Raw genomic sequence first — 114228 nt, 5'->3', positions numbered from 1 at the left:
CAATCTTTCCGGCCGAGGCGACAAAGACGTGCATACGATCGCCGCACGCGAAGGAGTGCAGGTATGAGCCGCATTGATCAACGCTTTGCCGTGCTGAAGGCCGCGGGCCGCACCGGCTTGATCCCGTTCGTCACTGCCGGCGATCCCGCGCCGGAACATACCGTGGCCTTGATGCACGCGCTGGTCGATGCCGGCGCCGACGTGATCGAGTTGGGCGTGCCGTTTTCCGATCCGATGGCCGATGGCCCGGTGATCCAGCACGCCAGCGAGCGCGCCATCGCCAAGGGCGTGGGTTTGGCCGACGTACTCACCTGGGTGGCCGCATTCCGCGAGCGTGACCAGAACACGCCAATCGTGCTGATGGGCTATCTCAATCCGGTGGAAATCCGGGGCTTCCAGCGCTTTGCGGATGAAGCCGTCAAGGCGGGCGTCGATGGCGTGCTGCTGGTGGATTGCCCGCTGGAAGAAGCTGCCGTGCTGGCGCCGTTGCGCAACGCCGGCCTCAAGCAGATTCTGCTCGCCGCACCCACGACCGCACCCGAGCGTATGGCGCAATTGTGCGAGGCCGCCGACGGTTTCCTGTACTATGTATCGTTCGCCGGCATCACGGGGGCGGGACGCTTGAGTACGCAGGACATCGCCGCACGCGTGGCAGATATCCGTAAGCGCGCCAAAGCGCCAGTCGCTGTTGGGTTCGGCGTGAAGGATGCGCAGAGCGCGAAAGCCATCAGCGGATTCGCCGACGCAGTAGTGATCGGCAGTGCGTTGGTGGAGCGCCTGGATGGTGCGAAGACGGCCTCGGAGATCACGGCAACGATCGATGATTTCCTTCGCCCGATCCGCGCGGCACTGGATGCTGCTTGAAGTATTAGCTGATTGAGGCGGAATCCATGAATTGGCTGCAAAAAATCATGACACCCCGCGTGCGGACGCAAGGCGCCGCCGCCGGCAAGGGCAAGGTACCCGAAGGTGTATGGGAGAAATGCGGCGGCTGCGGCGCCGTGCTGTACAAACCGGAGCTGGAACGCAATCTGATGGTATGCCCCAAGTGCGGCCACCATCATGCGATCGGCGCACGCGAACGCCTGCTGTCGTTCCTCGACGAAGGCAGTACGCAGGAACTGTGGGCCAGCATGGAGCCCAACGATCCGCTCAAGTTCCGCGATTCCAAGAAGTACCGCGACCGCATCGTTGCCGCACAGAAATCCACGGGCGAAAAAGATGCGCTGATCGCGATGAGCGGCAAGCTCAAAGAGCATCCGATGATGGCGGTGGCCTTCGAGTTCTCCTACATGGGCGGCTCGATGGGTTCGGTGGTCGGCGAGAAGTTCACGCGCGCCGCCGAACGTGCGTTGAGCGAATGCAGCGCCCTGGTGTGCTTCTCCGCCACGGGTGGTGCACGCATGCAGGAGGCGTTGTTCTCGCTGATGCAGATGGCCAAGACGTCGGCCGCACTGGCGCGTTTGCGCGAAGCCGGTGTGCCGTACATCAGCGTGCTGACGCATCCGACCACCGGCGGCGTGTCCGCCAGCCTTGGCATGCTGGGCGATATCAACGTCGGCGAGCCCAAGGCGCTGATCGGCTTCGCTGGCCCGCGTGTGATCGAGCAGACCGTGCGCGAGACCTTGCCGGAAGGCTTCCAGCGTTCGGAGTTTTTGCTGGAGCACGGCGCGATCGACATGATCGTCGACCGCCGGCAGATGCGCGACAAGCTGGCCGATGTGTTGAACATCCTGCGCAAGGTGCCGCGCGCGGCGTGATTTGTATTGCATGACGTAGTGAGCAGCAACGCCGCCTTCGGGCGGCGTTGTTGTTTGTGGATTGCACGATGGCACAGATGTGCATGCTCGTCATTCCGGCGAAGGCCGGAATCCAGTTTCAATACGCTGTGCGAAGCACTCAAAACCAATGAGGTGTCCTTCGGATGCATGTTTGAACTGGATTCCGGCCTTCGCCGGAATGACGAGCAAGGCTTTGCACTTTTCCACAACAAATGTGGACGCCTTCTTGAAAACCCTGTGGAAAACCCGCACACGCATCTTTCGCATCAAGCACTTGGCACACGCTGATGAAAATTTACGCAGCAAGTGCGCGTACTTTTCCACAGCGATTGTGGAAAGTATCCGGTAGAGCCTGTGGATAGATGCGCTATGTCGTTGAGCGCAAAGGTTGTGAGTACTGCGTGATGATCAATTGATCAGCGCAAACTTTGAGCAGTGCAAAGTTTGCTCAAGCGACCAGCAGCGGCGCGCCGTGCACCAGCCACAGCGACAGCGCACCGAGGCCGCTGCCAATGAAAATCGCGGCAAGCACATCGCTCGGATAATGCAAGCCGAGAATCACGCGCGACGCCGCGACCAGCGCCGTGAACGTGAGCAACAGCGGCGCGAGCAGCGGATACCACGCCAGCGCCACGATGGTGAAGCCCACCGCCTGCAACGTGTGGCCGGAGGGAAAACTGAATTCATCCAGCGGCGGCACGTGCGCAATCACGCCGGGACAGGTGCGGAACGGACGCGGGCGTCGTGTCCAGCGCTTCAATACGCGATACAGGCCCAGCGCCACCAGGCCGGTGGCGGCCATGTGCGCGGCAGCTTCCAGGCCGCGCAGGCCATCGATCAGCGCCAGCGCTGCCATCAGTGAATACCAGAACACGCCATCGCCGAGACGACTGATGATGCCGAAGAACAAGCCGACGGTATGCCGCGTTCCCCAGCGATTGGCGGCAATGCACATGCGCCGGTCGAAGGCATGCCGCGGTAGCGCGACGGACTCAGGCAGGTGCGATGGTGACATGGTGGTCATGCATGTTCTCCTCGACCAGTTCGCGCAACAGGTTTTCGAATTCGCGGATGACCGCGTCCGGTGAAAGCCGCTCGACGCTTTCCACGGCAGCACGGCCCATATGGCGGACCAGGTTCATGTCACCTGCCAGCATCACAGCGGCCGACGTAAAAGCGGCGGCTTCGCCGGAAGCGATGCGGAAGCCGTTGACGCCGTCGATCAGATGCTCGCGCGCGGCGCCTTCCGTATAAGCCACCACCGGCAGGCCGGCGGCGAGTGCTTCCAGAATGACGTTGCCGAAGGTTTCGCTGAGGCTGGGAAACGGGAACAGATCCGCGCTGGCGTAATGCGCGGCCAGTGCCTCGTCGCGCTTCATGCCGACAAAGATGAAATCCGGATGCGCCGACTGCAGCGCGGCACGGGCAGGGCCATCGCCCACCCATACGTAGCGCGCGTTCGGCGCCACGCGCTGCATGGCGCGGAATGTTTCCACCGCCAGGTCGAGATTCTTCTCCGGCGCGATGCGGCCGACGTACAGCACCACCGGTGTATCCGCATCCACGCCCCAGCTTTCACGCAAGGCGTTATCGCGCTTGGAGGGATGGAACAGCTTGGTATCCACCGCACGGCGCAACAGGCGCGCGTGATCGACGCCCATGGCCGTGAGTTCGGCCGCGAGCGCATCGGTCGGCACCAGCGTGACATGGGCGCGCTGATGAAAGCGGCGCAGGTAGCTGTGCACGACCGGCGTGAGAAAACCCACGCCATAGTGATTGGCGTAGGCGTCGAAGCGCGTATGAAAACCGGTGGCGACCGGAATGCCCAGGCGCACCGCGGTCTTTACCGCAGAACGGCCCAGCGGGCCTTCGGTGGCGACGTAGATGGCATCAGGACGGCGTTGCGTCCAGCGCTGGCGAAGTGTGCGGTAGGCAGGCAGCCCGAAGCGCAGGCCCGGATAGCGGGGCAGGGCCGCGCCGCGCGTTTCCAATGCATGGATGCCGGGTTCGTCGGCGTGGCTGGCGGTTTGACGGGGACGGATGAGATCGATCTCGTGGCCCTTTGCGGCCAGACCGGTCGCCAGACTATGCACGGTGAGTGCGACACCGTTGATCTCTGGCGGATACGTCTCGCTGATGATGCCGATACGCATGGCGCATCCTCGTCTTGTACTGGGGGATGCTCTGATTGGTTCTGCGCAGGCCCCACCGGCACTGTGTGTGCGCATGTCTTCGGGCCATCGCCTCGACAGACGGCCAGTCTGCCTTCGCCGATGTCCCTGTGATCTGCGCACACACAGTGCCGGTGGAACCTACGCAGAACCAACCAGATCATCCCTAGCATCGACTTCCGTGGTTTCGCACGGATGGCGCTCACGTGACAGGCCGGTTACGCGTGTTACGGATTGGGGAAAACCGATGTTTTCGCGAGGCCCACTCGGCTAGATTGCGTGAACGGATATCCGGATAGGAGGTTCTACATGAAACGTCTGCTGCTCGCTGTCGCGCTAACCACGGTGACCGGCGCTGCCCTTGCTGCCGATGCTCCTGCTTTACCCGTCACCAAAGCGCCGGCCGGCGCCGAGGTCTACATCATTTCGCCGCAGGACGGCGCTACCGTGCCGGAAACCTTCGTCGTGCGCTTCGGACTCAAAGGCATGGGCGTGGCGCCCGCCGGCGTCGCCCACGACAAGACCGGTCACCATCACCTGCTGGTCGATGTGAAAGAACTGCCGCCGGCTGGCCAGCCGATTGCGAACGACAAGCAGCACATGCACTTCGGCGGTGGCCAGACCGAAACCACGTTGAGGCTGCCGCCCGGCACGCACACGTTGCAGTTGGACCTGGGCGATGCCAACCACATTCCATTCGACCCGCCGGTGGTGTCGAAGGTGATCACGGTGCATGTGAAATAGCTACCGCACAAAGCCCCTCTCCCTCCGGGAGAGGGCTTGGGGTGAGGGCACGATCAGCACCTTCCCGTCATTCCGGCGAAAGCCGGAATCCAGTAAAAAAATGACGTGCGCAGCACACAACATAAAAGTTTTGAGTGCTTCGCACAGCGTATTTAAACTGGATTCCGGCCTTCGCCGGAATGACCACAAGGCGAGATTTGCCATCCAGGGAGATATGTAGATAGCTATGCCCGAGCCCGGAGAGAGGGAGTTTACTGGCGGCATCGGCTAAAATTTCCCGTTCCATCCGCCGCACCGCCGAGCTCATGACCGTCCGCACCCGCTTCGCCCCCAGTCCCACCGGTTTCCTGCACATCGGCGGCGCGCGCACCGCGCTGTATTGCTGGCTGGAAGCGCGCCGTCGCGGCGGGGAATTCCTGCTGCGCATCGAGGACACCGACCGCGAGCGTTCCACGGACGCGGCCGTGCAGGCCATCGTCGATGCGATGCAATGGCTGGACCTGAGCGCGGACCAGGCGCCGATCTTCCAGACGCATCGCCTTGAGCGCTACAAGCAAGTGGCGCTCGAACTGGTCGCGGCCGGCAAGGCCTATTACGCCTACGAAACGAAGGAAGAGATCGAAGCCATGCGCGAAGCCGCCATGGCGCGTGGCGAGAAGCCGCGCTACAACGGCTACTACCGCGAGCGCAACGAGCCCTATCGCGACGATCCGAGCCGCGTGATCCGCTTCAAGAACCCCCTGGAAGGTTCCGTGGTGTGGGAGGACAAGGTGAAGGGCCGGGTGGAATGGTCCAACACCGAACTGGACGATCTGGTGATCTTCCGCTCCGACGGCTGGCCCACCTACAACTTCGCGGTAGTCGTTGACGATATCGACATGGGCATCACCGAGGTAATCCGCGGCGACGACCACGTCAACAACACACCGCGCCAGATCAACATCTATCATGCGCTCGGCGCCAAGGTGCCGGAGTTTGCACACTTGCCGATGATCCTGGACAAGGAAGGCAAGAAGCTGTCCAAGCGCACCAACTCGGTCAGCGTGATGGAATACCGCGAGAACGGATTCCTTCCGCACGCGATCCTCAATTACCTGGTGCGCCTCGGTTGGTCGCACGGCGATCAGGAAATCTTCTCGCGCGAAGAAATGATCAGGCTGTTCGACGTGGCCGACGTCAACAAGGCCGCATCGCGTTTCGATACCGAAAAACTGCTGTGGCTCAACCAGCATTACCTGAAGACGAATGATCCGCAGGCGCTGGTGCCGGAATTCGAATGGCACCTGGCGCGTGCCGGTATCGACACCCGCAACGGTCCCGCACCGGCGGACGTGATCGTCGCCTTGCGCGATCGCGTGCAAACGTTCAAGGACATGGCCGAGCGCGCCAGGATCTGGTACGGCCCCATCATCGAATGGGATGACAAGGCGGTGACCAAGCATCTGAAGAATGACAGCGCCGTGCAGGTGTTGCAGGCCGCACGCGAATTGCTCGTCAATTGCGAATGGAAACCCGAGCCGATCCATCGGGTGATCGAACAGATCGCCGCCAAACTGGAACTGGGCATGGGCAAGATCGCCCAGCCGTTGCGCGTGGCGATGACGGGGACGCAGGTCTCACCATCGATCGATCACACCATTTACCTTGCCGGGCGTGAGATGGCGCTCAAGCGGATCGATGACGCCGTGGCACTGGCGCAGTCCTGATCTGGAGGTTGGGCTGAGCGAATGCGGACCCCGACCTCGCCATCTGCGAACATGCCATGTCGGGGTTCGCATTCGCTCACCCAACTTACGAAAGGCCCTGAGCGCATCGCAGATGGAAGAACTTCTCGCCAAAGCCACCCAAGGCGTCGACATGGGCGCGCCCGATGCGTTCATCCACATCTTCATCAACCTGATGGCGATGATCCCGTGGGCCGCGTTGTTCTGGTGGAACCTTGTCTTCGTCGCGGTGGGCGCCTTGCTCGGCTGGTGGCGTGGCAAGCTGCTGAGCGGAGTGGTCTGGGCGCTCGTGCTCGGGCCGATCGGCTGGATTGTCGTGCTGCTCGCCCCCAAGTCAGCCAAGCCTCCACCGCTGCCTCGTTAGCTGCGGTGTATGATCCTCGACGAGGTGAATCGCATTGAATAACGGCACGTCCATGAAAGATCACGTCCATCACCATCACGAAGGTCCGGCGGATTTCGTGGCGGCGGTGGAGCATGCCAGCGAGGAGCGCGGCCTGCGCCTGACGCCGCTGCGCAAGGAAGTGCTGGAACTGATCGCGGCGGCCGGCAAGCCGGTGAAGGCATACGACCTGCTCGATCAATTGCGTGAACGCCATGGCAATGCTGCCCCTCCCACCGTTTATCGCGCGCTGGATTTCCTGCTTGAGAACGGCTTCATCCACAAGCTGGAATCGATCAACGCGTTCGTGTCATGCCATCACCCCGCCGAGGCACACCAGGTACCGTTCCTGATCTGCGACGTCTGTTCCAGCGCGCAGGAAGTCTGCGACGAGCGCGTGGCCGAGCTGATCGAGGCTCAGGCCAAGACTTTCGGTTTCCGTCCCCAGGCGCAAACGCTGGAAGTGCATGGCGTGTGCAAGCAGTGCCGCAAGGCCTGAGTCTCCGGCCCATGCCGTACGGGGTCAGGCGCAGGGTCCCTTGCGGACAGGTCAGGGATGTTATAACGTAACAAAAGTTCGGTACCCTGCCGGACATTTCCGCATGGTGTCGCCCCCATGGATTCCACGCCAACGCAACAGAAAAACCGCTGGTGGAACCTCGTCGATCGCGTGGGTGCCGTTGCGTCGTTTTTGTGCGCCATCCATTGCGCGGCGTTGCCTTTCGTCCTCGCCATATTGCCGCTGATCGGCTTGAGCTTTCTCGCCGATCACGCATTCGAGCGCGGTTTCGTATTGTTCGCCAGCGCACTGGCGCTGGTGGCCCTGGTGAACGGCTATCGCCGCCATCATCGTCCGCTGCCGCTGCGCCTGGCGTTACCCGGGCTTGCGCTGCTGGTGATTGGCGTCACCTTCGCGGAAGGCTATTCGATCGTCGTGCATAGCGTACTGGTGACATGTGGCGGCTTGCTGGTCGCTTCCGCGCATTTCTTCAATCTTCGCTTCGACCGCGTTCATGGCCTCATACATGGGCCGCAGTGTGCGCACGGTTGAGCCGGTTTTCGCCGCGGTGATTGTGTAACGGCCGCGCCGCTTTCTAGCATGACGGCATGACTCACGCGCACAGCCACGCCAACGATCATCACCACACGCATGCCACGGATGTAGCGGAGCGCGAGCGCAAATTGCTGTTCGCCTTCGTGCTTACCGCAGGCATGATGTTCGCCGAAGCGCTGGGCGGCTGGTGGTCCGGATCGCTCGCCTTGCTCGCCGACGCCGGCCACATGCTGGTGGATGCGGCAGCCCTGATGCTTGCCCTGTTCGCGGCGCGCATGACGCGGCGTCCGGCCGATGCGCGGCGTACGTATGGCTATGGCCGCATGGAAGTGCTGGCGGGTTTCGTCAATGCGCTGACGCAGTTCGTGCTGGTGGGGTTCATTGCCTACGAGGCCATCGAGCGCTTCTTCAAGCCGGTGCATATTCTTTCCGGCGTCATGCTGGGTGTCGCGATCGTTGGCCTGCTGGTGAACCTGATCGTGCTGCGCAGCCTGCATGATCACGCGCATGACGACGTCAACATCGGCGCAGCCAGCTTGCACGTGTTGGGAGATCTGCTTGGTTCGGTCGGTGCCGTGCTGGCCGCCCTGGCGGTGCGCTGGCTGGGCTGGAATTGGGCAGATCCCGCGCTATCGATCCTGGTCTCGTTGTTGATCTTGAACAGCGCGTGGCAGCTGCTGCGGCGTTCCACGCACATCCTGTTGGAAGGCGTGCCCGAAGGCATGGATCCGCACGAGGTGGAAACCGCGCTGCGTGGCGTCGATGCCTCCATCCGCGACGTGCATCACCTGCACGTCTGGCAGCTCGCTTCCGGTTCGCGCATGGCAACGCTGCATCTGGAACTGCATGATCGCGATGCAGGCGCGCGTGTGCTGGCCGCGGTCAACCGTGTCTTGCTGGAGCGCTTCGGCATCCGCCATGCCACCGTGCAGATCGATCCAGGCGATTGCCCGGACGGCAGCCCGGGCTGCAATGCCCAGCCGCAGCACCACTCGCATCATCACTAACCGCAGGCCCAAGCTGCTTGCGCTTTGGCTCGCCGCTGTTACGATGACTAGCCATCAACATCATGACGATTCAAGGAGTTTCCCATGGGTAAGGGCGATCGCAAAACCCGCCGCGGCAAAACCTACCGCAGCAGCTACGGCAACACCCGCGCGCACTCCGTGAAGCCCGCCGTGGCGGGCGCCGGTGCGGCCGTGACCAAGCCGGCTGCCGTGAAAAAGGCCGCGCCTGCGCCGAAGAAAAAGTCGGCCTGAGCCTGACAGCTCGCCGATGTAGAAAACCCCCGCTGGCCGGGGGTTTTTTATGTCTGATCTATGAGTGCTATCAATGATAGCGTCTCCTGGATCCGTGGTGATATCATTGATATCACTATTGGCGGGAGCAGCGTTATGGCCACTCTTCTAGTGCGAAACGTCGATGAGAAACTTGTTATCCAACTGCGTGAGCGTGCCGCTGCACATGGGCGAAGCGCTGAGGCTGAGCATCGTGCCATCCTGGCGGTGGCCCTCGGAAGGAAAACCCGCCGCAAGAGCTTTGCCGAAGTGCTGGTGAGCATGCCTGAAGTTGGTGAAGACGAAGACTTCGCCCGCGTCGGCGGTTCGGGAAAAGCTGCGCGTGTATTTGATTGATACTAACGTCATAGGTGAGCTACGCAAGCGAGATAAAGCTAATCACGGTGTGCGCGCTTTTTTTCGCCAAGTCATCTCGGCCGATACCGAGATGTACCTGTCCGTAGTGACGGTGGGAGAACTGCGCCGAGGCGTTGAATTGATCCGCCATCGTGGCGACATCAAGCAAGCAGATCAGCTTGAAGCATGGCTCGCCGACATTCTGCAGAATTTCGCGCAAAACATCCTTCCGATAGATGCCGATGTCAGTCAAGTCTGGGGAAGGCTTCGCGTACCGCATCCCGAGCATGAATTGGACAAGCTCATTGCGGCGACAGCGTTATTGCATGATTTGACGGTAGTGACCCGTAACGTCGTTAATTTTGCCAAAACGCGAGTGCCGTTGCTGAATCCCTTTTCCTAGGAGGCCAGCACCATGATGCCTGAGCATCCAAGCAGAGATAAGCGCGCAGAGGATGAAATGCAGCATTTATTTGGCTCTAAGGCCAATGCGGATCGTCTGCACGCTGCCATGGATGCCGCAGATAGACTCCTTCCTTTCGGCCCCCGTATCCTAGAACCAGAGATGAGAAGCGAGTCGGATCTTGAGGTTTAAGGCAACACTGATTAATAGGGTAAGGAGGCAGCTACCCCACTCATCCACACCTGCCGTACCAGCCCGCCGCCAACCCAATAGCAAAGCTCCGCCGGCTGCCTCGCATTCCACATCACCAGATCGGCACGCTTGCCCACCGCCAGTGTGCCGCGGTCGTGCAAACCCAGCGCACGCGCCGCATTCACGGTAATGCCGCGCAAGGCTTCTTCCGGCGTCAAGCGAAACAAAGTACACGCCATGTTCGCGGCAAGCCGTAGCGAGAGCAGGGGAGAGGTGCCGGGATTGCAGTCCGTAGCGATGGCGATCGGAACGCCATGCGAGCGCAGGCTCGCCACCGGCGGCAGCTTGGTTTCGCGCAACGCATAGAATGCGCCTGGCAGCAGCACGGCGACGCTGCCCGCGCGCGCCATCGCTTGAATACCCGTATCGCTGAGGTATTCGAGATGATCGGCCGACAGTCCGCCGAACTCGGCGACCAAGGCCGCACCATCCAGATCGGTAAGTTGCTCCGCATGCAGCTTCACGCGCAAGCCAAGCTGCCGTGCGTGCTCGAACATGCGCTGCGTTTCGGCGCGGGTAAAGCCGATGCCTTCGCAGAACGCATCGACTGCATCCACCAAGCCTTCGCTGGCAAGCGCTGGCAGCATTTCATCGCATACCAAATCGACGTACTCGTCGCGGCGATCCTTGTATTCGGGCGGCAGCGCATGCAGGCCGAGAAAGCTGGTTCGCACGTGCACGCCAAGTTCTTCGCCGATACGTCGCGCCACGCGCAGCATGCGGCGCTCCGCATCCAGCTCCAGGCCATAGCCGGATTTGATTTCCAGCGTGGTGACGCCATCGGCCAGCAAGCTGCGCGCGCGCGGCAGCGATTGCGCGAGCAGATCGTCTTCGCTTGCATGGCGCGTGGCGCGCACGGTGGAGATGATGCCGCCACCGTTGTGTGCAATCTCTTCGTAAGTGGCGCCGTTGAGGCGCAGATCGAATTCCTGCGCACGGTCGCCACCGAACACCAAGTGCGTGTGGCAGTCGATCAATCCCGGCGTGACCAATGCGCCACCGACATCGTGCACCTCGCGCGCGGTGGCCGCCGATGCGGCAGGCAGATCGCGCATCGACCCGATCCACACGATCTGGCCATCCTGGCATGCCACGGCGGCATCGTTCAGCAAGCCGTAGGTAGCTTCGCCGACGAAGGTCGCCAGCGATGCGTTGATCAACAGCAGATCCCAGTTCATCGGTCGGATTCTTCCGTTTTTTCAGTAGCCGTACGCGCTACCGGTTCGCCGTACGCACTGGTAGCGGCCATATCGTCGGCCGGTGCCGTTGCGGCCTGCTTTTCCGCCTGTTGCCGCTCGAAGTCCCGGATCATGCGCTCGGCGAAATCCTTGTATACCGGCGTGGGTGCAAAAATGGATGACGCCGCACGCGCCAGCAGGCAGACGGCCATGATCGGAATCACCATGTCCTGGTTGTTGGTGAGCTCCATCGCGATCACCGCCGAGGTCAGCGGTGCGCCGGTGACACCCGCAAGATAGGCGCTCATGCCCAGCAACACTACCGCGGCCTCCGGCGCATGCGGCAGGAAATAGGCGATGTTGTGCCCTAAGCCTGCGCCAACCGCCAACGCCGGCGAAAAGATACCGCCAGGAATGCCCGCCCAGTACGACACCACGTTGGCCAGCAGCTTCAGTACGCCAAAGCCTTCGCCGGGCGTGTCGGCACCACCCTGCACGAAGGCGCGCGCCTGTGCATAGCCGGTGCCGTACACGGTGTTGTGCGACAGCACGCCGATCACGGCCAAGGCGAGGCCGCAACCGACGGCGAACAGCACCGGATTGCGCTCGCGCAACTTGCCGATGGCGGCCAGCGGCCCGCGTCGGCCCAGCAGGATCAATCGCGCAAACACGCCGCCTGCCAAGCCGCCCACGATGCCGCATTCCAACACCGCCAGCCACGCATGCCCGAGCGGCAAGCTGGCCTGCACCGTGCCGAAATAGGCGTAATTGCCGAGGATGCCCAACGACACCACGCCGCCCACGAACACGGCAGTCAGCAGCAAACCGCTGAAGCGGTGCTCGAAGGTGCCGGCCAGTTCCTCGATGGCGAACACCACGCCCGCCAACGGCGTGTTGAACGCCGCGGCGATGCCTGCGGCGCCGCCGGCCAGGATGAAGCGCGACAGCGCCGTCGGATCGTTGAAGCCAAAGCGCCGGCCCAGCCAGTGCATCAACCCCGCACCGACGTGCACGGTCGGCCCTTCGCGGCCGATGGATGCGCCGACAGCCAGGCCGAGCAACGTCAGCACCATCTTGCTGACCGCAATGGGCAAGGCCAGCATCTTCGCGCGGAACCCGGCTTCGTCCACGTGGATCGTCGCAATGACCTGCGGAATACCGCTGCCGCGTGCGGCCCGCAGTCGCCCTTCGGTGACCCAGCACAGCAGGCCGAATACCAGCGGCGTAAGAATCAACGGTATCCAGACGCCGTGCGTCAGCAGTTTCTCGAACAACCGGTACGCCCAGTCGCTGGCCTTGGCGAACAGGATGGAAGCGAGCGCGACCAGTATGGCGCCGCTCCATAGCGCAATACGGCGTTTCCATTGGTAGGGAGCGAAGAACTCGTGGCCGAGTACGGCGCGAAGGCGCGGATTGGAAGCTTGAGGGGATGATGCAGACATTGGCGGATTATGGCAGAGGTCTGCCCTTTCGCTGTGCAGGCTGCCATGAAAGTGACGCTATCCGTGCTCGTCATTCCGGCGATGCATCATCGTGATTGCCTCAACCAACGCGTCTCATACAGGTCGTAGCGCCGATCCTTCAAGTTCTGCACCGTTCCGGCATTGCGCGCCCGCGCCAAGCTCTCCAATCGAAGATCGGCAAACAGCACCGTTTCAATATTCGGCGTGGAATCGGCCGCCACGCCGTCGCGCGCAAACACAAAATCGCTGGGCGTAAGAATGCAGCTCTGCCCGTACTGGATGTCGAAATTGTTCACCCCAGGCAGATTGCCGACATTGCCCGAGAGAATCACATAGCACTGGTTTTCGATCGCCCGTGCCTGCGCGCAATAACGCACGCGCAGATAGCCCTCGCGCACGTCGGTGCAGAACGGCACGAACAGCATCAGCGCGCCTTGGTCCACCAGGTGACGCGCCACCTCGGGGAATTCCGAGTCATAGCAGATCATCACGCCGATCGGCCCGCAGTCGGTGGGGATCGTCACCGCGCTGTCGCCGCCGGAAATATTCCACACGTTGCGCTCGCTTGGCGTGGGATGCAATTTCTCTTGCTCATGTACCGATCCATCGCGCAAGCACACGTAGCAGACGTTGTGGATGTCGCCGTTCGGCTGCTCGGTCGGATGTGAACCACCCACGATGTTGATGTTGTAGCGCACTGCCAGGTGGCTGAAAAGTTCCTTCACCTGTGGCGTGTAGTGACTCAGTTTGCGGATGGTTTCCACCGGCGAAAGTTCTTCGTTCTCGATCGACAGCAATTGCAGCGTGATCAATTCCGGGAACGTCACGAAATCCGCGCTGTAGTCCGCGGCGATATCGGTGAAGTATTCAACCTGGGTGGCGAATTCCTCGAACGACTTGATGCGCCGCTGCAGGTATTGCACGGTGGCCACGCGCACCGAATCGGGCAGATGCCGCGGCGATGGCACCGCCGGTATGTCAGGTTGATCGAGCAGGGCAGGGTTGCGCCACACCAGGTGCGCGGCATAGCCCAGCGATTCGTGGTCGGAAGGCACGTAACCGCGCAGCAACTCGATGATTTCGAAATCGTTGGCCAGCTGAAAACTCAGCGTAGGATCGCGGCGTCGCCCTTCCACCACAGCCTGCAGATAGGCTTCCGGCGTGCCGTAGCGCTGGACGTTGCGCGCCAGTCCGGGGATGCGTCCGCCAAAAGTGATGCCGCGCAGTTTCAGGTCCATGCATAGCCGTTTGCGCGCTTGGTACAAGCGCTGGCCGATGCGCATGCCGCGGTAATCCGGGTGCACCACCACTTCCATGCCATACAACCAATTGCCGTCCGGGTTATGGCGCGAGGCCATGCCGCCGCCGGTGATCTGCATCCAGGTATGCGGTTTCAGCGCCAGCGACTCATCGAGCCGGAACGTGCCGCAGTAACCGACGATGTTGCCTTCGTACTCCACCACGAACTGGCCTTCGGGAAAATGCGTCTGCTGGGAGCGCAGCATTTCCGCCGAGTGGCCCCATTCGGGCGTGTAGACGCGGGCGGTGAGATCGACCAGTGCCGGTACATCGCCTGGCACGGCCTGGCGAAGGGTGAGAATAGGCGTGTTTTCATTTTTCTTAGCCACGGCTTTCATCCTTTCTTAGGGAAGGTGAAGCGAATGCGAGTATTGCCGGAATGGCCGGTTACACTTGGCTGGCTATACGGAGATTGTTCATGAGCGATACGTCCGCGGTCTACCAGTTTGAAGCCCATCACCTGTGGAGCGACGCCCAGTGGCGAACCGATGCCGCCTTCGCGGTGGACAGCACCGGGCGAATCGTCGCCTCGACCGCCACAACGCCCGAATATCTCGACGGCTGGGTATTGCCCGGCATGCCCAACCTGCACTCGCATGCCTTTCAGCGCGCCATGGCCGGCCTGGCCGAACGCCGCGGCCCCGGCGACGATTCCTTCTGGACCTGGCGCGAAACCATGTATGGGTTCGCCGAACGCATCGATCCGGATACCTTGCAGGCGATTGCCGCACAGGTTTACGTGGAGATGCTCAAGGCCGGCTATACCCAGGTGTGCGAGTTCCATTACCTGCACCATCAGCCGGACGGCAAACCCTACGCGCAGCCGGAAGCGATGTCGCTGGCCTTGATCGAAGCGGCGCGTGAAGCCGGTATCGCGCTCACACTGCTGCCCGTGCTTTACATGAGCGGCGGTTTCGACGGCCGCGCGCTGTCACCACGCCAGCGTCGTTTCGGCAACGACGTGGAGAGCTATCTGCAACTGCTCGGCAATCTGCGCAAGCACGAAAGCCATGACGTGCGCGTGGGTGTTGCTTTGCATTCGCTGCGTGCCATTCCGGAACAGGCGTGGCGCGGCGTGATCGAACACGATGCGCTGAAAAACGGTCCGATCCATATCCATATCGCCGAACAGATCGGCGAAGTGCAGGACTGCCTCGCCACGCGTGGCGCGCGCCCCGTGGAATGGCTGCTCGACCATGCACCAGTCGACCAGCGCTGGTGTCTGGTGCATGCCACGCACCTTACCGAAAAGGAAACCACGCAGCTGGCGCGCAGCGGTGCGGTGGCCGGCCTGTGTCCCACCACCGAAGCCAATCTGGGCGATGGCCTGTTTCCGCTGGCGCGTTATCTAGAGGCTGGCGGCACGCTGGGTGTCGGTTCGGATTCGCATATCTCCATTTCGCCGGTGGAGGAATTGCGCTGGCTCGAATACGGCCAGCGCCTGAGTACGCGCCACCGCAACGTGGCGGCACGCCATGCCGGCGACAGCGTGGGTGAAACACTCTGGCGAGCTGCGCTAAAGGGCGGTGCACAGGCGGCGGATATGCCGGTTGGCGCCATCGCCGCAGGCCAGCGCGCGGACTTCATCGTGCTGGATCAGGAATCGCCCTTGCTTGCCGCACGCGACAGCCGTTCGGTGATGGACAGCTTCCTGTTTGCCGGCAACGTTTCGCCGGTGCGGCACGTTATGGTCGGCAGCAAGTGGGCAGTACGCGATTTTGCACATCGCGATGAAGCGCGCATCGCCGCCCGCTATCGCATGGCCGTGACGCGCCTTGCCAGTGCATAAAACGCAAATATCCAGCAGGTTTGCAGCCGGAGCCGGATCATCGGAAAGCTGCTGCCCGCTACCTCGCGTGGCGGCCTCCGGCTGCAAGCCTGCTGGACATCGGCGTGCCGCGTATTTTGCGGGAGGCGGTATAGAAGGCGAGTAAAGGCTGCGCGGGTTGGCGTAGAGAATGCGTAATTTTGCGGAGCGCCACGCGTGGGCTGGGATGAAATCCCAGCATTGTGGAGCTTGTTAAAGGTGGCTCGTCATTCCGGCGAAGGCCGAAGCGCTTTACAACAGCGAAGCTGGTCAATCCAGTCAAAAATGACGTGCGCAGCACACAACATCATTAGGTTTTGTCTGCTGCGCAGGCCGTATCTAAACTGGATTCAGGCTGTCGCCGGAATGACGATGGGGATTTACGCGATTCACTCCACCTCATCCCCTTCGCTCAACACCCGGCGCTGGATCCGGTCCAGATAATCATCCAGCTCGCGCACGTTCTCGAAAATCTCTTTCACCGGCACCGCCTTGACGATGTCGAACACCTTGCGCACCTGCACTTGCGGATTCACCAGCAAGGTATGGCCATCGCGTGCGCGCATGGTTTTGCGCGTCTTGGCGATGCTGCGCAGGCCCGCGCTGCTGATGTAGTCAAGTGCGGATAGATCGAGCACCAGCGTACTGCCGGTGGCCATTTGCTCCAGCACCTTGTCGGCCTGCTTGTCGAACTCGCCGAAGCTCATGGCATCCAGGCGACCTTCCAGATAAAGCGTGGACCGCTCGGGACCTAGCGGATCGATGCGTAGATTAAGTGCCATGGCCGTGCTCCGTGGGATGGGCAAAACGCAATTGCAGATGATTGCCGTCTTCGTCGTGCGTGTAGTTCAGTTCGCTGGACATCGCGCGCACGAGATGGATGCCCAGGCCGCCGTCGTCGTCGCGGTCGGCAAGGTCGCCGGTGAGCGTGGGTGCACCCAATTGCAGCGGATCGAACGGTGCGCCATTGTGGTTGAGTTCCACCAGCACCGCTTCCTTCACCACCGTCATGCGCAGGCCGATCACGCCTTCGCCCGCGGTGCTGCCATGATGAACCATGTTCACCATCAGCTCTTCCAGCACCAGGCGCACGTCGGCGCGGACGTCGCTGCGCAGGTTGGCTTCGCGCAGGGTTTCCTCGCACAGGTCGAGCGTCTCGAACACTTTTTCCAGCGAGGCAGGAAATACCAGGTCGAGCATCGGTGTCCCCTTGTCCAGTCCAGCGTGATTCCAGCGCAAGGCAAGCAGGGCGATATCATCGCTCTGGCCGCGGCCGGTTGCGAACGCCTCGACATCCTCCACCAGGAATTTCACCGGATCACCGTGCCCGGTTTCATCGCCCGCATCGTGGAACTGGCCAAGCGTGGCCAGCAGCCTCTCGCCGCCGTATTGCTCCGTGGCCTTGTTGGCGGCTTCGGTAACGCCGTCGGTATAGGCCAACAAGGTATCGCCCGGTTTCAGGCGCATGCGCATGGCCGGAAACGAGGCATCCTCATCCAGGCCCAAGGCCGGGCCTGAAACCACCGGCAGCCAGCGCGGCGCATGATTGCCCCATAACGCGGGCGGATCGTGCCCCGCGCTGGCCAGTGTCATGTGTCCCGTCGCCACATCCAGAAAGCCGCACAGCAACGTCACGAACATGCAACTGTCGTTATTGCGGCACAACTCCTGGTTGATGAACTGCAACAGCTGCTGCGGCGATTGCGCACGTGACGCCATTGCCTTGGCAAGGGTGATCGTGCGCGCCATGAACAGTGCCGCGGGAATGCCTTTATCGGCGACGTCGCCGACCATGAAGCAGAAGCGCTGATTGGGCAGCATGAAGTAGCTGTACAAATCACCGCCAACCGTGCGTGCCGGTTTCAGCACGGCGAACAGTTCGAAGTTGTGGCAACGCGCATCGAGATAATGCGGCCCGGGCAACAACGCCGTCTGGATCTGCTGCGCAATATCCAGTTCGCTGGCGAGCCGGGCCTGCTCCTGCGCCACGCGCGTCAGTTCCTGCAAATGCGTGGCCAGTTCAAGCCGCATCCGGTCGAAGGCATGCGTAAGGCGGCCGATTTCATCGTGGCGCCGTATGCGTGGAAGCGCAAAATCCAGCGCGCCGCGCGCCACCAGTTCCGCACGCTCGGCGAGTACGCCCAGCGGCATCAGTGTGCGGCGGATGGTAATCATCACGATCAGGCCCAGCAGCAGCAAGGTCAGCGCACCAAGCAACAGCACCGACGTGAACGCATGGCGCACCTGTGCGTAAATAAGCGCTTCGGGCACGGCTATGATCAGTTTCCAGTGCGTGCCCTGAATGGGCTGGTCATAGATCCATGCACGCTCGCCTTGCAACGTCAGATGATGCGCGTTTGCTGGCGCATTCAGTTGATCGAGCAAGGCAGGGTCCGCCTTTTGGCCGACCTGGTCGATCGCATCATTCGCCAGATAGCTCCCTTGCTGATCGATCACGAAGGCATGCGTGCCCGCCGGCAGATGCATCGACGAGACTACGCCTTGCAGCCAGTCCAGCGTGATATCCGCATTGACCACGCCGATAACCTTGCCATCCACCAGCATGGGCACCGAATAGCTCACCAGCAGCCGGTGCCGCGATTGCGACCAGAACACCGGATGCCAGCATCCTTGGGTACAGGCCACCCCTTGCCGGAACCAGGCGGCGTTCCAGTAAGGCTGCGGATCTTTGAAAAGATCGCGCTGCGCAAGCGTGCCATCACTCTGCCGGCTTACGAACGGCGATTGCCCCGCCTCTTGCGCCGCGGCGCTGGCGGGCACGAACGCCGCGGCCAGGCTGGCAATATCGGCATTGCCTGCCAGGGCATCGTGGATCAGCGGCGCCGCATCCAAAGGGCGCGGGCCGATCACCGAGGCGAGCACGCGGCTGGTGTTGGTGATGTCGTCCAGACGCTCCTGCACAAGGCTGCTGCCCTGGCTCGCCAACGCACCCGATTCCCGCTGCGCCTGCTCCAGCAACGGATGCCCCACCATGCGGAACAGCACATAGCCGCTCGCCACGAACACGAGCGCCGCACCGGCCAGCACCCAGAGGGCCAACCTCCATGCAAGACTGCGCAACGGCATGCTTCCCCCAACACCTGTCATCACCGGCGGTTATAGCGGATTGCATGACCGATGAGGTGCGAAGGGGTGCGCAGCTTATGCAAGTGATGATCTGTGCCTGCTAGGCGCGAACCGGCCTACCTCCGGTGTGGCGAGAGCGTCGCCAACGTGAATCCCCGGCATCAGTTCAGCTTCGCATCGTCATCGCAAACTTTTTCCCCCGCGTTTCCCGCCATGAGTTTCCAACACACCATCGGGAGAACCATTATGCGTCGTTACCTGCCAAAGCTGTTGATCGCGCTCGCCGTGTTCGGCGGCGTCGTTGTGCAAACCGGCTGTGTCGTGGTGGCACCACGTCCGGCGCGGGTATGGGTGCCCGGCTATTGGGGCTCGGGGCATGTATGGATCGGCGGCCATTGGCGTTATCGCTGAGTACGTGGCTGCGATGGATTGAGTTCGCGGGTGCCCCATTCGCGGATGAAGTCGATGAACACGCGCAGTTTCGGAGGAACCTGGAAGCGGCTCGGGTAATACAGGTACATGCCGTCGAACGGCGGCAACCATGGCTCGAGCACGCTTTCCAGCCGTCCATCGGCGAGGGCGTCACGCGCGGAAATTTCCAGCAGGTAGGTCAGGCCGATGCCATCCTCGGCAGCGCGTAACGACAACGGTACGTCGTTGACGGTCAGGCTCCCGTCGACGGCGATGTCGAACCAGCGGCCCTTCTGCGCACCGCTGCGGTGCGCGAATTCCCAGCGATAGATCGCACCGCTGCTGGGAAGGCGATGCTTGATGCAATTGTGCTTCTGCAGATCTTTCGGTTGCTTCGGATAGCCGCGGCGCTTGAAGTATTCCGGTGATCCCACCACTACCGCGCGCATGGCTCCGCCAATGGGCACCGCCACCATGTCGCGTTGCAGGCTTTCGCCCAGGCGAATGCCCGCATCCAGGCCGTCGGCCACCAGGTCGGCAAGGCCGTCTTCCACGCGGATATCCAACTGCACGTCCGGCCAGCGCGCCATGAATTCACCGAGGATGGGCTCGATGACGGCGCGCGATACCACGCCCGCCACGGTCAGGCGGATGGTGCCGCGCGGGCGGTCGCCGTGCTGGCGGATCGCATCCAGCGCCAGGTCCAATTCGTTCAGCGCGGGCGCAATGCGCTGGAGCATCTCTTGCCCGGCCTCGGTAAGCCCGACGCGCCGCGTGGTGCGTTGGAGCAGCCGCGTGCCGAGCTGGCGTTCCAGTTGCTGCACCGTCTGGCTCAGGGCCGAAGGCGTCACGTCCAAGGCCGCCGCGGCGCGGGTGAAGCTGCCGCATTCGGCGACGGTGCGAAAGGCGCGCAGGGCGTAATGGTCGCGCATGGCCGATTCCCATTTGTTAGACAGGCTAAATAATGCATCAAGCCCGCGGTGGTTTTTCAACCGGATCGCGCAGCGCACACTGCGTCCCGTCAACCATCAAGGAGTTCCGCCATGTCGCTCGATCAATACTTCACGCTTGGACGTTCCGGCCTGCGCGTCAGCCGCCTGGCCCTCGGTGCCATGACCTTCGGCGACGACTGGGGCTGGGGCACCGCCGAGCAAACCGCCCGCGCCATGTTCGACCGTTACCTGGACGCCGGTGGCAACTTCATCGATACCGCCGACCTTTATACCGAAGGCACCAGCGAAAGCATGCTGGGCAAGTTCATCGAAGCAAGCGGCACGCGCGATCGCGTGGTGCTCGCCACCAAGTTCACCTACAACGCGCAGCCCGGCAACCCGAATGCCGGTGGCAATGGCCGCAAGAACATCATGCGCGCGGTGGAAAGCTCGCTGCGCCGCCTGCGCACCGACTACATCGACCTGTACCTGCTGCACACCTGGGATCGCATCACGCCGGCCGAAGAAGTGGTGCGCACGCTGGATGACCTGGTGCGCGCGGGCAAGATCCGCTACGCCGGGCTTTCCGACATTCCCGCGTGGTATGCAGCGCGTGCGCAGACGTTTGCCGAAGCGCATGCATTGACGTCGCTGGTCAACATGCAGCTCGAATACTCGCTGGCCGAACGCCATATCGAGCACGAGTACGTGCCGCTGGGGCAAAACCTCGGCATGGGTATCACCGCGTGGAGCCCGCTGGCGATGGGCATGCTGTCGGGCAAGTACAAGCCGAGCCAGCAAGGCGGGGAGGGCGACGGAAGGCTTGCGAAGATCAGCAACGCACCCGGCTTCGAGCGTTTTACCGAACGCAATTGGAAGATCGTTGCCGAGTTGGAAAAGGTGGCGAAGGAAGCCGGCCAGAGCATGGCGGCCGTCGCCTTGAACTGGGTGGCTACGCAGCCGGGCATTGCGTCGGTGATCATCGGCGCCACCAAGCTGGAACAACTCGATGCCAATTTGTCTGCGCTTTCCTTCCAGTTGCCGATGGAACTGCGTGCGCGTCTCGATGCCGTGAGTGCGCCGGAAAAACCGTTCCCGTATTACATGTTTGCCGATATCCAGCAGACGCGGATTCATGGTGGTGTGGCAGTGGGCGATAAGCCCGTCGGCTATGCGCAACCGGTGTTCGTGCCGAAGCTGGAAGCGCGGGAGATCAAGGCAGGTTGACTCGATGATTCTCCCTCCCCCGCAAGCAGGGGGAGGAGCTTGCCAACGCAGAAAGGGAACACCATGACCAATACGAGCTCCCACTTCATAGAGGTCCCCCACGCCGAGCTCTACGTCGAACAAGCCGGCAAGGGCGACACCATTACCATGCTGCACGGCTTCTTGGTCGACCGCCGGCAATGGGATCACGAATTCGCCGCGCTGGCCGACACGCACCACGTACTGCGCTACGACGCGCGCGGCTTCGGCCGTTCCAGCATCGAACCCGGCAGCTACGCGCATCACGAAGATCTCGCTGGCGTGCTCGATGCATGCGGCGTGCAGCGCACCGCCTTGCTAGCGTGCTCCGGCGGTGCCGCCACGGCGTTGGATTTCGCGCTGGCCCATCCGCAACGCGTCAGCGCGCTGGTTTTTGTCGGCGCAGGCTATTGGGGCCGCTTCGCCGACAGCACGCCGGCGGCACGTGCATTTTTGCAAGCGCTCGGCACGTTCGACGTCAATGGCCTGATCGACAGCTCGCTGCGTGCCTTTACCGATGGCCCGCGCCGCGCCGTCAACGAAGTGGATCCGGCCGCCCGCCGGCACACCGAAGCGATGACCACGCAATTGTTCAGGCGCGAAACCAGCTACTGGACGCGCGCCGCGCAGGATCAACGCACGCCCACGCCCAGTGCACTCGAACGCCTGCATGAGATCGACATGCCGACCGTGCTGATCGTCGGCAGCGAAGATCAGGTCGAAGTGCACCGGCTGGCGAAGGAATGGCTGGAAGGCTTGCCGCAGGCGAGCATGTACGTGGTGCATGGGGCAGGGCACCACGCCAACCTGGAGGCGCCCACGCAAGTGCTGGGCATTGTGCGGGAAGCGTTGTCGGCGGTGGTGATGGCGGTGGTGATGGCGGATTGATACGCGGCGGCTATCGAGGCGGACTTTGCGCGTTATCGACCTTCCACGGATGGAAATCTATGCTTGGCGTACCTCAAAAACGCCAAGAGGCCCTATCGTCATTCCGGCGAAGGCCGGAATCCAGTCTAAACATGTCGTGCGAAGCACTCGATATAAAGGTTTTGTGTGCTTCGCATGACGTATTCAAACTGGATTCCGGCCTTCGCCGGAATGACGGGGAGGAAGCCTCCGTCTCGCTATGCACCCCACGGACAACCTCATCCACCACGGCACCCCTGCCTTCAGGCGCACCAACCTTGCGCTGTTCGCCGCGGGCCTCGCCACCTTCGGGTTGCTGTACTGCGTGCAACCGCTGATGCCGCAATTCAGCCAGCACTATGACATCAGCGCTGCCACCAGCGCGTTGTCGCTGTCGTTGACGACAGGCGTGCTCGCCTTCGCGATGCCATTTGCCGGGGGCGTTTCCGATGCAGTGGGGCGCAAGTCGATGATGGTGGCATCGCTGTTGTCATCCGCGATGCTGGTGCTGCTGACCGCCATGATGCCCAACTGGTACGCGCTGCTTACGCTGCGAACGCTGCTCGGCATCACGCTCAGCGGTTTGCCGGCGGTGGCGATGACCTATCTCACCGAAGAAATACACGCCGAATCGATCGGCCTCGGCATGGGCCTGTACATCAGCGGCAGCGCGATCGGCGGCATGAGCGGACGCTTGATTGCCGGCGTGGTGGCCGATGTTGCAGGCTGGCGTGTCGGCGTGGGTGTCGTGGGCCTGATCGGGTTGATCTCCGCCCTGGTGTTCTGGAAAGCCCTGCCGCCATCGCGCAACTTCCATCCGCAAACCTTGCAGTGGCGTACGCTGTTTGCACGCTTTGCCGGCATCTTTCGCGATCCCGGCCTGCCGTGGCTGTTCCTGGCAGGCTTCCTGCTGCTCGGTGCCTTCGTCACGGTCTACAACTACCTCGGCTATCGTCTGATGGCGGCGCCGTTCAACCTTAGCCAGGCGGTGGTCGGCCTGATCTTCGGCATCTATCTGGTCGGCACTTTCAGCTCGGCCTGGATGGGGCACCTGGCGGGCAAGCTGGGCCGGCGCAAGGTGCTATGGACGACGTTCGCGCTGATGCTGCTGGGTGTGGCGTGCACGATGACCGCGTCGCTGTGGCTGATCATTCTCGGCATCACGGCGATCACCTTTGGTTTCTTCGGCGGGCATTCCATCGTCAGCAGCTGGGTCGGACGGCGTGGCGGTGCGGCGAAGGCGCAGGCGTCGTCGATGTATCTCTTCAGCTATTACATGGGGTCCAGCGTGGCAGGCTGGAGCGGTGGTTTGTTCTACGCTGCTGACCATTGGCCAGGCGTCGCATTGTTTGTCGGTGCGCTGGTGTTGGCTGGTTTGTTGATTGCGCTGCGCTTGTATCGTCTGCCGCCATTGCCGCAACGGGTCACGCTGCCCACTCCCATGAGCAAGGGCGCCATGCCGTAGCCGCAGGTTGGGCTAGCGCAGCGCAATCCAACCAATCCCGCGCCGAAGCATTGTCGGGTTGCGCTGCGCTGATCCAACTACATTAGCCCTTCGCGGCGGTCAGCAATTGCACGAAGCGCGGTACCAGCGGCGAACGTTCGTCTTCGCGATACACCACGTGGATTTCCGACATGGCGTTGGTTTCCGCCAAGGGCACGTAGCTGACGCCTTCCACGTGGATGTGATCGCATGACTGCGGCAATATCGCCACGCCAAAACCGGCGGCCACCAAGCCGATGATGGTGGATGCCTCGCGCGCTTCCTGCGAAATGCGCGGCGCAAAGCCTGCGCCGCGGCACAAGGCCATGACATGTTCGTGCACGCCCGCGCCCGCATTGCGTGCGAACACCACGAATGGCTCTTCCGCCAATGCCTTGACCGGCAGCTTGCCGCGCGCACCCACGCGTTTGAGCACTGCGTGATCCGAGCGCAATACCGCCACCAGGGGATCGCGGAACAGCCGCTTGGAAATGAGTGATTCCGGCAACGTGCCCGGACGCAGAATGCCCACTTGCAGGCGTCGCTCGAGCAATGCATCGATCTGTTGCAGCGAGTTCATCTCCTCCAACTGCAGATGCACCGCAGGGAAACGCTGCCGGAACGCAAAGATGGCGCCGGGAATGTCCTGCGACAGCGGCGTCGTGCGCGTAAAGCCGATGCGCAGCTCCCCCAGCTCGCCGCGTTGCGCACGCTGCACCAGATCCATCGCGCGATCGGTGCGCGCAAGGATCTCGCGTGCTTCCTGCAGCAACACGCGACCAGGCTCGGTCAGCGCCACGCGCCGGTTGGTGCGCGTCAGCAGCCGGGCGCCGACGGCCTCTTCCAGCTGGCGAATCTGCTGGCTGAGCGGCGGTTGCGACATGCCCAGCCGTTCGGCCGCCTTGCCGAAATGCAGCGTGTCGGCGACGGCGACGAAGTAACGCAGGTGGCGCAGTTCGATGTTCATGGCCGCTACTTTCGCGGCATGGAGCGAAAGGCTCAAGTGCTGCATGCTTTCCCTCTCCCATCGAGAGAGGGGCTCAAGCGGCTATTGCGCCGCTGCCGCCGGCTCCGGCTTCAGCATTCCCTGCACATCCCCGAATTTCCCGTCGCTGAATTTCGGCGTGATGCCCAGCAAATGCGCCATCAGCGGGTACACGTCCACGTTCGGGAAGCTATGGAAACGAATGCCGCTCTGGAATGCCGGTCCATGCGCGATAAACAGCGCCTGCATCAACGGATCGGCATTGTCGTAGCCGTGTTCGCCAATGCTTATATGACCCTTGTGCCTGGCTTGGTAGTCCGTGGTGGTGATGCGCCAGCCCACATCGGCCAGGCACACCAGTTGCGGTACGCGCGTATTGGCGCCGTAGTTGAAGCGGGCAGGGATGCGCGTCTTGTCCCAGCAGCGCATGTGCCGTTGCGGTTGCTCCAGCTTTTGCTCGATGGCGTTGAAGTCATGGCCGCGCTTGGGATTGAAGCCCGCCAGCACGCCCAGGCTTATTTCTTGCACGTCATCCATGGGGATCAACTTGTCGATCAATATGCTGTTCTCCAGCGGGGCACTGGCCATGCCGTGGTCGGCCAGCACGATGATGTTGATCTTGCCGTACAGCCCGCGCTGGCGCAGGCCATCCACCAGGCGCGCCATGGCTGCATCCGTGTCGCGCAAGGCCTGGTTCACCTCCTGCGAATCCGGCCCATGCCCGTGACCGGCATGATCGACCGCATCGAAATACAGGGTAAGGAAGGTGGGGCGCTGCCCCCGGGGCAGGTCCAGCCATGCAAGTATCTGGTCGACGCGCTGGTTTGGCGTCACCTTGCTGTTGAAAGGCTTCCAGTAGTCCGGGTGCTTGCCCTGGATATCCGCTTCCGAGCCCGGCCAGAACATGGTTGCGGTACGCAGGCCGTTTGCATCGGCGCTAACCCATAGCGGCGTGGCCTGGTCCCACCACAAGCCATTGCTCACAGCGCTGCGATTGCTCAGCGAAAACTTGCCCAGTTGCGGGTCGACCATGGTGTTGTTGACGATGCCGTTATGGTCCGGCACCAAGCCAGTAACGATGGCGTAGTGATTGGGAAAGGTCAGCGAAGGAAACGAGGGTTGCATCGAATCGGCATGCACGCCCGTTGCGGCAAGCTGCTGCAAGCTGGGGCTCAAGCCGCGATCGATGTAGTCGGCGCGATAGCCGTCGATGGAAATCAGCAGCAACGGCGCGGTGGCCTCGATCTTGGCCTGCCGTGCCTTGCTTTGCGTCGGCCCGGCGGGATGCGTGGCGCAGCCGCCCAGGGCGATCAACGAGCAAAGCAGCAGGCTGGATAAGCGTTTCATGGAGCGGAATCCGTATTTCGATCAGCCGTGAATGATGACGCAGTTGTGTGACTAATTCAGCAGGCCCTGCGATGCGGATGAGTGCCCCGATGCCGTCGCAAGTTTTTATGCGGGCGAGACCGGGCCAGACACTACAATGCCGGTTCTCCGTGCCGCCGATGGGAGCCGCCATGTCCGCGATCGAACCACGTCCGCCCCTGCCGCCGTTTACCCGCGAAACCGCCATCCAGAAAGTGCGCCTCGCCGAAGATGGCTGGAACACACGCGACCCCAGGCGCGTCGCGCTCGCCTATACGCCCGATAGCCGCTGGCGCAACCGTTCGGAATTTCTCGACGGTCGCGAGGCGATCGAGGCGTTCCTTACGCACAAATGGGCGCGCGAATTGGACTATCGCCTGATCAAGGAACTATGGGCGTTCGATGGCAATCGCATTGCCGTGCGCTTTGCCTACGAATGGCACGACGATGCCGGCAACTGGTTTCGCTCCTACGGCAACGAGAACTGGCTGTTCGATGAAAACGGCTTGATGGCAGTGCGTCACGCCAGCATCAACGATGTGCCGATCAGTGAAGCCGAACGCAAATACCACTGGCCGCAAGGACGCCGGCCCGACGATCATCCCGGGCTGAGCGACCTGGGCCTGTAGCGGCACGCGTGCGCTATTCCGTCAACGCGGAATAGCGCGCGGGCGTCACGCAGCCTGGCGCAGCAGCACGTGGCCGGAAGCCAGTTCATACACGGCGCCGACCACTTTGACGCTGCCGTGCGCCACGGCTTCGGATACCACCGGTTGTGCCGAGGCAATGCGCGAGACGTTGTAATCGACGTTCGTGCCCACGGCTTTGCCCAGCACGTCCTCGCCACCGGCTTGCACCGTCTTGGCTATGCCGGGCCGCACGGCGTCGACGATATCCCAGATGTGTCCGGGCAAGGGCGCCGGGTGCTTGATCTCGTTGATGGCGGCCTTGATCGCACCGCATTGCGTATGCCCCAGCACCATGATCAACGGCGTCTTGAGCACGCCCACCGCGTATTCGAGGCTCGCCAGGCTATCGCTGCTCAAATAATTACCTGCCACGCGGATAACGAACAAATCACCCGGCCCTTGATCGAACACCAGTTCCGGCGCGACGCGTGAATCGGCGCAGCTCAAGATCGCCGCAACGGGATATTGCGCCTTGGCGCGCGCGGCACGGCCGGACGAAAAATCCTTGGCATCGAGCTGATTGGCCGCATAGCGCGCATTGCCTTGCAGCAGGCGATGCAAGGCGGTATCCGGTGAAATCGCGTTCTGCGGCGAGGGTTCTGCGGCATACGCCCGCAAGGGCGGCACGGCACTCAGTGCGAGCAATCCCAGGCTCGCTCCAAGAAAGTGACGACGAGACGATGAAGAAGCATGATCGCAGGAAGCGTGATCGCACATGGCCTACCTCCATGAGGGTTGTGAGAGGAACGTGAAGATCTTCTACAACGAGAGGTGTCGCATCCGATTTATGTGTTGCGGATCGGGCTTGGAGCATTGGCGGCAATGCCGGAGCGTAAGGGCTTTCAACCACCAGAAACTTCGTTCTCGTCATCCCAGCGAAAGCTGGGATCCAATGACTTTTTAGCTGAAAGACACTGGATTCCAGCTTTCGCTGGAATGACGGTTTTGGTCTTCTGGTAAGTGAAACATCCCTGAGTTCGTAGCATTGGCATTCGCAGTGGTGCGGTCGTCGGTATAGATGCAAAGGCGGGCGTTTGGCAAGCTTTAGGTTGCGTGGTCGAAAACCTGATTCGTCGCCTCGGCGGAAGCGTTGCCCAGCGACTTGAAGTTCTCAACGGCACTGGGCTCCGGCTTCCGCCGGGCGACGAGCCCTTCAGCTATTCGTGCAAGATGAAAAATTTTTTGCACACCTACTTACCGGCACTTCAGCCACGCCGCAGCACCCAAACCCGCGCGATACCCACTCGCAAAACACGCCGTCAGCAAATAGCCCCCAGTAGGTGCTTCCCAATCCAGCATTTCCCCGGCACAAAACACGCCGGGCAGGGCGCTCAGCATCAACGCATTGTCCAACGCTTCCAACCGCACACCGCCTGCGCTGCTGATCGCCTCGGCGATGGGGCGTGGCTGTTTCAAGCGCAGCGGCAGGCATTTGATGGTGCGCGCCAACAGCGCCATGTCGTGGCGTTGCGCCGTATCCAGCACCTCGTGCAACAGCACGGTTTTCACGCCTACCAGCCCAACCTGGCGCCGCAGATGTTCGCTGAGCGTGCGGCTTCCGCGCGGTTTGGCCAGATCGTGATGCAGTCGTTCCCGTGTGCGATCCGGTGCCAGGTCCAGTTCGAGCACGGCATGGCCTTGCCGGTGGATGGCATCGCGCAAGCTGGCGGATAACGCATAGATCACGCTGCCTTCGATGCCGGTCTGCGTGATCACGCATTCGCCTTGCAGCATGGGCGTGTGTCCGGAAGCATCGTGCAGCCGTGCTGCAACGGGCTTGAGCGGTACGCCGGCAAAACGCGAAGACAGATGCGTGCTCCAGCCGATATCAAAGCCGCAATTGGCCGGCTGCAAAGGCGCCACGTCGACGCCGCGCTCGACCAGCCGCGCCTGCCAGGCGCCATCCGAGCCCAGTTGCGGCCAACTGCCGCCGCCCAGCGCCAGAACCGCCGCGCCGGCATGTACGAAGCGCTCGCCTTCCGCCGTGGCGAAATGCCAGGCGCCATCCTCGCGCCAGCCCAGCCAGCGATGATGCACGTGAAAACGCACGCCGCTGTCGCGCATGCGATGCACCCAGCCGCGCAGCAGCGGCGCGGCTTTCATGTCGCCTGGAAAAACGCGGCCCGAGCTGCCCACGAACGTCTCCACGCCCAAGCCGCGGGCCCAGTCACGCAATGCAGCGGCATCGAAATCGTCCAGCCACGCACCGATGTCCCGCATGCGCTCGCCATAGCGGCGATCGAATGCCGGACGCGGCTCGCTATGCGTAAGGTTCATGCCGCCTTTGCCGGCGATCAGAAACTTGCGCCCCACCGAACCCTTCGCCTCGTACACATCGACGTCCACGCCCTGCGCGCGCGCCGTTTCGGCAGCCATCAACCCGGCCGGGCCGCCGCCGATGACGATCAGGTGGGAAGAGTGCGTGGACGGCATGTGCTGGCACGGTGGGGAAGGCCGTGCATTGTAAAAGAGCCACGCGACGTTTCCGCGTGGCGCCAGGCGGCGGATCACCGCCTCATGCCTCGGCTTGCGCCGGAATGACGAGCAACCATCTCTGCGGCGCCCGAACTAGCGGACAGACCCGAGACCCGCGCAAAACAAGTCCCCACGCGCCACCTGATCTTCCATCGCCAGCAAGTACCGCTTCGTCGGCAACCCACCGCCAAACCCGGTCAAACTGCCGTTCGCCCCGATCACCCGATGACAGGGCAATACGATCGGCAACGGATTGCGCCCATTGGCAGCACCCACCGCGCGCACGGCCAGCGGCTGCCCGATGCGGCGCGCCATCTCGCCGTAGCTGATGGTGGTGCCGTACGGAATCTGGGCCAGTGCATGCCACACCGTGACCTGGAATGGCGTACCGATCGGATGCAGCGGTACATCGAACATCGTGCGCGTGCCGGCAAAGTATTCGTCCAACTGCCCGCGTGCGAACACGAGCTTGGCGGGATCATGTTTCCATGCCGTATCCGGTTCCTTCCGATGCTTGCCGGTTTCGAACCACACTTCGCGCAGGCCTTTTGTATCGGCAGCCAGCAGCAGCTTGCCGATCGGCGTGGGCAGGTAGTCGTACCAGATATCGTTCGCTGTCGTCATGCCACGGCTCGCTTGCGTGTCGTTGCAGGCAGCTTCGCCGGCTCGCTCATGCTGCGCCATAGATGCATGACCGCATAGGCGCGCCACGGGCGCCATGCTTCGGCCATCTGCGTCAATGCCTTGGTGCTGAGTGTGCTGCCATCGCCGGAGGCCGCGCGGCGCAAAATCAAATCAGCGGCCGGGAACGCGTCCGGATGGCTCATCCCGCGCATCGCCATATAGTGCGCCGTCCATTCGCCAATGCCGGGCAGGGCGACCCAGCGCTGCACGAACTCATCCAGTGATTGCTCGACGCGGAAGTCCACCCGGCCATCCAGCAAGGCGCGCGCCACGCCACGGATGCTTTGCGCACGCGCCGTGGTAATGCCCAAGGGATTGAGGTCGGCATCCGCGAGTGTTTCCGGCGTGGGGAACAGGCATTCCAATCCGGGTGCTGCGGGCGTGGACAGTGGTGCACCGTAGCGATGCACCACGCGCGAGGCGAGCGTGCGCGCCGCCGCCACGCTTACTTGCTGGCCGAGAATGGCGCGCACCGCCACTTCAAAGCCATCCCAGCTTCCGGGCAAACGCAGGCCCGGGTGTTTGCGCAGCGAAGAGCGCATTGGCGACGTGGTCTGCAACGCAGTTGCAATGGCTTGCGGATCCGCATCCAGATCGAACATGCGGCGAATACGGGATACTACCGACAACATCTGCGCCGGTTGCGGGCAACGCAATTGCAGGCGCAGTGCATTTTCCTGTTCCGGCCATGCGCTCAAGCGCAGCCAGCCTGGTGCGTCGGCCGGGCCGAACACACGCGTGTAGCTTTCATCGTCGACCACCTCAATCCCCGGCAACGCGCGCCCACGCAGAAACGCCAGCAGCGAATGGAAATCATACGGCGGCCGGTAATGCAGGCGCAGCACCAGGCTGTCGCCCTGGGTGGCATACGGCTTCCGGCGCAAGTCGCGCGGCGCGATACGGTTGGCCTGCGCGAAAGCCGCATTGAAGCGGCGCAGACTGCCGAAGCCCGAGGCCAGCGCCACATCGGTGACCGGCATGTTCGTCTCGGTCAGCAGCTGCTTGGCGAACAACAGGCGGCGCGTGGTGTGTACGTCGATCGGCGGCGCGCCCAGGCGCTCCACGAACAAGCGGCGCAATTGCCGCGCGCCTATTCCAACACGTTGCGCCAACGCATCGACGGATTGATCTTGCAGCAGACCCTCGTCGATCAGCTTCAGCGCACGCGTCACCACATGATCGCCGCGCTGCCACGCATCGTTACCCGGGGCAAGTTCCGGCCGGCAGCGCAGGCAAGGCCGAAACCCCGCCGCTTCCGCCGCTGCGGCCGTCGTGTAATAGGTGACGTTCTCGCGCTTGGGCGATGGCGATGCGGGGCACACTGGCCGGCAGTAAATGCGGGTCGTGCTGACGGCAATGAAGAACAGTCCGTCGAAACGCGCGTCCCGGCTCAGTCGAGCCCGCTCGCAGGTTTGCGGGTCCAGCGTGGGAATGGTGTGGAGTTCTGGCATGGGTGCAGGCTAGCACCGTCTGGTGTGTGAAACTCGCCGTTTTCGGACATCAACGCCAAATGGTTTTCCGGTATGGCGATTGCAATGATGGCCCGCTAGCGTGGCGAGCTTTCGACCGCCTGGGAATGTCATGCAGATCAAGAGTGGGGCGTGCGTTGTTAGGTGGCGCTGGCAGGTGCGCCATCCCCGCCGCCGACGTGGATGGCGACGCACGGGGCGGCGAATGGGTTCGGAAAGCGATGCAACACTTTTTCGCAATAGGAAGATCAAGCTCGAAGCTGATCTGTGCTCGCAGGATGCCGAGAAGGGATTGTCAACGAAGGCGGCGAAGGCTGGGATTTCATCCCTGCCTCCACGGCAACTCTTTTACTCCGTCTCATGCCGGATGCCGGTCATGCTCGACAACACCCCATCCCTGCGAACCAATCCGTGATACAGCGCCGCACCGAGATGCGCCAGGAAGGTCAAAAACAACAGCGCTGCCAACCACGCATGCGCATGCCTCAGCACCGCAAACGCTGCGGCATTTACCGGGAAAATCGGCGGCAAGCGGAACGAGTGGCTGAGCATTACCGGGTAACCGCCTGCCGACAGCATGGCCCAACCGACCAAGGGCATCGCGATCATCAACGCGTACAGCAGATAATGCGACGCATATGCCGCCAATTTCTGGATGGCAGGCAGATCGGCAGGCAAGGGCGGCGGTGGATGGCGCAGCCGCACGGTCAATCGGATCACTGCAAGCACCAGTATCGCGATGCCGAGCGGCTTGTGGATCGCCAACAACCATTCGTGCCGTTCGGATACCGACGCCACCATGCCGACGCCGACAAACAGCATCGACACGATCAGGATTGCCATCAGCCAATGCAGCACCCTGGCGGCAAGTACGAACTGAGAAGGTGAGCGCGTCATTACTTGGCCTCTGGCTTGGTAGTGGCTGCGGCAGTGCCGGGCAGATGTGCTTCCTCGCTGGTACGGCGCAGATACGACGTCGCGTAGGCAGCGGAACGCGCAGGCAGCAGTGGGTCGTCGGATATTTCGATGCCGTGCGGCAACACCGTGGGATCGTAGTTGATGTCACGGCATTCGCCGCTTTCCTGCGGCTGGGTGCTGGTAAGTACCAATGTGCCGGCATCGATTTCGCGCCGATCCGATGGCCATTCCTTGCTCGCATCGTTGGTGGGGTCGCCGGGATTGGCGAGCGTCACCATCAGGTGCCAGCGCTGCGGTCCTTGTGCAAGCCGTTGCGCCAGATCGGCATCAAGGTAATTCGCCTCGCTGCCGCCGACGCCATCACCGCTGGCTTCCGGCACCACGCGCCAGCGCACGGCGTGCTTTTCTCCTTTTGCATCGACGAACTCGAACGCGTTCAAGCTCCAATAGCTATTGGTGACGTAGCTTGCAGAGGGCTTGGCTGTTTTCACCCAGGCGCCAAACGCAGCGGTTTCGGGATGCGAGGCAAAGAACGCCCCGATTTTTGCTGGGTTGGGTTTGCCGGTCGAAGGATCAGGCTGCTGTGCCTGCAACAGCTCATAAAACGCCTGCGGCGTGGCGACCGGGAACACCGGCATGCTGTTCATGCCCGTGCGCCATTGCTGGCGGTTCGCTTGCGTAAAGCGCAAGGCCAGGCTGCGGATGGGAACAGCGCTGTCTGGCGCATAAGGGTTGCCAACGGGAACGGCGAAACGCCCCACCACCGGCGTTCGCCCAGGCGAAAACACCTGCGCCACCGAATACGTTTGCACCTGGCCGTTGCTGTCGAAATAGCCGGCCACGCATACGCCCTTGGCGTGGTTGCGGCGATAGCCCGGAAAAACCCCGGCATTGGCCTGCAGCTGGTTCACCAGCCGCTGTGCCGTCAGGCGTTGCGGTGCAAGCCAGCCGCCGACGTAGCCGAAAGCCAGCACGATGACGAGCAGCACGAGAGCGATGAGCCCGAAGCGTAGAACAGCACCGCGACTGGAAAGAGGGGGTGGCGCATGCATGGAATCGTGTCCTGGCTGATAAGAGATCGTGGATAACGGAAGGATGCGATCGATCCTTCAACTCGCGTCGATACCTTCGTCGATGAAAAGCCATGGGTTACATGTCTGGTATGCGCGCGCTCCCTCAGGCACCAAGTGCTTGTTTGCAGGTACGCGGCACATGCGTCGCGTACGTCACTATCGAACTGCCGGGCCAGCCGTTTTCAAAGTGCCGGTTATTTCACCGGGGCCATCAAATGCTGATAGGGCGTGCCTGCCCACATGACGTACGGCGCCGATGTATCGGGATCGGCGTTCTTCGGATACCCGTCGTAAAAGCTGGCATCCGCGCCCACGATCATGAAATGCGGACCGGTTTTGATCCAATGATTGTTCGGCAACGGTTTTCGCGCGTAAGGATCGGTATTGCTGGCATCCGTGCCGCCTTCGAGCATGTACATCACGCCGATCTGGCCTGTCGGCGGCGGCTTGTGCGCCATCCAGGCTTGCGCCCACTCCAACGCATGCTTGTCCATGCACATCGGATCGGGCCCGGGCGTGGCCGGATTGTCCGGCATGCACGTATAGCCGTTGGTGCCTTGGCGTAGCGTGCGCATCGTGCCGTCGGCATTCATGGCGATGATGGTGGCGCCATTTGCAACGCCTGGCGGCGCTGCGCGCATGGCACTGGCGATCAGTTGGGCATCCGTCGGCGTGTGTGCGTCGGCTGCCCATCCGGCGCTCGTGGCAACGAGCAGGGCAGCGGCGACAGGGGCGAACCGGTACAGCGAGCGTCGTGCACTCATAGGGCCTCCCGCTACGGTTGAACAGGCCATCCGGAATTCCGCAAGCGAGTCTGGGCGCCTGTGAAAAGCCTGTCAATTGGCGTTGCGGCTCAGCGTGCCCCGTTTTTGCCGCAGCGCAGTTGGCGCCCCCGAAACGCGGCGCCCATAATGGCTGCTTTCCCTTGGCAGTCGCAGGACATTCCCCGATGAACGCCCCCACCCGCATCGACACCACCCGTACCATCCGCGCTCCGCATGGCACGGCGCTTACCTGCAAGAGCTGGCTCACCGAAGCCCCGTACCGCATGATCCAGAACAACCTGGATCCGGCGGTGGCGGAAAACCCGGCGGAACTGGTGGTCTACGGCGGCATCGGCCGTGCCGCGCGCAACTGGGAATGCTTCGACGCCATCCTGCGCGCCCTGCGCGACCTCAACGACAACGAAACCCTGCTGGTGCAATCCGGCAAACCGGTCGGCGTGTTTCCCACCCATCCCGATGCGCCGCGCGTGCTGATCGCCAATTCCAACCTGGTGCCGGCGTGGTCGAACTGGGAGCATTTCAACGAACTGGATAAGAAGGGCCTGATGATGTATGGCCAGATGACGGCCGGTTCGTGGATCTACATCGGCTCGCAAGGCATCGTGCAGGGCACCTACGAAACCTTCGTGGAAATGGGCCGCCAGCACTACAACGGCAGCCTCAAGGGCAAGTGGATTCTTACCGCGGGCCTTGGCGGCATGGGCGGCGCGCAGCCGCTGGCCGCATCGCTGGCCGGTGCGTGCAGTTTGAATATCGAATGCCAGCAAAGCCGCATCGATTTTCGCCTGAAGACGCGTTACGTCGACGAACAAGCCACCGATCTGGACGATGCACTTGCGCGCATCGAGAAATACACCAAGGCCGGCGAAGCCAAATCCATCGCCTTGCTCGGCAACGCCGCCGACGTGCTCCCCGAACTCGTGCGCCGCGGCGTGAAACCCGATGCCGTCACCGACCAGACCAGCGCGCACGACCCGGTCAACGGCTACCTGCCGCAAGGCTGGACGGTGGAGCAGTGGTTCGAACGCCGCAAGAGCGATCCCGCCAGCACCGCCAAGGCCGCCAAACAGGCCATGAAAAAACACGTGGAAGCGATGCTCGCGTTCCACGCGCAAGGTGTGCCGACTTTCGACTACGGCAACAACATTCGCCAGATGGCCAAAGACGAAGGCTGCACCAACGCCTTCGATTTCCCCGGCTTTGTGCCCGCGTTCGTGCGTCCGCTGTTCTGTCGCGGCGTCGGTCCGTTCCGCTGGGTGGCGCTCTCCGGCGATCCGGAAGACATCATGAAGACCGATGCCAAGGTGAAGGAACTGATTCCCGACGATCCGCACCTGCACAACTGGCTGGACATGGCCGAGCAGCGCATCAGCTTCCAGGGCCTGCCCGCGCGCATTTGCTGGGTGGGTTTGGGGCAGCGCCACAAGCTTGGCTTGGCATTCAATGAGATGGTGCGCAAGGGTGAGTTGAAAGCGCCGATTGTGATTGGCCGCGATCACCTGGATTCCGGCTCCGTCGCCAGCCCCAACCGCGAAACCGAAGCGATGAAGGATGGCAGCGATGCCGTTTCCGATTGGCCGCTGCTCAATGCGTTGCTCAACACGGCTGGCGGCGCTACGTGGGTGAGCTTCCACCATGGTGGCGGCGTGGGCATGGGGTACAGCCAGCACAGCGGCGTGGTGATTGTGTGCGACGGTACCGAAGCGGCTGACAAACGTATTGCGCGGGTGCTGTGGAATGATCCGGGTACCGGCGTGATGCGGCATGCGGATGCGGGGTATGAGATTGCCGTGCAGTGTGCGAAGGAGCAGGGGCTCAATCTGCCTATGCTCTGAAATTGCGATTTCAGGATATGCGCTTCGACGTTACACCCTCGCTTTTGAGGGTGTAATTTTTTATAGGGCCGATTTGTCGTATAAACGTGGAGCGGAGCAGAGCGATTTTGAGCTTCAAGGGGATTGGGGATAAGTGGTCCAAAGACCCCGGCTATCCATCCAAGTGGATGCGCGTGTTGTGCGCCAATTAACTCAGGTGTGATGCCGAGTAAAATCTCACGAAATAAGGAGTGCGGAAATGGGACAGACAATTGAAGAACTGTATTTCGAGACGCTGCCGACTGATTTGTATCGGCATGGAACCATGACAAGCCCTCAGCTTCACAAGCCGAGGACGATGCCGCCCCGCCAAGCGGACCAAGTCCATGATGTAAAGATTTATACGAAGAATGGCGTCGATTACGTTGATGCGACATCTGGTGGGATTTCCACGTTCAACATGCCTAACCTGAGGTTTGGCAATCGATGGTGGAAGCTGCCCAAAGGCACCAAGATTCCCACGGGTTTGAGAGTGAGCCGGGACGCGGGCATCAATCATGCTACCGGCCAGATTCACTACACCATCAGGCCTCTGCACGATATGCCGCTATCCACGTTTATCACGTTGCTCCAGCAGATATCCGCTCATGCGGTTCCCACCTTCGCCGTGCCGACAAAACAGGTAAAGTGATATGGATCTTGGCATAAAAGAGAAGCAGGTCATCCTGGTCGCTTTGCGACGGTTTTTGAAAGAGCTAGAAGATCAGTTGAACTCGGAAGATATCGATGAGGAAGAGTCCGCTGATCTTGCCAATGATGCGGCATTGGTTGATCTTCTTGTGTCTCGCTTTGAGGAAGAGGCATAATCCTTGAGCGCTTTTGTACGGGGCCAAAGCGCTGGGATGGCCTTGTTGTACACTCGGAGAAAAAAATCTCAGCCTGCATCTTTAAAAGGGGGGTGTCATGAAATTTAGCGTTCATGGGCCATTTCGGCTTCCATTTCACAATCGACTAATTAATAGCGCGGCAAGCGAAAAAAAGAATTTCTGGGAAGTGGTGGATTCCGAAGAGTCAAATCTTTCGGAGGCGTGTGGTTGCTATATCTTCGTTATTCGAAAAAATAGCAAGGCGTTGCCTTGGTATATAGGTCTTACGACAAAAAGAAGTTTCAAGAAAGAGGTGTTGGGATTACATCAAATCAATCACTATAATCAAGCAATAGGAAATGCACGGCGCGGGTGGCCTGAAGTCTACCTGTTAGCCAAGCGTACCCCTGGTGACAGGTTCGCAAGGCCATCGGCTAGGGCGCAGGGTGATATTGAGTTTCTTGAAACATTCATGTTTGGTGTAGGGCTTAACGCCAACGGTAAACTTCGTAATTCTCGAAATACTCGATTTCTTAGAGCTGTAACGGTGCCTGGCATTATAAATACACCACGGCGAGCTCCTACCACGTCAGAAAGAGCATTAAGGAAAGATATGGGGCTTTAGATGCAGGTGGGGTGAGTCCTGGCATTATAAATTATTGCAAATGACGAAGTTGAGGTCTTTGCTGCAATTTACGGCAGTTGTTGCTTGTAAATCATCCCGCCCTTCATCACAAACGGCACATGCTCAACCGCACTGATGTCAGCCGTGGGATCGCCCTGCACAGCAATAATGTCCGCATCCAATCCCGCCTTCAGCTGCCCGAACTTGTCCTGCTGCCGCAAAATCTTGGCATCCACCGCCGTCGCCGCCAGCAACACCCGTGCGGGTGACATGCCATCGCGCACCATCCATTCCAGCTCCTTGTAGTTGGTGCCGTGGGTGAATACGCCCACGTCGCTGCCGCAACCGATCATCACGCCGGCCTTCATGGCGTTTTTGAAAGCGTTGGCGGCTTCCTGCATGCCGGCATCGGGTGGCTGGCCGGGTTTCCAGTTGCGGAAGTATTCGGCGTAGGCGGCTTCGGCTTCGAGCGTGGGCAGGTAGGCGACGTTGTGTTGTTTCATCAGCGCGAACACTTCCGGTGTGCCGCCGTAGCCGTGTTCGATGGTATCGACGCCGGCGAGTACCGCGCGGCGCATGCCTTCGGCGGTGGTGGAGTGCATGGAGACGGGCAGGCCGAGTGAGTGGGCGGTGTCGACGCCGGCTTTCAGTTCTTCTTCGCTGAAGGTGGGTACGGCGCCTTTGCTCTTGCCGCATTCGTAGTCGGCATAGATCTTGATCCAGTCCGCGCCGTGGCCGGCCTGGTCGCGCACGGCATCGATCATTGCCGGTACGCCGGCTACGGGAATGCCGCCTTGTGGAAGGTTGAGGTCGGTGCGGAAGCCTTCGGGGCCGGGGCCATAACAATGTGCTGCAATGGTGGCGCGCGTGGCGACGAACAGGTGCGGTCCGGGAATCAGCCCTTCATTGATGGCGCGTTGCACGTCGACGTCGGCATAACCGGCGCCCTCGGTGCCCAGGTCGCGCAGCGCGGTGAAGCCGGCCATCAGGGTGTCATGCACGTGCTTGACGGCTTCGATGGTGCGATAGGACTGCGTTTCCTTCAGCACCTGATCGTTCCACAAGGCTTCGTTATAGGGATGCAGGAAGATGTGCGAGTGCGCGTCAATCAGGCCGGGCAGCAGGGTGGTGCCGGGCAGATCGATGGTTTGCGTGCCGGGTGGGGCATGGACATCCGAAGCCGGGCCTACCGCGGCGATCTTGTCGCCTTGCACCAGTACCACCCAGCCTGCATGGGCCTGTTCGCTGCGTGCATCGAAAACGCGGTCGGCCTTGAGCAGCCAGGCGTGGTCGGCGGGCTTTGGTGGCGAGACCGCATCGGCCAATACCGTGGATGCGCCCATGGTGCAGGCAATGAACATGCCGCCGAACAATGCGGCGAGGCGGTGGAACCGATGCTTCGACATGGCTGTTCCTCAGGGTCTGTCGGCGGGATCGGTCACTTATAGCAAAAACACACCGAAGGCGATAAGCAGGGCTTTTTGCACATGCGGCAGCTTGTCGTCGTGCGAGTGATGACGAGGCAGGCGAACATGTAGGCGGGAATGCAATCCCAATCTACTTACTTGCTGGAAAATACGTAGGCGCCTCTCGCCGATCCTTCAAACTGTAATCACGCACGATACGAATCGCATAGATATTCGCGCCCGCATCGTTGCTCCGAATGGCGGCCTCGGCGAAGTTGTCCGCATCCTGCTGTGTACGCCAGCCGGCAAGAAAGGCACTGCGTTCAGCAGTATTGAGGTGCTGGAAAACGTCGCTATCCAATGCCTGCGGATGCGTGGTGCTTGCGAGTGGGTTCAGCGATGAGCCCTCGGCAAGCGCGCCATCAATGATCGTCAATGCCTTGGCTTGCCCGATTTCGGTTTGATCCTGCCGCATCCAGTTCACGGAGCGATCTGCAAAGCGGCCGGCGACGCGCGTTACTTCGCCGACTCGAATCCGATAGTCCTCAAGCACGCCTTCGCGCCCGCGCACCTGCGCGGCGTGGTGTGGTTCCAGCGTACGCCAATGCACGACGGCCTTTTCGTTATCCCACAACGACAGGGATAGCAGATAGCCCTCGCGTTGACTGCTACGGAACCGTTCGTTTTCCAGAAAGCCAGGTATCTTTTCCAGCACCGGGCGCAAACCGGCGGCAATCTGCAAATATTCGTCCTTGCGTGCAGGATCGGGCTTTACTTCAAATACAACGGCAAAGAGCGAGCGATGGGACATGGGCGAAATCATTGAGCCGAATCTTCCGCAGCATGGATAAAGGCGTTGACGCTTTCGTACAGCGAGTGCCGGTTTTTTTCCAGGTGCACGACATGCGTGCCGTCATCGATGCGCAACCGCCACCTTAGTGGGCTGTGCGTGAACTTCTCAAGAAAAGGGGCGGCGCCGGCGTCGTTCACCACATCGTCGTCATTGCCGTAGACCACGAATACCGGAACGGCGACGTTGCTGGCGTCATACGGATAATGTCCTGCCGTTACGCTATCGATATCGTCGAGCGGGCCATTGGGAATGCGCAATGCATCGGCTGGGTCGCCTTGCACGTGCGGTACCGATGCCGCGAACGCAGGCGCCCAGCGTTGGTCCACTGCAGTCTCAAGCAGGTATTTGCCGGGCGGAAGCACGTCCTTGAAACGCAATTGTTCCAGGCGTTGCTGCGCAGTGATCGTCCACCAGGCGGGATGATCCGTGGCAGGCGGCAAGGGCGTGCTCAAAGGTACGATCGGGCCGAACAAGGTCAGCGAAGACAATGCATGCGGGTGGCTTGCCGCAAACATTGCCGCGGGCACCGTGCCCCAGGAGTGCGCCACAAGGTGAATCGACGTGATGCCCTGGTGCCTGCGCAGTTCGTCGACCGCCACGGCTATCTCGCTTGCGGCTGCCTTTGCGTCGGTAACAGGCGGCGCCTGATTGGCGGGGCTGGACATCGCCGGCGGACGGCTGGAATCACCAAAGCCGAGGAAATCCAGGCCGCAAGCGACATAGCCCTGGCGCGCCGTGTATTCGATCCATGAGTCGCCCGGCGCGAATGTAAAACCGGCCGCAAGCATGGTGGGAAAGCTGGCCCCATGGATGAACAGCACGCTCTTGTGTGCGTCGGGCGTCGGGCGCGCGCAATGCAGTGCCAGATGCTCCGAGGGTGCATCCGGCAGCGTGATGTAGATCGTGCTGACCGGAATGCTTTGCATGCCTGTAGAGGAAGCCAGTGCGAGGAGGAGCGATGCGAGCATGGTGGCACTCGGCGTGGAGGGAACGCCGCCAACTTAGTCAGGATCGCCGAAGGATATTTCGGCGTCCGGCGAAGCGTTCGAATACAGCAGGGTGCTAAGGCGCATGCGTTGATGGCCATGCATTCCAGCCATCCTGGTTGTACGATCGCGCCGTTGATCATGTTTTGGGGCATGGAGGTCGCATGGGAAGCATTGCCGCACGCCTCGCCTGGGCGCTTGCCGTCGTTTGCCTGCCTGGTCTGGCGCAAGACCGGAAGACCTTGTCGCCCGTCGAGGTGACCGCGCCGGCCTATACGTCGCATCACGGCGGTTATCTCATCTCGGGCGACTTCAAGGTCGACCCGCGCATGCCCTTCATCGTATTTCCTTCGCAACCGCTGGTCGCCGAAGACGTGCTCAGCGTCGAGCCGAAATACCTGGCCGATGACGATTACCTGGTGGTGCAGGAATGCGCCGCGGCCGATTGCAGTCGCGCCAGCGTGGTACGCGTGTGGCATCCCGGTGGCGTGGCCACGGAAATCCAGAACGATCCCAACCGCATCCTGATCAAGCATGAGAACAAATACTGGATTTGGGTAAAGCGGCTGCCGCTTGCCTCCACCATGGGTTGCAACGATTGCAACGACCAGCATTTCTACACCAGCTTCGAGCCGTTCAGCCCGCCCATGGTGCTGATGCCCAACGGCGATCTGGCCGCCTATAACCGGGCAGCGCTATTGGCTGCGCGCGACCAGGATCCGGTACCGGTGAAGACGCAAACGCACGAAGGTTCCACCTTTGTGGTGACGTATGCGGACGGAAGTACGGTACGCATACGGCGCATGCATGCGGAACATTGACGAGGTGGACATGATGAGCAGTCGCACTGGCGTGCTTCGTTTCCATAGTCACCATGCGTTCCATGAAACCGTGCGGCGCTTGCATGATGCGTTTGCCGAACACGGCATCGAGGTGTTTGCTAGCATTGATCAACGGGCGGAGGCGATGGCGGTCGGATTATCGATGCCGCCTACGGTGTTGATCCTGTTCGGCAATCCCAAGACCGGTACGCCGCTGATGCTTGCCAATCCGGCGGCGGGTATCGATCTGCCGCTGAAGGCGTTGGTGGTGGAAAGCGAGCCGGGCAGGGTGGAGGTGCTGATCAATAGCGCCGCGTATCTGATCGAACGGCATGCGTTGCCGCAGGCGCTTGAAGCGAATCTTCTGCCGGTGGAAGAGTTGGTGGGGGCTGTGTTGGGGGTGAAGGCTGAGGTGATGTGAGCTTTCCTTGAGTTGATTTCAGAGCGAGTCGTCATTCCGGCCTACCTACGCCGGAATGACGACTCGCTTCGAATGGGCGTCGACGTGAGTTCGCAAAACAGATCACTTCAACGGCAAAAAAATATCCATCGCCGCCTCATGCTCAGGCACATCGGGAAAGAACGTCACCCGCTGCACGAATAGCGGAAAATCGCGCGGCTCCTCGCCGCTTCGTGGCAGCCATTCCGAATAAAGATACGCAATCGACGCGTGCAGATGATCATCCGAGCCCACATGCCGCAACCTTGCGCAACGCCCGGCAGGAATGCACTTGTCCACGATGCCAACACCGGACAGGTCGCGGTCCACGGCGACGCAGAGATCCATGCGATAGTCATCCGGCGCCACCTGGCAAGGATCGTCGTAGAAGATATTGAACGTGGCATGCCGGCTGGGATGCAGATGATGTTGCTTGCGCCAGGCGATGAACGAGCGGATCGAATCGCCGATGCGGTTCGGATCGCCACGGTGTTCCATCACGGCAAGGCGGGTTGCCGGAAAATCCATGATGCGAACATCGCGAGTATCGGTTTTGGCTTGCATATGGCGGATCCTTAGCGCGGTAAGCATTTCGTAGGTGTCGTGCCAAGGCTTCCATTGCGGCTGTTGGCGGAATTCGCTGGGCGTTTGTCCGACGCTTTTCTTGAACGCGCGCGAAAAAGATTCGGGATGGTCGTAACCGCTTTCCAACGCGATCTCGATCACGGGTTGATCACCGCGGAAGGCCAGCTGATAGGAAGCGCGTTTCAGCCGGCGCAGTTGCATGTACTTGTACACGCCGATCCCGAACATGTCCGAAAACTGCCGCAGGAAGTGATGCCTTGAGAAAGCCGCCACGTCGCTGAGCCTGGCCACGGTAAGGTCTTCATGGAGATGCTCATCGATGTAACCGAGCACTTTCTGGAAGCGGGCGAGGTAGGCATCCGATGGCCGTGCGTTCAATGCGATATCTCCTTGACGACCGAGAGTTTACGCATCGATCGCGTAGCGCGCCTGACAGAAATTGCTGAATCGGTCCGGGTTCAGCTGCGCGTATACAGGCCGGTGATGCGTCCTTCCGCAAGCACGTGGCCCTGGATCGCGGTGTTGACCTGTAGTGCATCGGCGCCGGATGGCAGCGCAGGCATGGAATCCAGCGCGTAGACGTGAAACACGTAGTGGTGTGTCGTGCCCGAGGGCGGGCAGGGGCCGCCGTAGCCCGCGTGGCCGAAGCCGTTGATGCCTTCCACAGCGTGTTCGAGCCGGTGCGACGAGGTCGACGCTCCCTCGGGCAGGTCGCGTGTCTCCGCGGGAATGTCATACGCCAGCCAGTGCGCGAACGCGACCGGCGCATCCGGATCCATCACCACGATCGCGAAGCTGCGAGTGCCGTCGGGTGGTCTCGGCAGGCGGATGTCCGGCGACAGGTTCGCGCCGTCACAGCTGAGCTTGGCCGGCATGCTGCCGCCGTCGGTAAAGCTGGCGCTTTGGATGGATAAAAAAGCCGGCGATGGCCCGGCGCATGCGGCACCGATCGGCAGCATCAGCCCGGCGAAAACATGCAGGCTATGCTTGCGGCCTTGTCTATGCATTACGGGCTCGCATCTGCCAGGCTGACTGTCACGAACGTGTGATGGAAGAAGCGCGCACGTAATGCGTTGTCGTTGAGCGAGAACGCACTGGGCGCCATCGGTTGCGCCGGCGCGTACGGCGGTGCCTGGCTGGCAAAGCGCAGGAACGGATCGACGAATTGCACGGACCATTGCCCGCTATGGGCATTGAGGGGCGTGCTGGGCAGGTCGCCGAGACGTTGTACCCAGAAGGAAACCTGGCCATCTTCCGGCAGCACGAACTGCTGGCTGCTGCTCGATTGGCCCGCGTAATAAGCCGTGAGCGGGAGTGTCTTGATCACGCGTGGGCGCAGGCAACCCTCACTGCACATGGCCACCTGCAATATCAGCACCGGCTGCGCGTTGGAAGCGTAGATCTTGATCACGTCGCCTTTTTTCAGCACCGATGTGCTTTGGAAGACGAGGGGTTTGCCGCTGCCGTTCTGTTGCGCCACGGTGAAGGCGGTATTGTCCGCGGCTTGGGCGGTGCTGATGACTCCCAGTGCGATCAATGCGCTGGCGAAAAGGTGTGAAGTGGACATGGTAGTCACCTCGCAGCATGCGGTCTGCGGTGGGTATCTTGCGCCGATTTCATTTTGCTGTCAGCAGATAAGTGGGTGTCATTGGCTAACCCAACTCTACGATTCACGTCCGGCATGCGCAGGATCAGGCAAGCCCCAAAAATGCACTTGCGCGCTCGGATCGCCGCAACGCATACCGTTCAATCATCCACACCAGCACCATCGATATGCCAAACAGCGGCAACAGCAGCGCCAACAGGACAAGCGCGCCGATCAATCCATACGGATAACGGCGATCGACCGCCGGCGGGGCACCTAGAATCCCGGCAGGGCGACGGCGCCACCACATCACTGCGGCGCTGGTGCACAACGTGATCAAACCCAGCGCCGTGAACACTCCCATGATCTGATTGAGCGGTGGAAACAGCACGCCCTCGTGAATGGCGATGCCATAGCCGATGATGCGATCAAGCAATGGCTTTTGGGCAAATGCCGAGCGCTGCAAAACCGCGCCGGTCTCGGCATCGAACGTCACATCGCTGCGGCGTGGGCGATCGTCGGTATCCGAGCGCGCTGTCCAATGTGGCGAACGTTGCGAAGGTGGCGCAATCAATACAGGCGCTGCCAAGTGTTGGGCCGCGGCTATCGGAACCAGGCGATCGAGCGTCGCATAGTCGATCGGCATGGACATGCTGCCTATCGCCATATCCATGCCTGGCATGTTCATGCCGGCGTGCTCGTCGGGTGTCGTGTTCTCCTGCCTGATCCGTGCACGCTCCGACGCGCTGCCGGTCGTCCAGTCTTGTTGTACGGCGTTTGCAGTGAACATATGGCGCAGCGAACGCAGCGTGCCGCCCCAGGTGGTGGTCCATGGCAGGCCCGATAGCAGCAGGACCAATGCGAACACCGAGATCCACAAGCCCGTCACCGCATGCAGATCGCGCCAGAAGACGCGGCGTCCGTGCCTTAGGCGCGGATAAAGCGCGCCGCCCAGACGGGCGTTGCGTGGCCACCATAGATACAGGCCGCTGAGCAGCATCAGGATGGTCCACGATGCGGCAAGTTCCACCAGCATCGAACCGCCGCGGCCCAGCAGCAGTTCGCCATGCAGGTAAAACACCACACGCATGAAGCGATCGTTCTCGCGCACCACGTCCAGCACCTGCAGGGTGGACGGATTGACGAACACGCGAATCAACTCGCTGCCGCGTCCAAGCAAAATACGCGTGGCCGCTTCGGGTGATCCGGACAGCACATAAGCGTTGAGCACTGAGCCTGGCACCGCGCGCAACGCTGCCGCCACCTGCGCGGAAGGCGGTTGCGCCGCGGCGTGGGTGACGTGCGCATAGTGCCGTTCCAGCCAGGGTTCCAGCTGTGGCTTGAACAGATAGATCATGCCGGTAATCGCCAGCCACAGCACGAACGGCAGGCAGAACAAGCCGGCGTAGAAATGCCAGCGCCAGACCATGCGATGCACGCCGCGCCGCTCAGAGCTTGAAGGTGAGGTTGCCGACATAGGTGCGCTGCGGGAACGGGTGGTAGAGGAAGTACTGGCGGTTGTTGAGGTTGTCGATGCCGAACGAGGCCGATAGCTGCTCGCTGATCTGGTAACTCACATGCAGGTCGAACACCACGAAGGTATCGAATGCGCCGAACACGTCTTCGGTGTTGTCGGTGTTATCCATGGTCGAGTACTGCTTGCCGCTGTAGCGTCCCGCCAGGGTGAACGCCCATGCAGCCGTGGGGCGATAGGTGGCGAGGGCGGTGGCGCGCCAGCGCGGCACGTAAGGCACGTGCTTGCCGTCGGACGTGGTGCCGGTGCTGCTGGCGAAGGCGTCGTTGGAAAGAATGGTGGAATCGACGAAGGTCACGCTGCCCGACAATTCCAATCCATGGATCAGCACGTTGTCGTGATCGGCCACCAGCTCGATGCCGCGATTGCGCACGGCGCCGACGTTGCTGACGAACGTCACCGGCACGGTGTAGTCGGGCAACGTGGACGTCTGGTTGATCATCGCGTTGCGCGTGTTTTCCTGAAACAGCGACATGCGCACGTAGCCATCATCCAGGGCATGCTCGACAGCCAGTTCGCCGCTGAGATCGCGCTCCGGTTTCAGGTCCGGATTGGGCGAAGCGAACGTGGCACCGGTGGCGACAAGTTGATAAAGCTCCGAAACGGTGGGGAAACGTACTGCCTTTGCTGCCGAGCCGGTGATGCGCCAGGTCGGCGAGATATCCCAGCGCAGCGTCGCCTTCGGCGAGAAGGCCGTCGCGTGTTCGCCCGGCTGGTATATCGCGGTCTTGCCGCTGAAGTTGAAGCCATCCATGGCGCGCCACTTTTCATAACGGCCACCGATGGTCGCCAGCCAGTCGGGCGCGATCTGCCAGGCGTCCTGCGTCCACAATGCGTGGGTGCTGGTTTTGCCGCGGCCTGAGGCATACAGGCTCGTTACGCTCGATGGATCCTGCCACGCGCTGAGGTTGTAGGTGGGATTGGCAAGCGTGTATTGGTCAGCGTGTGCGCCGACGGATATTTCATGCGCACCGCCATAGCCCTGTGGCCGCCAGATGCCTTTCAAGTCGGCCGTGGACCACTGGGTGCCGCCGTAGTTGGCCAACAAACCATGGGGAGTGAACATGGCGCCGCTGCCGACGCCGGCAGGCGACCACTGCCTGTCCTTGATGTAGTCGTAATGCGTGAGCACCAGCTCGCCGTCAAAATCGCTTCGGGTATCCGTTTTTAGCGATAGTGCTTGCATCAGGTGATGGGCGCTCAGGAAATAATCGTTGCTGGCGAAGGCGGAGGATTTGCCGTAGCTCGGCGCGCCTTGCGCGTTGGCGAGATAGGTCTGCACGCGCGACTGGCCGTGGTTGCTCCAGAAGCCGATCCAATACGCAGCCTGCAACCACGGCGTGATGTCGTAGGCGAACTTGCCATTGAGGTTGAGCTGGCGCGAATGCAGCAGGCCGCCCGCGCCGATCACGTTTGCCGGCTGGCCGACTTTGTTGCGTGCCGGAATGGTGCCGCCGGTTCCCGCAGGCGTGCCCGCGCTGGTGAGGTAGCTCAATGGCTGACTGAACGTGTTCAGGCCGGTGGCGCCGACGAACCACGTGAATTTTCCATCGCGTCCGCCCGCGCTTACGCTGGTCTTGCTGCTGCTGTAGTTGCCCTTGGTGTTGTAGAAGTTGTACGTCTGCAGCGCCTGGGTTTGCTGGATCGTTACCTCTGGTTTGTCCGGCGTGCGCGTGACGATGTGCACTACCCCACCCATCGAGTTGCCGGCGTAGGCGGCCGAATAAGGTCCGTACAGCATGTCGACGTGATCGATCTGCTCCGGCGACACCATGCCCCAGCGTGGCGCGCTGTTGGTGTTGTTGTTGCCGATCAGTGCGGAGATCGGAATGTCATCCACGTACACCAGCGTGCGCGCACTGGAATTGACGCCCCAGTCGCGCGTGGCGAGCACGGCCTGGGTATCGCCTATGTTGCGCTTGCGCATGAACAGGCTCGGCATGTAGCGGGTAGCGTCTTCCACATCCACGGCGTTGACCGTCGCGTGCAACTGCGCGGCGGTAACGCTGACCTGGGTAGCGGGAAAGTTGGGATCGGATCCAAGCGGCATGCGCGTGGCGGCAGAAACGCGTACAGGCATAAGCGTGGTCGGCTTTTTCATAGAGGGATGCGTGTTCGCCGTCGCGCCATCCTGGGCCATGGCGACGGAGGAGGCGAGCACGGCGAATGGCAATGCAGCCAATGCGTGGGGGCGAAGGATAGGGCGCATGGTGTGGGGAGTGCGATGGAGTGCTCTTGCCAGGACGGCAGCAAATCAAAGGGATTTCGATGCGGCTCCATGCCGTCATGCCGGCGGACGCCGGAATCCAGCAAAAACACACGGTGCGTAGCACGCAACACTAAAAAATGTTGTGTCCTTCGGACGCATTATTTGCACTGGATTCCGGCGTTCGCCGGCATGACGAGCAGGAGCGCGAAGGCATCAAGCCCTCGGCATGCATCGACATTCAAGGCAGCGGCAAAAGCGCTGCTACATCAGCCTTTGATGAGCAGCGGCGGCCCACGTGGCCGTGCACTCAGCAGTGGCGCGGCAGGTACGTTGAATGGCAACGCCGGATGCGGTGTTGCCGAGGCAAGCTGCACCGGCGGCAGGATGAGTGGTGCGTCGAACCCCACCGCCGGCATGTGCGAGAACAGTACGCAATAACCGCAGCGCGCGGTGGGATCGTTCGGATGCTCCGGCATCCCATGCCGATCTGCATGCGCAGCATGCAAGGCGCAGCCGGCGTCGATGCTGGACGGCATGCCGTCCATCGCCATATCCATCGGCATGGAGCGCGAAATGACCGGCATCAGCACGATCAGCGCCATGGCGGCCAAAGCCAGCCATGCCACAAAACGATGCTGTGCGGAACGTTTCGACACGCTTGTATGACCCCGGCTGACGAACCCAGATGCGCGGAAGCCTAGAGTAGGCTCCAAACATGATGACAGCAAATGGCAAAAACGTCATGCGGCACTTTGCATCAGCGCGTGGCGCACCCATGATGGGAGATGCGTGGATCAAATGAAGGCGTGACGGCAATGAAGATCTTGGTGGTGGGAGCAGGTGCCATCGGCGGCTATTTCGGTGGCCGTTTGCTGGAAAGCGGACAGGACGTCACCTTTCTGGTGCGCAAGGCGCGCGCGGAAACCCTGGCGCGCAAGGGCTTGCAGATTCGCAGCGCGCAAGGGGATATCGATCTGCCGCCGCCGCGCACGGTGCAAGCCGATGCGCTGAACGAAACGTTCGACCTGATCATCGTCAGTTGCAAGGCCTACCATCTGCCGCAGGCGATCGAAGACATGGCGCCCGCCGTGGGCGAACAGACGGCCATCCTGCCGTTGCTCAACGGCATGCGGCACCTGGACTTGCTGGAGGCACGTTTCGGCGTCGGCCACGTGCTGGGCGGCCAGTGCGTGATTCCGGCGACATTGGATGCGGAAGGCGTGGTGCGCCATCTTGGTCCCGCCGCCGGCTTGAGCTTCGGTGAACGCGATGGCAGCCGTTCGCCGCGCGTGGAGCGTATCGCCGAAGCGATGGCGAGTGCGCGCTTCGATTCGCGCCTCAGCACCAGCATCCTGCAGGACATGTGGGACAAATGGGTGTTTCTCGCATCGCTGGCCGGCAGCACCTGCATGATGCGCGCGCCGGTTGGCGACATCGTGGCGGCGCCGGACGGCGAGCGGGCAATGCTCGATCTGCTCGAGGAATGCCGCCGCGTGGCCGAAGCGAATGGCCATGCGCCGAAGGATGCGGCCATGGAACGCTCGCGCGGCATGCTCACCGCGAAGGGCTCGACCATGAGCGCCTCGATGCTGCGTGATCTGGAGCAGGGCAGTGCGGTGGAGGCCGACCATGTCATCGGTGATCTGCTGGTGCGTGGCGATGCGGCCGGTTTGATCTCGCCGGCCTTGCGCTTGGCTTATGTGCATTTGAAGGCGTATGAGGTGCGGCGAGGGCGCTGATTGCTCGGCGACGCTGGATGTTTCGCAGGGTCTCCGGGAAACCCCTGGCATTCCCCGCATGACGGTGCTGGGATTTCATTCCAGCCCGCGTCTTCACGCGATCATCACATGGCGCAACCATTCATCTAAATAGGTTGCGCCGAACGGCTGGTTGACCGATTCACGGGAAGCACCCATCCCTCGCTGCGCGAAGATCGGCTCGTCACCGGCTTCCGTTCCAAGGTCGCCGGCAACCGATGGCCTGCGCCAGGTCCCGGTGCGTGGCCGCAGTGGGTACGGATGCGAAAAAATGCGGGCATGCCACCTGGCATGCCTGCACGCGCCGTCGCCGGCCTTACCGGACGCAGCGCGTTGTTTGAAGGAACACTTCGGGCGGTCGAGTATGGCCGTCCAGCACGCGTTCTGCGCGGCAGCAACGCCCTCGCGCAGGGCCATGGGGAAAAGTCGCAACCGCTTACCAGGGCGCTCACTATGGTGGGGCTAGGCAGCCAATCGGCGCCTGGTGTCGGCCCAATTCCGGGCCAAGACAAACCCGTAACCTAAGTGGAGACTCACACATATGTACGCACACTTCGAACGCACCGGCTCGCTGACCGAACTCTCCAGCTATCCGCGTTGGGCGCAAGACCTGGTATCGGCTTGCGAACCGACCAAACAGACTGTGGTGAAGCATGAGCTGTGGACACTGATGCGCGAGAACCGTCTGGATGCAGCAGGCACGCGCGATTTCATGGTAGGCGTGTGGCCCGTGATCGAGCGTTTTCCGGGCTATATGGCACTCAGTTTGCTGAAAACCCGTTACGGCCGTAGCCCGGGCGAAAACATGGCCCGCCGCTGGCTGGTACGCAACATCCGAGTGGAGCAGAATCATGCCGAATACTGGCTCAACTGGGCCGAAGGAGCAGGGGTGCCCCAAACCGAGGTACTGAACGGCACCACCCCCTACGGGACGGACGCATTGTCCAACTGGTGCGAGGAGGTAAGCCGCAGTGGTCCGTTGGCAGCCGGCATGCTGGCTACCAATTACGCAGTGGAAGGGGCAACAGGGGAATGGTCGCAATGGGTCTACGACAGCGCGGCCTATACGGAAAGCTTCCCCAAGGCTACCCGCGCGGGCTCGCTGCGTTGGCTTCAACTTCACGCCGCGTATGACGATACTCATCCATGGGAGGCGTTGGAGATCGTGTGCACCCTGGTCGGCACGTCCCCGCGTCCGGATGAAGTGGCGTACCTGCAGGAATGCGTCAAGCGCAGTTACGTAAGCATGAGGATTACCCTGGATCGGTGTCTGGATGTGCGTCGCGACCCATGGTCGGCCAGTGAAGTGGCCGCTTAAGTAATGCAGTAGGTGGGGCGATACACGTCAGATCGGCAGTTTTTCGGCTGTGGATGACAGGCTCTAAGATAGGGGCAAGATGCGTACCGCCCATCACGTAAAGCAGCGACCGCTGTCTCGGCGCCTTATGCCATTGGCATACGGCTTGGCGGCGGTCGTTGGCTTGGTTTTGTGCCTGACCTGGGGGGCGCTCCAGGTCCAGGTCACGCTGGCTGGTTTCTTGAACGGCGAAAGCCTGTGGTCGAAAGCGCAAAAGCAGTCGGTGATCGAGCTGGCCGCGTATGCGCGCAACGGCGACCCCGCCCGGCTCGAAAGCTTTCGCCGCAATTATGACGTGGTGCGCACCGACCGCTGGGCGCGCGACGCCATCGCCACCGGGCACTACGACCGGCATGCGGTCTACGCGGCATTCCAGCGTGGCGGGGTGATTCCCGCGGCCATTCCGGGGATGGTCTTCATCCTCGATCATTTTGCATCGCTGCCCTACGTTGGGCCGGCGCTGCGCGATTGGCGTTCGGTCGATACCGCCATCGACGACATGAACGGCATCGCCGAGCAGTTGCGGCAGGCGTATGCGCTGGGTCCGCCGCCCGCCGAAGAGATCAAGCGGCAGCAGGCGCGCATCGAAGCGCTCAACACGTACATCGAACCGCGCAGCGACGATTTCTCGTTACAGATAGCCCTGGGTGCCGCGTGGCTGGGCCGCGTGCTGTTCATCAGCGTGCTGGTAACGGCCATGCTGGCGTCCATGCTGTGGGTGCGCATGGCCCAGCGCATCCTGGCTGGCATTCGCGGCACCGAGGAGCGTTATCGCCAACTGTTCGACAGCGCCGCCGACGCCATCGTGATGGTGGATGAAGCCCATGGCCGCATCCTTGGCGCCAACCGCACCGCGGTTGCATGGACAGGGCGCGAACCGCATGAACTGGTCGGCCTGCATTTCCACGACCTGTTCGTGGAAGGCAGCATGCGTTCGGCGGGTTCGTCCACCATCGGTTTGCTGCGCGCGGTCAATGGCCTGATCCGCAGCGTGGAAACGCACAGCAGCCTGACCACCTGGGGCACGCAGCCGGTGCGCCAGGCGATCATGCGCGACGTCTCCGACCGCATCGCGATGGAACAGGAACGCCGCATCGCCGCCGAAGCGCTGGCCAGCGTGGCCGAAGGCGTGATCATTGCCGACGCGGATCGGCGCGTGACCACGGTGAACGCCGCGCACACGCGCATTACCGGCTACACGCTGCCGTATCTGCAGCATCACCGTTTTGACGAATTGCGCCGCATGCCGGACGGCTCGCCGTTGCCTGCCTCCATCTGGGACATGGTGGCCGAAGGCGGCAACTGGGTGGGCGAGGTGCAGAGCTGGCGGTCGGATGGTTCGTCGTATCCGGAACTGCTCAGCGTCAGCGCCATCCGCAACGGCGAAGGACGGGTGCAGCACTACGTGGCGGTGATTACCGACATCACGCGCAGCAAGGCCGACCGCCAGCGCCTGGAATACATGGTGGCGCACGACCCGCTTACCGGCCTTGCCAATCGCAGCGAATTCCAGCGCCATAGCGCGCAGGCGATCGAGGCGGCGGCACGCGTCAACGGCGCGGCGGCGGTGCTGTTCGTGGACCTGGATGCATTCAAGGCCGTCAACGACAGCTATAGTCATGCCATCGGCGATCGCCTGCTGGTGAAAGTGGCGCAGCGCATCCGCCGCGAGTTGGGCGAGAACGACGTGGCCAGCCGTATCGGCGGCGATGAATTCACCGTGCTGCTCGGCGGCTTGCGCACGCGCGAACAGGCCGCGCAATTTGCCAGCCGCCTGTTGCAAAGCCTGTCCGAGCCGATGCTTATCGGCGACTACGAAATCGTGATGAGTGCGAGCATCGGCATTGCCGGTTACCCGCTCGATGGCAGCGATGCCGTCACGCTGATCGCCAACGCCGATGCGGCGATGTACGCCGCCAAGACACAGGAACGCAACACCTTCCGTTTCTACACGCCGCTGATGCACGCCGATGCGCGCATGCGCCTGATGCTCGGCGCCGATTTGCGGCAGGCGCTGATCCGCGACGAATTCCATCTGGTGTTCCAGCCCAGCGTGGAATTGCGCAGCGGCCGCATCGTGGCGGTGGAAGCGTTGATCCGCTGGCGCCATCCGGAACGCGGCGAGCTGATGCCGGACGAATTCATTCCGCTGGCGGAAAGCCTTGGATTGATCCGGCGTCTGGATGCCTGGACCCTGCGCGCCGTATGCAATCAGATCCGTGCGTGGGACCAGGCGAAGCTGCCGCCGATCCGCGTGGCGGTCAATGCGTCCGCGGCTACCTTCGGGCATCCCGGTTTTCTCGACAGCGTGAAACAGGCGCTGCAGGCCAGCGGCATCTCGCCCAAGCGCATCCTGTTCGAAATCACCGAAAGCGCGATCCTGCGCTTGGGCGAGGCGACCGAGCAGACCATGCATGCGCTGCACGCGCTCGGCATCGGCATTGCCATCGATGATTTCGGTACCGGCTATTCATCGCTGGCGTATTTGAAGTTGTCCGGTATCGATTATCTGAAAATCGACCGCTCGTTCGTCACCGATCTGCCGGACAGCGCCAACGACGTAGCCATCGTCGAGGCCATGCTCGCCATCGCCAAGAGCCTGGGGATGTGCACGATTGCCGAAGGTATCGAGACCGCCGCGCAGCATGAGTTTTTGCTGCGCGCCGGGTGTGCGGAAGGGCAGGGTTATTTCTACGCGCGCGGTTTGCCGCCAGTGGAGATCGAGCGGATGTTGTCGCCCAATCCGCGGCATGAGCCGTCGCGGTTGCGGTTGGTGCCGCCCAAATAAAAAATACCTGACGATGTTTGGAGCTTGCCCGGTCGTCATTCCGGCGAAGGCCGAGGCGCTTTACAACAGCGAAGCTGGTCAATCCAGTACAAATACGTGGTGCGCAGCACTCGATATAAAAAATCGTGTGCTTCGCACAGCATATTTAAGGCCTTCGCCGGAATGACAATGAGGCAATACAAACATCCATAAGAGTTTGAAATTTACAGCCGCACATCCACCACCATCTGCTCATCCTGATACATTTCCGGAAACTGCTGCTTCAAATGCGTCACCTTCGGCGCATCGTTGATCAGGATGTATGCGTTGTGCGGATGCTTGCGCGCATAGTCCTGGTGGTAATCCTCGGCGGGATAAAAACCGGCCAGCGGCTGCACCAGCGTCACGATGCTGTCGTCGAATACTTTCGCTGCATTGATCTGCTTGATGTACGATTCCGCGACGTTCTTCTGTTCCGCATTCGCGTAGAAGATTTCCGAGCGGTATTGCGTGCCCGCATCCGGCCCCTGGCGGTTGAGCGTGGTCGGATCGTGCGCCACGGCGAAGTAGATCTTCAGCAGTTGCCCGTAGCTGATCACGGCGGGATCGAAGGCAATCTTTACCGATTCCGCATGGCCGGTATTGCCTTCGCTGACGACATCGTACTGGGCCGTGCTGGCATCGCCGCCGCTGTAGCCGGCCCATACCTGGCGCACGCCGCGCACATGTTCGAACACCGATTGCATGCCCCAGAAACAGCCGCCCGCGAGCACCGCGGTTTCGGTGCCATGCGTGGTGGCTTTGGGTTCGTCGCTGGCAGGGTTGGGAAAGGGCGCATTGCTGGCCGCGGCGGTGCAGGCGGTCAGGCTGAGCAAGGAGAACAAGGCGGCGAAACGACGGGTTTGCATGGCGTGGCTCCGTGGGGACCTGCTTTGCTATTCGCCAATGAGTGCCACGAAGTTACGTCGTGCCGTAAACCATCCCCTCTCCCCTCCGGGGAGAGGGTTAGGGTGAGGGGCTGGGCTTGCGGGAGACTTATCGACATGCGCGAGGGTTTGCTTTTTTTGGTCTCGCACAAAACTAACTGCGCCGCGAGATTCGCCCCTCACCCCAGCCCTCTCCCGGAGGGGAGAGGGAGCAATGTGCGTCGCGCGTCGAGTTACACCACGCGTATTTCCACATCCTCAATCCGCACCACTTGCCCCGCGTGAATCTTGCACGTCTTGCGCAACTCCTGCGCGCCATCCACGTACACCGCGCCGCTGGCGACGATCTGTTTGCCTTGCCCGCCGCTGTCGCACAAACCTGCCAGCTTGAGCAGCTGGTTGAGTTCCACGTATTCGCGGTCAAGTTCGAAATCGATACGTTGCATCATCGGTGCGAGGGCAGGGCCATCGGGTGTTTGGGCAGGCTGAGAAAAGCGAAGAACGGCCGGTGCCGGTCGATGGCGAAGCGGGCCGATTCGTGCAGGATCGCCAGCAAGGTATCGAAATCCTTCGGCACCGCTTCGCGCAGATCGCTGGCGTGATCGAGCAGCAGCACGTGGCCGGCGCCATGCAACCATTCAAGGTCTCGCAGGGTATCCAGCAGCGCATCCCAGTTCTGGCCGAAGCCGTTGGGCACGTTGAGCGTGGCGGCCAGGCGGCGCAGCAGTTCGGCCTTGTCATGACAGCCGGCCAGATCGGCGCGGCATACGTACAGCTGGCCTTGTTCGGCCGCGGCAACCAGGGCGTCGAAGTCGGCTGCGTCGACGAAATACACGCCGCCGTCGTTCGCCTGCGTCAGGTCCAGGGCGCCTTCCGCGCTCATCGGTTCACCTGGAACGGCTTGAAGCTGCGGTAGTGATCGTCGGTGTAATAGAACAGCGTGGGTGGCGTGCCGCCGGTGATGATGCGGCGCGCACCACGGTCGCGCGCGCCGGGCGTGGCTACCGTGTATTCGTGGTAGTAGCCGCGCGGCTGTTGCGGCAGCAAGCCTTCGTAGTTGCCGAAGACGACGCCATCCTGGCCATAGGGAAACGGACCGCCTTGCAGGATCGCCGTCAGCGTTACGCAGGCTTCCGGCGGCATGAAGGCCGGCAGGTTGGTGTGTGCAGCCGGGCAGTTGTCGTGCCCCACGGCCGGCAACGTGACGTTGCCGTGCGACTCCATGCTGGCCGGCGGTGCGGCATGCCGGTTCCAGAACACCAGCGCACCGATCAACGCGGCGAGCAGCACCAGGGGGATGAAGCGAGACAAAGACACCGCGGATTCCTTGTTGGCGATCTGCGCAGTGTAGTGCGTTGCGCGCCCGCATGCCTGCGGGTGGAATGACTTTAAGGACATGCGGCGGCGCGTGCCGAAGCCTATATAACGCCTACCCAACCACAGGAAACTACGGCAATGATCGGCAAGCCTTTGAGGTGGATGATCGCAATCGGCATGTTTGGTGCAGTGTCGTCGTTGTTCGCCACGGATGCTTCGAAGGCGCAACCTGAAGTGTTCGCGCCCGGCGTGATTTCGGGGCCGGCCGGCGAAGCGTGTCCTGCGTTTACGCCGGATGGCAACACGGTGTATTTCGACGTCGGTTCGATGATCCTGGTCTCGCAACGCGAGCATGGCGTGTGGTCCAAGCCGGCGATCGCACCCTTTTCGGGGCAATGGCTCGATCACGATCCGGCCATGTCGCCGGATGGCTCGTACCTGGTGTTCGTCTCCAACCGGCCGGTAAAGCCGGGGGCCGAGGCGTTGTCGGTGAGGGTGAACGGCAAGGTCTATCCAGGGCGTGGCGGAAATTTGTGGCGCGTGGACCGCCAAGGCAATGGCTGGGGCACGCCGGTGCATTTGCCCGATGCGGTCAACGCCAGCGATCGCACGTATGCGCCGAGCATCGCTGCGGATGGCAGCCTGTATTTCATTCACCCGGACCAGCAGGGCGTGATGCATATCTACAGCTCGTCGTTCGCGCAGGGTGCGTATCAACCTGCTGCGTTGGTGGCGGTGGGCGATCCTTCGTCGTCCACACATGATCCGGCAATTGCACCCGATCAATCCTTCATGGTGTTCAACCTGAGCAAGGGTGCCAAGGCCGGTGACATGGGCGATTTCTACATTGCCTTCCGCCAAGGCGATCATTGGGGTGCGCCGATCGATCTGGGCGAGGCCATCAACGGCAAACCGGGCAAGTGGAGCCAGTGGGGCGCGCATATCGGGCCGGACCGGCGCACACTTTATTACACGAGTGACCGGCAAACGGAGCTGGGTTTTCCATTAAGCCAGGAACAGGCCAAGGCGGCGCTGGCGCGGATGGAGAGTTGGGACAATGGCAGCAACAACATCTGGCAGGTGTCGCTGGCGCCGTGGCTGGATGCGCATCACGCGCGGTGAGTTGATTTGCGACACAAAGTACGTGTCTTACCTCACGGCCGTCATCCCCGCGAGAGCGGGAATCCATCTTGCTCTGATGCTCCCATGAAAATGGATTCCCGCTTTCGCGGGAATGACGGCCGTGAGAAGGAATTGCCTTCCATGGCAAGCCAAAGCCATTCGCAGCAAAGGATGACTTCCGGCGCAGCGTGCGAAGCACTGCCGGCAGGGTAGACTGCGACCTTTGTCGTCTGGGGAGCCTCCATGCCTTTTCCGCCTCTGTCCTTGCGCGTTACCGGTTGCTGCGCCTTGCTGGCTTTCGCCGCCTCCGCGCAAGCATGGGAAACGCCGCCTGCGCCGGCAACCAGCGCCACGCAGCAGGATGCACAAGCCACCTTGCCGCCGATGCTGCAGGATTTCGGCGCCTATGTGGACAACGCGCGCAAGACCTTCAACGTGCCTGGCATCGCCGTGGCGATCGTCAAGGACGGCAAGGTCGTGCTGGAACAAGGCTACGGGCTGCGCGAAGCCGGCAAGCCGGACAAGGTGGATGCGCATACGCTGTTCGCCATCGCCTCCAACACCAAGGCGTTCACCGCCGCGGCACTGCAAATGCTGGCCGAGCAGAAGAAGCTGGACATGGACGGGCGCGTAACGGACTACTTGCCATGGTTCCAGATGTCCGATCCGTACGTGACGCACGATATGCGCGTGCGTGATCTGCTGGCGCACCGCAGCGGCTTGAGCCTTGGCGCAGGCGACCTGCTGTACTGGCCGCCGACCAGCTACAGCACCAAGGACGTGGTGCAGCACTTGGCCAAGGTGCCGATCGCCAACGGTTTCCGCAGCCACTATGCGTACGACAACATCCTGTTCGCCGTCGCTACGCTGGTGATCGAAAACGTCTCCGGCCAAAGCTATGCCGATTTCATTCGCGACCATATCTTCAAGGCGGTCGGCATGGACGAATCGCTGGTCGACATGACGTATTTGAAACCCGGCATGGACGTCGCCACTGGCCACGCGTTGTACAACTTCAAGGATCTCAAGCCGGTGCCGCCGATGGCGTGGACGAATAATCCAGGCGCCGGCGGTATCTACGCCAGCGTGCACGACATGGCAAAGTGGATGAACGTTCAGCTCAACGGCGGCGAGCTTCCCGGTGTCGGCGGCGATGGCAAACCACGGCATCTGTTCTCGCAGGACAGCCAAAACCAGATGTGGACGATGCTTACGCCGATTCCGGTGCGGGAGCCGCCGATCCCCGAATTGAAACCCTTGATGCCGAATTTCTCCGGCTATGGCGAAGGTTGGTTCTTGAGCGATTACCACGGCCAGAAACTCGTCTGGCATACCGGCGGCTGGCCGGGCATGGTATCGCGGGTCACCTTGGTGCCCGGCTTGAAGCTGGGTGTGGTGGTGTTGACCAACCAGGAATCGGGCGCGGCGTTCAATGCGGTCACTTATCGCGTGCTGGATGCCTATCTCAATCAAGGCAACAAGACCGATTGGGTGGCGGTGTACGACAAGGCGGTAAAGCACGCGCAGGGCAACGCGGATGAAAGCTGGAAGAAGCACGAAGCCGCGCGCGATGCCAGGAGCAAGCCATCGCTGCCGCTGGCCGGCTATGCCGGCACGTATCGCGATCCATGGTATGGCGACATCGTCATCAGCAACGAAGGCGGCAAGCTGCGCCTGCGTTTCAGCAAGACGAAACAGCTGGCGGGCACGATGACGCCGTGGCAGCACGATACGTTTATCGTGCGCTGGGATGATCGCGCCTTGAATGCGGATGCCTTCGTGAACTTTGCGCTCGACGTGGATGGTCATGTGCGTGAAGTGCGCATGGAACCGATTTCGCCGCTGACGGATTTCAGTTTTGATTTTCAGGATTTGCGCTTGACGCCCGTGAAGGCGGATTGACGGAAATTTCGACCCCTCCGTGCCGTCATTCCCGCTTTCGCGGGAATGACGGCCTGGGTAGCAGGCGGCCAGACAAAAGCCGGTTCGTTCATTTGGGAAAAAACACATGCGTTCACGCTTATTTGCTCTCAGCGCACTACTAAGCCTCGGCCTTCTCACGGCCTGCACCCAGCCCACCACACAAACGGCCTCCACTCACCGCTTCTTCCACATCCAACTCGCCAGCAACCAAACACAGCCCGTCTCCGGCCGCCTGCTGCTGTTCGCCGAACAAGCCAACGCCGCCAAGGCCGGCGCGAAAGACGGCAAGGTGACGGAAATCGACGCCAACCCGTTCTTTCCGGAGCAAGTGGCCATCGCCGCACAGGAAGTCGACCGGCTCGTTCCCGGCCAGACCATCGACGTCGATGCCGACATGCGCGCCTATCCGGCTGCATGGTCAAAACTCCCCGCAGGCGACTACCTGGTCCAGGCCGTGCTGGACGTGCATCACAACTACAACTATCTCGGCCGCGATGCCGGTGACCTGACCAGCGGCGTGGCAACCGTGCACCTGCCGGCTGACGACGTTCCGACCCTCAAGCTGGATGCCGCCGTGCCGGCCCACGATCCGTGGGCTATTTCCGATTCGATGCCGGCCAACTTGCGAGACGCCGCGAAGGCCGTGCATCAGCAAGCGCAGCCGATCGATTTCGTAAGCCCCGCGTTGACCCAGTTCTGGGGGCGCGACATCCATATGTACGGCTATGTGTTGCTGCCGCCGGGCTATGACGCGTCTTCCAGCACGCGTTATCCCACCGTGTATTTCACCCACGGCTTCACCGGCAACAAGGATCGCCTGCTGCGCCCGATGGCTTACGTGCAGGCCGGCATGGCCAGCGGCCAGATGCCGCCGATGATCTGGGTATTCCTGGATGAATCCAGTGCCACCGGCACGCACGAGTTCGCCGACTCGGTGAACAACGGTCCGTGGGGGCAGGCGCTGACCACCGAGCTGATTCCGTATCTGGAATCGAAGTACCGCATGGATGCGGACGTCAATGGACGCTTCCTCAATGGCCATTCGTCGGGCGGCTGGGCCACGTTGTGGTTGCAGACGCGCTATCCGAAGATCTTCGGTGGCACCTGGTCCACGTCGCCCGATCCCAGCGACTTCCATGACTTCACCGGGCCGGACCTCTATGCGCCCAATGCCAATGTCTACCGCAAGCCGGATGGCACGCCGTGGCCGCTGGTGCGCGACAAGGGCAAGGTGATCGGCACGTTCGAGCAGTTCGCGAAGATGGAGCGCGTGTTGGGACCGTACGGCGGACAGCTGGCCTCGTTCGAATGGGTGTTCTCGCCGCGCGGCAAGGACGGCCGGCCCGAGCAGATGTTCAACCGCGACACCGGCGACGTCGATCCGCAAGTGGTGGCCTACTGGCACGACCACTACGACATCGCCTATCGCCTGCAGACCCATTGGCCGGAGTTGAAGCCCGATCTGGACGGCAAGATCCATCTCTACGTGGGCACTGCCGATACGTTCTACCTGGATGGCGCGGCGCATCGATTGAAGGCGGTGCTGGACGGCCTCGGTGCGCACTCCGACATTCGCTTCATCCCGGACCGCACGCATTTCGACTTGTACAAGGTGGGCAATGATCGCTTCGGCTTGTTCAAGGACATCAGCTGGCAGATGTATGCGGTGGCGAGGCCACAGGCCGAGTCGAAACTGAAGGTAAACCAGGGCCGTTAGCGCGAACGGGCTGTCATGTTGGGTGACTTGTTTTCAGGCATAGTTGCCGCCGCGGGCGCTGTCGGTGATTGGCGCTTAGGGGTGTCGTCCTGAAAGAGGGACGTCACATAGGGGAACCCCGTTCATCACGGACGGTGCTTCCTGTTTCGGCAACTCAAAACGCTGGAGGGACTCACATGAAATCGTTCGGATTGATCGCAGTACTGGCCGCCGCATTGATGGCGGCTCCGGTTTTCGCACAAGAAGCTCCCGCCGCCGCGGGCAGCATGACCGTGCACTGCAAAGACGGCACCACGCAGACGGTAAGCACCACCAAGGGTGCCTGCCATGGCCATAAGGGCATCGACAAGTCGGCCAGCGGTACCGCCGGCAACACCGCCGCCTCCAGCGCGCCGGCCGCTGCACCTGCCACCGCTTCCAAGTCCAAAGCGATGCCGGAACCGGCCGCTGCGCCGGCCGCCGGTGGCGGCGCGGGCCAGGTGTGGGTGAACACCGGTTCCAAGACCAAGACCTATCACTGCCAAGGCAGCAAGTGGTACGGCAAGACCAAGGAAGGCAAGTACATGAGCGCGGCGGATGCGCAGGCGGCCGGGTATCACGCGGCGAAGAACGAGAAGTGTTCGTGATGTGATGTTTATTCGTCGCCCCGGCTTTCGCCGGGGCGACGAACATGAAGTTCGTAGGCTGAAAGCTTAGGCGGCCTGCCACGGGTCATAGCTTCCGAACCACCACAAATGCCCCTGCGGATCGCGGCACGCATAACCCGCGCCGCCATAGTCCTTCTCCGCATACTCCTCGATGATTTCCGCACCCGCCGCCTTGGCGCGCTCGTAGTGCGCTTTGCAATCCTTGACTGTCACACACGCGCATTGCGTTTCGCGTCCGTTGATCTCATCGGGCTGCGCCATGTATTCGCCGAAACCATCCGGGTTGACGTCACCCAGCATCACCATGCCGCCGCCATACACCAGCTGCGCATGCATCACGCGGCCGTGTTCGTTCTCATACACCGCATGCTTTTCGAAGCCGAATGCCTTGCATAGCCATTCGATGGCGGCGTGCGCATCGCGATAGCGCAGAGCGGGAATGATGGTGCTGCCGTGGCTCACCTGGGTGTGCATGGCATGGCGTCCTGTTGAAAGGTCGCCTAAAGCTAAACCTTGGCCACGCCCGTGTCTTGCAGTTTTTTGTCCAATGCGAAATCAGCTGTTGTTGGCCAGAAAACTGGCGCTCCGGGCCACCGTATCGGCGTTGTTCAATGCGTTGCCGAACGTGAATGGACTCTGCCAGCCGCCAAAGTTATTGAGCCGGTTGATATTGCGATCGAGATACCAGTTATCCCTGGTGCCGACGCCTATATGAGTGTGCTCGTGCACCATCAATTCATTCAGATCGGCATCGCGCCACGTTCTCAACGTATATTGGGAGAATTGAACGGTGCCGTTGTCGAAGGCCACGGCAGAGGGACTGTTGGGGCCGCCTGGACTACCTATCTGAAGGTTCGACGCGCCTTCTCTTTTGCTTTTTTGCAAGGCTTTGAGTGTTCCGTCCAGTTGTGCCTCGATGCGTTGCCTACCCCATGGCGTTGACGCTTGTGGACCAAATAGCTTGTTCATCGCCCACTGGGTTGTCTTGTTCCAGGTGCGCCCGAGCTGGTTCTTCGCTTTCTGGATATTGTCGATGGCGACGTCCAGGGCGCGCAGTATGCGACCTCTGAAGCCCGGCGGATAATGGGAGGCGGGTTGTTCTATCTGTACCCATTCGCGGCCCTTCAACCCTACCCTGGTAGCTTCTCTTTGCGACCATGGATCAAGTACGCCCCAACTCGTGGTCTGCCTGTCGAAATTGGCTACCCGATAAACGTTTCCGTCCTGTTCGAGAAAATGACTTTTGCTCCCGTCGCGATGGACGCGTGTATAGATTCCATTTTTATCGCGCGTCAATCCGAGCAGGTTATTTCTAGGAACCTGGTAGTTCGTGAGGTCCCTTGGCAGATCGTCGCGGCCCCGGTCTTCGGTCTCCGGAGCGCCAGGCGGGGTGCCGGCCGGACGCTCGACATGGACGATCTGAGGCGTTGTTGGGTCGGGCTGGGCATGGCCGGTGCTCGCGTCAATGGGCTGGTGGGAGAAGTGGCTGTAATCCGCTGGCGTAGCGCTTGTTATTTGCATGGCTTTTTCTCCTCTTCCACGATGAACGCTCTGAATTAATGCAATTTCAGAAGCGAGGCGCTAATTTGGATAATCAGAAGAAGTGTTTTCTTATAATCGAATGGTTTATAGAAATATTTCCCGGCACGAAATGACTTCGCCGGACACGCTTGAGCATGGGAGAAATTATCGAACGATAGCCACCGGCAACGGCGGTGCATATATCGTGACGCCGGCGAAAGACGGGATGCAGTGACTTTTTCGCGCCTGAAAGCCACTGGGCCCCGGCCTTCGCCGGGGTGACGGTGCTTAAGGCAACACTGATCAAGTATCGCCGTCGTCATGATGCCTGGAAGGCTCGCAGGGTGTGTCGCGTGGCGCCGGGAAGACTGGCCGTCTTGCCAAGCCGCGCGGCGCAGCCTGCGGGCCTTCCAGACATCACCCCATCACTTTGAATTCAACCTGTTGGGGCCAGCCCTGTCTGTCCGCATGCCGCAGGTCCCCGTCTCGACGATGCGCCAGTCTGCCTTCGCCGACGGCCCTGTGGCCTGCGAACAGACAGGGCTGGTGACGACGGCGATACTTGATCAGTGTTGCCTTAAGTTAATGCCATTGGCCTAGGGGCGCTTGCCCCACAACCTACATCGGGGCGGCAGGGCTGTCCTCGCCCAGCGGCCCCAGATTCCGCACGATCATGTTCTGCGGCGTCGACAGCGGCAGTTGCGCCTTCGCCAACCGCGACAGAATGTCGAACAGCAGTGCGCTCTTCACCGCCGAAGCTTCGCGGGGGCTGTGCACATAGGCCACGCCGCTGAAAGTCATCGCGGTGGTGGTGAGGTCGTCCAGCGTCACCGCCGGGGCCGGCGTATCCAGGGTCGCTTCGTTGGCATGCAGCGCTTCCAGCATGATTTCGCGCACCTTTGCCGCATCGGTATCCAGCGGCATCGGCAGGCTCAGTTTCACGCGGCCGAGTGCGTTGCCGTGCGTGACGTTACGCAGGTTCTGCGTGATGAACTGCGAGTTGGGCACGATCATGGTGGAGCGATCGCTCAGCTGGATCTCGGTGGCGCGCACGTTGATGCGGCGGATGTCGCCTTCCACGCCGGGCATGCTCACCCAATCGCCCACTTTTACCGGCCGCTCCGCGAGCAGGATCAGGCCGGAAATGAAGTTCGACACGATCGCCTGCAAGCCGAAGCCGATGCCCACCGACAACGCACTGGCGATCCACGTCAGGCTTTCCAGGCTCACATCCGCGGTGCGCAGCGCCAATGCCACCACGATCACCACCGCCACGTAATTGATCAGCGTGACGATGGAGTTCTGCATGCCGATGTCGAGCGTGGTCTTCGGCAGCAACTGGTCGGCCAGCCAGCGGCGCACGATGCGCACCGCCACCATGCCCAGTGCGAACACCAGCAAGGCGTTGAAGATCGCCCCCGGCTTGATGGTGAGCTGGCCCACCTTGAGGCTGGAAAACACATTGCCGATGTGCGCGAAGATATCCTGCGGGCCGCCGCCGAACGGCACCAGCAGCGTGCCCACCGCGACCAGCAGCAACAGGATCTGCGCGACGGCAGAGGCTACCGTCGACGCCTGTTCCAGCATGTTCGGCTGGATGCTGAAGGTGGATTGCAGGCGATGGCCGCTGCGTCCATGCGGGTTGAGCAGGCTGTGGAACAGATCGCGTTGCAGGTGCGAGAGCATGTACAGCGACGCCACGATCATGCCGATCCACAGCATCTGCCAGGAGATGAAGAAGCCGAGCGCCACGAAGCCGGTGAGCACCGCAAGCCACGCCACCACCACGCCCAGCATGGCCAGCCCGAACAGCCCGCCGACCCATAGCGCGTGTTGCGGAGGCTTCTCGCCTTCCTGCCGCTGCGTGGTGCGTGCACGCTTGGCCCGGGTCAAGGCCGCGCCGACCAGGCCGGTAATCAGCAAGGCGAGAAACGCGCGCGTGCAAACCGTTGCCGGCAGGCTGGCCCCCGACAACGTGTTCAGCCGCCCAAGCAAACCCAGCAGCAGAAATGCGCCGCCCAGCAGCCACGGAAACCAGCGCAGGCTGCGTGCGGTGAACTTGGTCAACGCCGGCAGGCGCCAGGAAGGGTGCCGTACCGAAAGCAGCGCGCGTCCCAAGCCGGCCACGAACGCTGCAAAGAACACCGTGCGCACCAGTCCTTGCGCAAAGGCCTGCACCTCGTCATCCAGCGTGTCGTTCCAGTTGAAGCCCTGGTACGCCAGCCACGCGGCGAGGCCGAGCGACAAGGTAACGGTGAGGGTGAAGACAGCCGTCATCGCGCTGCGCCGCAGATGTCCGTCGGGCAGGTAGCGGCTGGCGATGGCCAGCGCCAGGCGTTCCACCAACGAACGGCCGGGCACGATCAGCAGCAGCGCGCCGATCAGGCACAGCAGCAGTGGTTGGCGGTTGTCGGGCTCCCACGCAATGCGGGCATCTTCGAGCAGCAGATCCTTGACGTGGCCGATGCGTGCGTTGTCATCCGGAAACGCTTTCTTCAGGTCGCGCCAGAAGGCGATACCCAGCGGCGAATTGGTGCGCGAACCGAGCTGTGCCTGAAACTGTTCGTTGTGCGCCTCGACCACCTGCGAGGCGAACTTCACCGCATCCTGGCTCAACAGCTGCGCCTGTTTGATCTGCCCGTCCAGCCGGGATTTGCTGCGCTCCAGCTGGCGGCGCTGTTGACTCACCGCCGGCGTTTCCGCCGGGGCGCCGGCCGCCGGCGCGGGGCCGAGCACGGTCAGCCGCGTCTGCACGCTTTCCAGTTCCGGGGTCAGTGTCTGCACCAGTTGGTCGGCTTGTTGCTGGATCTTGCCGCCTTGATCGCGCAACTCATTCAACGATGCATTGCCGCCCTTGCTGTTGAAGGCGGTCTTGATGTCGTCCAGCTGTTTGCTGAGGGAGGCCAGTGTCTGCGCCGGGTCTCGCGCGGGCGCAGCCGCGGGGGGATTGGAAGCATCCGGCGTGTTCTGCGCCAATGCCGAATGCCCGCCCGATAGCAGCAAACCGGCCAGCAGGCAGGGGACGATGAGCTTACGAAGGAAATGTGGCATGGCGGGCATGATCCGAATGGCGCCGCCGATGGTCAATTGTTACTTCGCGGATGGAAGTTTCACGCGGGGTTAGCATTCAGGCACTCCATCGTCACCCCGGCCAAAGCCGGGCTCAGTGACGCTCGAGAGCCAAACGTCACTGAGCCCCGGCCTTCGCCGAGTGACGGTAATGCAAGTTCGCCCCTGTATAGTGCCCGCCTCGACCCCATCTCATTGGCTCGCCCAAATGGACTCCGCGCCATGATTTTCCGCTGGTTCGAATCCCTCATCGACGCTTTCAAGGATCCGGTGGACACCATGCCGCCCAAGTCCGTGGGGCGGTTCTACGTGTTCTACCTGCGCCAGGTGTGGCCCGTGTTCGCGGTGGCGATCCTGGTGGGTTTCGGCGTGGCGATCGTGGAAGTGTCGCTGTTCGGCTTTATCGGCCGCATCGTCGACATGGCCAAGGGCGTGCCGGGCAAGGATTTCTTCGCCGTCCATGGACGCGAATTGCTGTGGATGGCGTTTGTCGCGCTGGCGCTGCGTCCGTTGTTCATCGGCGCGCACGACATGCTGGTCAACCAGGCGATCGTGCCGAGCCTGACCAACCGCATCCGCTGGCAGAACCACCGTTACGTCATGCGCCAGAGCCTGGGTTTTTTCCAGAACGATTACGCCGGGCGCATCGCCAACCGCATCATGCAGACGGGCGCGTCGTTGCGCGAATCGGCGGTGCAGATCGTGGATGCGATCTGGTACGTGGCGATCTACTACGGCAGCGCGGTGGTGATGTTCGCGCATGCCGACGGCTGGCTCGCCGCGCCGCTGGTGGTATGGCTGTTCGGTTACGTGGGCACGCTCTACATCTTCATTCCGCGCACGCGCAAGCGTTCCTGGGCGGCTTCCGAGGCGCGCTCGAAATTGATGGGCCGCATCGTCGACGGCTACAGCAACATCCTCACGCTCAAGCTGTTCGCGCATACGCAGCGCGAAGAAAGCTACGTGGCCGAGGCGATGGGCGAGCAGACCAACAAGCTGCGCAGCATGACGCGCCTCACCACCTCGATGGACATTGCCATCACCACGCTCAACGGTTTCCTGATCGTCGGTACCTCGGCCGTCGCCGTGTGGCTATGGAGCCAGGGCAGGGTTTCCGTTGGCTCGATTGCGCTGTCGACCGGCCTGGTGATCCGCATCAACAACATGTCCGGCTGGATCATGTGGGTGGTGAACGGCATCTTCGAAAACATCGGTACCGTGCAGGATGGCATCACCAGCATCGCGCAACCGCGCGCCGTGCAGGACAAGGAAGGCGCCATGCCGCTGGAAGTGGTGGCCGGCGAGGTGCGCTTCGATGACATCCACTTTCATTACGGCAAGCAGGGCGGCGTGATGTCCGGGCTGGATCTGAAAGTGCGACCCGGTGAAAAGATCGGCCTGGTGGGGCCGTCGGGTGCGGGCAAATCCACGCTGGTGAACGTGCTGCTGCGCCTGTACGACCTGGAAGACGGCCGCATCACCATCGACGGTACGGACATCTCGCAGGTGACCCAGGAAAGCCTGCGTTCGCAGATCGGCGTGGTCACGCAGGACACCTCGCTGCTGCATCGTTCCGTGCGCGACAACTTGCTCTACGGCCGCCCGGACGCCACCGAAGCGCAGCTGAGCGAAGCGATCCGCAAGGCGCGCGCCGACGAATTCATTCCCAACCTGGTCGATGGCGAAGGCCGCCTCGGACTGGACGCGCTGGTCGGCGAGCGGGGCGTGAAACTGTCCGGCGGCCAGCGCCAACGCATCGCGATTGCACGCGTGCTATTGAAGGATGCGCCGATCCTGGTGCTGGATGAAGCAACCTCCGCCCTGGATTCGGAAGTGGAAGCGGCCATCCAGGAAAGCCTGGAAATATTGATGGAAGGCAAGACCGTCATCGCCATCGCGCATCGCCTTTCCACCATCGCACGCATGGATCGCCTGGTGGTGATGGACAAGGGCAAGGTGGTGGAAACCGGCACGCATGCGGAGTTGATCACGCATGGCGGTTTGTACGCGCGCTTGTGGCAGCGGCAGACGGGTGGGTTTGTGGCGGCAGATGATGCGTTGGTGTGACGGACTGATCGAGTGATGCTCCGATCTATTCCACGTACCCGACGTCCATAAGGCTCGCGAAGCGTGTTGCGTGGCGCGGAGATGACCGGCCCGGCCTGGCAGGCCGCGCATGCGGTGTGGGGACGGATGCGTGGATTGGATCAGGGCATCCCTAGGTGAGCCAGCGAAACGCCCGCTTCAATTCGTGTTCGCCATCGGCGAGATAGCAACGCCCATGCGCCAGGATGATTTGTTGCGGATGCCAGGCCAGGATGGAGGCGAAGCCCTCGCGGGCGATGGATTTGCGAAAGGTCGAACGCCAGTCCAGCGGCGTCTTGCCATCCGGATCCAGTACGCCACCGAACCGCCCCACCCAGCGCAACATGCGCGGCAATTTCCCGGCTTCGAAATTCTCGATCAGGTCAGTCAGAACCAGCGTTCGACTGGCCTGATGAAAGAACACGAATTCTTCCATGACCTTGCTGCCGCGAAAGCGGAGTTGATCCATTTCCGCACGCCATGCCAGCGGCGTCGCGTCTTCCAGGTCTGCGTCAAAAGCGACATGGATGCGCTGGTTCCGTGCGCGCTCGCGCACGCCCGGCGAAGCCCACGCGACAGCGTTTGGATAACGGTGCTTCCACGCGGCGATGTGGGTGTAGTGCAGTTTGTTGGGAGAGACCAGATGCTGCACGGGCCCGATGGCATCAAGCGCGCGGAACAGCGCCTCGTCCGGTGCAATCGGCGAGTGGCACCACAAGCCGCCTTGCGCGAGCTTTACCACGGTCATCCGGGTCGGGAATGGGGCGTGCATTCCGAACGCGGCCGACATGTTCACGATCGGGCCGTCGACGATCCAGATATCCGGCCCGATAGGCTTGGGGACGTTGATGGGTTGGTAAAGCATCAAGTCGGTCATGATGGTTGGTTGGCCAGGACGAATTCCCAGCTTTGTCAGGGCCATTCGAACGGGAATTCCACTCCAGCCTGCGACGCCTGGTTCCTGCCGCTCCTTGGCCCATCCCCGGAGCGGGGATGGGCAGAGTTTTTCGTGATGGTCCAGATGCGCGACGTCACGGCGCCGCCGGCTTTCTACCCAGATCCAAATGCCGCGATGCATGCCGCGCCTCGCGCAGCCGCTGCGCATGCGCCACCAGCAGGTCGCCGCGCGTGATGATGCCCACCATGCGGTGCGGCTGCTCTTTGCTTACTACCACCAGCCGGCCCACTTCGCGCTCCACCATGTGATCGGCGGCTTCGCGCAAGGTGTGGTCTTCGCGTACCACGATCGGCGCCACCTTGATCAGCGATTGCACGGACGTATCGAGCGCGAGGTTGGCATCGTAAAGCTGGCGCCGCGTGATCACGCCCATCACCTGGCCTTGCGCATCGAGCACCGGGAAACCCTGGTGCTTGGTGTTGGCGCCTTGCGAAGCCAACCATTGGCGCACACCGGCAATCGTCTGGTCGGCCTTGAGGCTCACCACGTCGCGGCTGCAGGCGTCGCGCACGTAGATCTGGTCCAGGTAGTCGGCGGCGTAGTCCGAAGGCACGCGCACGCCGCGGCGCACGATCTTCTCGGTCATGATGGTGTTGCGCATCATCAGGCCGGAAACCAGATACGCCGCCGCGCAGGCGCCGAGCAGCGGCAACAGGCCGTGCGGTTGCTGCGTGGTTTCAAAGGCGAACACCACCGAGGTCAGGAACGCGCGCGATGCGCCGGCAAAGATCGCCGCCATGCACACCAGTGCCGCCAGGTGCGGATCGACATGCAGCCACGGCGCCACGCTGGCCAGCGCCATGCCCAGCACGCCGCCCATCGCGCCACCGATGGTAAACAGCGGCGCCAGCGTACCGCCCGAGGTGCCGCTGCCCAGCGCCACCGACCACGACAGCAGCTTCAACAGGCACAGCGCGAGCATCGCACTCATGCCGATGCTGCCGCTCAGCACGGCCGAGATATTGGTGTAGCCCACGCCGAGCGTCAGCGGCATGTAGTAGCCGACGATGCCGACCACGATGCCGCCCAGCGCCGGCCACCACATCCAGTGGATCGGCAGCTTCTCGAAGTAATCCTCGATGGCGTAAGTGAACTTGGTGATCCATACGCTGACCACGCCCACCAGCACGCCCAGCACGATGTACGCCGCTATCGCGGACAAGGTGGGCGTCGCCAGCACCGGCATCGCGAACATCGGCGCATTGCCTTCCAGCACGTAGCGGAAGCCGGTGCCCACGGTGGCGGCCAGCGCGACGGGGATCAGCGAACGCGCGCGGCGTTCGAACAACAGCAGTTCGACGGCCAGTAGCACGGCCGAAATCGGCGCCGAGAACACGGCCGCCATACCTGCGGCGGCACCGGCCGCGAGCAGCGTCTTGCGCTCGTCGGCCGTCACGTGCATCAGCTGCGCGATCAGCGAACCCAGCGCACCGCCGGTGGCGATGATCGGGCCTTCGGCGCCGAACGGGCCGCCGGTACCGATGGCGATCGCCGAGGACACCGGCTTCAGCCAGGTGATGCGCGGCGGGATGCGGCTTTCGTTGAGCAGCACCTGTTCCATCGCCTCGGGAATGCCGTGGCCGCGAATGGCGCGCGAACCCCAGCGCGCCATCACGCCGACGATCAAGCCACCGATGGCCGGCACCGCGATCACCCAAAGTCCCAGGTGATTGCCGGCCGGGCTGCTGAAGTCATAGCTCCAGCGCCCATAGAAAGAAAGATTGGTAATAAGGCCGATCAGCGCCGTCAGCACCTTGGCCACCACGGCCACCACCCCGCCCAGCAGCATGGCGACAAAGGCGATCCACAGCACCCGCCAATCCAGCGGCCGGAACTGGCGCGGCATGTGCGCGGCGGCGAGGGTAGGGTCCAGCGATGGCGCCAGCGGAACCGAGGCGCGGGTATGGGATTCGTTATTCGGTGAATGCATGTGGATGAGTAGCCCCTGAAGTGCGCGCAAGGTTACAGGGATATGTGTGTAGTAGCTGGCTGGGAAATGAATTGGTGCAGCGCGGGGGAGCCGCGGGTTGGGCGCTTTTTTTTCGCTCGTCATTCCGGCGAACCTTCGCCGGAATGACGACATCGCGAGATTGCCTATCAAGCAAGCACGGGCCGCCACGCTTGACTCTGGACCTAGATCAAAGGTCTAGACTTCGCCCATGAACACACCAACCGCCTCCCTCACCATCGGTACCGTCGCCAAGCGCGCCGGCGTTCCCATCGACACCATCCGCTACTACGAGCGCGAAGGCCTGCTGCCGGAGCCGCTGCGCCGTGCCTCCGGTTACCGCAGCTACAACGAATCGGCGATCAAGCGGCTGCGTTTCATCCGCCGCGCCAAGGAACTGGGCTTCACGCTGGACGAAATCCGCGATCTGCTCGCGCTCTCCACCGACCGCCGCGGCGGCGTGCGGGCAGTGCGCAAGCGCGCTGAGCAGCGCCTGGCCAGCATCGACGCGCGCATTGCCGAACTGATGCGCATCCGCGCGGGCCTGCAGCAATTGATCGAGGTGTGCCCGGGGCACGGCGACCCGGAGCAGTGCCCGATCCTGCGTGCATTGGCCGATGAGGAGCCGCAGGCATGAGCGCGCAGGGTTCGTGCTGCCAGCAAGCAGAAGGCGACGCGCGCGATCCGATCTGCGGCATGCGCGTGGACAGGGCCAGCGCAAAACATCACAGCGAGTACGCGGGTCAGAGGTTCTATTTCTGCTGCGCTGGATGCAAGACGAAGTTCGATGCGGAGCCCGCGCGTTATGCCGATGCCGCGCCGGCTATGCCTGACCATCATCACCACCATCATCATTCGCAACGCGCACCGCAGCCCGTCGTGCCAGGCGCGATCTACACCTGCCCGATGCATCCGGAAGTGCAGCAGGACCACCCCGGCGATTGCCCGAAATGCGGCATGGCGCTGGAGCCGATGATGCCAAGCCTGGACGAGGACGACAGCGGCCAAGCGCGCGCCATGTCGCGCCGCCTGGGGTTGCTGGTCGCCTTGACCTTGCCAGTATTCGTGCTGGGCATGTTGCCGCACGCAGGCATGCACGCGGGTGCCGCTACCGGATGGCTGGAAGCCGCGCTCGCCAGTGTGGTCGTGCTATGGGGCGGTGCACCGTTCTTCGCGCGCGGCTGGCGTTCGCTCAAACCGTGGCAACCGAACATGTATACGCTGATCGCGGTAGGTACCGGCGTGGCGTGGCTGTACAGCATGCTGGCGTTTCTCGCGCCGCAGCTGTTTCCGGTGGGTTTTCGCGATGCGCACGGTCGTGTCGGCGTGTATTTCGAATCCGCCGCGGTGATCGTCACGCTGGTGACGCTGGGCGATTTCCTGGAATGGCGCGCACGCCGCCGCACCGGCGCCGCCTTGAAAGCTTTGTTGGGCCGGGTGCCGAAGACGGCGCGGCGTATCTCGCATGGCGAAGAACGCGACGTGCCGCTGGATGAGGTGCAAGCCGGCGATGAACTGCGCATCCGCCCTGGCGAAAAAATACCGGTGGATGGCGTGGTATTGAGTGGCCAAGCCCAAGTGGACGAAGCCATGCTCACCGGCGAGCCCATGCCGGTAAGCAAGGCGCCGGGCGATCCGCTCACCGGCGGCACCGTCAACCAGCAGGGCGCACTGACCATGCGCGTGGAAAAGGTTGGCGCCTCCACCATGCTCGCGCAAATCGTCGCGCAAGTAGCGCAGGCGCAACGCAGCAAGGCGCCGCTGCAGCGCGTGGCCGACCGTGTCGCCGCATGGTTTGTGCCGGCGGTGATCGCGATAGCGGTGCTGGCCTTTGCTGGCTGGGCATGGTTCGGTCCGGAACCGCGGCTGGCGCACGCGCTGATCGCGGCGGTGTCAGTGCTGATCATCGCTTGCCCGTGTGCCTTGGGCTTGGCGACGCCGATCTCGATCATGGTAGCGAGCGGGCGGGGCGCACAGCAGGGTTTGCTGTTCAAGGATGCCGCGGCGATCGAAGCCATGCGCGACGTCGATACGCTGGTGCTGGACAAGACCGGCACGCTCAGCGAGGGCAAACCCGCGCTTGTTTCCGTATGCGCTATGGATAGCCACACGCGCGAACAGATGCTGGGCCTGGCGGCAAGTCTGGAGCAGGCGAGCGAACATCCGCTCGGCAAGGCGATCATTGCGGCGGCCAAGGATGAAGGCGTGCATTTGCAAGCCATCGACGATTTTCAGGCCCAGGTAGGCGGTGGCGTCAGCGGACGAACATCGACGTATCGGCTGGCCTTCGGCAACGCATCGTTGATGCAACAGCTGGAGGTGCCGCTGGCAATGGCAACGTTGGCGCGCGCGGAAGCCTTGCGCAACGAAGGCGTCACCGTGATGTTCCTGGCGGTAAACGGCAAGGTGGCGGGTTTGTTCGGCGTCAGCGATCCCATCAAGCTGGACACGCCGCAAGCGCTGAAAGACCTGAAAAGAGCCGGCTTGCGCATCGTCATGCTCACCGGCGACCACGCCACCACCGCCAATGTCGTAGCGCTCGAGCTGGCGATCGACGAAGTGCATGCCGGCGTATCGCCGGCCGGCAAGGCAGCGGTGATTGAAAGCCTGCGCAAGCAAGGGCGGCGCGTGGCGATGGCCGGCGACGGCATCAACGACGCCCCGGCTCTTGCGGCGGCGGATGTCGGCATTGCCATGGGGCAGGGCACCGACGTGGCGATGGAAACCGCGCAGGTCACGCTGGTGAAAGGACAGCTGAGCGGCATCTTGCGCGCGCGTGCCTTGTCGAAAGCGACGGTGCGAAATATTCGGCAGAATTTGTTCTTTGCCTTTATCTATAACGCGTTGGGCGTGCCGTTGGCGGCGGGCGCGTTGTATCCGTTGTTCGGTATCACCTTGTCACCGATGGTGGCGGCATTGGCGATGAGCTTGTCGTCGGTGTCGGTGGTGAGCAATGCATTGCGGTTACGCAGGCTTTCGTAGGCAGAGATGAAATGCATCGTCACACTTTGCCGTCATTCCGGCGAAGGCCGGAAACCAATTCAAATACGTCGTGCGAAGCACTCAGGATAAAAAAGTGTCGTGTGCTGCGCACAACATGTTTTGACTGGATTCCGGCCTCCGCCGGAATGACGGAATGAACATCTCAAGAGGTTCATTCCTCACCCAGCGTCAACGCCCGCCCAACTCCGCACCCGTGGTCGGATTGCTCTTCGCATTCGACGCCGTTCGTCTTGCAAACGCCTTCACGCACGCCTGGTCTTCCGAGTCCAGTTTTACCTTGGCCTGGCCATCGCCGCCGTCCATCGCGACGAAATCATCGATATCACTGATGAAGGTGAAGTTCTCGTCGCTGTTCCACGGCCCGCGCGTATCGCCTTCGCCTTGCGAGGTGTTGACGTACACATGTGCGAATTCCTGCTTGCCGGGCAGCTTGCCGGGCGGGAAGTTCGGTTCGATCGCGTACAGCGCTTTCTCGAAGGAAAGCTGGTGTGCGATCTCGCGTGTCATCAAAAAGCCGAGCGCATCTTTCACGCCAGGATCGTCGGTGACGTTGATCAGCCGTTCGTAAATGATCTTCGCGCGCGCTTCGGCGGCGATGTTGGAGCGCAGGTCGCAGGTGGGATCGCCGATGGAATCGACGTACGCCGCGGTCCACGGTATGCCACCGGAATTGGTCAGCGCCGGGCCGCCGCCGTAGAGGATCTGCGTGACGTGCGAATCGTTGCCCGCGCCCTGCAGCGAACGATACAGCTCGCCCGTTTCGGCGACTGCTTCGGCCAGTTCGCCTTTGGCGCCGCGGTTGAGCATGGCGACGATCGAGCCGATCACTTCCAGATGGCTCAGCTCTTCGGTGGCGATGTCCATCAGCATGTCTTTGCGGCCGGGGTCTTCTTCGGCCAGCGCCTGTGTGAAATAACGCATGGCGGCAGCGAGTTCGCCTTGCGGGCCGCCGAACTGCTCCAGCATCAGGTTGGCAAGGCCAGGATTGGATTCGGAAACGTGGACGGAATACTGCAACCGCTTGTTATGGGAAAACATGGCGTAGGGTCTCCGTAGTCGAGATGGGCGTGCAGCACGCAGGCTGCCGCGTTAGCGCTTGGCGACGACGCCTTCGGTGGCGTCACGCGCGAGGAACTGCGTGGTGATTTGCGGAAGATGTTTCAGCAACCAGTCGGCCATGGCCTGTTCCTGTGGCAGGATGGCTTCGCAAGCACGCTGGGTGGCAGCGTCGCCGGCTGCCTGCGCCGCGGCAATCAGCGTGGTGTAGGTGGCGATTTCCACGTGCTCGAACACGTAGCCGGCGATGGCGCCTTTTACGATTTCGTCCGCGTTGGCCATGCCACCCACGGCCTGGCCAAAGGCCATGGTCTTGGCGGCGAAGTCTTTCGCCACCGACGGCTTGCCACCGAGGCGGGTGATGCAATCCTCGACGATGCGTTGCTGCTGCAGGGTTTCGTCGATATGCGCTTCAATGCGCGCTTTCAATTCAGGGTAGTGCTGGATGCGCGATGCCTGGGCTTTGAGCATCTGCTCTGCCTGCTGTTCCATGGCATGGGCGTTGCGCAACCAGTCGAGCAGGTTTTCGTTGTGTTCGGCCATCGGTGATTCCTCGTCGCATGCGGACCAGACGGTCGCCCGCGCCGCCAATGTGGACGCATGCGGGTCGACATGCGGTCAATCGCCTGTCAATGCGTGAAACACCGTTACGTCTTGAGCAGCAACAACGTATTGAGCGCGAGGATGAAAATCGCCGAAGCGACCGTTGCCAACAGGGTGGGTGGGTTGACGCGGTACACACCCATGGTGCGTTCGCTGGATACGAACCAGATCAGCGCCAGCATGGGAAACGGCAAGGCGATGCTCAGTACCACCTGGCTGAGTACCAGTGCTTGCGTGGCGTTGACGCCCACATAGATCACCGCGAAGCTGGGCAACATGGTGATCAGCCGGCGCAGCCACAGCGGGATCGTGAACCCAACGAAGCCTTGCATTACCAATTGTCCGGCCATCGTGCCGACGGTCGAACTGGACAGGCCGGACGCCATCAGCGACACCAGGAAAATTATCGCCGCCGCGCGGCCAAGCAGGGGCGTGAGGCTGTGATAGGCGTTCTGGATTTCAGCCACGCGCGTGTCCCCGGCATGGAACGCCGCGGCCGCCATCAGCACCATGGCGATGTTGATCAAACCGGCGATGCCGAGCGCAATCGTTACTTCGATGTTGGAGAAGCGCAGCACGCGTTTGCGCTCCGCTTCGCTCGCAGATGGAAAACGGTGCTGCGTCAAACCGGAATGCAGGAACAGCGCGTGCGGCATGACGGTGGCGCCGATGATGCCCGCCGCCAGCAGAAGGGCCTGCGAGTCCTGCAAGCGCGGCACCAGCAGCTGTTTTCCTGCTTGGGCCCAGTCCACCGGTGCGATCAGAAGTTCCAGCAGATACGACAGGCCCACCACTCCCACCAACGCACCGATGGCAAGTTCCACTTTGCGAAATCCGCTTCGTTCCAGCAGCAGCAACCCGTAGGTGACGATGGCGGTGGTCGCCATGCCGGCCCACAATGGCAGATTGAAAATCAGGCTCACGCCGATCGCGCCGCCAAGAAACTCGGCCAGGTCCGTCGCCATCGCGGCAATCTCGCTGATCGCCCACATCAGCCACACCAGCGGGAGGGGAAATTGTTCGCGGCACAGTTCCGCCAGGTTCCGTCCGGTGACGATGCCGAGTTTTGCCGACAGGGCCTGGAACAGCATCGCGACGATATTCGCCACCAGCACCACCCACAGCAGCCCGTAGCCATAGTGCGCCCCGGCCTGGATATTGGTGGCGAAGTTGCCCGGGTCCATGTACGCCACCGATACCACGATGGCCGGCCCCGCAAACGGCAGCAGCGCGCGCATGCCCCGGCGCTTGCCAGCCAGGACGGCGCGCATCTCGCGCATGGCTATCTCGTTGGCATGGGTTTGGGCGGGATCGTGCCGGACGTCCACGTAGCGGTTTCCGCAAGAGGAATGCGCGCCTGATGCTAGAAAGCGCAGCGTGCAGATGATGCGTACAGGAGGGAGCCGTGCGGCAAATGCATATGCAGCATGGTGCGATCGCAGTGGCCGGGCGCTGTCGATGAGCTCGTTCATCCGGCAAAGACAAGGGCTTTTGCCCCAGCAGGGCATGCTCGCGGCGAGCAACATGCGAGGTGCGCCATGGAATCGATCGAAGACGAAAGCGTTTCATTCGCCGGCACGACCTGCGCCATCGTCACGGTGCTGCGCGCCTTGTTGGATGCGCAACCAGATCAGGAAGCCGTGTGGGAGCGGCTGCGCGCAGAATACAGCCGGGCCGCGACCCAATACGACGCCAACCCTGCGCTGGCCGGTGAACACCGTTCGTTCGAGGAGGTGTTCGACATGCTGGGTCTGCATGTGCGGGAAGATGCCTCACCGTCTTCGGCCGCGCATGACATCCATCGTAGCGGCCGTCCTGCCGCTAGCGCGGCGGCCAGTCCTGCCGATGGCGTCGACGATGCATCGATGTATTCATGAGGCCAGGGATCGGATCGAAGCGACAGGCCGGGATGAAATCCGGCAGCGGAAGCCGAAAGCAAGCGAGGATTTTCATTTGGGGGCTCCGTAAAGCGGTTGTGGCAGTAGAAGCGGCGCGCCGTTCGTCACCCCATCCGCTACGACGCGCGCTTCTACTGCACTCTCGCTTAGCAGACAGGCGCCTGTCCGGCGCCTTTTTCGTGCAAGCGCTTTTCACCGCGCAGAGACCTCCGCTACAGATGAGCTTAGGGAAGATCGTTGCGTGCGACACACAGGCGTGCCGCGCGGGGTTTTGATCTGGAGTAAAGAAATGGCAAATGAAAACGGTAGTCGTGGTGGCCGCGGGTTCGCCGGCATGGACGAAGCGCGGCAGCGTGAAATCGCCAGCCAGGGTGGACGTGCGGCGCACCAGAGCGGCCATGCGCACGAATTCAGTTCCGAAGAAGCGCGCGAAGCCGGGCGCAAGGGTGGCGAAGCCGTCAGCCAGAATCGCGAACATATGTCCGCCATCGGGCAGAAAGGCGGTGAAGCCGTGAGCGAGAATCGCGAGCACATGGCAGATATTGGCCGCAAGGGCGGGGAAAACAGCCATGGCGGTTCACGTTCGAACGGTGCCAGTTCGAACGGCGGCAGCAGCGAGCAGCATGCGGAGGCCGGGCGGCAGGGTCACAAGAATACCTGAGGCGTTACGCGACACGATGCGTAATGCGCTTGTTCGTGCGAGAGCATTGGAATCGCTTGGAGTTTCTCACTCCCCTATGTGTAGTAGGGAAGGATTGGGCTGGGTTGAAGCGGATCTTGCGGGGGATGCTTTATAGACGCTGCGATTCAGTCCGGCCTTTCGACTACGCATGAAAAACATCTCGCGGCCCGTCATTTCCGCGAAAGCGGAGGCGCTTTCGCGGGAATGACGGGCCATCATGAGGTTACGCGAGCATGTCTTCCACATGTACCGGCAAATCCCGCACCCGCACGCCGGTCGCGTGATACACCGCATTGGCAATCGCCGCGGCAATGCCGGTCAGCCCGATCTCGCCAATACCGCGCGCACCCATCGCATTGAACTTCGTATCCGGATAATCCAGAAACACTACCTCCATCTGTTCGGGCATGTCGGCGTGGCTGGTCATCAGGTAGTCGGCCAGGTTGCTGTTCACCGCCTTGCCGTTGCGTTCGTCGTAGCGCGTTTCCTCGAACATCGCCATGCCGATGCCCATTACCACCGCACCTTCGATCTGGTTGCGGCCGGTGAGCGGATTGATGATGCGGCCGGCGTCGATCACGGTGACGGTGCGGTTGACGCGTAAGCGTGCAAGCTTGGGTTGCCAGGCGACTTCGACGAAGTGCGCGCCGAAGGACTGCATGGAATATTGCGGGTTTTTCTGGCCGAACGTGCTTTGGCCTTTACCGTGGCCTTCCACTTGGGCAATGCGCGCGGAGGCAAGGATCTCGCGGAAATGTTTGCCGGTGTCGGGGCTTTGGTCCTTGCGGTGCACCTTGCCTTGGGTGAAGACAAGTTCTTTCGCATCGACGCCCTTGAAAGAAGCGTCTTCGCCGGCGATGGTTTTCAGCTGTTCGCCTGCTTGCTCGACGGCTTGCACCAGAGCGGGCACCATCGAACCCGTTGCCATCGAGCCGCCTGACCACGGCCCTGGCGGCAGATCGCTGTCGCCGATCACCACTTTCACCGCATCGACGTCGACGCCGGCCAGTGCGGCGGCCATCTGCGCGATGACGGTATACGTGCCGGTACCGATGTCCTGCGTGCCGCTGGCGACGCGCACGCTGCCATCCCCGAACAGCGTGATCGTCGCTTCGGCGTTGAAGCGCGCGGCCATCCAGTTGCAGGCGGCCATGCCCCAGCCGAGTATCGTGTCGCCATCGCGCATGGAACCTACCGTGGGGTTGCGGCGCGACCAGCCGAACAGCTCCGCGCCGTGGGTAAGGCACTCCTTCAAGTGGCGCGACGAGAAGGGAATGTTTTTCTCCTCGTCTTTTTCCGGTTCGTTCTTCAGGCGCAGCTCGACCGGATCCATGTTGAGCGCGATCGCCAATTCATCCATCGCCGATTCCAGGCCGAACGAACCGGGCACCTTGCCGGGGCCGCGCATGGAGGTGCCGGTGCCCACGTTGCGTTCGGCATACGCGCCGGTGACGCGCAGGTTGGGCGTGCTGTACATGAAGCCGGAGGCCTCGCCGCAGTCCTCCTGGTAGTCGGAAAGCTGGCCGCGCATGTCGATGTAATCCTGGCGCAGCGAGACCAGGCGGCCCTCTTTGTCGGCGGCCAGGCGCATGCGCTGTTGCGTATGCGGGCGATGGCCCACGTTGTGGAACATCATCTCGCGCGATACCACCAGCTTGACCGGCTGGTGCAGATCACGGGCGGCGGCGGCCGCGAGCAGCGCCTGTGGCCATGGCCACAGCTTGCCGCCGAAGCCGGTGCCGAGGTACTCGGTGATCACGCGCACGTTGTCGGTGGGTACGCCCAGCATCTGCGCCATCACCGCGCGGTAATTCATGATTGCCTGGGTGGTTTCGTACAGTGTGAAGTGCTGGCCATCCCACAGCGCCACGCTGGCGTGCAATTCGATCGGGTTGTGCGTTTCGGTGGGCGTGCTATAGGTCTCATCGATCTTTACCGGCGCGCGTTCGAAGGCGCCGTCGGGATCGCCGCGTTCGGTCTGTTGTTCAGGCGGTTTGTCCGCGCTCAAGCGGGTGGACAACGATGGCGCTTCGACGTCGGCGTAAGTCACCTTGATCGCACGCGCAGCCGCCACCGCATGCTCGTAGGTATCGGCCACCGCCAGGGCCACGTATTGGCCGTAGTAGCGCACCCGATTGTCTTCCAGCGGCGGGCGTTTTTCGTCGAGCATCACCTTGCTGGCTTTCGAGACGTGGTAGAACGTGCCGATGTTTTCGTGCGTGTAGATCTTGCGCACGCCAGGCATGCGTTCGGCAGCCGAGGCGTCGATGTTCGCAATGCGTCCGTTGGCGATGGTGGCGCATGCCGGCACGGCGTACACCAGGTCGTGAAAGTGGAAGTCGGCGGCATAGCGCGCCGTGCCGCTGACTTTCAGCGGGCCATCGATGCGCTTGTGCGCGCGGCCGATGATGGGGAGCGTGGAGAGGTTGTCGCTGGATGACATGGTGGTCCTCACGCCAAGACTTGAGTGAGTGCCTGCACCAGGCAGCGGCGGGCCAGTTCCTGCTTGAAGGCGTTGCCGCGCCGCGGCTTGGCCTCGGCAAGCAGGGCATGTGCGGCCTTGTCGAACAAGGCCTGGGATGGCGCCTGGCCGGTGAGTACCTGTTCTGCCTCGTGCGAGCGCCAAGGGCGTGTGGCAATGCCGCCCATCGCCACGCGCGCGGTCGCGATGTTTCCGCCGTCCAGCGTCACGAGTACGGCCGCCGAAGCCAGCGCGAACTCGTAGGACGCGCGATCGCGCAATTTCAAATAATGCGAACGCGCGCGTGGCTGCGGCTTGGGCAGCAACACATGCGTGATCAGGTCGCCGGGCTCCATCACCGTTTCGCGCTGCGGCGTGTCGCCGGGAAGCAGGAAGAAATCGTTGATCGGCACCTGCCGCTCGCCCTTGTTGCCCTGGATGACGATGCTGGCTTCCAAGACGGTAAGCGCCACGTTCATGTCGGACGGATTGGTGGCGATGCAATGGTCGCTTGCGCCGAGAATCGCCAGGTTGCGGTTGTAGCCGTCGATGGCCGGGCAGCCGCTGCCGGGCTCGCGCTTGTTGCATGCGCTGTGGATGTCGCGGAAATACACGCAACGCGTGCGTTGCAACAGGTTGCCGCCGGTGGTCGCCATATTGCGCAGCTGGCCGGACGCACCGGCAAGCAATGCCTGTGACAGCACGGCGTAGTCGCGTTGCACTTCCGGCAGCGTGGCCAGATCGGCATTGCGCACCAGTGCGCCGATCTTCAGGCACCCATCCGGCGTGCTTTCCACCTGGTCCAATGGCAGATGGTTGATGTCGATGACTTGGCTTGGCCGCTCCACGTCCAGCTTCATCAAGTCGACCAGCGTGGTACCGCCGGCGACGTAGCGGACCTCGGCACCCTGCTGCGCGGTCGACGCGTGTGCGCCGGCCTGGATCGCCTGCTGGATGTCGTTGGCACGGGAAAACGCGAAAGTCTGCATGAGGCACTCCGCTCAGCTGCGCCGTACCTGTTTGAGCGCCGCCAGAATGTTCTTGTACGCACCGCAACGGCAGATGTTGCCGCTCATCGCTTCGCGCAGGTCGGCATCGCTATCGCCCCATTTTTCATGCAGTACCGCCACGGCGGACATGATCTGCCCTGGCGTGCAGTAACCGCATTGGTAGCCGTCGTGGTCGACGAACGCCTGCTGCATGGGATGCAGCGCGCCAGGTTGACCAAGACCCTCGATGGTGGTCACTTCATCGCCGTCGTGCATCGCTGCAAGGCTCAAGCAGGCGTTGATGCGGCGCCCGTTCACGTGCACCGTGCAGGCGCCGCATTGCCCATGGTCGCAGCCTTTCTTGGTGCCGGTGAGCTGCAATTCGTTGCGCAGCGCATCGAGCAGGCTGGTGCGGTTGTCTACATCCAGCTCATGCGGCTTGCCGTTGACGACGATCTTGACGTGCGAATGCGTGTCGTCAAGGCGAGCGGCACGCGGATGTGCCTGGTCGTGCGATGCGCCCGCCTGGGCGTTGGACCATCTGACTCCGGAGGCCATGCCGGTTATCCCGATCATCTGCAGAAAAGTTCGGCGCGATGCATGCTCTGGCGAATCGTCTGGATGCTGGGGCATGCCACGGTTCCCTCACGACGAAGGTGAGGGAAATTCAAGCGTATCCGTGGTTAGCGCGGTGTGCAGAGGAGGGCAATGGCGCGGCCAGGTCAATCGCGATCCGGCGCTCCGAGCGGAAACAGCGGGCGATACGGCCGCGCCTCGTCCACCGCGCGCGCGAACGAGGGCCGCGCAAGCAGGCGCTTGCGGTACGCGATGAGGTGGGCGAATGACGGGTCGATGCGATGGGTCCAGTCCGCATAGAACAACGCCGGTGCGGCGCTGCAGTCGGCCATGCTGAAACCGGCGCCGGCGGCCCATTCACGGCCTTCGAGATGCTTGTCCAACCACGCGTAGGCGGTATCGAGCATCTCGCGCGCGTCACGCACACCGCGGGCGTCGCGTTCGTGTTCCGGCCGCAACGCATCAAACACGATCTTTCCCTGTGCCGTGGAGACGTAGCAATCGAAGAAGCGGTCGAGCTTGCGCACTTCCAAAGCATCGCGCGCGTTGGCGGGGAGCAGCGATACGGGGCCGGGATAGTGCAGCTCGAGATGTTCGATGATGATGCTCGATTCGATGATCTGCTGCTTGCCGTCCGTGAGTAGCGGAAAACGCTGGATCGGCCACATGGCGGCGAACTCGGCGTAGATCTCCGGCTGCTCGCTCGACAGCATGCGCCATTCGAACGGGATGTCGTTCTCGTAGAGCGCTATCAGCACCTTTTGGCAGTAGGAGGAAAAGGGATGGGCGTAGAGTTTCAGGTTCATCGGGATGGCTCCGTGGAAAAGGGGGCTTTAATCCGGCGACGAACGGGGGCAGGGGGAATCGACATGTTGTCCGCGGGGTGTCCGGCGACGTCCGCGGACATGGCCTTTTTGTAGAACCTTGCTGGAAACCTCGTCATCCCGGCGAAAGCCGGGACCCAGTGTCTTTCGTCCCAAAGTCGCTGGGCCCCGGCTTTCGCCGGGGTGACGGTATATGGAGCGATTGGCGCATCTGAGTTTGAACGCCAATCACGTGTATGCAGAGGAGAGAGTGGGTTGCATGGTGCGCTTTATGCACGAACCCTCCCGAGACCAGCCAAAGAGCTGAGCGAACGTGGCGCACAAAGCTCGCCTACGCATCCGATGCGTGCATCTGCGGGAGGCAGCCACGCCTTTCGACCGCATGCCGTGGGAGCTTCAAGGATTCATCACGGACTTCCTGCGCTTCCATGGCTGTGAAGTCACGCCGATCAATCAGCAAGTGATTGCGATGGCGATCGAGGCGCGCTTGCAGCATGGGTGGATATGCCATGCGTATTTGGCGGCGCTGCTTGAGGAAGATGTTGTATTTGAATAGACCCTCAAGGCCGTCATTCCCGCGAACGCGGGAATCCATTTTCATGATGCATCAGAGCAAGATGGATTCCCGCGTTCGCGGGAATGACGGCCTTGGGGAAAGCAGGCAGCGGTGCTGGATTACATCCCCAGCACGCTCTCCGCCTTCACGTACGCAAGGTTATGCGCCTGCGCCACTGGCTCACACGTAACCTTACCTTCGAACACGTTGAGGCCATTGCGCAGATGCACGTCCTGCTGCAAGGCCTTCTGCCAACCGTGATTGGCCAGTGCGAGCGTAAACGGCAACGTCACGCTGTTGAGCGCAAACGTGGAAGTGCGCGCCACCGCGCCCGGCATGTTCGCCACACAGTAGTGCACCACGCCGTCGACCACGTAGGTGGGATCGGAATGCGTGGTGGCATGCGAGGTTTCCACGCAGCCGCCCTGGTCGATGGCGACGTCGACGATCACCGAACCCGGCTTCATCGTGCGCACCATCTCGCGCGTCACCAGCTTGGGCGCGGCGGCGCCGGGCACCAGCACGGTGCCGATCAAGAGGTCGGCGCGGAGCACCAGTTCTTCGATCGCCGAACGGGTGGAGAACACGGTGGAGATCGAGGTGCCGAATTGCGTGGCCAGGCGCTTCAGCGCTTCGGCGGAGCGATCCACGACAGTGACTTTCGCGCCCATGCCGACCGCGATGGTGGCCGCGTGCGTACCGGATACGCCGCCGCCCAGAATCACCACTTCGGCTGCCGGCACGCCGGGCACGCCGCCCAGCAGCACGCCGCGGCCGCCCTGGGCCTTTTCCAGCGAGTGCGCACCGACCTGCGGCGCAAGACGGCCGGCCACTTCGGACATCGGCGTCAGCAACGGCAGCGAGCCGTTCGCCGCGGTGACCGTTTCATAGGCAATGCAGATGGCCCCGGAGGCGATCAGGTCGTGGGTCTGCTCGGCATCGGGCGCCAGGTGCAGATAGGTGAAGAGGATCTGGCCCTTGCGGAGCTTCTTGCGCTCCACCGCCAGCGGCTCCTTCACCTTCACGATCATGTCGGCTTCGGCAAAGATCTGGTCGGCGTTGTCGATGATGGTGGCGCCTGCGGCCACGTAATCCGCATCCGTCAGGCCAGCGCCAGCACCGGCGTCTTTCTGCACCATCACCTGATGGCCGTGGTGTACCAGTTCCTGCACAGAAGATGGGACAAGGCCCACCCGGTATTCATGGTTCTTGATCTCTTTCGGTACACCGATGCGCATGACTCGATCTCTCGACAAAGGGTTGGGAAGGTTGCTGCGCCGGCCTTCCGTGTGCCGTGCGGCGCGCAGTATGATCGAGGCCTTGCGCAATTTCTCGCTCATTATGGCCATGGACTGGACGTTTCTTCGCATCCAATGCGGCATTTTTGGTAAAAAGTAGAATTTATGACGAATCCCTTTCCGCCCCTGGACGAGCGCGACCGTGCCATCCTCCGCCTGCTGCAGGAAGACGGCCGCCTGGCCAACGCGGAACTGGCCCAGCGAATCAATCTTTCTCCCTCCGCCTGCCTGCGGCGGGTGAAGTTGCTGGAGGATCGGGGGCTGATTTCCCGCTACGTGATGTTGCTGGATGAGAAAGCGGCCGGCCTGTCAGGCACTGCCTTCGTATTGGTCACCCTGGACCAGCAGGGCCGCGCGGCGCTGGATGCGTTCGAGGTGGCGATCCAGAAACATCCCGAAGTCACCGAGTGCTGTCTGCTTGCCGGTGCGGCCGATTACATGGTGCGTGTGGCGTATGCGGATTCGGCGGACTTCGAGCGCATCCATACCGAGATACTCACGCAGTTGCCCGGCGTGGTGCGGGTGCAATCGACGCTGGCGTTGCGCACGGTGAAACGGACCACGGCGTTGCCGGTTTGATGCCGTAATGGGGGTTAGGCGTTGCTAGGCTTTCCCGTAAACGACGAGATCGGTTTCTCCGGTGCAGGTTTGCGCAAGCCTTCGCCCAGCGCCATCAAACCCTGCACCAACGGCGCCAGCGCACGCCAGGTTTCTTCATCCTTCAACGCCTTGTAAAACCCGCGCACGCCGGGTGCTTCCTGTTCCGCCGGCGGCTCATCTGCCGCCGCCAGCAAAGCATCTTTCACCGTGGTGGCGATCTTGTAGAAACGCGGTGGCGGAATCTGCGCCAGCACCATCAGGATCGCGGCGATGTTTTGCGTGGCGTAGCGCGAGCCTTCCAGGTTCAAGCCCTTCATCACGATGCCGACGATGTCCTGCTTGCCGGCGGCGATATCGTTGGCCAGCCGCAATACGCCGGACTCATGCAAGGTTTCCAGTAATTGGTCCAGTTCTTCGCGCGCGCTGGGGCCAATTTTCGGTGGCGTGGGCTGATAGGCGAGGGGTTCGGCCATTAGAGTGTCTCGGGATGTTCGATGGTTGCCGGCGGTTCCTGGTATTCGGCACGCGCCCATTTTTGCTCGGCCTCAGGACCGAGATTCGGCGTGCGTTTGCCATAGCGATGATTGCGGTACGGCAGGGGCGGTTCGCCTTTGGACATGGGCAGTTTTTCGATGCGCACGGCCAGCTCTTTATAGGCCGGCGTGTTGACCTCCGTATCGTGATGTTCGCCGGTCAGCATGTTCACGCCCGGCTTTGAGTGGTGGATCGGCAGGTACATGGTCTTGCCGCTGACGCGATCGGTAACGGTGGCGCGCACGTCCACATGCGCGCGGCGCGAGGTGATGCGCAGCCAGGTGCCGTCTTCGATGCCGCGTTCGGCAGCCAGTTCCGGACTGATTTCCACGAACCAGTTGGGCGTTTCGTTGTGCACGCGCGGTCCGCGGCCGGTCTGGTTGGTGGACTGGAAGTGTTCGAGCAGGCGGCCGTTGTCGAGGACGATGTCGTAGCTGCCGTCGGCATCTTCCTGCGGTGGATTCCATTGCACTGGATGCAGCTTGGCTTTCTTGTCGGGAAATTTGAAGCCGTCGGTGTAGAGCAGCGGCGTATCCGTGCCGTCTTCTTTCACCGGCCACTGCAGCGATTTCCAGCCTTCCAGCCGTTCGTAGCTCACGCCGGCAAACATTTTCGCGACGCCGGCGCATTCGGCCATGATCTGCGAGGGATGCGTGTAACCCCAGTCATGCCCGAGCTGCTTGGCCAGGTCGGTAAGGATCGCCCAATCGGGGCGGCTTTGGCCTAATGGTTCCATCGCCTTGTAGAAGCGCTGGATACGGCGCTCGGTGTTGACGAAGCTGCCGTCCTTTTCCACGCTTGCGCACGCGGGCAGGATCACGTCGGCGAATTCGGCGGTGCGGCTGACGAACATGTCCAGCACCACGAAAAACTCCAGTTTCTTGAATGCATCGATCACGTTCTGCGTATCGGCATCGGAGATGGCGGTTTCCTCGCCGATCACCATCATCGCTTTCACTTCGCCCTTGTGCGCCTTCTCGACCATGCTGAAGTTGTCCAGGCCCACTTCGTCGGAAAGATGTTCCGCCGGTACGCCCCAGGCCTTGGCCCAGCGTGCGCGCGCTTCCTGGTCGGTGACTTTTTCGTAGCCGGGGTATACGTTCTTCAGGCAGCCGAAATCGCTGGCGCCCTGCACGTTGTTGTGGCCGCGCATCGGGTAGCCGCCGGTGCCGGGCCGTCCGTAGTTGCCGGTGACCAGCAATAGATTCGACAGCGACGTGCTGGTATCCGAACCGTGGCTGTGTTGCGTGATGCCCATCGCCCACAGCAGGCAAACTGACGGCGCATGCGCAATCATTTCCGCGGCTTCGGCCAGTTGCGCTTGCGACAAACCAGTCACCTGTTCGGCAAATTCAAGCGTGAACGGTTCCAGCGATTGGCGGAATTCCTCGATGCCGTTGACCTGCGTGTTCAAGAATTCCTTGTCTTCCAGGCCGTGATCGAAGATGTAGCGTGCGGTGGCGCAGGCCCACACCAGGTCCGTACTGCTTTTCACCTTGAGATGGATATCCGCGCGTGCGGCCATCTCGTGCTTGCGCGGATCGACCACGATCAGCTTCTGCCCGCGCAGCTTGTGCGCGGCCTTGATGCGCGATGCGATCACTGGATGGCATTCGGCCGTGTTGGAACCCACCAGGATCACCAGCGAGGCGGAAGCGATGTCCGTGATCGAACCGGCGTCGCCCCCGTATCCGACGGTGCGGAACAGGCCCTGCGTGGCGGGGTTCTGGCAATAGCGCGAGGAGTTGTCGACGCTGTTGGTGCGGAAGATCAGGCGCGCGATCTTCTGCGTGAGATAGGCCTCTTCGTTGCTGGCCTTGCTGGAGCCGATAAAACCGATGGATTTGGGTCCATAGGTTGCATGAATGTGCTTGAGCCGCGTGGCGACCAGCTCCAGCGCTTCGGCCCAGCTGGCCTCGCGGAATGTGCCGTTCTCGCGAATCAACGGCGTGGTGAGGCGTTCCTTGGCGTTGACGAAATCCCACGCGAACTTGCCCTTGATGCAGGTGGAAATGCCGTTGACCGGCGCTTCTTCCATCGGCTGCACTTTCAGGATCTGCCGGCCGCGCGTCCACATCTCGAACGAACAACCCACGCCGCAATACGTGCAGACGGTCTTGGTGCGCTTGATCTCCTTTTGCCGCAACGCCACGTCGATCTTGGAAATCGCCGTGATCGGCGGCGTGCCGGTGGTGTCTTCCAGCGCCTTGACGAAATCGATCATGGTGCGCTTGGTGTCAGCCTCGATCGCGGTGAACGGCCCGGCATCCGGCTGCAGCGTGCGTTCCAGCAGCGCATTGCACGGACACACGGTGACGCAATGGCCGCAGGAGACGCAGCTCGACTCGCCGATCGGCTTGCCGCCATCCCACAGCACGCGCGGGTGCGGGTTGCTGTAGTCGATGCTCAGCGTTTCGTTGACTTCGACGTTCTGGCACGCCTCCACGCAACGGCCGCACAGGATGCACTGGTCCGGGTCGTAGGTGTAGAACGCATTCGATTCGTCTTTTTTATGTGGTTTTCGCGTGAATCGATAGCGTTGGATGGCGATATCCATGTCCGCGAAGGTGTTGTGCAGCTGGCAATCGCCGGTGTTGTTCTCGCACACCGAGCAATACAGCTCGTGCTTGGCAAGGATGCGATCCATGCCTTCTTCGCGCGCCTGTCTTGCATGGGGCGAGCCGGTGATGATGACGTCGCCGGCTTGTGCGTGGGTGGAGCAGGCGCGCACCAGCTTGCCATTGACTTCCACCAGGCAGGTGTCGCAGGTTTCCAGCGGGCCGAGTGTTTTCAGATAACACACGTGTGGCACGGCGATACCAACGCGAATGAAGGCATCGATCAGTCGCTCGCCGGGTTGAAGTTTTTGCTCGAAGCCATCAATTAAGGCCGTACAGGTGTCGTCGGACATGGAGCACTCGATATAAGGACGTCGCCGGAGGCCTGCCTGTCTGCTTGCAGGCGCATCTTCGTACATCTTTTGCCATCGCCGTCGTGTGCGATGCGGTTAGCGGGCGTGAGGCATGGGTGAACTGACTGCATGGTTTTGCAAAAACTTTTTGCAAACATGCATTTCGGGACTTTTATGAAGCTCGCTTGGGGTACACAATCGGGCATCTTGACCGAGCGGCGACGCCTTCAAGACGCGTCCTGCATGCAGGCTCAATGAGCTGATGCCTGAATCTTCATCCATCTTTGATATTTCAAACGTTCCATGGGTGAAAGACCCAAAGGCAAATCTATCGATGAAACCAGACGTGACCTCATCAACCACCACCGAACAACGTTACCGTCTGATGGTCGAGTCGATTACCGACTACGCCATCTTCATGCTCGATGCGGCCGGACGTGTAGCCAGCTGGAATCTTGGGGCCGAACGCATGACTGGCTATCGCGCCGAAGACATCATCGGCCAGCATCTTGAGCGCTTCTATACCGGGAAAGAGCGCAGCGAAGGCTTGCCGCGCCGCGAGCTGGACATGGCCAGCGCCGAGGGCCGCCACGAATGCGAGAACTGGCGCGTGCGCAAGGACGGCACGCATTTCTGGGCGCAGGTGCTGACCGATCCGATCCATAGCGAGCGTGGCGAGTTGATCGGCTTTGCGAAAATCGTGCGCGATCTCAGCGAGCGCAGGCAGGTCGACGAAGCTCTTCGCCGCAGCGAAGAACAGTTTCGCCTGCTGGTGCAGAGCGTGACGGACTACGCCATCTTCATGCTGGACAAGGGCGGCTACGTATCCAGTTGGAACGTCGGGGCGGAGCGCATCAAGGGTTATCGGTCGAACGAGATCATCGGCAAGCATTTTTCCTCTTTCTACACGCAAGCCGACCGCGAGGCCGGCATGCCGCAGAAGAACCTGGTGCTCGCCGCCACCGAAGGCCGTGTGGAAAGCGAAGGCTGGCGCGTGCGCCGGGACGGTTCACGCTTCTGGGCCCACGTGATCATCGATCGTATCCTGGACGACGATGGCGAACTGGTCGGTTTCGCCAAGATCACGCGCGATGTGACACAGCAACGCAATGCCGCGGTGGAACTGGATCGCGCGCGCGAAGCGCTATTTCAATCGCAGAAGACCGAGGCCATCGGCAAACTGACGGGCGGCGTCGCGCACGATTTCAACAATCTTCTGATGGTGATCCAGAGCTGCCTGGACATGCTGGATCTGAAACTCCCGCACGACACGCAATTGCACAAGCTGGTCACGAATGCCCAGTCGGCCGTGCAGCGCGGCGCGGCGTTGACGCAGCGCATGCTGGCCTTTGCGCGCAGGCAGGAATTGCGCGTGGCCCCGGTGGACATCATTGCGCTGGTGCGGAACATGACCGACCTGCTGGGCCGTTCGCTGGGGCCGCTGGTAAACATCAACACGATGTTTCCGGCGGCGCTTCATCCGGTAAAGACGGACGCGAACCAGTTGGAGCTGGCGCTGATGAACCTGGCGGTGAACGCGCGCGATGCCATGCCGAAGGGCGGCGAGCTGACCATAACGGCTCGCAACGTCGTGATCGATGCCAAGCATTCTACGCGCCTGGCACCCGGCGAATACGTATGCCTGTCCGTCACCGACGAAGGCGATGGCATGGATGATGACACGCTGGCCAAGGCGACGGAGCCGTTCTTTACCACCAAGGGCGTCGGCAAGGGCACGGGCCTGGGCTTGTCGATGGTGCATGGCCTGGTCGAGCAATCGGGTGGGCGACTGGTCATCAAGAGCAGCAAGAGCTTCGGCACGCGAGTGGAGATGTGGTTGCCCAGCGCGCAACCGGATGCTGCCGGTCTGTTGCCGATGGCGATGTCGTCCTCGGAAGGACAGATGTGTTCGTTGCGCAACTTGCATGTGGTGCTGGTGGATGATGATCCGCTGGTGCTCAGCGTGACCGGCGCCGTGTTGCAGGAGCTTGGCCATCGTGTGGAGGAAGTGGCCTCGGCGGAAGATGCGTTGAAGCTATTGGAAAACCAGCCGGATGTGGATCTGTTGATTACCGACCACGCCATGCCGGGCATGACCGGGTCGCAGCTGGTCAGCGAAGTGAATGTGCGCTGGCCGGCGCTGCCGGTGGTGCTTGCGACGGGCTATGCGGAAATTCCCACCGATTTGAGCGATGGGGCTACGCGCTTGTCCAAGCCTTATGACCGCACCGGGCTGGTTGAGGCGATCATGAAGGCGATGGGTGATCGGCAGGTGCATGCGTAAGGGCATTTTTTTAGACGCTGTGAACGGGGCGGCCACTTCGCCGCAAATGCTGCTCGTCATTCCAGCGAAAGCTGGAATCCAGTCTAAGTACGCTGTGCACAGCACACATTTTTAAGCTGAGTGCTGCGCACATCGTATTTCACGGGATTCAGCTTTCGCTGGAATGACGAGAAAAATGCACGGGGGATACCTCAAGCTGTTTGCAGCTTCCTTACCCCGCACTACACGATGCTTTGACAGCAATCTGTGTACGTTTCGCCAGCTGCTCGTTGAAGGCAAGTCAATCTCCCGGCTGATTCGAACGCCGGGGCGCGTGGTAGAGGGTGTTGCATAGCACGGGACGTGACTATGGATGCAGCAACGCGGCAAGGCAAACGGCCTCGTACATCGAATAGCCATCATCGATAAACGTCGCGAATGCGACGGGGCGAACCAGGTCCCGGCAGCGGCGTGCACGGCGTGCGATCGGCGCCAGCGAATCATCTTGCAGGGTGACTGTGACGTCAGCGACGCGAAGCCGATGCGACCAAGCGGTGCGTGTCACGATCCGGGGAGGTGCCCGATCGTTCTCGTGTTCGCGTCGGGCGGATGAACCAAGGAACACGGTTCCTCTCATTTGGAGCTATCCCATGAAGCGCTTGAGTAAAGTGACGTTTACCGCGGTGCTGGGCGTCGCGTGTGCCGCCGGAACAGTTTTCGCCGTACCTACTGTTCGCGCACAAAATTATCCGGCGGCGGCGTGGCCGGATCCCAATCCCAATCCCAGGTATTTCAATCCGTGCTTCGACGACAGCCACGGGAACACGGGCAACGAGACGCTGACCATCGTGGTCATCACGCCACCGCAGTACGAAGCTCAATTCGACAATCTATGGGCCAGCCACGCGCAGTTCTGGCGGATGACCCACTGGGGCGCGGGTTTGTCCTACGAAGTCGACAAAGGACCGCAGCTGAGCAACCCGCTCGATCCTTCTTCAGCGCCGACCGGCAACATCATGTACGTGCTGCATGAGTGTTATCCGGCGGATTACGACCACGATGGGGCGCCACCGCTGACGGCACAAAACGACGACATCATGGAGCACTGGGCGTATACCGCGGCGTACTGGTCGGGCTTCAACCAGATCATCGCCTTGATGCAGACGCCTGGCGTCACGGTGGTGACCTTGCATCACGGACAGGTGGTGCATGCTAATTGGCATATCACTGATGGCGTATCCCCGCCGCTGCTTCCGCCTTGGTCATATTGAGGCGCAGCCGGCTGCAAAGCGTCCGCCGGGGGCCGGCTGCGGGCCGGCCCCGGCCTGTCCCGATTTCTAGCGTGGCCATTACGCCATGCTAACGATGCCTAGCGCAGAGTGAACGTCCGGGCAGCTGCGCAGGCTGCTGCGGGCAACCGTCTCGGTGGAGGCCGTTTCATGAATACCCCTGGTTCCATCAGCCCTGGGAGAACCCCGGGTTCGCCTAACTCACTGTGGCATTTGAGTACTTGGTCCGATTACCTCAGCCGTATCATGCGCCCGGCGACGAAACAGCCGCCCGTGCACATGACGCGCCGGCAGGAACTTCTTGCGGCGCAGGAGCGCAAGCGCAAAGAGCAGCACGCACACGTGCTGGAGCTGTTGCGCGAGGTGAAGGAGAAACATGAGCACGTGCAGCAGGGTACGCACAAGCTGAAAGCCTGATGGCCCTGCATCCGGCCGGCCCGCGCCTTGACGGGCCGGCCACGCCGGATTGACGGCATGGCGTCCAAGCTAACCGCTGAAAAGTTCACGCGGATACCGACATGGGACGCAGGGCCGAACGCGTTTATACCGATCCAACCGATATCGCCATGCTCGAAAAATGGGTGAAAGAGCTGGCGGTGAACGCGGCCGTGCGCATCGTCAAGCAGGATGGCGTGGTGGTGGAAGGCATGGTAAGCGTGACGCCGACGGTGCAGGTGTTTCTTGGCCCCGGCGACCAGGAAGGCATGAACGGCGTGGTGCGCCTGGTGGACAGCCACAGGCCGGATTGGGATGGGCTGGTGTGGCTGGGGGATATCCGCGATGTCCAGCATCTGGATTCGGTGCGGACGGGGGCGAGCAGGGCGTAGGCTGGTTACCGTGGGCTTGATCCCGTCGCTTGATCATGTTTCTTGCGCGCAGTGTCATGCGCCGTAAATAACTCCGTCTCCCCTCCAGAGGTTGGGGTGAGGAGGAATCTCGCGGGAGTTAGCTCCATGCGAGATTCAAAAACGCAACCCTCTCGCGTGTCGATAGGTTTCCCGCAAGCCCCTCACCCTAGCGCTCTCCCCGATGGGGAGAGGGGACTGGCTCCGACGTATCAATGGATATCCGGCGTCGATAGCGAGCGAAACCCCAATCTGTGGGAGCCCCGCTTACGGCGCTACCCAATGCGACATGGGTGCCGGGCTTCCCAGCAAATACCCTTGCCCCATCTCGCACCCCATGCGTACCAGTGCATCCAACTGCGCCTGCGTCTCGATGCCTTCGGCAATCACCTGGATGTTGAGCGCATGGGCCAAGGCAAGAATCGCGGCCACCACGGTGGTGCTGTTGCCGCTACCGGATTTGTCGAGTTCGTGCACGAATGCCCGGTCGATCTTCAGCATGCGCAAGGGCAGGGAATGCAGGTAGCTCAGTGAGGAATAACCCGTACCGAAATCATCCAGCGCTGCGCCGACGCCAACGCTGCGCAGGCGATCGAGCACGGCGCGCACGCTTTCGGGGTTGTCCAGCAGCGCGCCTTCGGTCACTTCGGTCACCAACCGGGATGGCGCCAGGCTGGTGCGTTCGAGCATCTTGAGAATGCGTACGTCGAAATCGGCATGGCGCAGATGCAGGGCCGATACGTTGAAGGTGATGAACGCCTCGCCCGGCCCCTGCTGCGCCAGCAAGCGGCAACTCAATTCGAACAGGCGCCAGTCGATGGCTTCGATCAGGCCGCTGTCCTCGGCGATCTTGATGAAATCCAATGGCCGCAACAACCCGCGTTGCGGGTTGTTCCAGCGGATCAGCGCTTCGTAGCCCATCACCTTGCTGTCGCCCAAGCGGAAAATCGGCTGGAAATGGGGCTCGAATTCATTCTGGCGCAGCGCCTTGCGCAGTTCGCTTTCCATCGCGAGCACGTCGACCATGCCCTTGGCGAGGGTTTCGTCGAACACTTCGAAACGTTTGCGACCCAATTGCTTGGCCTGGTACAGCGCCATGTCGGCATCGCGGATCAATTCATCGGCGTCCAGGTAGCTGGAGTCGCCACAGGCAATGCCGACGCTGACCGAGGGCTCCAGTTCCTTGCCGGAGATGCGCAGCGGTGTGGCCACGGCTTGCAGCACGCGGTCGGCGATGATGGTGGCGGTGTCGGTGTTCTCGATGTTCTCCAGCAGAATGGCGAATTCATCGCCGGACAACCGCGCCACCATGTCCGGCTCGCGCACGTGCGTAAGCAAACGCACCGCGATGGCTTTGAGGAATTCATCGCCGGCGAGATGGCCGAGGCTGTCGTTGATCACCTTGAAGCGATCGACGTCGATATACAGTAACGCGCAGCGCCGGCTTGGCTCGCTGCGGATACGGTTGAGTACGCGATCGAGCCGTTCGCGCAGGTAGCCGCGATTGGGCAGGCCGGTGAGCGGGTCGTGCATCACCTGATGATGCAATTGCTGTTGCATCTGTTCGCGCCGCGCGATCTCCGCACGCAGTTCGCGCGTGCGTTCTTCCACGCGGTGTTCCAGCCGCAAATTCGCCTGATGCAGGGCGGCAGCGGAACGGCGGCGGTAGATGCTGTTGGCGATCTGCAGGGCGACGAAGCTCAGCAGCTCCTGTTCGGGCGCGCCGTACGCGGCATGCGCATCGTAGCTTTGCACGGCGACCAGGCCGATGACGGCCTCGTCCACTTTCAGCGGTACGCCCAGCCAGCAGGCGGAAGGCTCGCCGATATGGTGCGGCACCACTTCGCCGGCGCGGGTCAGCGCCATGATGTCCTCGCGCGTGCCTGACCACGGCAGGCCGCGGCGCAGCACGTATTCGCTCAAGCCCCGGCCGATCGGACGCGACAACTGGTGGCGCATGCCGGCATCCATGTAATACGGAAATTCCAGCTTGGTGCGATCGTCGCCCAGCAGGGCGATGAAGAAATTCTTGGCATCCAGCAGGCGGCCGACCACGGCGTGCACGCGCTCGTAGAAGGTGTTTTCATCGATGTCGGCGGTGGCCAGTTGCGCCACCTGGAACAGCGCTTCCTGCAGGCGTTCGGCGCGATGCCGTTCGCGCACTTCCTGGACCAGACCGCGGTTGAGTTCGGCCAGCTCCTCGGTGCGCTGGCGCACGCGCCGTTCGAGTTCGTCCTTGCTTTCCTTGCGTTCCAGCGCGGTGAGGATGTGACTGCCGACGAATTCGAGCAGGGCCAGATCGTCGCGCGAATACACGATGCCGGTGCCGTAGCTTTGCACCACCAGCGCGCCGTGCACCTGGCCGTTGCGCAGCATCGGCACGCCGAGCCAGTCGTCGCTGTCGGGGCCAAGAATCTGCAGCGGACCGTTGACCTGTTGCTGCAACTGCTCGTTGCTGCCCATCAGTGGCTTGCCGCGCGTGAGCAGGTACCAGGTGAGTGTATGCCGCCGGTCTTCCAGGCGCATGTCGCGATTGGTTTCCGGCTTGTCCTCATCCTGGATGTCCGCGTAATACAGGAAGCGCATGCAGTCGCGCTCGGCGTAGTAGCGGACGATGAAGAAATTTTCCGCATACATCAGCCCGCTGACGATGCGGTGGATCTCCCGCAGCATGTCCGGCATGTCCACGTCCGAACTGGATAGCTCGGAGATGGAAAACAAGGCGCGCTGCAGGTTGTCCGAATGCTCCAGCTGGCTGTGCGAGTCGTACAGTTCGACCAGCTTGATGGTGTGGCGCAGCTGGCGCGCGCCCAGTTGCAGGTACGGATCGAGGTTGGCAAGCAGTGCCTTGGTCGAGCCTTCGATGGCCATGGTGAGCAGCAGCACTACTTGTTGTGGCTGCAGCAGCGCCATGGCGTGGCGCTTGCCGTCGGCGGCGATGCGCACGCCATCGGCAGCGCGCAGCGCCTCTTGCGCCAGGGTGATTTCTTCCGCATCGACCGGTTGCGTTTTGGCAAAGCGCGGGTCTTGCTGATGGCCCAGCATCAGCACCTTGGCCTTCAGGCAGTGTGGCTGCGAGTGCAGCAACATCTCGATGAGGGTGCTGACTTCGGCCGGCGTTTCCGCTTCGATCAGGCAGCCGAGCCAGGCCGTGTGTTTCGGCTGTTTGGATGGAATGACAGGTAGGGAAAGACTCAGGCTCATGGCCGACCGATCTGCCGTTATGACTCACCTAACAGTGGATACGAGTATCAGTGGATACGAGCAGTGCAGGAAATGTGAACCCCCGGAGTAATGAGGCATTGCTGCGGTAGCTTTGTCAATCTATCGGCTAAACCGTTGATAGCTTTACCCCAAATAAGGTGGCTATCTGCCGCCGTCCGGGCAGGGCGGTTCGGTGGCGTTGGAGCGGGCACACCTGGATCGCGTTTTTTGCGCCAATTGGCCCTCGCTGTTTGACGGCCCCGCGGCTACCGTCGCTGCGGGCATGTGACTTCAGACATGCGCCTTGGCGGCGGGCATTCGCCGAACATGTCCGCCGCAGGAAACCTCAACAGACTAAGGATGAAGGGGAGAAAGCATGAACAAGGTTGTTGCGGCCGCCCTGGCCGCGGTGCTGCTCGCCGGGTGCGCCACTACCGCCCAGCACAAGATCGATCCGAATACCGTCGCTTCATTCCAACCGGGCGTTACGACCACGGCGCAGGTGCAGACCGCGTTGGGCCAGCCCTTCCTGGTCAGCCATACCGCCGATGGCGGCCAGCAATGGCAATACGTCGAGAAACACCAGGAAGTGGCTGGCGATGGCACGCCGACTACCGGCTCGAAGGTTCCCAAGTACGTCGAAAAGACGGTGTCCACCGTGCTGGTGTTCAATCAGAGCGGGCATTTCGTCCGTTCTTCGTCGAGCGCGAAGAGCAAGGACAACAACAAGTGGCCAGGTGATCTGGGCCACCTCGGTGGCGGTGACGTTCAAAGGCAGGGCCAGTAACTATGGCGCAGGTTGGGGCGAGCGAACGCCAGCCCCAACGTCCGTCCAAGGGGGACTGGCATGCGAGGTTGGGGTTCGGCTATGCCGCGCCCCAACTGCAATATCGGCAAAGCGATCAGTAAACAGGCACTGGCGCCGGATTGCGTTCCCCGAAACCACGCTGGTGCCAATACGGATAAGCCGGCGCGACCTCGCTGGCCTGGTCGAGCTTCGCCACGTGTTCTGGCGACAGATGCCAGCCCACCGCGTCCAGGTTCTGCCGCAGCTGTTCTTCATTGCGCGCACCGATCACCACGGTGGATACGGTTGGCCGCTGCAACAACCAGTTCAGCGCGATCTGCGGAATGCTCTTGCCGGTTTCCTTGGCGACTTCATTGAGCGCATCGACTACGCGATACAGGTATTCGTCTTCGATCTGCGGCCCCATGTCGGCGGTCTTGTGCAGGCGGCTGGTGGCCGGCAGCGGTTGGCCGCGGCGGATCTTGCCAGTCAGACGGCCCCAGCCGAGCGGGCTCCACACCACGGCGCCGACGCCTTGATCCAGACCCAGCGGCATCAATTCCCATTCGTAATCGCGGCCCACCAACGAGTAGTACGCCTGGTTGGCCACGTAGCGCGAGTAGCCGTAGCGATCGGCCACGGCCAGCGATTTCATCAGATGCCAGCCGGAGAAATTCGATACGCCCAGGTAGCGGATCTTGCCGGCGCGCACCAGGTCATCCAGCACGGACAGCGTTTCTTCCACCGGCGTCATCGCATCGAAGCCGTGCAACTGGAACAGGTCGATGTAATCGGTGCCCAGCCGCTTGAGCGCCGCGTCGACGGTGTTGATCAGGTGATAGCGCGAAGAACCCACGTTGTTGGGCTCGTCATCGAAACGGAACGTGGCCTTGGTGGAAATCAGTACCTTGTCGCGGCGGCCCTTGATGGCTTCGCCCAGGATCGATTCGGCCGCACCGCGGGAGTAGATGTCCGCGCTGTCGAACATGTTGACGCCTGCATCCAGGCAGATGTCCACCAGCTTGCGCGCTTCCGCTACATCCGTATTGCCCCACGCGCTGAAAAACTCACCCTTGCCGCCGAAGGTGCCGGTTCCAAAACTCAGCACGGGCACTTTGAACCCTGATGCGCCTAGGCGTCGATATTCCATAACAAGCATCCTCTTTGGTTGGTGGCGAAGTTGATCTTTCTACCTTTGTCGGCGCCGCCGCCGTTTACAAGGGCGGGCGTGGAGGTCTGGAGGAATAGGCAGCAAACCCGGAGCATCCGCGGCTTCCCAAGAGCCATGAGTGGAACGGGTGCCTGAGTGCTGGCGACAAAAACCTGTCGCCACCATCGTTTTGCCTACCTGTCAGAAGAAAAGCGCATACGATGTCCCGCTGGGGTATAACGTCCGGACCTTATCGACGACAAGGAGCAGATTATGCCGAATACATCCGCCGCCGATGCCGACATCATTTGCGATGCATACGCCGAAAGACTGCGAGGCTTGTATGACACCTTCTTTCTCGCCCTGGTCCAGTCGCCGGACAACCCCGGACCGGCCAGGGATGCTTTCGTGAGGGGCGTGGTGCTTGCGCGAACCGTGCGTGACATGGCCATCAACGCATTGCCGGCGGACGGCACGTTGCCACCCGCACCGTTTCACACCATTGCGAAAACGTGACAGCTACCGATTCGTCGCCGGCGAAGGCCGGGGCCTGGTTCAACTAGGCTGGGATGGGATCCCATCAGGAACTGCCGCGCTGCTGGCATCGACAAGTCAATGCAGATGGTGGAACAGATAGATGCCGAGCCAGATCAGGCCGCCCGCGACGCACAGCAGCCCGGCGCCGGACATGACGAAAAGCACGAGCAAGGCCAGCAAGAAGTCGACGATGCGTTTGCCGACGCCGGAGCGCATAGGTTCGTTCCCCTGGGTGATCGATCCAGTGGCGTGTCGCTGTTCGGCGCCATGCCAATCGATCGGCGCGCCAGTATAAACGGCATGACGGAATCCACGACGATGCAAGTGCTGGATCGATCATCCGCTGCCACGTCCTTTCTCGTCAGGCCACGCTGGCCGTACGACAAGGTGTTTATCTCGGACGAAGCATTTCGCCGCCTCACGGCCGCGCAAGGCATGCTCTCCGACCATGGCTTGACGCTGGTGCTGAGGCGAGGTTATGAATCGCGCGGCAAGCTCGTTCGGGTTGCCCATCGCCTGGCCCGTGCTGTCGGCATGATGGTGTTCTGCCTTGCCTATCCGCATCGTTGCCGCGAGCGGCGCGCAATTTTTTCCCCCAATGGGCATGACCGTTCGGGTGATTGCATCGACGTGGGTTTAGTCCATCGCGGCAAGACGCTGACATTGCTTCCGTTGGGTGTTTTTACGCCACGCTGGTTGATCCGTAGGGTGCAGCGTGTGCATCAACGTGAGCTGGCGCTGGTGTGGTCGGTACTGCCATCGGCTGGCTTCAACGTTCATCACAATCCAACGGAAGCCCTGCAGATCCATTGCGAAGTACGCGGATAACGGCTCGTTACGCCGCCAGCGGCGACATCGCGCGCAGCCGTTTTACGGTAGCGACGCAGCGCCTTGCCACATAAGCAATCTCTTCTTCCGTATTGAAGCGGCCAATGCCGAACCGGATGCTGGCCCTGGCCAGCTCATCGCTGACGCCCATGGCTTTGAGCACATGCGATGGCTCCGCCTTCGCCGAGGTGCACGCCGAACCGGAGGACAGCGCGATATCCGGCATGGCGAGCAGGATGGAATCGGCATCGGTTTGCGCAAAGGAGAGATTCAGCGTGCCAGGTAGGGTGTGGTATGGGTCGCCATTCAGTCGTACGTTTTCCAGTTGCAAGCTGATCGTGTCATGCAATTGCTTGCGCAGTGCAGACATGCGCAGGCTTTCGGTGGACAGTTCCGCCATGCATAGATCGAGTGCCGCCGCAAAACCGACGATGCCGGGTACATTCAGCGTGCCTGAGCGCAATCCGTTCTCATGCCCACCGCCATGCATTTGCATAAGCAAGCGCCGGCGTAGATCGCCCCGAACGTAGAGAACGCCGATACCCTTGGGGCCGTAGAGCTTGTGGCCGCTGAAAGAAGCCAAGCCAATATCCAATCCATCCATATCGACGTCTATCTTGCCCAGCGCCTGCGTCGCGTCCGTATGCAGTACCACGCCTTTGTCGCGGCAAAGGCGAGCTATCGCCGCCATATCCTGCACAATGCCGGTTTCGTTATTGGCCAGCATGATCGATACCAGATAGGTGCGATCGTTCATGGCCGAGGCAAGCTGGTCCAGGTCGACGCGTCCGGCGTCGTCTACGCCGACATAGGTAACGCCGACGCCATGCTGTTCGAGATGCCAGCAGCTATCAAGCACTGCTTTATGCTCGATCTGGCTGGTTACCACATGATTCCTGCGTTGCCCGGCTTGCAGCCCTTTCAGCGCCAGGTTGATGGACTCGGTAGCGCCGGAGGTAAACACGATGTCGTGGTCTTGCGCCGCATGAATGGCTTGCGCAATGCGGGTCCTGGCGTCTTCCACCGCGCTGCGCGCCTGCCATCCGAAAGCATGGCTGGTGCTGGCGGCGTTGCCAAACGCGCTGGTAAAGAACGGCAGCATCGCGTCGAGCACGCGTGGGTCGACGGGCGTCGTCGCGTTGTGATCCAGATAAATACGGTGCGTGGATGCCTGCATGCCTAGGCAACCAATTCGGACGACACCTGCGCTTCCGGCTCGGCATGGACGATCTCGCCCCGTCGCACCGCACCTGCAGCGGTGACCAGATTGAGGCGGATGTCAAAACGCATGCCCAACGCATGCGTCAACTGCAGCCCGCGAACATAAGCCAGCACCTCGGACCAGGGCGATGCCTCGAAGAAGACTTCGAGCAAGGCCTGCGTGGCCGACGGCGAGCCATCCGCATCCACTGCCTTGCAGAAATACTCGCTGGTGATGGCGGCGCACGTGAGCTTTGAACCGTTGGCTATGCCACACGTCGAGCGTTCCGTCGTAGCGGTAACCATGCGATGCCGCACTTCGGCGGGAATGGGTTGCGTGCTCAGCAGGTGTTCCGCATGCGTCCGCGCGGAGTCTTCGTGAATGATCAGGATGTGCTCATGCGGGATATGCAGTTCGTCCGCCAACGGGCCAAAGATGGCGATGATCTCAGGAAGCAGATGACAAAGCCGGGGATTGCGTTTTTGGCTATTGCTGAGTCCATCGCGCAGAAACTGGCGGCGAAAGATGCCTTTGTGATCGAAAGCGATGGATATCGGCGGAAAGCTTCCGCTTTGATGGCGAACCTGGTTTGCATGCAACAGCGCAGCCCGAAACGCTTGCAGCTGCGCCTCGATTTTGATCAAGCCATCGCTGCCGATATCGAGCCTGGAATTGCCAGCCAAAATACTGACGTGAGGCGGTCGGGCAAGCATTGGCGCCAGGTTGTCTGGCGCGATAAAGCTTGTGGGAGTGATAAATGCCATGCGCAGCCGTCCTGTCGAGAATTTCCTAGAGATAGATGAAGAACTTGCGATCTCTTGCAATATACGACCGGGCATCGTGAAGGGAATCTCAAACCTGAGTTCGTTTGATTGGGAATTCGTGGGCGTCGTGCACGCTGGCTGCACGAAAGTGAAAGAATTGTCAGTGTGGCACTCACTGCTGTCCGGCAAAAAAATTGCGTGGCTCCATGTACGTCTTCGGCAACCCGCACGGCCGTCATTCCCGCGAAAGCGGGAATCCATTTTCAGGCATGCACCAGAGCAAGATGGATTCCCGCTTTCGCGCACTGCTGTCCGGGGAAAACGAAGTTCTTCAGAAATGCGCGGGCATAGCACCCCGCATCGAAAATTTTCCATGGAAATTCAGTGCCATCAGTCCGTCATTCCAGCGAAAGCTGGAATCCAGTGCCTTTGCAGATTTTCAAGTCGCTGGATTCCAGCTTTCGCTGGAATGACGTCGTTTTAGCTTTCCCGCAAGAACAGCGAAAAATTTCCCCGGACAGCAGTGCGCTTTCGCGGGAATGACGACCCTAAGGGATACGGCGATTTTTGAGTCTTGCCCTCGGTAGGTGAACGCTAAACTGCGTCATATCCCTCTTGCTGCGGATTCGCAAACCGGTGCCGGACACTCGCTGGGGACGAATCGGTAGCGTTGAAGTTCTTGAAAGGATTCCGCGCTGTGTCGTACATCGCACGTTATCGCGAAACCAAATTCGCAACGGCTAACGATTGAATACCAGCCTCCGTCCGCGTCAGATCTCGTTCTGGATTCGAAGTCGATTATATTCGACGGTTCGGCAATCGGCAGAACAGATCATCCAGCAGCGGGTGTCGTACGCCTGATGCTGTGTTATTTGCATGGCGCGCGCCGAAGGCTGGGCATCACACAATCAGTTTTGCCGCGGGCATCGCCAGTGCCAATAGTCTGCATCTCACCGGATATCGGGTTTTGCCCTAGCGGGACTTCCGCCTTCCACACTCGACTTGCAGGCGAGAGCGGTCTGCGTTTATCGCATGGATAACTTGGAAAAGACGTGGCCGTCACATTGACGGTTGCAAACTCCCGGTAACCCGTATACGCAACGTGACGGGGGATTGAGGCAAGTCAAAGGAATCAGGGGGCAGGGATTTATGCAACGCAGAGAGACGCGTTTTTCGTCTTAGAGTTTTTCCATATGTTCCGAGGCTCTATGCGTGACCTACGCGTGGCGTCTTTGGACGTGTCTGCCTACGCATCTCATGTCAGGCACGGTTATGTATTGGGAATGCGGCGATATATCGCCAGCAGATGTTTCCCGAACAAGGTCCGCTTATAGCGACGGCATTCAAGCTACTCAATTGATGGTGGTATGGACCGGCAAGGGGGCACCATGACACGCAGCAATATCTCGAAGAAGTCACTTATCGATTCAGGAACGGCAGCGGCCACCGAGTTCACCGTTGCCGACTACCTGCTGACCCGGCTAAAACAGCTGAATGTCACTGATGTATTCCAGATTCCCGGCGATTACGTAAAGCACTTCACCCAGGCGCTGGAGCATTTCAACGGCATCAACACGATCGGCGCGATCAATGAATTGGACGCCGCCTACGCTGCCGATGCTTACGCGCGCACCCGCGGCCTTGCCGCGGTATCGCTGCAATTCGGCGTGAGTACGTTCAGCGCGCTCAACGCCATTGCCGGTGCTTGGGTCGAGCGCAGTCCGATTGTGGTGATCAGCGCCACGCCGGGCGCCGACATGCGCGATATCACGGACATGTATGACGTGCTGTTTCACCATTCCACTGGTGACCTTGATGCGGACCGCAAGGTTTACGAGAACGTCACGGTCAGGGCGATCACGCTAAGCACCAACGTAGGCGCCGCCGAGCAAATCGACGAGTTGCTGATCGATGCGATCACGGACAAACGGCCGGTGTATATCGCCTGCTACAAGGAAGTCTGGGGTCAACCCTGCCCACGTCCGCTGAAGACGCCGCTCAAGCCGCGCGTTGCCAAGAGCCCTGAGCTGGCGCTTCGCAACGCCGTGGACCAGGCCTGGACCCAGATCGCGGCGGCGAAGCAGCCGTTGATCTTCGCCGGCGTGGAGATACTGCGCTTTGGCTTGTCGGACCTGCTCAAGCAGATCATCGATGCCAGTGGCTTTTTGTATACCACCACGACACTCGGCAAGACCGTGCTGGACGAGAAGGGCGACAAGTTCATCGGCACTTACGCCGATGCCGCCTCGATCGAATCCGTGCAGGATGTAGTCCATGCCTCCGACTGTGTTTTGACCCTTGGCGCCATCATTACCGACGACTATCTTGCCTTCATCGAAAGCAGGTATGCCGACATGGTGTTGGCCAATACCTCGGGCGTCCGCGCCGGCTATTTCAAATACGGCGCCGTCACCATGCAGGATTTCATGGAAGCCCTGTTGGCGAAGTTCAAGGCTGACAAGGCTTATCCGATCAAGGTCAAGGCGCCACCGCAACCGAAATATCCGCAGCCGTGGACGGGTAACTCCGACCCGGTCTACCACGACAAGCCGCAAATCATCACCTACAACCGGTTCTTCGAGCACACGATGAAGTTCCTGCAGGACAGCAACCTGCTCAAGGACATCGTGATGACCTATGGCGTCAGTTCGGCGATGTATGTCGCCACGAACTGCCATGGCCTGTCGCAGGGCAGTTTTATTTCTTCGGCGGCATGGCAATGCATCGGCTTTGAGACCGGTGCTGCATCCGGTGCGCAGCTCGGCAGCGGCAAGCGGGCCTGGACCGTGGCTGGCGATGGCGGCTTCATGATGGTTTGCCAGTCGCTGTCCACGCTGGCGCGCAACAAGCTCAACGCAGTCATCTTCGTGATGAGCAACAAGGTCTATGCCATCGAACAGGTCTACGTGAACATGGATGCGTTCAAGCCCGGACCGAAGCATCGTTTCGACACCTTCGACATCCTGCCCGAGTGGGACTATCTCGCGTTGGCCAAAGCCTTCGGCGCGGAAGGTATTCGGGTGGAAACGGTGGAAGAACTGAAAGCCGCGTTGCCACGCATTGCAGCGATCAAAAACAAGCCTGTGCTGGTTGAAGTTGTCATACCGCAAAAGGATCTGCCCGGCCAGATGTATCGACTCGGCAGCGAATGAAACGCCCCATCCCATTCCGAGGGCTCAATCATGACGCAAAAAACCTACTCGATCTTCGGTGCCGGCGCTGCCGGCCTCTATACCGCCTGGCGGCTGCTGAGCGGCGAATGCAAGAAAGCCAAATTTGGCGCGAAACAGCTGAAGAAGGGCGACGTTTTGGATCTGTACGATTGGGGGCGTTACGATTTCTCCAAGCGGAATCCCGGCACGCGTGCGGCTGGCGCCCGTATTTGCACCTGGCATTACAACAACGACAAGACCGATTCATATGTTGAACTTGGCGGCATGCGCTATTCATTCTGGAGCAGCGTGCCGACCAAGGAATTTCCGGACCCGAACAACGGCCTGGCACCGGGCCATCGCGTTGTTTCTACGGTGATCTCGCTGCTCGGCCTGCAAAAATACTCGGTGCCGTTCAACGTCACCAATAATCAGTTGTTCTATCTGCGCTCGCGTAACTTCTATCTCAACGGCATCACTTCGAACACGCCTGCACCCTACACGGTGAACAATTTCGGCGGCGCCACCACGCCGGACCAAGGCTTTACCACCGTGCAGGATCTGGCGACGACCAAGCCATGGGAGGAATTCACGCGCCGCGACTGGTGCCGCTTCTATCAGAACGGACAAATCACCGCGCAACTGCCGGAATCCAGCATCTTCCAGCAAGGCGACTATCTCAAGGACATCGGCTACTGGAACCTGCTCTACGATCAGCTGGGAGCGGAAGGCTTCGATTATGCTGCCGACGGCAACGGCTACAGTTCCAACGTGATCAACACGCATGCCGGCGTGTCGTTCAATATCAACAACGAGTTCACGCCCGGCAGCCAGTACCGCACGCTGTTCATCGGCTACTCGGGCATGTTCAACGCCTTGTTTGACGACGTGGTGAAGCTTGCCAAGGCCAAGGGCATCGAGTTCCGCTATCAACCCGATACGCGCCTGCATTCGATTCTCTGGAAAGCTGGCAAGGCGACGTTTACCTACGCGCATCGCGACAACCCCAACATCGCCGTAGGCACCCGCGAGGCTGATGCAGCCTGGATGGCGATGCCACGCGCAGCGATCGATCTGGTGGCGCAAGCCACGCGCTTCCACGCGCCGGCGAAAGGCGAGGTGGATGTTCTGAATCACGAAAAGGTCAACCTGTACCTGGAGTCGACGATCATGCAGCCGTCGTACAAGGTCGGCATGTTCTTCGACCAGCCATGGTGGGCGCCCGACGCCGACAATCCGGCGCCATATCCCGCACAGATCATCGGCTACACGATCACGCCGGATACGATCGCCAAGCTTCGTACCCTGAAGTTTCCCGCGCCCGTGCTGAAAGCGATGCAGACCTTGATCGACGTGCCTTACACGTCCGTCACGGACTTGCTGGGCGCGATCGAGAACATCACCGAACAGGCGCTTACCGTCGCGCAGACCAAGCAACTGACAGCTGTCTCGCGCAACGACACCATCGGCCCAAGCGTGAGCAACTCGCCCATTCGCATGGTGGTCTATTTCGGCAACAACGCCATCGAACCGAAGAAGAAGCCTATCTACGGGATCCTGGCCAGCTACGACGACGAAGACAACACCGCGTTCTGGCAAGAACTGGAACTGGGCCCCAAGCACCAGCGCGAGATACCGGTTTCGCAGGACACCCAGCCGCTGGAAGGCCCGCGCCCGGTACCAAAACGCATGGTGAAGATGCTGCGCAAGATGCTGGCGGAACTTCACTTCGGCCCCAACTGCGATTACAGCGCCGTGCCCGAGCCGTTGCAGGCCGCCTACATGGATTGGTCGCTGCCCCCGTTCAATGCCGGCTATCACGAATGGGCGCCGCATTTCGACGTCGGCGACGTGCAGCGCAAGATCCGTAAACCCTCGCAACTGATCGACGGTGCCGACGCCGATATCTTCATCGTCGGCGAAGCGTATTCGAACGATCAAGCCTGGGTGGAGGGTGCTTATTGCACATCCGAATCGGTACTCAACGATTTCTTCGGTATCGAGCCGATCATCGACAATCGCGAGTATCCGTTCATCTGTCCGGAAGGATCGACGGATGAAACCAGCGAAGAACTGCAGAAATTGCTTCGGAAAGCGGGGCCGCGAAAAGATACCGAGGCGGTTTGAGCCCCGCCTGTACCGGGACGGAGAGGCGATTGGTTGGTTGCTCCGTCCCCAAGCTGGCTCGTTGTGTCATCAAGGCCAGAGCCACGGGCGCTCCTCTGGCCGTCGTTACGCCTTCATCAAGCAGCGCCCTCTCCAATGAGGAGTGATGTCATGAAGAGCTTCTTCGCGGGTTTGGCTTTGGTCGGCCTGGCGCTGTCAGTGAACGCCGCCAGCACGCACAGTGCAAAAGCGCCACAGTACGCGCGTTCCGTTGCGCCTCCCATCCCCATGTGTCCACCGGGAGAGCATGCTGTGTGGTCTAACGGCAAGTGGGAATGCGTGCCTATCGATTGATCTTGTTAGCCCTTGGCAAGCAATGTCGCATCACGCGGGTGGTGCGACTTCCCGCATGACGATGAATCATGATAATCACTCCAGCCTATTGGTTTTTTCGCGCGAATCGGAGCGTTTTTTGACTATGAATGGAGGCGAGTTACCTAAAAGGCTTAGCTAACTTCGGCCCGATTTTCGGTTCTTTTCTTAGATCCCACTGGCTGGAGTGGTTTGTCGCAAACCGTCAAGTGTTTTCATGAAAGTCAACTTTTAAAAGGAAAGTACATGGGGTCCATTGCCTATCTCTCCAAAAGATTTGCAGTTCAAATAAAATTTATTGCCGCGGCTGTTGGATTTGCTTGCGCAACTTTACCCGCAAACGCCTCAAGCATCAGCTCGGTCGTTCCCTCGCTGTGGAAAGGTGATAAGTCAGCTGCCGTTACCTTCTCCTTTGATGACGGTTTTCTCGACACGTTCAATAACGCTGTGCCCTATCTGACGAGCAGTGGCTTGCGCAGCACGCAATACGTGGTTAATAGCTTTAATGGGATTACGTGGAATGGTTATACAACGGATGGCACGCTGACAGGGTCGCCTCTTCCATATGCCTCATCATCTGTTTGGGCATTCGCTAAGCAGAACGGGCATGAAATTGCTTCTCATACCGTCAATCACACTGGTCTGGCACCTAGTTCAGTTGGGATAGTGACAACCAATGGCGCAGTCGTTCAATGTACTGATCCGACTTATCTCACATACCAGCATGGCAACCAAAGTTGGATGGATTCGGAAGTGCACAGTTCAGTTCAAGCTCTCAACAGTACACTAGAGCAAAATACGGTTGCATTGGCTTTTCCAGGCGGATTGAATACTCAGGAGGTCAGGGACTGCTTAAAGCAAGATACTTCACCCTACAAAATACTTACTGCACGAACGAGCGATGCGGGCATAAATAGTTCGAGTCCAGATTTCTATAACTTAATGTCGGAGGATGTCCAAACTGGAACACTGACCTCTCAAGTGGATGGCTGGATGGATAGCGCTGTCGCCCAGGGTGGGTGGCTTATACTTATGTACCACATTGTTGGGCCAAATAATTAAAAAAGCACAAGTGATGGATCATGGTACGCTTACTACACGCCAACATCGGAATTTCAATCGCAAGTCGACTATGCCGTTAGCCAATCAAAAAACATTTGGGTTGATACTCATGGCAACGTTTTTAAGTACATAGCTGAGAGAAATGCTATGTTTACGTCCGGAGCGGTCAACATAACTGGACCGAATGCATTTACGGCAAACGCAATTGGCCTCGACGCTAGTATCTATAACGTACGTCTGACATTTGCTATTCGTCTCTCCAGCGATTGGTCCTCTAATTTTGCGATCGTCTCGCAAGGTGGAAGTGCTTGCCGGCAAAGTGTAGGAACGGCGGCGGATGGTACCCCATTCCTTTTTGCTAACGTGATCCCAAATGGGCAAACCGTCTCCCTGACCATTCCCGCCCCTGGCGATACCACGCCTGCTTGCCCGGCCCTTACGAATTGGTAGTTACGATTTCCTGACAGCCAAATTCCTGCGATTTCACTTGTCAATCCATTCGATACGGTCCATGTGAATCGAAACGCATGGGCCGCTTCGAGTGGGAGCTCTCTGCTTTAGGAAATTCGAGGACGTCCAAATTCGCTCAAATAGTACCTCGATCTGTCTTGGCCATCTCTTTCGCTCTTAAGAGCGCATCCGCGAATATGCGCCAGGACGGAATACGTGGATGAGCGACAGCTGGCAGCCTGCTGGCTTCTTCAATCAGCGCAATGCTCATGTCGCCTCTCGTATCGCAGACGATAGGCGCACCGCACTGCTGCGAATAAAAGCTTGAGAGAGAGCACTCTCTGGTCTTGCGTGATCTCCCTTCAGATCGCCGCGCATGAAAGGACCGAGGGATCGACGTCTCTCGCCATCAATAACTATACCGATCAGTTTTTCTAGCCAGGCTCATCGTGGTGGGCAGAACGCACGCAGCTTGACGGCGGCGCGCAATGTCATAAATATGAAACCTTGCTTCAAGCTGACGCGTGGCCGGGGTCGTGAATCGGACGGGACCGTGCCGTTGCAAGGGCAAGCATCCTGGCGGCGGAATATTCGCAGGATGTTGAGGGGACGTTGCGCATTTCGCGTTACGTATGCGGCGCGAAAGCTTGTGTGGAATGCGGGGAGAGGTGAATGCGGTTTTACTGGAACGTGGCTGACGTAGGAGGCGGCTTCTGGCGCGATGCATGGCGATTCGGCGCCAGCCTGCTTGCGCTGGCCGTGATCAGTTTCGCACTGGTAATGCATCTCGATCCTGCTGTGCGTGTCGGTTCGGGACTTGTCTGGCGAAACGTGTTGCCGCTGCTGTTGTGCGCGTGGATCGTCTATGCGCTCTGCGGCCGCCTGCTGCTCAGCATGCTTATCAGCACGGCGTTGATTGCGCTGATTTATAAAGTCAACGGAATCAAGCTGAGAAATTTGAATACACCGTTGTCACCGGACGACGCCCTGTTAGGCCATCAGGTGGCGAGCAATATCGGTTTTTTTGCGCACTACACGGGTTATCACGCGATCAGCCTGATAGTGGCGCCCATCTTGCTCGTGGCTTGTGGCGTGCTTTTGGGGCGGTTGGAAAAACATCATTTCCGGCCAAACTGGATCGCACGTGCGGGCTTGATGCTGGTTTCGTTGCTGGCTTTGTACACTTTGCTAGAGGGATACCAGCCGTGGCGAGCATCGTATGCAAGTCATGCGATGGCCAGCTATCAGCCATGGAATCCGAGCTACAGCGATCGAAGCAAAGGCTTCGCCGCGACCTTCGTCAGGATGTGCCAGGACCGCCAGCGTAGCGTTCCACATCCGGACAAGGCGCTGGTTGCGGATTTCGCAAGTCGTCATGAAGGGGCCATCCGTCAGCGCGAAGCACGGCTGATGCCGCAGAACCTGCCAGACATCGTCGTCGTGCAGAGCGAGGCTTTTTTTGATCCCGGTGTGCTGAAGAACGTCGACTTCGGCCAGTACGACCCCCACTTTCAACAGCTTGCCGCGACTGGCATCAGCGGCAGCTTGACTACGCCGACCTATGGCGGCGGCACGATTCGCACGGAATTCGAAACCATCACGGGGTATCCGATGATGGCTTTTCCGGCGGTTGAATACCCTTATTTCGGATTGGCCAACCGGCACATGCCAACCGTGCCGCGGCGCTTGCAGGCGCTTGGATACACGACCACGCTGTTCCACCCCTACGAGGCGGATTTCTGGAACCGCAATGCGACGATGCCGGCCTTGGGCTTTCAGCACGCTTATTACGAGGATGCGTTCAAGGACGCGCCGCGCGCGGGTTTGTTCGTGTCGGATCGCTCCTTGTTCGATGCGGTGCTCAATCACCTGGACCATGGCCAAGCCGGACCGAGCTATACCATGGCCATCACGATGGAAAACCATGGGCCGTGGAATCGCGACCCCGGCGATCTGGCCCGGCTGCTGAAAACCAACCCCTTGCCGCCCGGCCTGTCTGCCGAGGGCACGTACGAGATGACGTACTACACGTCGCACCTGCTCAACGGCGACGAGGCGCTGGCAGAGTTCGCGCAGCGGCTGATGGCGCGCAAGCGCTGGACCTTGCTGTTGTTCTACGGTGATCACTTGCCGGCACTTGACGCGGCTTATAGCGATCTGGGTTTCGACGACAACCGCAAGGCGCCACAGCAGCACACGCGCTACATGCTGTTGTCCAATCGGCCGTTCGATCCGGAACAGCGGCGACAAATCCATCTATCGGCTTACGACTTGCCGGGCCTCTTGTTCGATGTGGCCAAATTGCCGGAGGACGGCTATCTCGCGTTGGCATCCGTCATCCGCCTGACAGCGAAGGATGCTGCTGTCGCCAACGCCGATGCGTATCGCGATGTGCAGTTCAACGCTGCACGGCTTGAAGTGAGCTGTGGCCACAAACTGGACAGTGCCGGACAATGTTTGTGAGGCACTTTACCGCCGGGACATTATGCGTCGCCTTCGGCTGGAACCTGGCCAGAGGCCCATGCTGCAAGCCTCTCATCGTCATGCAGAACGTTCGCCAGGAACGTGTTCATTTCAAGAAAGTGCGGCGTTTCATCCGGCTGCACTGCGTAATGGAACGACTTGCGCACCAGATCGTCGAACGGATATGCGAACACCACTTCCTCGCCGGCATTCCGGCCCAGCCGGACACGGTCCTCGCATGCAGTTATCGAGCATGAGCGATACGTGCGGCAGTTGATGGGGCGCGCGGCGTAGAGGGTACACAGGCCCTGTTCGTCCAACAGACCACATTGCGAACCGGGCCCGGATGTTCCGAGTGAAGGAAGTCGATGGGCGATCTTCGCCTTTTCAGGCGCAGCGAGTCCGAGCAGTTCCCTGGCAACAACGGCAGCTTCCTGCACGCCAAGAACAATGCGCATATGCGTACAACACATGGCGCACCCGCCATCGTCCGGGCATGCGGGCTTGGGATAACGATGGCTGCCTAGCTCATCCTTGGCGATGGTGTCGGCAAGGTTAAACAGGGTAGGGAGCCGATTGCGAGGATCATTCCCGGAGCCGCTGCCTTCACCGGCGCCATCGACGAGGCGCGCGACGATCCCGTGCGCCCGTTCCTCAAGCAGTGGCCGATATCGACGCCGGCCTGCTTCGGATGCGCATCGCTCCTCAAGTACGGCATTGACGATGATTGCTGCGAGTTCGTCCGACGGTTCTTTCATATGCGATGGATAGCCGATATCTGTCTTTCATTTTTGCACTGGTGGCGGGATATGGAAAATCGACATTCTCTCCTTCAGGCCGGTTTCCGGTTTATTCGCCGCGCTCAGCTTCCAGCAGCCCGTCGCCATATCGGCGAAGAAAGTACAGCGCAGCGCGTAGGCCTTCTATCTGAGTAGGGGTGAACGCACATGGGCAGACGTTGGGTGAAATACTGGCCAACTTCGCCCGGCTGGAGGCTTCGCTGCATCTCAAGAGGTTGCGAATCACACCCATTGCCAGTGATGTACCGGCGATTCGCATAAGAGATGTGTGCTGCCTGGCCTGATCAGGGGGCAGGGGAAGCCGGGATTCATTGATGAGCCAAAAGGGTTCTGGTGTGTATGTGCGTGTTGAGCGAGGCAAGAGAGTCATGATCAATGCATCCAGTGATGAGGGAATGACGGAGGGCGCGTAGACCGGCATGTGCATGGGCCTTGCCGAGATGTTGGGTGCCGCCTTGTTGTGTGCTGCATGACGTGAGGTGACTTGTCTTAGAGTCGGTTTGAGCGCGTCAGATTCACCGCAGCCATCGGGGCTATTTTTTGACATTGGCTATTTTCATATATGCGAATATCACATATATGAAAATAGCATAAACGAGGTTCACATATAGCTTTGAGGCCACTCGGAGGGGTAAGCGGTGGCGCGGAAAAGCATCTATAGGCCAGAGCACAGGATCTTTGCGGAGCTACTTCGCGATGTTCGAACGCATGCAGAACTCACTCAAGAGCAGCTAGCTGCGACGTTGGACGTGGACCAGGCATTTGTCAGTGAAGCGGAGCGGGGAAGACGAAGACTAGATACCGTCCAGGTGCATGACTGGTGTCTCGCGTGCAAGACCGATCTCGTCCACATTAGTAAAGAATTTCAAAAGCGCCTTACCGACCCGGGCTATCAAAAGCCCCGAGAGCCGGATGGGCGCCGCAGATTGCGATGAGCAATGCGTTTGATTGAGGGAGACGACGAGCCCCAAAGCATCCCGCTACTCAAAGGGGGACGTCGTGGCGGGGGCAAGCGCGCAGTAAGTGCACCTAGCCTCCGCCACGTTGACCTAGTGTGCACGCGAAAACTCTATACGCGGTCCGCCGGAACTCCTGGCGTCCTCCGTGGCAGGCTCGCCGCCGCGAGGCTGGGGCCATCACTGCGTGTGCCAGTCGTATGCCGTGCCGTTGGTTACGAAGCGGGCGTTGCCATCAGCAAGGTTGACGACGTTGACCTGGGAGTTGAGAGCCACGGTCGCGGGCGGGGTGGTGGTTTCGGTGTTGCAGTTGGCCAGGAGCCGCGTGCCATCCGGTGATACGCGCACTGGTTGCCACCACAAATACACGTTCGGGTACAAGGGGGCGCACGGCGAAGTGACTTTGCGCAGCCCCGATCCGTCAGTCTTCACGGCGTAGATCTCTGAGTCCTGGGGCGAGAATGACGGCGCGGCTGCCGCCACGATGGCTTGGCTGCCGTCCGGCGAGATCAGTGCCTGGTTGTTGGGCAAGAACGTGATCAGATTGCTGGGATCGACAAGCGCAACCGTCTGGCCCGTCAGCATGTTCTTGGCACACCACACGCCACTGAACCCACTATTGCTCGCAGCGTTGCAGGGACCGGGCTCGTTCGGGTTCTTTAGCATGGCGTAGATCACCTCATGGCCGTCGTACAAGAGATCACCGACGCCTCCTCCTGAACCGCCCCGGTTTTCGTGGAGGCTGTTTGGTTTAAGTGATCATGCTGCCAGT

At 61.3% G+C, this 114228-nt stretch carries 105 protein-coding genes (1 of these 105 only partly in view); 50 read left to right on the top strand and 55 right to left on the bottom strand.

What is annotated here, in order from left to right:
- The 3 genes in view from trpB to accD are tightly spaced (at most 26 nt apart) and all read left to right on the top strand, a layout consistent with a single transcriptional unit that may run on beyond the window.
- Window positions 1–67, top strand: partial view of a tryptophan synthase subunit beta gene (trpB, locus tag V7M64_RS04265; RefSeq protein WP_333677262.1) — the 3' portion only. It extends 1139 nt beyond the left edge of the window; only the last 67 of its 1206 coding nucleotides appear in the window; the start codon falls outside the window, past its left edge; it ends in the stop codon at window positions 65–67.
- Window positions 64–864 carry a tryptophan synthase subunit alpha gene (gene trpA / locus V7M64_RS04260; RefSeq protein WP_333677260.1) on the top strand — a complete coding sequence of 267 codons (801 nt, stop codon included), beginning with the start codon at window positions 64–66 and terminating at the stop codon, window positions 862–864. Before trpB ends, trpA begins: the two co-directional genes overlap by 4 nt.
- Window positions 865–890: 26 nt before the next feature.
- Window positions 891–1760, top strand: coding sequence for an acetyl-CoA carboxylase, carboxyltransferase subunit beta (gene accD, locus V7M64_RS04255; protein ID WP_333677258.1), 870 nt, complete (start codon window positions 891–893; stop codon window positions 1758–1760).
- A gap of 469 nt (window positions 1761–2229) precedes the next feature.
- On the opposite strand, the gene V7M64_RS04250 is transcribed toward accD, so the two are convergent.
- Together V7M64_RS04250 and V7M64_RS04245 are read right to left on the bottom strand one after the other, a co-directional pair.
- A complete protein-coding gene (locus V7M64_RS04250; RefSeq protein ID WP_333677256.1) occupies window positions 2230–2805 on the bottom strand; it encodes a phosphatase PAP2 family protein in 576 nt (191 codons plus the stop codon).
- Window positions 2774–3934: a glycosyltransferase family 1 protein gene (locus V7M64_RS04245; RefSeq protein WP_333677254.1), complete on the bottom strand. Its 1161-nt coding sequence runs from the start codon at window positions 3932–3934 to the stop codon at window positions 2774–2776. The genes V7M64_RS04250 and V7M64_RS04245 overlap by 32 nt, the downstream gene beginning before the upstream one ends.
- A gap of 327 nt (window positions 3935–4261) precedes the next feature.
- On the opposite strand from V7M64_RS04245, the gene V7M64_RS04240 reads away from it, so the two are divergent.
- Window positions 4262–4696: a DUF4399 domain-containing protein gene (locus V7M64_RS04240; protein ID WP_333677253.1), complete on the top strand. Its 435-nt coding sequence runs from the start codon at window positions 4262–4264 to the stop codon at window positions 4694–4696.
- Between the two features lie 67 nt (window positions 4697–4763).
- On the opposite strand, the gene V7M64_RS04235 is transcribed toward V7M64_RS04240, so the two are convergent.
- A complete protein-coding gene (locus tag V7M64_RS04235; protein WP_333677252.1) occupies window positions 4764–5003 on the bottom strand; it encodes a hypothetical protein in 240 nt (79 codons plus the stop codon).
- Between V7M64_RS04235 and gltX the strand changes: the two genes are divergently transcribed.
- The 8 genes from gltX (at window position 5002) to V7M64_RS04195 (ending at window position 9893) form a co-directional block, all read left to right on the top strand.
- On the top strand, window positions 5002–6402 hold the full coding sequence (gene gltX / locus V7M64_RS04230; protein ID WP_333677251.1) for a glutamate--tRNA ligase: 1401 nt from the start codon (window positions 5002–5004) through the stop codon (window positions 6400–6402). The genes V7M64_RS04235 and gltX overlap by 2 nt on opposite strands.
- Window positions 6403–6514: 112 nt before the next feature.
- Window positions 6515–6784, top strand: a complete 270-nt coding sequence (locus V7M64_RS04225) for a hypothetical protein (protein WP_333677249.1) — start codon at window positions 6515–6517, stop codon at window positions 6782–6784.
- A gap of 52 nt (window positions 6785–6836) precedes the next feature.
- Window positions 6837–7301 carry a transcriptional repressor gene (locus V7M64_RS04220; protein ID WP_333677248.1) on the top strand — a complete coding sequence of 155 codons (465 nt, stop codon included), beginning with the start codon at window positions 6837–6839 and terminating at the stop codon, window positions 7299–7301.
- A gap of 117 nt (window positions 7302–7418) precedes the next feature.
- Window positions 7419–7853 carry a MerC domain-containing protein gene (locus tag V7M64_RS04215; protein WP_333677246.1) on the top strand — a complete coding sequence of 145 codons (435 nt, stop codon included), beginning with the start codon at window positions 7419–7421 and terminating at the stop codon, window positions 7851–7853.
- 56 nt (window positions 7854–7909) lie between these two features.
- On the top strand, window positions 7910–8863 hold the full coding sequence (locus V7M64_RS04210; protein ID WP_333677244.1) for a cation diffusion facilitator family transporter: 954 nt from the start codon (window positions 7910–7912) through the stop codon (window positions 8861–8863).
- Window positions 8864–8947: 84 nt separating this feature from the next.
- Window positions 8948–9115 (top strand): 30S ribosomal protein THX, encoded by a 168-nt coding sequence (locus tag V7M64_RS04205; protein ID WP_333677242.1) that lies wholly within the window; start codon window positions 8948–8950, stop codon window positions 9113–9115.
- A 60-nt stretch (window positions 9116–9175) separates the two neighbouring features.
- Window positions 9176–9490: a hypothetical protein gene (locus V7M64_RS04200; protein WP_333677241.1), complete on the top strand. Its 315-nt coding sequence runs from the start codon at window positions 9176–9178 to the stop codon at window positions 9488–9490.
- Complete coding sequence (locus V7M64_RS04195; RefSeq protein ID WP_333677239.1) at window positions 9477–9893, top strand: type II toxin-antitoxin system VapC family toxin; 417 nt, start codon at window positions 9477–9479, stop codon at window positions 9891–9893. Before V7M64_RS04200 ends, V7M64_RS04195 begins: the two co-directional genes overlap by 14 nt.
- 203 nt (window positions 9894–10096) lie before the next feature.
- Here V7M64_RS04195 and hutI read toward each other — a convergent pair whose 3' ends face one another.
- The 3 genes from hutI to V7M64_RS04180 form a co-directional block, all read right to left on the bottom strand.
- A complete protein-coding gene (gene hutI, locus V7M64_RS04190; protein ID WP_333677238.1) occupies window positions 10097–11323 on the bottom strand; it encodes an imidazolonepropionase in 1227 nt (408 codons plus the stop codon).
- Window positions 11320–12765: a chloride channel protein gene (locus tag V7M64_RS04185; RefSeq protein WP_333677237.1), complete on the bottom strand. Its 1446-nt coding sequence runs from the start codon at window positions 12763–12765 to the stop codon at window positions 11320–11322. Before V7M64_RS04185 ends, hutI begins: the two co-directional genes overlap by 4 nt.
- A gap of 86 nt (window positions 12766–12851) precedes the next feature.
- Window positions 12852–14423: a bifunctional GNAT family N-acetyltransferase/carbon-nitrogen hydrolase family protein gene (locus tag V7M64_RS04180; protein WP_333677236.1), complete on the bottom strand. Its 1572-nt coding sequence runs from the start codon at window positions 14421–14423 to the stop codon at window positions 12852–12854.
- A gap of 80 nt (window positions 14424–14503) precedes the next feature.
- Between V7M64_RS04180 and V7M64_RS04175 the strand changes: the two genes are divergently transcribed.
- Window positions 14504–15874, top strand: a complete 1371-nt coding sequence (locus tag V7M64_RS04175) for a formimidoylglutamate deiminase (RefSeq protein ID WP_333677235.1) — start codon at window positions 14504–14506, stop codon at window positions 15872–15874.
- A gap of 407 nt (window positions 15875–16281) precedes the next feature.
- Here the strand turns inward: V7M64_RS04175 and V7M64_RS04170 are convergent, their stop codons facing one another.
- Together V7M64_RS04170 and V7M64_RS04165 are read right to left on the bottom strand one after the other, a co-directional pair.
- The gene (locus V7M64_RS04170) at window positions 16282–16674 is read right to left on the bottom strand and encodes an STAS domain-containing protein (RefSeq protein WP_333677233.1); all 393 of its coding nucleotides are present in this window, start codon (window positions 16672–16674) and stop codon (window positions 16282–16284) included.
- On the bottom strand, window positions 16664–18979 hold the full coding sequence (locus V7M64_RS04165; RefSeq protein WP_333677231.1) for a SpoIIE family protein phosphatase: 2316 nt from the start codon (window positions 18977–18979) through the stop codon (window positions 16664–16666). Before V7M64_RS04165 ends, V7M64_RS04170 begins: the two co-directional genes overlap by 11 nt.
- A 246-nt stretch (window positions 18980–19225) precedes the next feature.
- Between V7M64_RS04165 and V7M64_RS04160 the strand changes: the two genes are divergently transcribed.
- On the top strand, window positions 19226–19390 hold the full coding sequence (locus V7M64_RS04160) for a hypothetical protein (protein WP_333677229.1): 165 nt from the start codon (window positions 19226–19228) through the stop codon (window positions 19388–19390).
- On the opposite strand, the gene V7M64_RS04155 is transcribed toward V7M64_RS04160, so the two are convergent.
- On the bottom strand, window positions 19381–20322 hold the full coding sequence (locus V7M64_RS04155) for a LysR family transcriptional regulator (RefSeq protein WP_333677227.1): 942 nt from the start codon (window positions 20320–20322) through the stop codon (window positions 19381–19383). The genes V7M64_RS04160 and V7M64_RS04155 overlap by 10 nt on opposite strands.
- 111 nt (window positions 20323–20433) lie before the next feature.
- On the opposite strand from V7M64_RS04155, the gene V7M64_RS04150 reads away from it, so the two are divergent.
- The 3 genes from V7M64_RS04150 to V7M64_RS04140 all read left to right on the top strand — a co-directional run bounded on the left by V7M64_RS04150 (window position 20434) and on the right by V7M64_RS04140 (window position 23938).
- Window positions 20434–21549 carry an aldo/keto reductase gene (locus tag V7M64_RS04150; protein WP_333677226.1) on the top strand — a complete coding sequence of 372 codons (1116 nt, stop codon included), beginning with the start codon at window positions 20434–20436 and terminating at the stop codon, window positions 21547–21549.
- 63 nt (window positions 21550–21612) lie between these two features.
- Window positions 21613–22455, top strand: a complete 843-nt coding sequence (locus V7M64_RS04145; RefSeq protein WP_333677224.1) for an alpha/beta hydrolase — start codon at window positions 21613–21615, stop codon at window positions 22453–22455.
- A gap of 238 nt (window positions 22456–22693) precedes the next feature.
- A complete protein-coding gene (locus V7M64_RS04140) occupies window positions 22694–23938 on the top strand; it encodes an MFS transporter (RefSeq protein WP_333677222.1) in 1245 nt (414 codons plus the stop codon).
- A gap of 82 nt (window positions 23939–24020) precedes the next feature.
- Here the strand turns inward: V7M64_RS04140 and V7M64_RS04135 are convergent, their stop codons facing one another.
- Complete coding sequence (locus tag V7M64_RS04135) at window positions 24021–24923, bottom strand: LysR substrate-binding domain-containing protein (RefSeq protein ID WP_333677220.1); 903 nt, start codon at window positions 24921–24923, stop codon at window positions 24021–24023.
- Window positions 24924–25004: 81 nt separating this feature from the next.
- Complete coding sequence (locus V7M64_RS04130) at window positions 25005–26288, bottom strand: ectonucleotide pyrophosphatase/phosphodiesterase (RefSeq protein WP_333677219.1); 1284 nt, start codon at window positions 26286–26288, stop codon at window positions 25005–25007.
- 170 nt (window positions 26289–26458) lie between these two features.
- On the opposite strand from V7M64_RS04130, the gene V7M64_RS04125 reads away from it, so the two are divergent.
- Complete coding sequence (locus tag V7M64_RS04125) at window positions 26459–26935, top strand: nuclear transport factor 2 family protein (protein WP_333677217.1); 477 nt, start codon at window positions 26459–26461, stop codon at window positions 26933–26935.
- A 45-nt stretch (window positions 26936–26980) separates the two neighbouring features.
- Here V7M64_RS04125 and V7M64_RS04120 read toward each other — a convergent pair whose 3' ends face one another.
- The 7 genes from V7M64_RS04120 to V7M64_RS04090 form a co-directional block, all read right to left on the bottom strand.
- Window positions 26981–27640, bottom strand: coding sequence for a carbonic anhydrase (locus V7M64_RS04120; protein ID WP_333677215.1), 660 nt, complete (start codon window positions 27638–27640; stop codon window positions 26981–26983).
- Between the two features lie 549 nt (window positions 27641–28189).
- Window positions 28190–29428, bottom strand: a complete 1239-nt coding sequence (locus V7M64_RS04115; protein WP_333677214.1) for a TIGR03862 family flavoprotein — start codon at window positions 29426–29428, stop codon at window positions 28190–28192.
- 135 nt (window positions 29429–29563) lie between these two features.
- Entirely contained in the window at window positions 29564–30094 is a 531-nt protein-coding gene (locus V7M64_RS04110) for a methylated-DNA--[protein]-cysteine S-methyltransferase (RefSeq protein ID WP_333677213.1), read from the bottom strand.
- Window positions 30091–31605 carry an AlkA N-terminal domain-containing protein gene (locus V7M64_RS04105; protein WP_333677211.1) on the bottom strand — a complete coding sequence of 505 codons (1515 nt, stop codon included), beginning with the start codon at window positions 31603–31605 and terminating at the stop codon, window positions 30091–30093. The genes V7M64_RS04110 and V7M64_RS04105 overlap by 4 nt, the downstream gene beginning before the upstream one ends.
- Before the next feature lie 366 nt (window positions 31606–31971).
- The gene (locus tag V7M64_RS04100; protein WP_333677210.1) at window positions 31972–32520 is read right to left on the bottom strand and encodes a cytochrome b/b6 domain-containing protein; all 549 of its coding nucleotides are present in this window, start codon (window positions 32518–32520) and stop codon (window positions 31972–31974) included.
- Entirely contained in the window at window positions 32520–33530 is a 1011-nt protein-coding gene (locus tag V7M64_RS04095; RefSeq protein WP_333677209.1) for a catalase family peroxidase, read from the bottom strand. Before V7M64_RS04095 ends, V7M64_RS04100 begins: the two co-directional genes overlap by 1 nt.
- Window positions 33531–33808: 278 nt before the next feature.
- On the bottom strand, window positions 33809–34378 hold the full coding sequence (locus V7M64_RS04090; protein WP_333677208.1) for a hypothetical protein: 570 nt from the start codon (window positions 34376–34378) through the stop codon (window positions 33809–33811).
- 185 nt (window positions 34379–34563) lie between these two features.
- Between V7M64_RS04090 and hutU the strand changes: the two genes are divergently transcribed.
- The 4 genes from hutU to V7M64_RS04070 all read left to right on the top strand — a co-directional run bounded on the left by hutU (window position 34564) and on the right by V7M64_RS04070 (window position 37704).
- Entirely contained in the window at window positions 34564–36234 is a 1671-nt protein-coding gene (hutU, locus tag V7M64_RS04085; RefSeq protein WP_333677207.1) for a urocanate hydratase, read from the top strand.
- 238 nt (window positions 36235–36472) lie between these two features.
- A complete protein-coding gene (locus V7M64_RS04080) occupies window positions 36473–36904 on the top strand; it encodes a hypothetical protein (protein ID WP_333677204.1) in 432 nt (143 codons plus the stop codon).
- Between the two features lies 1 nt (window position 36905).
- Window positions 36906–37079 carry a hypothetical protein gene (locus tag V7M64_RS04075; protein WP_333677203.1) on the top strand — a complete coding sequence of 58 codons (174 nt, stop codon included), beginning with the start codon at window positions 36906–36908 and terminating at the stop codon, window positions 37077–37079.
- Between the two features lie 97 nt (window positions 37080–37176).
- Window positions 37177–37704: a hypothetical protein gene (locus V7M64_RS04070; protein WP_333677202.1), complete on the top strand. Its 528-nt coding sequence runs from the start codon at window positions 37177–37179 to the stop codon at window positions 37702–37704.
- 68 nt (window positions 37705–37772) lie between these two features.
- On the opposite strand, the gene V7M64_RS04065 is transcribed toward V7M64_RS04070, so the two are convergent.
- The 3 genes from V7M64_RS04065 to V7M64_RS04055 all read right to left on the bottom strand — a co-directional run bounded on the left by V7M64_RS04065 (window position 37773) and on the right by V7M64_RS04055 (window position 40931).
- Window positions 37773–39110, bottom strand: coding sequence for an amidohydrolase family protein (locus V7M64_RS04065; RefSeq protein WP_333677201.1), 1338 nt, complete (start codon window positions 39108–39110; stop codon window positions 37773–37775).
- 151 nt (window positions 39111–39261) lie between these two features.
- Window positions 39262–39921 carry an antibiotic biosynthesis monooxygenase gene (locus V7M64_RS04060; RefSeq protein ID WP_333677200.1) on the bottom strand — a complete coding sequence of 220 codons (660 nt, stop codon included), beginning with the start codon at window positions 39919–39921 and terminating at the stop codon, window positions 39262–39264.
- 8 nt (window positions 39922–39929) lie between these two features.
- The gene (locus V7M64_RS04055; RefSeq protein ID WP_333677199.1) at window positions 39930–40931 is read right to left on the bottom strand and encodes an alpha/beta fold hydrolase; all 1002 of its coding nucleotides are present in this window, start codon (window positions 40929–40931) and stop codon (window positions 39930–39932) included.
- Window positions 40932–41113: 182 nt separating this feature from the next.
- On the opposite strand from V7M64_RS04055, the gene V7M64_RS04050 reads away from it, so the two are divergent.
- Together V7M64_RS04050 and V7M64_RS04045 are read left to right on the top strand one after the other, a co-directional pair.
- Window positions 41114–41770, top strand: coding sequence for a hypothetical protein (locus V7M64_RS04050; RefSeq protein WP_333677198.1), 657 nt, complete (start codon window positions 41114–41116; stop codon window positions 41768–41770).
- Between the two features lie 13 nt (window positions 41771–41783).
- Window positions 41784–42191: a DUF302 domain-containing protein gene (locus V7M64_RS04045; protein WP_333677197.1), complete on the top strand. Its 408-nt coding sequence runs from the start codon at window positions 41784–41786 to the stop codon at window positions 42189–42191.
- A gap of 102 nt (window positions 42192–42293) precedes the next feature.
- On the opposite strand, the gene V7M64_RS04040 is transcribed toward V7M64_RS04045, so the two are convergent.
- The 6 genes from V7M64_RS04040 to V7M64_RS04015 all read right to left on the bottom strand — a co-directional run bounded on the left by V7M64_RS04040 (window position 42294) and on the right by V7M64_RS04015 (window position 48778).
- The gene (locus V7M64_RS04040; protein ID WP_333677196.1) at window positions 42294–43172 is read right to left on the bottom strand and encodes an AraC family transcriptional regulator; all 879 of its coding nucleotides are present in this window, start codon (window positions 43170–43172) and stop codon (window positions 42294–42296) included.
- Window positions 43173–43252: 80 nt separating this feature from the next.
- Window positions 43253–43801 (bottom strand): YbhB/YbcL family Raf kinase inhibitor-like protein, encoded by a 549-nt coding sequence (locus V7M64_RS04035; RefSeq protein WP_333677195.1) that lies wholly within the window; start codon window positions 43799–43801, stop codon window positions 43253–43255.
- Window positions 43801–44361 carry a hypothetical protein gene (locus tag V7M64_RS04030; RefSeq protein WP_333677194.1) on the bottom strand — a complete coding sequence of 187 codons (561 nt, stop codon included), beginning with the start codon at window positions 44359–44361 and terminating at the stop codon, window positions 43801–43803. The genes V7M64_RS04035 and V7M64_RS04030 overlap by 1 nt, the downstream gene beginning before the upstream one ends.
- Before the next feature lie 124 nt (window positions 44362–44485).
- Window positions 44486–45808, bottom strand: coding sequence for a PepSY domain-containing protein (locus V7M64_RS04025; RefSeq protein WP_333677319.1), 1323 nt, complete (start codon window positions 45806–45808; stop codon window positions 44486–44488).
- Between the two features lie 19 nt (window positions 45809–45827).
- Entirely contained in the window at window positions 45828–48014 is a 2187-nt protein-coding gene (locus V7M64_RS04020) for a TonB-dependent receptor (RefSeq protein ID WP_333677193.1), read from the bottom strand.
- A 374-nt stretch (window positions 48015–48388) separates the two neighbouring features.
- Window positions 48389–48778 (bottom strand): DUF2946 domain-containing protein, encoded by a 390-nt coding sequence (locus V7M64_RS04015; RefSeq protein ID WP_333677191.1) that lies wholly within the window; start codon window positions 48776–48778, stop codon window positions 48389–48391.
- A gap of 159 nt (window positions 48779–48937) precedes the next feature.
- Here V7M64_RS04015 and panE point away from each other — a divergent pair, with 159 nt between their 5' ends.
- Window positions 48938–49861 carry a 2-dehydropantoate 2-reductase gene (gene panE / locus V7M64_RS04010; RefSeq protein ID WP_333677190.1) on the top strand — a complete coding sequence of 308 codons (924 nt, stop codon included), beginning with the start codon at window positions 48938–48940 and terminating at the stop codon, window positions 49859–49861.
- Window positions 49862–49954: 93 nt separating this feature from the next.
- On the opposite strand, the gene V7M64_RS04005 is transcribed toward panE, so the two are convergent.
- Window positions 49955–50296, bottom strand: coding sequence for a hypothetical protein (locus V7M64_RS04005; RefSeq protein ID WP_333677189.1), 342 nt, complete (start codon window positions 50294–50296; stop codon window positions 49955–49957).
- A gap of 124 nt (window positions 50297–50420) precedes the next feature.
- On the opposite strand from V7M64_RS04005, the gene V7M64_RS04000 reads away from it, so the two are divergent.
- Both V7M64_RS04000 and V7M64_RS03995 read left to right on the top strand, forming a co-directional pair.
- Entirely contained in the window at window positions 50421–51197 is a 777-nt protein-coding gene (locus tag V7M64_RS04000; protein ID WP_333677188.1) for an iron-containing redox enzyme family protein, read from the top strand.
- 127 nt (window positions 51198–51324) lie between these two features.
- Window positions 51325–54024, top strand: coding sequence for an EAL domain-containing protein (locus tag V7M64_RS03995; RefSeq protein WP_333677187.1), 2700 nt, complete (start codon window positions 51325–51327; stop codon window positions 54022–54024).
- A gap of 203 nt (window positions 54025–54227) precedes the next feature.
- On the opposite strand, the gene msrA is transcribed toward V7M64_RS03995, so the two are convergent.
- The 4 genes from msrA to V7M64_RS03975 form a co-directional block, all read right to left on the bottom strand.
- Window positions 54228–54911, bottom strand: coding sequence for a peptide-methionine (S)-S-oxide reductase MsrA (gene msrA, locus V7M64_RS03990; RefSeq protein ID WP_333677185.1), 684 nt, complete (start codon window positions 54909–54911; stop codon window positions 54228–54230).
- Window positions 54912–55162: 251 nt separating this feature from the next.
- Window positions 55163–55375 carry an RNA-binding S4 domain-containing protein gene (locus V7M64_RS03985; protein ID WP_333677183.1) on the bottom strand — a complete coding sequence of 71 codons (213 nt, stop codon included), beginning with the start codon at window positions 55373–55375 and terminating at the stop codon, window positions 55163–55165.
- Window positions 55375–55812: a barstar family protein gene (locus V7M64_RS03980; protein WP_333677181.1), complete on the bottom strand. Its 438-nt coding sequence runs from the start codon at window positions 55810–55812 to the stop codon at window positions 55375–55377. The genes V7M64_RS03985 and V7M64_RS03980 overlap by 1 nt, the downstream gene beginning before the upstream one ends.
- Window positions 55809–56240, bottom strand: coding sequence for a ribonuclease domain-containing protein (locus tag V7M64_RS03975; RefSeq protein WP_333677317.1), 432 nt, complete (start codon window positions 56238–56240; stop codon window positions 55809–55811). The genes V7M64_RS03980 and V7M64_RS03975 overlap by 4 nt, the downstream gene beginning before the upstream one ends.
- A gap of 144 nt (window positions 56241–56384) precedes the next feature.
- On the opposite strand from V7M64_RS03975, the gene V7M64_RS03970 reads away from it, so the two are divergent.
- From V7M64_RS03970 to V7M64_RS03955, 4 genes are all read left to right on the top strand, one after another.
- The gene (locus tag V7M64_RS03970) at window positions 56385–57368 is read left to right on the top strand and encodes a hypothetical protein (RefSeq protein ID WP_333677180.1); all 984 of its coding nucleotides are present in this window, start codon (window positions 56385–56387) and stop codon (window positions 57366–57368) included.
- A 243-nt stretch (window positions 57369–57611) separates the two neighbouring features.
- Window positions 57612–59270, top strand: a complete 1659-nt coding sequence (locus tag V7M64_RS03965) for a serine hydrolase (RefSeq protein ID WP_333677179.1) — start codon at window positions 57612–57614, stop codon at window positions 59268–59270.
- A gap of 106 nt (window positions 59271–59376) precedes the next feature.
- Window positions 59377–61008 carry an alpha/beta hydrolase-fold protein gene (locus tag V7M64_RS03960; RefSeq protein WP_333677177.1) on the top strand — a complete coding sequence of 544 codons (1632 nt, stop codon included), beginning with the start codon at window positions 59377–59379 and terminating at the stop codon, window positions 61006–61008.
- 176 nt (window positions 61009–61184) lie between these two features.
- Window positions 61185–61634, top strand: coding sequence for a hypothetical protein (locus tag V7M64_RS03955; RefSeq protein ID WP_333677176.1), 450 nt, complete (start codon window positions 61185–61187; stop codon window positions 61632–61634).
- A gap of 66 nt (window positions 61635–61700) precedes the next feature.
- On the opposite strand, the gene V7M64_RS03950 is transcribed toward V7M64_RS03955, so the two are convergent.
- The 3 genes from V7M64_RS03950 to V7M64_RS03940 all read right to left on the bottom strand — a co-directional run bounded on the left by V7M64_RS03950 (window position 61701) and on the right by V7M64_RS03940 (window position 66227).
- The gene (locus V7M64_RS03950; RefSeq protein ID WP_333677174.1) at window positions 61701–62129 is read right to left on the bottom strand and encodes a VOC family protein; all 429 of its coding nucleotides are present in this window, start codon (window positions 62127–62129) and stop codon (window positions 61701–61703) included.
- Between the two features lie 81 nt (window positions 62130–62210).
- Window positions 62211–63176: a hypothetical protein gene (locus V7M64_RS03945; protein WP_333677173.1), complete on the bottom strand. Its 966-nt coding sequence runs from the start codon at window positions 63174–63176 to the stop codon at window positions 62211–62213.
- Window positions 63177–63794: 618 nt separating this feature from the next.
- Window positions 63795–66227, bottom strand: a complete 2433-nt coding sequence (locus V7M64_RS03940) for a DUF3772 domain-containing protein (RefSeq protein ID WP_333677172.1) — start codon at window positions 66225–66227, stop codon at window positions 63795–63797.
- 243 nt (window positions 66228–66470) lie between these two features.
- Here V7M64_RS03940 and V7M64_RS03935 point away from each other — a divergent pair, with 243 nt between their 5' ends.
- Complete coding sequence (locus V7M64_RS03935; RefSeq protein WP_333677315.1) at window positions 66471–68312, top strand: ABC transporter ATP-binding protein; 1842 nt, start codon at window positions 66471–66473, stop codon at window positions 68310–68312.
- Between the two features lie 151 nt (window positions 68313–68463).
- Here V7M64_RS03935 and V7M64_RS03930 read toward each other — a convergent pair whose 3' ends face one another.
- Window positions 68464–69207 carry a DUF4336 domain-containing protein gene (locus V7M64_RS03930; RefSeq protein ID WP_333677171.1) on the bottom strand — a complete coding sequence of 248 codons (744 nt, stop codon included), beginning with the start codon at window positions 69205–69207 and terminating at the stop codon, window positions 68464–68466.
- 154 nt (window positions 69208–69361) lie between these two features.
- Window positions 69362–71134 carry a chloride channel protein gene (locus V7M64_RS03925; protein ID WP_333677313.1) on the bottom strand — a complete coding sequence of 591 codons (1773 nt, stop codon included), beginning with the start codon at window positions 71132–71134 and terminating at the stop codon, window positions 69362–69364.
- 313 nt (window positions 71135–71447) lie between these two features.
- Here V7M64_RS03925 and V7M64_RS03920 point away from each other — a divergent pair, with 313 nt between their 5' ends.
- Together V7M64_RS03920 and V7M64_RS03915 are read left to right on the top strand one after the other, a co-directional pair.
- On the top strand, window positions 71448–71873 hold the full coding sequence (locus V7M64_RS03920) for a heavy metal-responsive transcriptional regulator (protein ID WP_333677169.1): 426 nt from the start codon (window positions 71448–71450) through the stop codon (window positions 71871–71873).
- Complete coding sequence (locus V7M64_RS03915; RefSeq protein ID WP_333677167.1) at window positions 71870–74218, top strand: heavy metal translocating P-type ATPase; 2349 nt, start codon at window positions 71870–71872, stop codon at window positions 74216–74218. The genes V7M64_RS03920 and V7M64_RS03915 overlap by 4 nt, the downstream gene beginning before the upstream one ends.
- Before the next feature lie 189 nt (window positions 74219–74407).
- Here the strand turns inward: V7M64_RS03915 and V7M64_RS03910 are convergent, their stop codons facing one another.
- From V7M64_RS03910 to V7M64_RS03900, 3 genes are all read right to left on the bottom strand, one after another.
- A complete protein-coding gene (locus tag V7M64_RS03910) occupies window positions 74408–75277 on the bottom strand; it encodes a manganese catalase family protein (protein WP_333677165.1) in 870 nt (289 codons plus the stop codon).
- Window positions 75278–75328: 51 nt separating this feature from the next.
- Complete coding sequence (locus V7M64_RS03905; protein WP_333677163.1) at window positions 75329–75838, bottom strand: DUF892 family protein; 510 nt, start codon at window positions 75836–75838, stop codon at window positions 75329–75331.
- Between the two features lie 104 nt (window positions 75839–75942).
- A complete protein-coding gene (locus V7M64_RS03900) occupies window positions 75943–77370 on the bottom strand; it encodes an Nramp family divalent metal transporter (protein WP_333677161.1) in 1428 nt (475 codons plus the stop codon).
- Window positions 77371–77436: 66 nt separating this feature from the next.
- Between V7M64_RS03900 and V7M64_RS03895 the strand changes: the two genes are divergently transcribed.
- Window positions 77437–77775 (top strand): hypothetical protein, encoded by a 339-nt coding sequence (locus tag V7M64_RS03895; RefSeq protein ID WP_333677159.1) that lies wholly within the window; start codon window positions 77437–77439, stop codon window positions 77773–77775.
- A 310-nt stretch (window positions 77776–78085) separates the two neighbouring features.
- Entirely contained in the window at window positions 78086–78457 is a 372-nt protein-coding gene (locus tag V7M64_RS03890; RefSeq protein ID WP_333677158.1) for a general stress protein, read from the top strand.
- Between the two features lie 244 nt (window positions 78458–78701).
- On the opposite strand, the gene V7M64_RS03885 is transcribed toward V7M64_RS03890, so the two are convergent.
- From V7M64_RS03885 to V7M64_RS03870, 4 genes are all read right to left on the bottom strand, one after another.
- The gene (locus tag V7M64_RS03885) at window positions 78702–80921 is read right to left on the bottom strand and encodes a xanthine dehydrogenase family protein molybdopterin-binding subunit (protein WP_333677156.1); all 2220 of its coding nucleotides are present in this window, start codon (window positions 80919–80921) and stop codon (window positions 78702–78704) included.
- An 8-nt stretch (window positions 80922–80929) separates the two neighbouring features.
- The gene (locus tag V7M64_RS03880; protein ID WP_333677155.1) at window positions 80930–81928 is read right to left on the bottom strand and encodes a xanthine dehydrogenase family protein subunit M; all 999 of its coding nucleotides are present in this window, start codon (window positions 81926–81928) and stop codon (window positions 80930–80932) included.
- A 12-nt stretch (window positions 81929–81940) separates the two neighbouring features.
- Window positions 81941–82561 carry a 2Fe-2S iron-sulfur cluster-binding protein gene (locus V7M64_RS03875; protein WP_333677153.1) on the bottom strand — a complete coding sequence of 207 codons (621 nt, stop codon included), beginning with the start codon at window positions 82559–82561 and terminating at the stop codon, window positions 81941–81943.
- Window positions 82562–82650: 89 nt separating this feature from the next.
- On the bottom strand, window positions 82651–83310 hold the full coding sequence (locus tag V7M64_RS03870) for a glutathione S-transferase family protein (protein ID WP_333677151.1): 660 nt from the start codon (window positions 83308–83310) through the stop codon (window positions 82651–82653).
- A gap of 364 nt (window positions 83311–83674) precedes the next feature.
- Here V7M64_RS03870 and V7M64_RS03865 point away from each other — a divergent pair, with 364 nt between their 5' ends.
- Window positions 83675–83884 (top strand): hypothetical protein, encoded by a 210-nt coding sequence (locus tag V7M64_RS03865; protein WP_333677149.1) that lies wholly within the window; start codon window positions 83675–83677, stop codon window positions 83882–83884.
- Between the two features lie 119 nt (window positions 83885–84003).
- Here V7M64_RS03865 and ald read toward each other — a convergent pair whose 3' ends face one another.
- Window positions 84004–85122, bottom strand: a complete 1119-nt coding sequence (gene ald / locus V7M64_RS03860; protein ID WP_333677148.1) for an alanine dehydrogenase — start codon at window positions 85120–85122, stop codon at window positions 84004–84006.
- A 165-nt stretch (window positions 85123–85287) separates the two neighbouring features.
- Between ald and V7M64_RS03855 the strand changes: the two genes are divergently transcribed.
- Window positions 85288–85761 (top strand): Lrp/AsnC family transcriptional regulator, encoded by a 474-nt coding sequence (locus tag V7M64_RS03855; RefSeq protein WP_333677147.1) that lies wholly within the window; start codon window positions 85288–85290, stop codon window positions 85759–85761.
- A gap of 14 nt (window positions 85762–85775) precedes the next feature.
- Here the strand turns inward: V7M64_RS03855 and V7M64_RS03850 are convergent, their stop codons facing one another.
- Window positions 85776–86255 carry a DUF1641 domain-containing protein gene (locus tag V7M64_RS03850; protein ID WP_333677146.1) on the bottom strand — a complete coding sequence of 160 codons (480 nt, stop codon included), beginning with the start codon at window positions 86253–86255 and terminating at the stop codon, window positions 85776–85778.
- Window positions 86255–89227, bottom strand: coding sequence for a formate dehydrogenase subunit alpha (gene fdhF / locus V7M64_RS03845; RefSeq protein ID WP_333677145.1), 2973 nt, complete (start codon window positions 89225–89227; stop codon window positions 86255–86257). The genes V7M64_RS03850 and fdhF overlap by 1 nt, the downstream gene beginning before the upstream one ends.
- 346 nt (window positions 89228–89573) lie before the next feature.
- Between fdhF and V7M64_RS03840 the strand changes: the two genes are divergently transcribed.
- The 4 genes from V7M64_RS03840 (at window position 89574) to V7M64_RS03825 (ending at window position 93606) form a co-directional block, all read left to right on the top strand.
- The gene (locus tag V7M64_RS03840; RefSeq protein WP_333677144.1) at window positions 89574–91511 is read left to right on the top strand and encodes a PAS domain S-box protein; all 1938 of its coding nucleotides are present in this window, start codon (window positions 89574–89576) and stop codon (window positions 91509–91511) included.
- A gap of 629 nt (window positions 91512–92140) precedes the next feature.
- Window positions 92141–92761, top strand: coding sequence for a hypothetical protein (locus tag V7M64_RS03835; RefSeq protein ID WP_333677143.1), 621 nt, complete (start codon window positions 92141–92143; stop codon window positions 92759–92761).
- 168 nt (window positions 92762–92929) lie between these two features.
- Window positions 92930–93196 (top strand): hypothetical protein, encoded by a 267-nt coding sequence (locus tag V7M64_RS03830; RefSeq protein WP_333677141.1) that lies wholly within the window; start codon window positions 92930–92932, stop codon window positions 93194–93196.
- Window positions 93197–93297: 101 nt separating this feature from the next.
- The gene (locus V7M64_RS03825; protein WP_333677139.1) at window positions 93298–93606 is read left to right on the top strand and encodes a DUF3247 family protein; all 309 of its coding nucleotides are present in this window, start codon (window positions 93298–93300) and stop codon (window positions 93604–93606) included.
- Window positions 93607–93891: 285 nt separating this feature from the next.
- Here V7M64_RS03825 and V7M64_RS03820 read toward each other — a convergent pair whose 3' ends face one another.
- A complete protein-coding gene (locus V7M64_RS03820) occupies window positions 93892–96828 on the bottom strand; it encodes an EAL domain-containing protein (protein ID WP_333677137.1) in 2937 nt (978 codons plus the stop codon).
- 376 nt (window positions 96829–97204) lie between these two features.
- Between V7M64_RS03820 and bamE the strand changes: the two genes are divergently transcribed.
- Window positions 97205–97615: an outer membrane protein assembly factor BamE gene (bamE, locus tag V7M64_RS03815; protein ID WP_333677135.1), complete on the top strand. Its 411-nt coding sequence runs from the start codon at window positions 97205–97207 to the stop codon at window positions 97613–97615.
- A 115-nt stretch (window positions 97616–97730) separates the two neighbouring features.
- On the opposite strand, the gene V7M64_RS03810 is transcribed toward bamE, so the two are convergent.
- Window positions 97731–98765, bottom strand: a complete 1035-nt coding sequence (locus V7M64_RS03810; protein WP_333677133.1) for an aldo/keto reductase — start codon at window positions 98763–98765, stop codon at window positions 97731–97733.
- A 273-nt stretch (window positions 98766–99038) separates the two neighbouring features.
- Here V7M64_RS03810 and V7M64_RS03805 point away from each other — a divergent pair, with 273 nt between their 5' ends.
- A complete protein-coding gene (locus V7M64_RS03805) occupies window positions 99039–99281 on the top strand; it encodes a hypothetical protein (protein WP_333677132.1) in 243 nt (80 codons plus the stop codon).
- A gap of 96 nt (window positions 99282–99377) precedes the next feature.
- Here the strand turns inward: V7M64_RS03805 and V7M64_RS03800 are convergent, their stop codons facing one another.
- A complete protein-coding gene (locus V7M64_RS03800) occupies window positions 99378–99518 on the bottom strand; it encodes a hypothetical protein (RefSeq protein WP_333677131.1) in 141 nt (46 codons plus the stop codon).
- An 84-nt stretch (window positions 99519–99602) separates the two neighbouring features.
- Between V7M64_RS03800 and V7M64_RS03795 the strand changes: the two genes are divergently transcribed.
- Window positions 99603–100130 (top strand): hypothetical protein, encoded by a 528-nt coding sequence (locus tag V7M64_RS03795; RefSeq protein ID WP_333677130.1) that lies wholly within the window; start codon window positions 99603–99605, stop codon window positions 100128–100130.
- A gap of 7 nt (window positions 100131–100137) precedes the next feature.
- On the opposite strand, the gene V7M64_RS03790 is transcribed toward V7M64_RS03795, so the two are convergent.
- Together V7M64_RS03790 and V7M64_RS03785 are read right to left on the bottom strand one after the other, a co-directional pair.
- Window positions 100138–101307 carry a cysteine desulfurase family protein gene (locus tag V7M64_RS03790; protein ID WP_333677129.1) on the bottom strand — a complete coding sequence of 390 codons (1170 nt, stop codon included), beginning with the start codon at window positions 101305–101307 and terminating at the stop codon, window positions 100138–100140.
- Between the two features lie 2 nt (window positions 101308–101309).
- Window positions 101310–102284 (bottom strand): hypothetical protein, encoded by a 975-nt coding sequence (locus V7M64_RS03785; RefSeq protein WP_333677128.1) that lies wholly within the window; start codon window positions 102282–102284, stop codon window positions 101310–101312.
- A 17-nt stretch (window positions 102285–102301) separates the two neighbouring features.
- On the opposite strand from V7M64_RS03785, the gene V7M64_RS03780 reads away from it, so the two are divergent.
- From V7M64_RS03780 to V7M64_RS03765, 4 genes are all read left to right on the top strand, one after another.
- Window positions 102302–102568, top strand: a complete 267-nt coding sequence (locus V7M64_RS03780) for a hypothetical protein (protein ID WP_333677126.1) — start codon at window positions 102302–102304, stop codon at window positions 102566–102568.
- 915 nt (window positions 102569–103483) lie between these two features.
- Entirely contained in the window at window positions 103484–105247 is a 1764-nt protein-coding gene (locus V7M64_RS03775; RefSeq protein WP_333677125.1) for a thiamine pyrophosphate-dependent enzyme, read from the top strand.
- Window positions 105248–105277: 30 nt separating this feature from the next.
- The gene (locus tag V7M64_RS03770; protein ID WP_333677124.1) at window positions 105278–107374 is read left to right on the top strand and encodes a hypothetical protein; all 2097 of its coding nucleotides are present in this window, start codon (window positions 105278–105280) and stop codon (window positions 107372–107374) included.
- A 597-nt stretch (window positions 107375–107971) separates the two neighbouring features.
- Entirely contained in the window at window positions 107972–108787 is an 816-nt protein-coding gene (locus tag V7M64_RS03765; protein ID WP_333677123.1) for a polysaccharide deacetylase family protein, read from the top strand.
- Between the two features lie 586 nt (window positions 108788–109373).
- Here V7M64_RS03765 and V7M64_RS03760 read toward each other — a convergent pair.
- The gene (locus tag V7M64_RS03760; RefSeq protein ID WP_333677122.1) at window positions 109374–109508 is read right to left on the bottom strand and encodes a hypothetical protein; all 135 of its coding nucleotides are present in this window, start codon (window positions 109506–109508) and stop codon (window positions 109374–109376) included.
- Window positions 109509–109909: 401 nt separating this feature from the next.
- Between V7M64_RS03760 and V7M64_RS03755 the strand changes: the two genes are divergently transcribed.
- Window positions 109910–111700 carry an LTA synthase family protein gene (locus V7M64_RS03755; RefSeq protein ID WP_333677121.1) on the top strand — a complete coding sequence of 597 codons (1791 nt, stop codon included), beginning with the start codon at window positions 109910–109912 and terminating at the stop codon, window positions 111698–111700.
- A 20-nt stretch (window positions 111701–111720) separates the two neighbouring features.
- Here the strand turns inward: V7M64_RS03755 and V7M64_RS03750 are convergent, their stop codons facing one another.
- Both V7M64_RS03750 and V7M64_RS03745 read right to left on the bottom strand, forming a co-directional pair.
- The gene (locus tag V7M64_RS03750) at window positions 111721–112458 is read right to left on the bottom strand and encodes a YkgJ family cysteine cluster protein (protein WP_333677120.1); all 738 of its coding nucleotides are present in this window, start codon (window positions 112456–112458) and stop codon (window positions 111721–111723) included.
- Window positions 112459–113636: 1178 nt separating this feature from the next.
- Complete coding sequence (locus V7M64_RS03745) at window positions 113637–114122, bottom strand: hypothetical protein (RefSeq protein ID WP_333677119.1); 486 nt, start codon at window positions 114120–114122, stop codon at window positions 113637–113639.
- Window positions 114123–114228 lie beyond the last annotated feature (106 nt).

The organism is Dyella sp., assembly GCF_036746095.1.
Classification (GTDB): domain Bacteria; phylum Pseudomonadota; class Gammaproteobacteria; order Xanthomonadales; family Rhodanobacteraceae; genus Dyella_B.
Note: the sequence above shows the minus strand (reverse complement) of the source record. Positions and strands in the feature narration are given on the sequence as shown.

Bases quoted from the DNA above. Each gene is read 5' to 3' on its own strand.
- V7M64_RS03915 (WP_333677167.1), top strand. From the start codon at position 71,870: ATGAGCGCGCAGGGTTCGTGCTGCCAGCAAGCAGAAGGCGACGCGCGC.
- V7M64_RS03965 (WP_333677179.1), top strand. From the start codon at position 57,612: ATGCCTTTTCCGCCTCTGTCCTTGCGCGTTACCGGTTGCTGCGCCTTG.
- V7M64_RS03805 (WP_333677132.1), top strand. From the start codon at position 99,039: ATGCCGAATACATCCGCCGCCGATGCCGACATCATTTGCGATGCATAC.
- V7M64_RS04025 (WP_333677319.1), bottom strand. From the start codon at position 45,808: ATGGTCTGGCGCTGGCATTTCTACGCCGGCTTGTTCTGCCTGCCGTTC.
- V7M64_RS03830 (WP_333677141.1), top strand. From the start codon at position 92,930: ATGAATACCCCTGGTTCCATCAGCCCTGGGAGAACCCCGGGTTCGCCT.
- V7M64_RS03795 (WP_333677130.1), top strand. From the start codon at position 99,603: ATGACGGAATCCACGACGATGCAAGTGCTGGATCGATCATCCGCTGCC.
- V7M64_RS03765 (WP_333677123.1), top strand. From the start codon at position 107,972: ATGGGGTCCATTGCCTATCTCTCCAAAAGATTTGCAGTTCAAATAAAA.
- V7M64_RS03770 (WP_333677124.1), top strand. From the start codon at position 105,278: ATGACGCAAAAAACCTACTCGATCTTCGGTGCCGGCGCTGCCGGCCTC.
- V7M64_RS03810 (WP_333677133.1), bottom strand. From the start codon at position 98,765: ATGGAATATCGACGCCTAGGCGCATCAGGGTTCAAAGTGCCCGTGCTG.
- V7M64_RS04035 (WP_333677195.1), bottom strand. From the start codon at position 43,801: ATGCATAGACAAGGCCGCAAGCATAGCCTGCATGTTTTCGCCGGGCTG.
- V7M64_RS04150 (WP_333677226.1), top strand. From the start codon at position 20,434: ATGTCGCTCGATCAATACTTCACGCTTGGACGTTCCGGCCTGCGCGTC.
- trpA (WP_333677260.1), top strand. From the start codon at position 64: ATGAGCCGCATTGATCAACGCTTTGCCGTGCTGAAGGCCGCGGGCCGC.
- V7M64_RS03800 (WP_333677131.1), bottom strand. From the start codon at position 99,518: ATGCGCTCCGGCGTCGGCAAACGCATCGTCGACTTCTTGCTGGCCTTG.
- V7M64_RS03985 (WP_333677183.1), bottom strand. From the start codon at position 55,375: ATGCAACGTATCGATTTCGAACTTGACCGCGAATACGTGGAACTCAAC.
- V7M64_RS04220 (WP_333677248.1), top strand. From the start codon at position 6,837: ATGAAAGATCACGTCCATCACCATCACGAAGGTCCGGCGGATTTCGTG.
- V7M64_RS03900 (WP_333677161.1), bottom strand. From the start codon at position 77,370: ATGAACGAGCTCATCGACAGCGCCCGGCCACTGCGATCGCACCATGCT.
- V7M64_RS04145 (WP_333677224.1), top strand. From the start codon at position 21,613: ATGACCAATACGAGCTCCCACTTCATAGAGGTCCCCCACGCCGAGCTC.
- V7M64_RS04065 (WP_333677201.1), bottom strand. From the start codon at position 39,110: ATGTCGAAGCATCGGTTCCACCGCCTCGCCGCATTGTTCGGCGGCATG.
- V7M64_RS03955 (WP_333677176.1), top strand. From the start codon at position 61,185: ATGAAATCGTTCGGATTGATCGCAGTACTGGCCGCCGCATTGATGGCG.
- V7M64_RS03825 (WP_333677139.1), top strand. From the start codon at position 93,298: ATGGGACGCAGGGCCGAACGCGTTTATACCGATCCAACCGATATCGCC.
- V7M64_RS04105 (WP_333677211.1), bottom strand. From the start codon at position 31,605: ATGCCAGAACTCCACACCATTCCCACGCTGGACCCGCAAACCTGCGAG.
- V7M64_RS04210 (WP_333677244.1), top strand. From the start codon at position 7,910: ATGACTCACGCGCACAGCCACGCCAACGATCATCACCACACGCATGCC.
- V7M64_RS04050 (WP_333677198.1), top strand. From the start codon at position 41,114: ATGGGAAGCATTGCCGCACGCCTCGCCTGGGCGCTTGCCGTCGTTTGC.
- V7M64_RS03835 (WP_333677143.1), top strand. From the start codon at position 92,141: ATGAAGCGCTTGAGTAAAGTGACGTTTACCGCGGTGCTGGGCGTCGCG.
- V7M64_RS04115 (WP_333677214.1), bottom strand. From the start codon at position 29,428: ATGCCGTCCACGCACTCTTCCCACCTGATCGTCATCGGCGGCGGCCCG.
- V7M64_RS03775 (WP_333677125.1), top strand. From the start codon at position 103,484: ATGACACGCAGCAATATCTCGAAGAAGTCACTTATCGATTCAGGAACG.
- msrA (WP_333677185.1), bottom strand. From the start codon at position 54,911: ATGCAAACCCGTCGTTTCGCCGCCTTGTTCTCCTTGCTCAGCCTGACC.
- V7M64_RS03850 (WP_333677146.1), bottom strand. From the start codon at position 86,255: ATGGCCGAACCCCTCGCCTATCAGCCCACGCCACCGAAAATTGGCCCC.
- V7M64_RS03780 (WP_333677126.1), top strand. From the start codon at position 102,302: ATGTACGTCTTCGGCAACCCGCACGGCCGTCATTCCCGCGAAAGCGGG.
- V7M64_RS04070 (WP_333677202.1), top strand. From the start codon at position 37,177: ATGAAATTTAGCGTTCATGGGCCATTTCGGCTTCCATTTCACAATCGA.
- V7M64_RS03760 (WP_333677122.1), bottom strand. From the start codon at position 109,508: ATGAGCATTGCGCTGATTGAAGAAGCCAGCAGGCTGCCAGCTGTCGCT.
- V7M64_RS04100 (WP_333677210.1), bottom strand. From the start codon at position 32,520: ATGACGCGCTCACCTTCTCAGTTCGTACTTGCCGCCAGGGTGCTGCAT.
- V7M64_RS04090 (WP_333677208.1), bottom strand. From the start codon at position 34,378: ATGAGTGCACGACGCTCGCTGTACCGGTTCGCCCCTGTCGCCGCTGCC.
- V7M64_RS04110 (WP_333677213.1), bottom strand. From the start codon at position 30,094: ATGACGACAGCGAACGATATCTGGTACGACTACCTGCCCACGCCGATC.
- V7M64_RS03790 (WP_333677129.1), bottom strand. From the start codon at position 101,307: ATGCAGGCATCCACGCACCGTATTTATCTGGATCACAACGCGACGACG.
- V7M64_RS04215 (WP_333677246.1), top strand. From the start codon at position 7,419: ATGGATTCCACGCCAACGCAACAGAAAAACCGCTGGTGGAACCTCGTC.
- V7M64_RS04235 (WP_333677252.1), bottom strand. From the start codon at position 5,003: ATGAGCTCGGCGGTGCGGCGGATGGAACGGGAAATTTTAGCCGATGCC.
- V7M64_RS03930 (WP_333677171.1), bottom strand. From the start codon at position 69,207: ATGACCGACTTGATGCTTTACCAACCCATCAACGTCCCCAAGCCTATC.
- V7M64_RS04250 (WP_333677256.1), bottom strand. From the start codon at position 2,805: ATGACCACCATGTCACCATCGCACCTGCCTGAGTCCGTCGCGCTACCG.
- V7M64_RS04225 (WP_333677249.1), top strand. From the start codon at position 6,515: ATGGAAGAACTTCTCGCCAAAGCCACCCAAGGCGTCGACATGGGCGCG.
- V7M64_RS03855 (WP_333677147.1), top strand. From the start codon at position 85,288: ATGACGAATCCCTTTCCGCCCCTGGACGAGCGCGACCGTGCCATCCTC.
- V7M64_RS03745 (WP_333677119.1), bottom strand. From the start codon at position 114,122: ATGCTAAAGAACCCGAACGAGCCCGGTCCCTGCAACGCTGCGAGCAAT.
- V7M64_RS04185 (WP_333677237.1), bottom strand. From the start codon at position 12,765: ATGTCTGCATCATCCCCTCAAGCTTCCAATCCGCGCCTTCGCGCCGTA.
- V7M64_RS04170 (WP_333677233.1), bottom strand. From the start codon at position 16,674: ATGGCACTTAATCTACGCATCGATCCGCTAGGTCCCGAGCGGTCCACG.
- V7M64_RS03995 (WP_333677187.1), top strand. From the start codon at position 51,325: ATGCCATTGGCATACGGCTTGGCGGCGGTCGTTGGCTTGGTTTTGTGC.
- hutU (WP_333677207.1), top strand. From the start codon at position 34,564: ATGAACGCCCCCACCCGCATCGACACCACCCGTACCATCCGCGCTCCG.
- V7M64_RS03750 (WP_333677120.1), bottom strand. From the start codon at position 112,458: ATGAAAGAACCGTCGGACGAACTCGCAGCAATCATCGTCAATGCCGTA.
- V7M64_RS03820 (WP_333677137.1), bottom strand. From the start codon at position 96,828: ATGAGCCTGAGTCTTTCCCTACCTGTCATTCCATCCAAACAGCCGAAA.
- V7M64_RS04130 (WP_333677219.1), bottom strand. From the start codon at position 26,288: ATGAAACGCTTATCCAGCCTGCTGCTTTGCTCGTTGATCGCCCTGGGC.
- V7M64_RS03875 (WP_333677153.1), bottom strand. From the start codon at position 82,561: ATGCCCCAGCATCCAGACGATTCGCCAGAGCATGCATCGCGCCGAACT.
- V7M64_RS04030 (WP_333677194.1), bottom strand. From the start codon at position 44,361: ATGTCCACTTCACACCTTTTCGCCAGCGCATTGATCGCACTGGGAGTC.
- V7M64_RS04245 (WP_333677254.1), bottom strand. From the start codon at position 3,934: ATGCGTATCGGCATCATCAGCGAGACGTATCCGCCAGAGATCAACGGT.
- V7M64_RS04135 (WP_333677220.1), bottom strand. From the start codon at position 24,923: ATGAACATCGAACTGCGCCACCTGCGTTACTTCGTCGCCGTCGCCGAC.
- hutI (WP_333677238.1), bottom strand. From the start codon at position 11,323: ATGAACTGGGATCTGCTGTTGATCAACGCATCGCTGGCGACCTTCGTC.
- V7M64_RS04125 (WP_333677217.1), top strand. From the start codon at position 26,459: ATGTCCGCGATCGAACCACGTCCGCCCCTGCCGCCGTTTACCCGCGAA.
- V7M64_RS03890 (WP_333677158.1), top strand. From the start codon at position 78,086: ATGGCAAATGAAAACGGTAGTCGTGGTGGCCGCGGGTTCGCCGGCATG.
- V7M64_RS04140 (WP_333677222.1), top strand. From the start codon at position 22,694: ATGCACCCCACGGACAACCTCATCCACCACGGCACCCCTGCCTTCAGG.
- V7M64_RS03880 (WP_333677155.1), bottom strand. From the start codon at position 81,928: ATGCAGACTTTCGCGTTTTCCCGTGCCAACGACATCCAGCAGGCGATC.
- V7M64_RS03920 (WP_333677169.1), top strand. From the start codon at position 71,448: ATGAACACACCAACCGCCTCCCTCACCATCGGTACCGTCGCCAAGCGC.
- V7M64_RS04005 (WP_333677189.1), bottom strand. From the start codon at position 50,296: ATGGCCCTGCGCGAGGGCGTTGCTGCCGCGCAGAACGCGTGCTGGACG.
- ald (WP_333677148.1), bottom strand. From the start codon at position 85,122: ATGCGCATCGGTGTACCGAAAGAGATCAAGAACCATGAATACCGGGTG.
- V7M64_RS04080 (WP_333677204.1), top strand. From the start codon at position 36,473: ATGGGACAGACAATTGAAGAACTGTATTTCGAGACGCTGCCGACTGAT.
- V7M64_RS03950 (WP_333677174.1), bottom strand. From the start codon at position 62,129: ATGCACACCCAGGTGAGCCACGGCAGCACCATCATTCCCGCTCTGCGC.
- V7M64_RS04240 (WP_333677253.1), top strand. From the start codon at position 4,262: ATGAAACGTCTGCTGCTCGCTGTCGCGCTAACCACGGTGACCGGCGCT.
- V7M64_RS03910 (WP_333677165.1), bottom strand. From the start codon at position 75,277: ATGTTTTCCCATAACAAGCGGTTGCAGTATTCCGTCCACGTTTCCGAA.
- V7M64_RS04055 (WP_333677199.1), bottom strand. From the start codon at position 40,931: ATGCTCGCATCGCTCCTCCTCGCACTGGCTTCCTCTACAGGCATGCAA.
- V7M64_RS04205 (WP_333677242.1), top strand. From the start codon at position 8,948: ATGGGTAAGGGCGATCGCAAAACCCGCCGCGGCAAAACCTACCGCAGC.
- V7M64_RS04180 (WP_333677236.1), bottom strand. From the start codon at position 14,423: ATGAAAGCCGTGGCTAAGAAAAATGAAAACACGCCTATTCTCACCCTT.
- V7M64_RS04200 (WP_333677241.1), top strand. From the start codon at position 9,176: ATGAGTGCTATCAATGATAGCGTCTCCTGGATCCGTGGTGATATCATT.
- V7M64_RS03895 (WP_333677159.1), top strand. From the start codon at position 77,437: ATGGAATCGATCGAAGACGAAAGCGTTTCATTCGCCGGCACGACCTGC.
- accD (WP_333677258.1), top strand. From the start codon at position 891: ATGAATTGGCTGCAAAAAATCATGACACCCCGCGTGCGGACGCAAGGC.
- V7M64_RS04160 (WP_333677229.1), top strand. From the start codon at position 19,226: ATGCGTCGTTACCTGCCAAAGCTGTTGATCGCGCTCGCCGTGTTCGGC.
- V7M64_RS04000 (WP_333677188.1), top strand. From the start codon at position 50,421: ATGTACGCACACTTCGAACGCACCGGCTCGCTGACCGAACTCTCCAGC.
- bamE (WP_333677135.1), top strand. From the start codon at position 97,205: ATGAACAAGGTTGTTGCGGCCGCCCTGGCCGCGGTGCTGCTCGCCGGG.
- V7M64_RS04045 (WP_333677197.1), top strand. From the start codon at position 41,784: ATGAGCAGTCGCACTGGCGTGCTTCGTTTCCATAGTCACCATGCGTTC.
- V7M64_RS04165 (WP_333677231.1), bottom strand. From the start codon at position 18,979: ATGCCGTTGCGCAGTCTTGCATGGAGGTTGGCCCTCTGGGTGCTGGCC.
- V7M64_RS04060 (WP_333677200.1), bottom strand. From the start codon at position 39,921: ATGTCCCATCGCTCGCTCTTTGCCGTTGTATTTGAAGTAAAGCCCGAT.
- V7M64_RS03945 (WP_333677173.1), bottom strand. From the start codon at position 63,176: ATGCAAATAACAAGCGCTACGCCAGCGGATTACAGCCACTTCTCCCAC.
- V7M64_RS03870 (WP_333677151.1), bottom strand. From the start codon at position 83,310: ATGAACCTGAAACTCTACGCCCATCCCTTTTCCTCCTACTGCCAAAAG.
- V7M64_RS03885 (WP_333677156.1), bottom strand. From the start codon at position 80,921: ATGTCATCCAGCGACAACCTCTCCACGCTCCCCATCATCGGCCGCGCG.
- V7M64_RS03980 (WP_333677181.1), bottom strand. From the start codon at position 55,812: ATGAGCGCGGAAGGCGCCCTGGACCTGACGCAGGCGAACGACGGCGGC.
- V7M64_RS03755 (WP_333677121.1), top strand. From the start codon at position 109,910: ATGCGGTTTTACTGGAACGTGGCTGACGTAGGAGGCGGCTTCTGGCGC.
- V7M64_RS03905 (WP_333677163.1), bottom strand. From the start codon at position 75,838: ATGGCCGAACACAACGAAAACCTGCTCGACTGGTTGCGCAACGCCCAT.
- V7M64_RS03925 (WP_333677313.1), bottom strand. From the start codon at position 71,134: ATGCCGCGCCAGTTCCGGCCGCTGGATTGGCGGGTGCTGTGGATCGCC.
- panE (WP_333677190.1), top strand. From the start codon at position 48,938: ATGAAGATCTTGGTGGTGGGAGCAGGTGCCATCGGCGGCTATTTCGGT.
- V7M64_RS04020 (WP_333677193.1), bottom strand. From the start codon at position 48,014: ATGAAAAAGCCGACCACGCTTATGCCTGTACGCGTTTCTGCCGCCACG.
- V7M64_RS04075 (WP_333677203.1), top strand. From the start codon at position 36,906: ATGGATCTTGGCATAAAAGAGAAGCAGGTCATCCTGGTCGCTTTGCGA.
- fdhF (WP_333677145.1), bottom strand. From the start codon at position 89,227: ATGTCCGACGACACCTGTACGGCCTTAATTGATGGCTTCGAGCAAAAA.
- V7M64_RS04155 (WP_333677227.1), bottom strand. From the start codon at position 20,322: ATGCGCGACCATTACGCCCTGCGCGCCTTTCGCACCGTCGCCGAATGC.
- gltX (WP_333677251.1), top strand. From the start codon at position 5,002: ATGACCGTCCGCACCCGCTTCGCCCCCAGTCCCACCGGTTTCCTGCAC.
- V7M64_RS03970 (WP_333677180.1), top strand. From the start codon at position 56,385: ATGATCGGCAAGCCTTTGAGGTGGATGATCGCAATCGGCATGTTTGGT.
- V7M64_RS04175 (WP_333677235.1), top strand. From the start codon at position 14,504: ATGAGCGATACGTCCGCGGTCTACCAGTTTGAAGCCCATCACCTGTGG.
- V7M64_RS03940 (WP_333677172.1), bottom strand. From the start codon at position 66,227: ATGCCACATTTCCTTCGTAAGCTCATCGTCCCCTGCCTGCTGGCCGGT.
- V7M64_RS03960 (WP_333677177.1), top strand. From the start codon at position 59,377: ATGCGTTCACGCTTATTTGCTCTCAGCGCACTACTAAGCCTCGGCCTT.